This is a genomic window from Pseudomonas sp. 31 R 17 (assembly GCF_900004915.1).
GTDB lineage: Bacteria > Pseudomonadota > Gammaproteobacteria > Pseudomonadales > Pseudomonadaceae > Aquipseudomonas > Aquipseudomonas orientalis_A.
This window is the reverse complement of record NZ_CVTN01000074.1, coordinates 1-98,620: the sequence shown is the minus strand read 5'-3', so window position 1 is coordinate 98,620 and position 98,620 is coordinate 1. Positions and strand designations below refer to the sequence as shown.

Genomic DNA, 98,620 nt, shown 5'->3' with positions numbered 1-98,620 from the left:
GATCAAACATGTGGGAGGGGGCTTGCCCCCGATGGCGGTGTGTCAGCCAGCACCTGTTTAGCTGACAGACCGCTATCGGGGGCAAGCCCCCTCCACAGTTGATCGCTATTGCCTGGGCTGGATCATTCGGCGCAATACCGCACAGTCCTCGGCATGCCAATCCGCCAACTCAGGCCACGGGTTTTCCGGCAGGTTCACCAACACGGTCCTGGTGCCCGCTGCCCGGCCACAGTCCAGGTCAAAACGATAATCCCCCACCATCACCATCTCGCTGGGTGCCACATTCCAAGCCTCCGCCAGCTTCAGCAACCCACCCGGGTCAGGCTTGGGCGGCGCGTCCTCACGCCCCAGCACATCCTCAATGGCAAAGCAGTCCGCCAGGCCGATCGCCTCCAGGGTGATATGGGCCAGCTCCTGGGCATTGCGCGTCAGAATCCCCAGGCGATAACCGCGTGCGGCCAGCTCGCGCACCAGGTCAACCGCACCTTGCGCCGCCACCGAGCCCAGCGCCAGCTCGCGCTCGTGCTCCAGCAGCCAGGCATGTTTGGCCGCCGCGATATCCGCCGGCAGCGCGGCAAGGTGGGTGAGGATATCGTCTTCGGCGGGAATCTCCAGGGCTACCCGGATGGCCGCGAAATCATGCACCGCCACCGTGAGGGTGCCATCCATGTCAAACACCCAATGCCGGACGTCGGCCAGGCTCATGCCCAGTCCTTGCGATGGCGAATCAAGCCTTCCTGGGTTACCGAGGCCACCAGTTGCCCGGCGCGGTTGTACACGCTGCCGCGGGAAAACCCACGGGAATTGCCGGCCCAGGGGCTGTCCATGGCGTACAGCAACCAGTCATCGGCGCGCAGGTCGGCGTGAAACCACAGCGCGTGGTCGAGGCTGGCGACCTGCATGTCTTTCTGCCAAACGGTTTTGCCGTGGGGCAGCAGCGAGGTGGTCAACAAGCCGAAGTCCGAGGCGTAGGCCAGCAGGTATTTATGCAATGCCGGCGCATCGGCCAGGGCGCCATCGGCGCGAAACCACACGTACTTGACCGGGTCGGACGGCTGCGGGTTGAACGGGTCTTTTTCGGTGACCGGGCGCACTTCGATGGGCTTGGGGCACAGCAGCTTGTCACGCATGTGCTCGGGGATCAGGTGCGCGCGCTGCTGAGTCAGTTCCAGCTCCGAGGGCAGGTTCTCCGGGCCGACCACCACGGGCATGGTGGTCTGGTGCTCGAAGCCTTCTTCGTCGTACTGGAACGAGGTCGTGCAGGTGAAAATCGGATGGCCCTTCTGAATCGCGGTGACGCGGCGCGTACTGAAACTGCCGCCATCGCGCACGCGGTCCACCGAATACACCACCGGCAATGCCGCGTCTCCCGGGCGCAGGAAATAACCGTGCAGGGAATGGACGTGACGCGTTTCTTCTACCGTCTGGCTGGCCGCCGACAGCGACTGGCCGAGCACCTGGCCACCGAATAGTTGGCGAAAACCCAGGTCCTGGCTGCGGCCGCGAAAGAGGTTTTCCTCGATCGGCTCCAGGGTCAGCAAGTCCACCAGATCTTCCAATACTTGGCTCATTCACACTCTCCTCAGAGCAAAACAGCATCTACCTTCACCTGTAGGAGCGAGCTTGCTCGCGAAGGTCGTCAATGGTGACGCGGGGTTCCTGATACTCCACGGCGCACTTGCGTTCTTCGCGAGCAAGCTCGCGCCTACCCGTGCAGCGTGTCCAACCATTGGGCGCGGGTGATGCGGTACAAAACATGTGGGCGCAGCGGATCATCGGCTGCGACTTTGGGGTGTTGAAAATCTGCCTGCGGATCGTAATGCATACCGATGGCCTGCATGACTTTTTGTGAAGGCAAATTGGCTTCGGTGGTGAAGGCGACGATTTCATCCAGGCTCAAGCGATCAAAACCACAACGCAATGCGGTCCAGGCCGCCTCGCTGGCGTAACCCAGGCCCCAATGTTCGCGGGCCAGGCGCCAGCCGATTTCCACCGCCGGGGTGAAGCCCGCTTCAAAACTGACGTTCTGCAGCCCGGTCAGGCCGATGAATTCGCCGGTGTCCTTGCGCTGCAAAGCCCAGAAGCCAAAACCGTATTCGGCGAAATGGCCGCGAATCCGCCCAATCAGTGCGGCGCTTTCCAGGTGGCTCAACCTGGCCGGGAAATAGCGCATCACCTGTGGGTCGTTGCACATCTGCGCGAACGCCTGCAGGTCGCTGTCACGCCATGGGCGCATGACCAGGCGTGCACTTTCCAATTCCAGTATCGGCTCCATGGTTCCCCCTCCCTTGCCATGTGCGTGAGTGTACAGCGCTGGTAAGATCCGACGCAGATTCCCGTCAGAAAATCCCATGCCCTTGCCATTGATCTACCACGATGACTACAGCCCCGAGTTCCCGGCGGACCACCGGTTCCCCATGGACAAGTTTCGCCTGTTGCGCGACCACCTGGTGGACAGCGGCCTGACCGAGGACAGCCAGTTGCTGCGCCCGCAACTGTGCCCGGCGGAGATTCTGGGCCTGGCCCATGACACCGGGTATATCGAACGCTATATGAGCGGCGAGTTGTCTCGCGAGGACCAACGGCGCCTCGGCCTGCCGTGGAGCGAGGCCCTGGCGCGCCGCACCGTACGCGCAGTGGGCGGCTCGATCCTGGCGGCGGAGCAGGCGCTGGAACACGGCCTGGCCTGCCATCTCGCCGGCGGCACCCATCACGCCCATTACGATTACCCGGCGGGCTTTTGCATCTTCAACGACCTGGCGGTGATCAGCCATTACCTGCTGGCCGGCGGCCGGGTCAATCGGGTGCTGATCTTCGATTGCGACGTGCACCAGGGCGACGGCACCGCGCGTATCCTGCATGACACGCCGGACGCCATCACCGTATCGCTGCACTGCGAAAAGAACTTTCCGGCGCGCAAGGCCCAGAGCGACTGGGACATTCCGTTGCCGATGGGCATGGGCGACGACGCCTACCTCAAGGTGGTCGATGACGCGCTCAATTACCTGTTGCCGCTCTATCAGCCGGACCTGGTGCTGTACGACGCGGGTGTGGACGTACACAAGGACGACGCCCTCGGTTACCTCAAGCTGACAGATGCCGGCGTTGCCGCGCGCGATGAAAGCGTGATGCGTCACTGCCTGGGCCGCGATATTCCAGTGATGGGCGTGATCGGTGGCGGCTACAGCAAGGACCGCCCTGCCCTGGCCCGCCGCCACGGCATCCTGCATCACAGTGCGCAGCGGGTGTGGACGTCATCAGGCTGTCATTGAAGTGTGTGCGTTACCCACAATGCCTGTGGAACCACCTGTGGATAACTTGAGCGTAACGGCCTGCAAGCAAGTAACCGTATGGCGTGTAGGAAAGTGTACATTTTTTGATCAGGCAGGCGTGCCGTCGTCGGGTAGAATGCTCGGCCTATTCACACCACCGTAGCCTTGCCCATGCCTCAGTCTTCTCCCCCCTCTGTCTCCATTATCGGCGGCGGCCCTGCCGGGCTGATGGCCGCCGAAGTCTTGAGCCAGGCGGGCGTGCGGGTGGCGCTGTACGACGGCATGCCTTCGGTGGGACGCAAGTTCCTGCTGGCCGGCGTGGGCGGCATGAACATCACCCACTCCGAAGCCTACCCGGCGTTCCTTGCGCGCTATGCCGAACGCGCGCCGCACATGGCACCGTTGCTGCGCAGCTTCGGGGCCGAGGCGTTATGCGAGTGGATTCACGGCCTGGGCATCGAAACCTTTGTCGGCACCTCAGGCCGCGTGTTTCCTACGGACATGAAAGCCGCGCCGCTGCTGCGTGCCTGGCTCAAGCGCCTGCGCGAACAAGGCGTGGTTATCCACACCCGACATCGCTGGGTGGGCTGGAATGCCGAGGGTGAGCTGCTTATCCACAGCCCCGAAGGCGAAAAAGTTGTCCACGGCGATGCCGTGCTGCTGGCCCTGGGCGGCGGCAGTTGGTCCCGCCTGGGCTCCGATGGGGCCTGGCTGAATCTGCTGGAAGGCCAAGGCGTGCCTTACGTGCGCCTGCAACCGAGCAACTGCGGGTTCGAAGTGTCGGCCTGGAGCGAGTTGATGGTCAGCAAATTCGCCGGAGCGCCGTTGAAAAACGTCGCCATTGGGCTTGGAGATGACAAGCCTCGGCTGGGCGAATGCGTGATCACCGCTACCGGCATCGAAGGCAGTTTGATTTACGCCTTATCGGCGCCGATTCGCGAGGCGATCAACCGTGATGGCGCCGCCACCGTGCATATCGATCTGCTGCCGAGCAAGCCGCTGGACAAGGTCCAGGCTGCGCTGGCAAAGCCGCGTGGGTCGCGGTCGATGAGCAAGCATTTGCACAGTCAGTTGGGGTTGGATGGGGTCAAGGCGGCGCTGTTGCGTGAGCTGGCGCCATCTGAACACTTTAATGACCCGGCGCAGTTGGCGGTGGAGATCAAGGCGTTGCCGCTGACGTTCGTCAAGACGCGGCCCATCGACGAAGCCATCAGCACCGCAGGGGGGGTGCCGTTTGAAGCGCTGGATGAGCGGCTGATGCTCAAGCAATTGCCTGGGGTGTTTTGTGCCGGGGAGATGCTGGATTGGGAGGCGCCGACCGGGGGGTATTTGCTGACGGGGTGTTTTGCCAGTGGCAGGGCGGCTGGGCTTGGGCTGTTGGAATGGCTTAGGCGCTGAGAGGTGGGGTGGATTCAAGGCCGCCATCGGGGCAAGCCCCCTCCCACACTTGACGGTATTCACAATTCAAACATGTGGGAGGGGGCTTGCCCCCGATGAGGCCATCAGCCCCACCACACAATCACTTCTTCTTACGCGGCCCGGTATTAAACACCGGCACCTTGCGCACCGGCTTGATCGACGGTTCCACCGGCGCCGCGTCACCACTGTCCACCCACTTACCCAAATTGCGCTTACCACCGCCGCCCGATGTCTTGGGCTTCTTCGGCTTTTTCGGCTTCTTCACCACCTGCCCACTGGCATCAGTCTCCGGCACGCGGTGCTCGGGTACGAAATCCGGCTCCATCTTGCGGGTCAGGGTCTGGCGCGTGAGCATCTCGATCGCCGAGAGCATGTTCACTTCATCGGCACACACCAGCGAAATCGCCTCGCCGGTGTTGCCCGCACGGCCGGTACGGCCGATACGGTGGATGTAGTCTTCGGCGACGATCGGCAAGTCGAAGTTGACCACCAGCGGCAGGTCTTCGATATCCAGGCCACGGGCCGCCACGTCGGTAGCCACCAGGATCTGCACTTCGCTGGCCTTGAAGCGGTCCAGTGCGCGTTGGCGGGTCGCCTGGGGTTTGTCGCCATGGATACCGTCGGCATTGATGCCCAGGCCCTGCAACTTGTCCACCAGCGCGTCCACGCCGTTACGCGTCTTGGCGAATACCAGCACCTGCTTCCAGCGGCCCTTGCGCATCAGGTGCACGAACAGTTCCGCCTTGCGCTTTTTATCCACCGGCACCACCCACTGCTGCACGGTGTTGGCGGCGACGTTGCGCGGGCTGACTTCGATACTCAGCGGATCATTGAGCATCTGCCCGGCGAGCAGGCGGATGTCATCGGAGAACGTGGCGGAGAACAGCAGGGTCTGGCGTTTCTTCGGCAGCATGCGGTAGATGTTCGCCAGCTCTTCGGAGAAGCCCAGGTCGAGCATGCGGTCGGCTTCATCCAGCACCAGGGTTTGCAGCTGATTGAGTTTCAGCGCGTTCTGGCGGAACAGGTCGATCAGGCGGCCAGGGGTGGCGACCAGGATGTCGACACCCTTGCGCAGCTTCATCATCTGCGGGTTGATGCTCACGCCGCCGTACACCGCATACGTGGTCAGCGGCAGGTGCTGGGCGTATTCGGCGACGCTGGCGTGAACCTGCTCGGCCAGCTCGCGAGTGGGGCACAGGATCAGCGCACGCGCCGAGTTGGCGGCGACTTTCGGCCCTTCCATCGTCAGCAGTTGCAGCAGCGGCAAGGCAAAGCCGGCGGTCTTGCCGGTGCCGGTCTGGGCGGCGGCCATCAGGTCGCGACCGGCCAGCACCGCCGGAATGGCTTGCGCCTGCACCGGCGTCGGGGTCTGGTAGCCAAGCGTCTCAAGGGCGCGCAGCAAGGGTTCGATCAGGCCAAGTGTGGCGAAAGTCATGTGTTTACCGTAGGAAAAATTCAGCGCATGGGCGTAATGCGCGGCAGTTTACCTTATTTCCGGCTTGGGCTTGCGCCACTGGGGCAGGCTGATCAACAGCACGGCGCTGATGATCACCAGCATCGCCAGGGCCTCTTCCACACCGATGCTCTCGCCGACGAACACAATCCCCAGCAACACCGCCACCGCCGGGTTCACATAGGCATAGCTGGTCGCCGCCGCCGGGCGCACGTGCTTGAGCAGGTACATGTAGGCGTTGAACGCGATGATGGAACCAAACACCGTCAAGTAGGCCAGGGCCAGCCAGCCTTCCAGCGGCGGCATGGCCTGCAGGTGCTCGCCGGACAGCGTGCTGACGATCAGCAGCGCCACGCCGGCCACCAGCATTTCCGCGGCACTGGCCATGGCGCCCTGGGGCAGCGGCAAATGGCGACTCCACACCGAGCCGAAGGCCCAGGAAGCCGCCGCCATCAACAGCAACACCGCCCCCAGTGGGCTCGATTGCAGGGTGCTGCCCATGTTGAGCATCGCAATACCGATGATCCCCAGAATCACCCCGGCCCATTCCAGCCGCGTATTACGCGCGCCCCAGAAAAAACCACACAGCAGGGTGAACAGCGGCACGGTCGCCACCGCCAATGCGGCCACGCCGGACGACACGCCCATATGTTCCGCCACACTGACGCCGCCATTGCCTACGGTGAGCAACAAGATGCCGATCATCCCGGCCGCCTTCCACTGCGGCCACGTCGGCGCTGGCACCCCGCGCCACCGCAGATAGGCATACATCAACGCGCCCGCGGTGCAAAACCGAATCCCCGCCAGCAGCAGCGGTGGCCAATACTCCACGCCGATGCGAATCACCAGGTAAGTGGAACCCCAGATCACATACAACGCAAAAAAGGCGGCGATCAACGGTAAGGGAAAACGACGTGGGCCAGGCATGAGGCGGCTCTATGGCAGGAGTTGGGAGGCTTATTCTAGAAACGAAGGCGCATAAACATAAGTTACAAAACCTGTTTAAAGCGCCCATACACTTTTCAAAGCATGGTTATGAAGGCTATAACCCATGCTTTCGAAAGCCACGCGCAACCGGAGCCTTATCATGGACAAATACGACCGCATGCTCCTCAGCGCCCTGCTCGAAGACGGCCGCGCTTCCTACGCCCAACTGGCCCGCACGGTGAACCTCTCCGCCCCCGCCGTGGCCGAGCGCGTGGCCAAGCTGGAGGCCAGCGGGGTGATTACCGGTTACCAGGCCAAGGTCGACTTGTCCAAAGTCGGCCTGCCGATTCAATGCGTGATTGAATTGCGGCTGACCAATCACGGCAGCCAGAAGGTCTACGACGCCCTGGCGCAAATTCCCGAACTGACCGAATGCCATCGGGTCACCGGCGACCCGTGCGTGATCATGCAAGCAGCAGTGGGCACCATGCCGGAGCTGGAAGACCTGATTAATCGGGTGGCGAAGTTCGGGTTCAGCAAGACGTCGATTATTTTGTCCAGCGCCATAGAGCGCCGAGTGCCGCTGGGACAATTGGAAGGGAATGGCAAACATGGCGGTTAAACAGCTGCAATTTGAGCGGGTCATCAGTCTCAGCCATCCAATCAACCCGCGTATCCCGCTGTGGCCGGGCGACCCGCCAGTGGCGTTTGAAGACGTTGCGTCATTGGAGCGCGACGGCTATTACCTGCGCCGCTTCAGCATGGGCGAACACAGCGCCACCCATATGAATGCGCCGAACAGCTTTTATGCCGATGGGATGGGGATTGAGGGTTACTCGGCAGAAGCGCTGGTGCGGCCGGCGGTGGTGATCGATGTGCGCGGCAAAGCCGCGGCCGATCCGGATTACCAAGTCAGCCCGCAGGATATCCACGCCTGGGAACACCAACACGGCCCTATCGATGCGGGTTCGGTGGTGCTGGTGTACACCGGGTGGCAACACCTCTGGAACGACCCGACCGCCTTTTTCGGCCACGATGCGCAAGGCTCGCACTTTCCAGGGATTGGCGAGGCCGCCATTGGCTTTTTGCTGGAGCATCGCCATATTGCCGGCGTGGGCATTGATACCCACGGCGTGGATTATGGGCAAAGCAGCGCGTTCGCCATCAATCACGCGGTACTGGCCGAAAACGGGATTGTGCTGGAGTGCCTGACCCAGCTCGACCGGCTACCGGCCACTGGGGCAACGCTGGTCATCGGGATATTGGCGCTTGAGGGTGGCTCGGGTTCACCGGCCTCGGTGATGGCCTTTATTCCCTGACATCATCGCGGCGTTGAGCGCTCAACGATCAGATCGACTATCTGCCTGATGGTCGTAATGTGATCCCAATCGTCCTGAGTCGCTTGCAGCTTGAACTGCCACTTGATCTGCATGACGAAGCAGGTCAGGTCGTCATCAATGATGTCGAAGTCATGGATGAAGTTGGTGTGCTCCGTCACCTGGCTTCGGTCGATAAAACCGATGATATCGACGAACAGTTGGATCACTTTTTCGCTGATTTCGGCTCTGGTCAGGCTACCTTCCATTTCTCACCTCATAGGCACACTTACCAATACTCACTAGATCAAAGACTGCAAGCCCGACAGCAACGAAGGGTATGCCTCGCCCGATAATGCCGAATACCCGGACCGTGCCAAAGGTTGCTTTTGCCATTCTGGCCATGGTGGGTTGCCTGATCAATGTACGAGGGAAAAAGCGCATTCCGATCAGGCTAGCCAGGTTCGTGGTTTTGCTGGAACCGACGTGAACCCAGGTACCCACCGCAATTTTGCTTATCGGTATACCCGCCGCGCCAGTGATCACCGTCGCTGCCGTGAGGCCGTAGTGTTGCTGTGTACATTTCCAGAGTTGATCAAACGTCGTATCGGGCACAGTGAGGTCAGTGTGCAGGGGCTTGAGTAATTGGTAATGAGGGCCATGACTCCACCCTGGTGAACTCGGCAACATCATGACTGCCGGGCAGCTTGTCAGCGTGTTCCCCACATGAAACGCCATGCTTGAACTTGAACCCAGATCAATGCCATTTGATTCAAGTTCGAGCTTGTTTCGCATGATCGCTGTATGAAGGTCGCTTTCCTGCATGATCGTTGTCCCTGTGCGTGAATGACAGACGCAATGGTAGTTCGCAGTAAGACGCCATACATGAGTGAAAAGGAAAACCAGAAAGGTCCTAGGTCACAGCCGGATTTGGCCTACCGATCATTCAGAACTCAAGGGAAAGCGATCTCAAACCACCAGAATTTCAGTGGCCAGCAAGACCGATCCCTTTCATTTGCGGGACGTTTCCGAGAGAATCCCACGGCCTTGTTTCCGTCGGATTCGGTAGCTAGTCTCGGCCTGTCATCGAATGTTCGGTGACCGGACGTGCAAGTCCGACGGCAAGCAAGATCATAAATAAACCTACAGCCGATATGCCTGTTATGGCGGCTGTGCGTGGGAGGCCTTCGGGCCTGCTGGGTTTGGATCCTTGCCCCGGTCTTGCACACCTACGCACAGTTGCCACCCTAATTCGCGTGCAAGCGAACGGTGTCGACTTCTTCCAGCAAGGAGTTTCACCATGGTCAAAGTCACCCCCGACCCACCCAAGTCAAAACCCGATTTCCCCAGCGAAGACGCCCTGCTCCACCGTCGTGCCATCGACTACTACCTCAAGGCCTCCGCCCCGGACGCGCCCATTTTTATCCTGAATGACAACCTGAGCTTCGAAGACGCCCTGGCCCATGCGGCGGATTTGCTGCATTGCGCGGTGGAGACGGCCCACGCGTCGGGTGAGGTGATGAAGGCGCCGCAGCGGGCGGTGATGCATTTGGTGGAGATGGCGAAGGGGGTGGTGGATCAGGCTTTGGAGTGTGCGCAACCTCGATAGGCGACGCATCACCCAATGTGGGAGGGGGCTTGCCCCCGATTGCGGTGTACCAGCCAGCTTATCTGTAGCTGACCCACCGCTATCGGGGGCAAGCCCCCTCCCACATTTGGAAATTCAGTGGTCTTGAAACCGTGCCCAGGCCTCAGAACCCGCGATGTTTCTTCAGGTGCTCATTGATCTTCGCGGCCGGCACTTTCTGCAAGGTGCACAGCAGGTCGTGGGACAGTTCGCGCAGGCCGTGGGTCTGGCGCAGTTCCCGCGCCAGGTGCGCCGTCAGGTTGGCGGCCATCTCGGCATCCGCCAGCGCCCGGTGAGCCTGGCCGGTGTGGGGCAGTTGGGCGTAGCTGTTGAGGGTGCCGAGCTTGTGATTGGGCGCCGCCGGCATCAGGCGGCGGGCCAGCAGCAGGGAGCAGGCGAATTTCTGCAGGCGGGTGCGGCGGATCAGGCCCAGTTCAAAGTCCCAGAACTTCTGGTCGAACGCGGCGTTGTGCGCCATCAGCGGCGTGGTGCCGACGAACTCATTGACCTCATTCATCACCCGCTCGGCCGGTGGCGCGTTGCGCAGCATGGCGTTGCTGATGCCGGTGAGTTGTTCGATGAAGCCGGGCACGCGCACGCCGGCATTCATCAGGCTCTGGTAGCGGTCGACAATGTGCCCGCGCTCAAGGATGACCACGCCAATTTCCGTGGCCCGGCAGTGGCTGCTCGGGGTGATGCCGGTGGTTTCAAAGTCAATGACCGCTATACGTTCCAAACCTGTTCCAACTCCGTTCAACAATGTATTGAGCCGCCGCGCCTATTTGAGCAGCAACGCGCCTTCGATCGGCACATAGCGGCTGGCGGCGCGTATCAATGAGTTGGCCGTCAGCCCCGGCACGCCGTAGGCCACCGCTTGCACGCCATGCTTGTGAATGATGCGCTCGAGCAGCATGTCGAAATCCCCGTCGCCGGAGGCCAGCACCACTTCGTCGACATGGTCGGCGGCGTCCATGATGTCGAGGGTGATGCCCACGTCCCAGTCGCCCTTGGCCGAACCGTCGCTGCGCTGGATGTAAGGCTTGAGTTTTACCGTAAAGCCCAGGTTGCGCAGGATCTGCTGGAACTGCTGCTGTTTGCTGTCGCCACGGTCGATGGCGTAGGCGTAGGCCTCGACGATCTGCCCATGGGCGCTGATATCAGCCCAGAGCGCCGCGTAGTTGAAGTGGCAGCCGTAGGCCTGGCGGACGGTGTAATAGAGGTTTTGCACATCGGCGAACACTGCAATTTTCTTCACCGCACTTCCTCACTGACCGCCAGGCGCCAGCGCCCGGAAAGGTTGCCAGTATGCCAGCCATGGGGAGGTTTCCGGGAAAAAATCAGACCGGGGCGACGCAGCGCCCCGGGTCGAGCGGGTCAGACGAAGGAATCGTCGTCGCCAAAGGCGGAGGAATCGTCGACATAATCGCTGTCGGCGACGCTGTCCGCGTTGTTGCTGCCCCAGTTGTCATTCCCGGCGAACTTCTGGTCATCGTTGCCCCAGCCACCTTGATCACTGGCCGGCGCCGGTTGTTCGATGATCTCTTCCACCACCTGCGGCTGCTGGTTGTGATGAAACAGGCTGCTGATGCCCTCGGCGAGCAATACACCACCGGCCACGCCGGCTGCGGTCTTCATGGCGCCACCGAGGAACCCGCTGCCGACTGGTGCGGCGGCGGCCGGTTGTGGCGGCTGTTGATAATTCTGCTGCGGCGCCGACGCGTTGAACGATGGCCGCGCCGGTTCACGCCAACCGCCGCCCGAATTACCCGGCGCAGGCTGCGCCTCGCGCGAACCGCCGCCAAAGATGCTCGACAGGAAGCCACCACCGCCGCTGGCCGGGGCCGGTTGCGCGGATTTGGCGCGCTGCAATTCTTCCTGCAGTTGCTGGATCTGCTGGGCCTGCTGCTTGTTCTGCGCATCCAGGCTTTGCAGCGCGTGTTCCTGCACCAGGAGCGACTGGGTCATGTAGTAGCCGGCGGCCGGTTGGCGAGTCATGTGTTCCTTGATCCGCGCTTCGGCCTGGGCGTCGCGGGGGGCTGAGTCCGTCTCGGCTTGCTGCAAGCGTGAAAACAGTCCATCGATCAGGGTTTGTTCTTCGCTGTTCATGGCGACCTCGTTAGATTGCCGGTAAAAATCAGGGTCCCGCCTGACATCAGGCAAGGTACGTCCTAGTTATGGGGCTGTTACCAATTGTTTCAATGGTCTTTACTCAAGGTTTACGTTTGCTTGCCCAGCCCGGCTATCGGTTAAAGTGTGTCCCTGCTTTTCGGCCTGTGATGACTCTGATGAATCCGTTAGACGTGCTGCGCGACTCCTTCCGCTTTACCCTGCGCAACCTGGGCGCCATCGTCCAGCTGTGCCTGCCGCTGGTGATCCTCGAAGCCCTGTTGCAACAGGTGCTCGACCACATGCTGGGCCCGGAGGCCTTCAGCGGTTACAGCGTGGTGGTGGGGTTACTGGTGTATCCGCTGTACACCGGCGCCCTGATCCTGTTCCTCGACGCCCGCACCCGCGGTGAATCGCCACGTACCCGGGATGTGTGGGCCCTGGCCCTGGCCATGTGGCCGCGCTTCGCCCTGTTGACCGCCATGAGCACACTGCTGATTCTGCTCGGGCTGTCGCTGTACTTCCTGCCGGGCCTGTGGCTGATGGTGGTGCTGGCGTTTGCCGAATACCTGCTGGTGTTACGCGGCATGTCGGCGCTCGAAGCGATGAAGGAAAGCCTGCGCCTGACCCGTGGGCATTTCTGGCGCATCCTGGTGTGCCTGCTGTGCGTAATGACGCCGCTGTGGCTGCTCAAGGGCGCCAGCGTGGCGGCGTATCCCGAACCCGCGCCGCTGCTGGGGCTGCTGATGGACAGCGCCCACAGTTTCCTGCAACTGTTTACCAGTGTGGTGCTGTTCCGTTTATTCATGTTGATCGGTGGCGACGCCGACGCGCGGTGATATGCTCCGTGCCTCTTCTGAAACGCACATAAGCCGAGCCGATGACCCGTTTATTGCGCATCACCCTGTTGAGCCTGCTTCTGATTGCAGGCCTGTTGGCGGCACTGATCTACAGCCTGACCTGGCGCCCGGCCGACAAGGAGACCCTGCCGGTCAGTTGCGTGGCGCCGCGTGCGCCGACCCTGCTGCCGGGGCAGGCGCTCAAGGTGATGACCTGGAACGTGCAGTACCTGGCCGGCAAGAACTACGTGTTCTGGTACGACACCCCCGACGGCAGCGGCCCGGACGAACGGCCCACGGTTGAGGATATGGCCTTCAGCCTTGACGAAGTGGCGCGGGTGATCCGCGACGAACAGCCCGACATCCTGCTGTTGCAGGAAATCGACGAAGGCGCCAAGCCCTCCCATTACCAGGATCAACTCGCGCTGTTGCAGGAGCGGCTGGTCGACCTCTACCCGTGCAGCACCCAGGCATTCGACTGGAAAGCCGACTTTGTGCCCAGCCTGCCCATCTTCGGCAGCGTCGGGCGCAAGCTGGCCACCCTCAGCCGCTACCAGATCGAACACGCCGAGCGCCTGCAACTGCCGACCGCCGATGCCAACTTCATCAGCCGCCAGTTCCAGCCCAAGCCCGCCTTGTTGCTGACTTACCTGCCGCTGAGTGACGGTGGCCAGTTGGCGGTGCTCAACACACGCCTGGACGGCGGTATGCCTGGGCGCAGTGCGGTGCAGGAGCAGGTGGAGGCCACCGTGAAGTTACTGGATAAACTCGAAGGCCGTGGCACACCCTGGCTGATCGGCGGGGATTTCAATCTGCTGCCGCTGGGCCAATTCCTGCGCCTTGATGCGCAAAAACGCGGCCAGTATTCGCCGGACAGTGAGTTGCACCTGTTGTGGGACAAATACCCGATGATCCCGAGCAACAGTGAATCCAGTGGCATCGACCGCAAGCAATGGCTGACGCACTTCCCCAATGACCCAAGCCTCGAGGGGCCGGATCGTACGCTCGACTACCTGTTCTACAGCGCGCGGATCAAGCGGGTCGAGGCCAAGGTCAGGCAGGAAGACACCTTGCGCATCTCCAACCATTTACCGGTCATCGCCCGCTTCCTGCTGCCTGCCGCGCAATAAAATGTGGGAGGGGGCTTGCCCCCGATGGCAGTGTGTCAGTCAGTACAGCTGTTACTGGTACACCGCTATCGGGGGCAAGCCCCCTCCCACAGGTAATGCCGTTCAGTTAAGCGTATATCGTGCTCTGTAGGAGCGAGCTTGCTCGCGAAAAGCGTCAACGATAAGGCGTGCTTCCTGAATGAACGCGGCGCCTGTGAGTTTTTCGCGAGCAAGCTCGCTCCTACAAAATGCCTTAACTGAACGGCATTACCTCCCACAGGGGATGTCCATTGTGGCTACTTTCGGGGTTTGATCCTGGCGGTCGCTTCGGCCACCAGGGGGTCGTCCGGCCAGTAATGCTTGGGGTAACGCCCCTTTAAATCCTTTTTCACCTCGGCATAGGTACTGCGCCAGAAGTTGGCCAGGTCCTGCGTGACCTGCACCGGCCGCCGCGCCGGCGACAGCAGGTGCAACTTCACCACTTGGCGCCCACCGGCAATCCGTGGCGTATCCGCCAGCCCGAACAGCTCCTGCAGGCGCACCGCCAGGATCGGCGGCTGTTCGCTGTAGTCCAGGCGCACCGACGAGCCCGACGGCACTTTCACATGCTGCGGCGCGAGTTCATCCAGGCGCTGGGGCAGTGGCCAGGGCAGCAGGTTGTGCAGGTAGCTGGAAATATCCAGGTTGGCAAAATGGCTCAGGCGCGAGACTTTGCCCAGGTAGGGCATCAGCCAGTGCTCCAGGCTGGCGAGCAGGGCCTTGTCGCTGATATCGGGCCATTCGCTGGTGTGGCCGACGTCCAGTTGGCGCAGCAGCATCACACGGGCCTGCCATTGGCGCAGCTCCGGGGTCCAGGGCAGTAGCTCCAGGCCTTTGCGGCGCACCAGATTGACCAGCGCCTGGCTGCGGGCAGACTCGTCGAGGCCGGTCAGAGGTTCACGGCTGAGCACCAACTCGCCGACCTTGCGCTGGCGTTCGGCGCGCAGCACGCCTTCGCGTTCATCCCAATCCAGCTGGTCGACGTTGCGCACTTGCTCGGCCAGCACCGTATCAAACAGCGCCGGATCAAAATCCGCCGCCAGGTAGATGCGCTCTTCACGTTGACCCTGGCGGCTACCCAAGTCAGCGATCACCAGCCAGGGTTGTTTCATCAGGCTGTCGGCATCGGCGAACAGCGCCGCGCGGCCGTTGGCCAAACGGTATTCGGCGCCACCGGGGCGACGCTGTTGAGCGACGCGGTCCGGATAGGCCAGCGCCAGCAGGGCGCCGAGCCAGCGAGGGTGGTCGGGGTCGGCCACCGGTTGGCTGGCCTTGCCTCCTAAATAACCGCGATACTGGCGCGCCAACTGCCTGGCCCGTTGCACCCCGCCCTGGGTACCACGGGCGCGCTCTTCGCCGGACATCAGCGCCAGGCGACTGTGCAAGTCCGCACCACCACCGCGCAAGATATCGCGTTCGCCCAACAGCGCCGCCACGTCGCAGGCCATCGCCGCCAGCCCGAGGTCCTGCCCGCGCAACAACAGATGGGCGATACGCGGGTGGGCGGGCAATTCGGCCATCTTCTGCCCATGGGCGGTGAGGGTTTCTTCGTTCAATGCGCCGAGGCGTTGCAGCAGTTCCTGGGCCTGGGCATACGCAGCGGCGGGCGGCACATCCAGCCATACCAACTGGCTGGGCGTCACGCCCCAACGGGCCAGTTGCAAGGCCAGCCCGGCCAGGTCGGCGGCGAGTATTTCCGCGCTGCCATACGCGGCCAGACCGTCATGCTGGTCTTCGGACCACAACCGATAACACACGCCTGGCTCCAACCGCCCTGCCCGACCGGCGCGCTGGGTGGCGCTGGCGCGGGAGGTGCGCTGGGTGTCGAGGCGGGTCATCCCGCTGCCCGGGTCGAAACGCGGCACCCGCGCCAGCCCGGCGTCGATCACCACGCGCACGCCGTTGATGGTCAGGCTGGTCTCGGCGATGTTGGTGGCCAGCACCACTTTGCGCTTGCCGGCCGGCGCCGGGTCGATGGCCGCGCGTTGAGCGTTGAGGTCCAGCTCGCCATGCAGGGGGCATAACAACACATCAGGGCGATCCCCCAGGGCGTCGGCCAACTGCTGGTTGACCCGGCGAATCTCCGCCTGCCCCGGCAGGAACACCAGCACGCTGCCGGTTTCGTCATGCAGAGCTTCAAGAATCGTCTGCACCACCCGTGGCTCGATAAATTCCCCGGCCTGGTACGGCCGCCCCCAGCGCATCTGCACCGGGAACATGCGCCCTTCGCTGCGCAGGATTGGTGCGTCATCCAGCAGGCTGGCGAGGCGCTCGCCTTCGAGGGTGGCGGACATCAGCAGGATTTTCAGCGGCTGCTCGTCACGAAACAGCTCGCGGCCGTTGAGGCTCAGGGCCAGCGCCAGGTCGGCGTCGAGGCTGCGCTCGTGGAATTCGTCGAAGATCAGCAGGCCCACGCCGTCCAGCGCCGGGTCGTCCTGCAGGCGACGGGTGAGGATGCCTTCGGTGACCACTTCGATGCGAGTATTGGGGCCGACTTTGCTGTCGAGGCGAATGCGATAGCCGACCGTTTCACCGACCTTTTCACCCAGCTCGCTGGCCAGCCGCTCGGCGGCGGCCCGCGCAGCCAGGCGCCGGGGTTCGAGCATCAGGATGGTTTGCCCGGCGAGCCAGGGCTCATTCAATAATGCCAGGGGCACGCGGGTGGTTTTACCGGCGCCGGGGGGCGCTTCCAGCACGGCTTCGTGGCGAATCGCCAAGGCGTCACGCAGGGCGGGTAAAACATCATCAATCGGCAACGAATTCATACTGGCTCCAAAGCAGAGCGGCGAGTATAACGGCGAACGGCCGGAGGCTTGCTCTGGTCTGAATAACATCGCTTCCATACTGAGATCGTTCCCACGCTCTGCGTGGGAACGATCAGGCGGTGCGATATAGTCATGTATCAATTGTGTTCAGGAGACTTTTTCATGCGTATCGCTTCCCGTGTCATCGGCGGTGTCTTGGCCGTCACCCTGCTGAGCCAACTCACCGCCTGCGGTTCGATTTTCTACCCCGACCGGCGCGGTCAGATCAACGGCAAGATCGACCCGGCCATCGCCGTGCTCGATGCGGTCGGCTTGTTGTTCTACGTGATCCCCGGCCTGATCGCGTTCGGCGTCGACTTCGCCACAGGCGCGATCTATTTCGAACCGGGCAAGACCGCCCAGGTCGCGCCGGAAAAACTGCACGAAGCCATCGGCGCCGACGGCAAGGTCGATAACGCCAAGCTGCAAAGCATCATCCAGACGGAAACCGGCCGCACCTTGCCGCTGGACGATCCGCGCCTGATCCAGTTCAAGGGCAGCGTGCACCAATTGGCGTCTCTGGGCCTGCAGCCCGCCGCATAAGGACAGCCCATGACCAGCAGTCCCGAACACGCCAGGCTTCTGCGCCTGGCCACCCGCGCCTCGGTGGGCGTGGCCTGTGTGCTGATTGTCACCAAGGCCATCGCCTGGTGGTTCAGTGGCTCGGTGGCCATGCTCGCCGGGTTGACCGACTCGCTGCTCGATGGCGTGACCTCGCTGCTCAATCTGCTGGCGGTGCACTACGCCCTGCGCCCCGCCGATGATGACCACCGTTACGGTCACGGCAAGGCGGAGTCGCTGTCGGGGATGGCCCAGGCGCTGTTTATCGGTGGCAGCGCGGTGTTGATCGCCTTGCAGGCCTATCAACGCCTGCAGCACCCGGAACCCGTGGGCGCGCCCTGGCTGAGCATCGGCGTGATCGTGTTCTCACTGGTGCTGACCGTGGCGTTGTTGATGCTGCAACATCGGGTGATCCGCGAAACCGGCTCCAACGCGGTACGCGCCGACTCGCTGCATTATCGCTCCGACCTGATGCTCAACGGCAGCATCCTGGTGGCCTTGGTGCTCGCCGGTTTTGGCTTTAATCAGGTGGACGCCTGGTTCGGCCTGGGCATCGCCGCCTACATCCTGTGGAGTGCGATCCAGATTGCCCGGGAAAGCTTTGCCGTGTTGATGGATGAAGAGTTACCGCCGGACGTCAGCCAGCACATGCTTGAACTGGCCCGTAGCGTACCCGGGGTACTGGGCGCCCACGACTTGCGCACACGCATTTCGGGCAGCCACTGGTTTGTGCAGTTGCACCTGGAGTTGCCGGGGGAATTGACCTTGTCGGTGGCCCACAGCATCAGCGACCAGGCCGCCGACGCCATTCACCAGGCTTACCCACGCGCCGAAGTGCTGGTGCACGCCGACCCGCGGGAAGTGGTCACTGGCAACAAGACCTAGTACTGCACCTGATACCCACGACTGCCCAGGCAGTTGCCCTGGGCCTGGCGGTAGGTCTGCACCACCGCAGGGTCGGGGGCGTAGGTGGCGGTCTGCGGGTCAAAGCCGCTTTGCTGCGCGGCCCAGCGGTAACAATCGTAACCGTCCTGCTGCACCTGAGCCGGGGATTGCCCGTTGGCAGGGTAGGCCACCACGTCATAGCCGTTGCCTTGCGGCGCAGGCTGAGGCGCCGGCACCTGCGCCGGCGGTTCCACTACCACGTATTGCTGGGTGTTCTGTTCGTAGGCGTAGTAGGCGCCAGCCGCCAGAAACAATAGCGAACCGCCCACCCAGACTTCACGCGCGTAGTCCGGCAAATACTGCACCCGGATGCCATACGGTGGCCTCACCACCACATAACGCGGGCCTTGTGGACGGTACCAGTAGCCGCCGGAGAAAAAGTAATCCTGGCCGCGATACGGCACGCGGTAATTACGGTCAGGGAAACGGTCGACGACATAGCCGGGGCGATGCTGCGGCCCCGGGCCCCAACCATTGCCATGCCCATCGGGGCGGCCAGGCCAGCGGTTATCCCAGCGGTTATCGTTGGGATGACCATTGTCGCCGGGGCGCGAACCGGGACCGCCGGCCTCCCAGTGGCGGTTGTCGTCGTTGCGCCGGGGAATGTCGCGGTAGTAACCCTGGCGCGGTTCCTGGGTCTGGCGCACGGTATCGGGCCGGCCCTGGATCGGCAGGTTATTGGACGGCTGCGGCTGCGGTCGCCCCGGTTCATTGACCGGCGGACGCCCTTGCCATTGGCCGCCGCCATTGTGGCCGCCGCGATCAACCGGCGGGGCCTGCGGGCGCGGCGGGTTATTGTCCGGACGACCTGCGCCTTCCGGCCCCCGCTCATGCTGGCCACCGCCCTGTGGGCGCGGCCCCTGGCCCGGTGAGTTATCGCGCTCGTCGGCGATTACCTGCGTGCCGACGCTGACCACCAGCAAACCAACACCTGCCATACGCCAGATGCGCTTCATGCTTTTCCTCACTGCGGGTTAGGGCTTGTTCATGAGACTGGGAAAGCCTCGCCCGGTTCTGAGACAGGTTATCAGTCACCAGCACTATTTTCTTGAACGCAAAAGAAAAGGGGTGACCCGTCGGCCACCCCTTGAGAACTTCGTCCTGGCTCAACGCTTTTGACGTTGGCTCACCTCACGCCGTCTTGTGGACAGTGTGCAGCCTGGAGGCCGGCTCAACCCTGCTGGGGCGGCGGCCGCAGCGGGCCTGATTGGGCGCGCTGCTGTGGACTGTTGTCCAGGCGGTGATTCTGTTGATAAAGATACAGGCCTGCGCCCGACGGATGATTGCGAAGATTGCGTCAATAAACAGTGCTTGCGCAATTTTTAACCCTTCATGGATAATTCACCGCAATAGTTACGACAAAGGCCAACCCAATGAGCAAGCTTGACCGATACGACCTGAGTATTCTGGCGGAATTGCAGCGCGACGCGAGGATCTCCAACCAGGAGCTGGCCGAGCGTATCGGCCTGTCGCCTTCGCCCTGCTCGCGCCGGGTCAAGCAATTGGAAGACGACGGCTACATCGCTCGCCAGGTCGCGTTGCTCGACCGCAAGATGCTCGGCCTGAGCCTGACGGCCTATGTGCTGATCGGCATGGACCGGCATACGCCGGAACGTTTCGAGAATTTCGAAGCGGCCATCCGTACCTTGCCCCAGGTCCTGGAATGCAGCCTGGTGACCGGGATGGACGCCGACTATCAGTTGAAGGTGGTGGTGCCGGACATGGACCATTATCAGAAGCTGCTGCTGGGGCACCTGACCCGGATTGAAGGCGTGACCAGCGTGCGCTCCAGCTTTGTGCTGAACCAGGTGCTCAACAGCACCGAACTGCCATTGACCCACCTGCGCACCTGAGGACAACGAAGTTCAAGGGGCTTGCTTGTTGTAGGAGCGAGCTTGCTCGCGAAAAACGCACAGGCGCCGCGTTCATTCAGAAAGCACGCGGTATCGTTGACGTTTTTCGCGAGCAAGCTCGCTCCCACATTTGGATTGTGCTTCGACCCAGGTCAATGTTGCGCCTGTGACGCTGCCGTATACTTCCCGCCTGCCTTAGTAGGAAGCCCCATGAACAACATCGACCCCGCCCTGTTCGAAGAATGGATGATGACCGGCCTGGTCACTGTCCTGATTATTTTCATGGGCTTTATCGTCTGGGACCTGGCGAAGAAATCCAAGGCCGGGCGCTTTGGCTCGTTCATTCTGTTTTTCGTGCTGGGCCTGGGCGTGGCCGCGTTCATCATCAAGAGCGTGGTGATCGGGCTGATCGAATCCGGCGCCTTATAAACGTGCCGGTACGGCCTTCCATTGGCCCTGATCGAGGCCGTCGATAGACCAGTCACCAATCCGCACGCGCACCAGGCGCAACGTCGGCAAGCCCACCGCCGCGGTCATGCGCCGCACCTGGCGATTGCGCCCTTCACGTATCACCAACTCCAACCAATGAGTCGGCACGCTTTTGCGAAAACGCACGGGCGGGTTGCGCGGCCATAATTCGGGTTCTTCCAACTGCCGCGCCTCGGCGGGCAAGGTCATGCCGTCGTTAAGCTCCACGCCGTCGCGCAAGCGTTGCAGTTGTTCTTCGGTCGGTTCGCCTTCGACTTGCACCCAGTAGGTTTTTGCCAGCTTGTGTTTGGGATCGGCAATGCGCGCCTGCAACTGGCCATCATTGGTCAGCAACAACAGGCCTTCGCTGTCACGGTCCAGGCGGCCGGCCGGGTAGATGCCGGGGATATCGATGAAATCCTTGAGGGTCGCGCGCCCGCCTTCGTCACTGAACTGGGTCAGCACATCGAAAGGCTTGTTGAACAGGATCAGTTTTGGCTCGGCCGGCGGCGCCTTGGCGACACGGCGCGGGCCTGCATGCGGGGGTTTCACGCCGGGGCGGCGCGCATCGGGACGGGTGGGACGGGACATGGCAAGGGAGCATCTAACGGTCAGGACCCACAATGCTAGAGGCCTGACCGCTAAATGACCATCCCCACCGCTTAGCGGAACGGCGGCTCGTCGAAGCTGCGCAGTTTGCGCGAGTGCAGCGAGTTGAGTTCGGTACGCAGCAGGTCGACGGCCTCGATGCCGATCTTCAAGTGCTGGCTGACGGCGCGCTCGTAGAACGCGTTGGCCGAACCCGGCAACTTGATCTCGCTGTGCAGCGGCTTGTCCGACACACACAACAACGTGCCGTACGGCACCCGCAAACGGTAGCCCTGGGCGGCGATGGTGCCGCTTTCCATGTCCACCGCCACGGCGCGAGACAGGTTGATCAGCGGTCGTTCCTGGGCCCAGCGCAGTTCCCAGTTGCGGTCGTCGTAGGTCAATACGGTGCCGGTGCGCAGGCGTTTTTTCAGCTCTTCACCTTTTTCGCCGGTGACGTTCGCCGCCGCTTGCTGAAGCGCCAGTTGCACCTCGGCCAGGGCCGGGATCGGGATGTTCGGCGGAACCACGCGGTCGAGAATCCCATCACGACGCATATAGGCGTGGGCCAGTACGTAGTCGCCGATGGTCTGGGATTGGCGCAGGCCGCCGCAGTGCCCGATCATCAGCCAGCAATGCGGGCGCAGCACGGCCAGGTGGTCGGTGATGTTCTTGGCGTTGGACGGGCCCACGCCGATATTCACCAGGGTCACGCCATGGCCATCAGTGGCCTGCAGGTGGTAGGCCGGCATCTGGTAGCGATGCCAGACCACGCCCGCGGCAATCGCCGACGCTTCGCCGTGGTCCATGCTCTTGTCGATCACCACGTTGCCCGGCAGCACCATGCGGATAAAGCGTGGGTCGCTGCGCAGTTGCTCCAGGCCATGCAGGATGAACTGGTCAACGTAGCGATGGTAGTTGGTCAACAGAATCCACGGCTGCACATGGCGCCAGTCGCTGCCGGTGTAGTGCACCAGGCGGCGCAGGGAGAAGTCCACACGCGCCGCGTCGAACAGGGCCAGGGGCAGCGGGTCGGTGTTTTCCCAGTCATAGAGACCGTCGGCAATGCCATCGGTGGCGGCAGACAAGTCGGTGCTGGGGAACACGCGGGCCAGGGTCGCGGCGGTCACGCCGGAACCGGCCAGTTCGTCGCCCTGCTCCACCACGTACGGGTACGGAATGTTCTGCTGGCTGACGCCCACTTCCACCGTCACGGTGAAGTCGTGCATCAGCGGCACCAGTTGCTCCAGCAGGTACTTACGGAACGCCGCCGGATGGGTGACGGTAACGCTGTAGGTACCCGGCAATTGCACCTTGGCGTAGGCCCGGGTGGTCTGTGGGACTTCGCCGTGGCAGTGGTAAGTCAGGCGCAGTTCCGGGTAGCGAAACTGCGCGCGTTGTTCGGCGTCGGGTTCGACGCGATCCTTGAGGTATTGCTTGAGGGCTTGATTGAGCGCGCCAGTCGCACGCTCATGCAGGGCCGCCAGCCGATCCACGGCCTCTTCAGCGGTTTGAACGACAACAAAAGCTTCGGTCACGGTAAGCATCCTGTGTTCTGGACTTGCAGGCCTTTATCTTGCCTGTATCCCTGCCTCACTGAAACACCAGAGTTGGAATGCTCTTTAAAATGTGGGAGGGGGCTTGCCCCCGATAGCTGAGTATCAGCCACCAGATGTAGTGGCTGACACACCGCTATCGGGGGCAAGCCCCCTCCCACACTTGACCGCGTTTATTCAAGGAGATGGCGGGGTTGAACGGGCGACCAGCGCTTCCACATCCACCCCACGCGGCAGGGCGCCGTAGACCCGGCCCGACGACTCACCCAACCGACTGGCCACAAACCCATCGCTGACCGCCGCATTACCGGCCTCCAGCAGCAGCTTGGCCTGCAACGCCAGGGCGATGTCCTCGGTGAGCTGACGGGCGCGGTATTGGATATCCTGGGTGTCCATAAACGCTGACTTCAACCGCTCGATGTGTCGCGCCAATTGCCGGTCGCCATGCCCGTCGCCCAGCTCGACGAACAACGCCTCCAGCACACCGGGTTCCTTGGACAGTGCCCGCAGCACGTCCAGGCATTGCACGTTGCCGGAACCTTCCCACGTCGAATTCACCGGTGCCTCACGGTACAGACGCGGCAGGATGCTGTCCTCGACATAGCCCGCGCCGCCCATGCATTCAGCGGCCTCATTGATCATGGCCGGCGCCCGTTTGCAGATCCAATACTTGCCCACCGCCGTCACCAGCCGGGCGAATTTGGCCTCCTGTTCATTGCCCAGGTGATCCAGCGCCCGCCCCATGCGCAGGCTCAAGGCCAGGGCCGCTTCGCTTTCCAGGGCGAGGTCAGCGAGCACGTTCTGCATCAGTGGTTGTTCGCTCAGCACGCGGCCACCGACCGAACGATGGGCGCAGTGATGGCTGGCCTGGGTCAATGCCTGGCGCATCAGCGCGCTGGAACCGACCATGCAATCGAAGCGGGTCATGGCGACCATCTCGATAATGGTCGGCACGCCGCGCCCCTCTTCACCGATCATCCAGGCCAGGGCGCCACGGAACTCCACTTCACTGGAGGCATTGGAGCAGTTGCCGAGTTTGTTTTTCAAACGCTGGATGTAGAACTCGTTGCGTGTGTCATCCGGGCGATGCCGGGGCAGCAGGAAACAGGTCAGGCCCTTGTCGGTCTGGGCCAGGGTGAGGAAGCCGTCACACATCGGCGCCGAGCAGAACCATTTGTGGCCGACCAGTTCATAGGCCTGCCCCGGACCACCCGCGCCCACCGGGTAGGCGCGAGTGGTGTTGGCGCGCACATCGGTGCCGCCCTGCTTTTCGGTCATGGCCATGCCGATTGTGGCACCGCCTTTATGGGCAATGCCGAGGTTGCGCAGGTCGTATTGGGTCGAGAGGATCTTCGGCAGCCACAGCTCAGCCAGGTCTGGCTGCAACTGCAGGGCCGGGACGCAGGCAAAGGTCATGGTCAGCGGGCAGCCGCTGCCGGCTTCGGCCTGGGTGTGCAAGTAGGTCATGGCGGCGCGGGCCACGTGGGCGCCGGATTGCGGATCGGTCCACGGCAGCGACGGCAGGCCATGTTCGACGGCGGTGCGCATCAGTTCGTGGTAGGCGGGGTGAAACTCCACCAGGTCAATCCGGTGACCATAACGGTCATGGCTGCTGAACACCGGCTTGTTCTGATTGGCCAGGAAGCCGGCCTCCATCAACGGCCCGCCGGCCAACGCACCATAGGCATCGATACGCGACTCGGCCCAGCCGGCGCCAAAGCGACGCGCCCACTCTTGCAGGGGCAGGTCGATGCGATACAGGTTGGTGCCGTCCAGGGACGGTGGCTGGTTGGTGACGTCGTGGGTTTCGGCAAACCGGTGCGGATTCATGACGGGCCTCCTGGAAAAAGGCCACGTGATATCGAGGCCTGATTTTCAGTTAAGCACCGTCACTCAGGTTAAAAAAGTGGCATACGCGCCGAATTCACGGCGCTTTCACCCTCTTGCGGACACAGTACGAGACGCTCCAGCGCGGCCTGCAAGGCCTCGAACCGTACCGGCTTGGCCAGGTGCTCGCTCATGCCGATGCCATGGCAGCGCTCGCGATCTGTGACATTAAGTGCAGTGCTCATGCCGATCACCGGTAATTCACCGCAGCCCGGCAAGGCACGAATCTGACAGCACAACGAGAAGCCGCCCTCAGGCACATCGAGCACCACCGCATCAAACCTGTTCTCCTGCAGCGCCGTCAGCGCCGCCGGCCCCCCATCCACGGCTTTGACCCGATAACCCAGTTTGAGCAGCATGCCCCGCACCGCCAGTTGCACCACGCTGTTGTCGTCCACCAGCAGCACCGTGCAATCCTGCGGCGCGCGTTGTGCAGGCAGCGATTGCGCGGCCGGCTTGGGCTCCGGCGGCATTGGCTTGACGTCCACTTCCAGTTGGAAGCGACTGCCCTTGCGTGGCTCCGAATGATGGGTGAGGCGCCCGCCCACCAGCTCGATCAACTGCCGGCAAATCGCCAGGCCGATGCCCAGCCCGCCGTATTCGCGGGTCATCGACCCATCGAGCTGGAAGAAGCGTTGGTACAGCGTGGCTTCGTCAAGGAAGGCGAAGCCGATCCCGGTGTCGGTCACGATAAAGCTCAGGTGCAAGCTGCCATCGGCTTGGGGCAGGCCTACCACGCGCAGGCGCACCGCACCGTGGTGGGTGAATTTGAAGGCGTTGTCCAGCAGGCAGTCCAGGCATTGGATCAGTTTGTCGGCGTCGCCGATCACGCGGTCCGGCACGGCATCGGCGACGTCAATGGAAAACGCCAGGCCCTTGGCCTGGGCGCTGGGCGTGAACTGTTGGCGCAAGGTTTCCAGCGCGCCGCGCAGGCCGAACACCTGGGGCCGGGCAACCAGGCGGCCGGCCTGCAACTCGGTCAGGGTGAGAATGCCGTTGACCATGCGCATCATGTCCCGCGCCGAACCGGCGGCGGCTTGCTGGTACTGCGCCAGGTCGTCGCCCAGGGGTTCGGTCTGCATCAGTTCAAGGGAGCCGATGACGCCGTTCATCGGCGTGCGCAACTCATGGGTCAAGGTGGCGAGGAATTCATCCTTGAGCCGATTGCTGCGGGCCAGTTGCTGATTGAGCACTTCGAGCTTCTGGCTGGCGTCGAACAGGATCTGCGCCTGCTGCTCGCGCATGCCGTTGATGCGGTCGGCCAGGGCCAGGGACAGCAGCGCCACTTCGATGGCCGAGCCGATCTGGCTGGCATACATCGTGAGGAAGACGTTGGGCAAGTAGCCCAGCACCATCAGCGTATTGATCACCCCGCCGAGTAAAAACGCCGACCAGGCAATGATGAAATAACGCGCCATGCGCTGGCCGCAATACCAGGCCTTGATCGCGGTCACGAAGATGGTCACGGTAAACACCAATGCCAAGCCGGTGGCCAGGCGCAGGGCGACCGCGTAGCTGGTCAGCAGCGCCAGCGCCATGACCACCCCACCACAGGCCGCCAGCGCCAGCAGGATGCGGTCGAGCCAGCGGCTGTGCTGCGCGGTGTGCAGAAAACTGCGCGCGAACAGGCTGCCGAACAAGGCGGCCGCGCCGATCAGAAACGGCACCGCCGCATTCGCCCACCACGGGTTGTTCGGCCAGAAGTATTCCACCGCCACGCCATTGACCGACAGTTGGTACAGGCCAAACGAGGCGATGTAGAGGATGTAATAGAGGTAGCTGGTGTCGCGCACGCTCAAATAAATGAACAGGTTGTAAATCAGCATGCCCAGCAACACGCCGTAGATAGCGCCCAGCACATACAAGCGCAGCGGCTGCTCTTCCAGATAGGCGGTGCCGGACCAGAGGGTCAACGGCGCCTGGATCGAGCCCTGGCTTTGCAGGCGCAGGTAGACCGTCTGCCGCTGGTCGGGCACGAAGTTGAGCTTGAACAGGTAGTTGCTCTGGCGCACCTCGCGGCTGGAAAACGGTAACGCGCTGCCGGTGCGGGTGGTGAGACGATAATTGCCGGTGCCGTCGTTCTGGTACAGATCCAGGCGATTGAGCGGCGGGTAAGCCAGTTCCAGAAACCAGGTACGCGGGGAGCGCGGGTCAACGGCGGTGTAATGCAGGTTGACCTTCAGCCAGAACACCGAGTGCGAATAACCGGCATTGAGGGTGGGTTCGTCATGGGTCTTGAATTGGGCGGCGTAGGCAGGCGAGCTGACGTCGGCAATGGTGAGGCCGCCGGTGGGGTCTTCGAGCACTTGCATGACCCGGCCCAATGGCAGGCTTCGGGTGCTCTGATTGAACTCGACGGCGCCCGCCAACAGCGGCAACCCGCACAATAATAAAATCAGCAAATAGCGCATAGAGCCCCAGCGTGGCCTGGCCGGTTAAGGCAAAAAGCTCCTCCATTCCTTTTGAGAAGACGTACACCGGCAATACAGAAAGTTGTTTGAATGAACTCTAGCATAGCCGGTAAAGGCCATTAGACACCATTGGAAGTATTTTCGGACGGCCCTGGGACGTGGCTTTCAGCGCATTTGATGACAATTGTCAGCCGCCCGAAACGTCTCGGCGCAGGGCAACATTCAGCTATCGCCGGACGGCCACGCAAAAAGCGTTTGGTGGTAAGCTCGCGCACCATGAATATCTACAGCTCTCGCCCCGTTGTTCTCTGTCTCTCCGGCCATGATCCCAGTGGTGGCGCCGGCTTGCAGGCCGATATCGAAGCCCTGCTCGCCCAGGGCTGCCACGCCGCTACGGCCGTCACCGCGCTGACCGTGCAGAACACCGTCAATGTCAGTGACTTTCTTGTGCTCGACCGCGAGTGGGTGCTGGCCCAGGCCAACGCCGTGCTCGGCGACTCCGAAGTCGCGGCGGTCAAGCTGGGCATGCTGGGGTCTACCGCCATGGTCGACACCGTGATCGAACTGCTGCAGGCGCACCCGCACCTGCCGGTGGTGTGCGACCCGGTGCTGCGTGCCGGCGGCGGCGGCAGCCTGGGCAAGGATGACGTCGGCTATGCGATGCGCGAGCGACTGTTGCCCCTGGCACTGATCGCCACGCCCAACCTGCCCGAGGCGCGCATTCTCGCCGAACTGCCCGACGGCAGTGCCGACGCATGCGCCGAGAAGCTGTTGCCCTACGTCAAGCACCTGCTGATCACCGGCGGCCACGGCGATGAGCAGCAAGTGCACAATCGCCTGTACAGCCGCGACGGCAGCCGCCATACCTTTACGTGCCAACGCTTGCCCGGCAGCTATCACGGCTCGGGGTGCACGCTGGCCAGCACCCTTGCCGGGCGAATCGCCCAGGGCGAAGGGTTGGTGAGCGCCGTGCAGTCGGCGCTCGACTACACCTGGCGCACCCTGCGTGACGCCGAACGACTCGGCCAGGGCCAGTTCGTGCCTCGCCGTCTGCCGCTGGATTTCTGCTCTTAATACCGAGAGGCCTGCCCGATGAAACTACGTGGCCTTTACGCCATCACCGACAGCCAACTGTTGGCCGGCAAATTCCTCGCCTACGTCGAAGCGGCGCTGGACGGTGGCGTGACGTTGTTGCAGTACCGCGACAAAAGCAGCGACGAAGCGCGCCGCCTGCGAGAGGCCGAAAAGCTGCGGGAACTGTGCTCGCGCTACACGACCCAATTGATCATCAACGATGACGCCGAACTGGCCGCGCGCCTGGGCGTGGGCGTGCACCTGGGGCAGACCGACGGCCCGCTGACCCCGGCCCGGGCGCTGCTCGGCTCCAGGGCGATCATCGGTGCCACCTGCCATAGTCAGATCGAACTGGCCGAACAGGCCGCCAGGGAAGGCGCCAGCTACGTCGCCTTCGGGCGCTTCTTCAATTCCACGACCAAACCTGGCGCCCCGGCCGCCACCGTTGACATGCTGGCCGAGGCGCGCAAACGCCTGCACCTGCCTATCTGTGCGATCGGCGGCGTCACCCTGGAAAACGCCGAACCGCTGGTGGCCCACGGGGCCGACCTGCTCGCCGTGGTGCACGGCCTGTTCGGCGCCGACAGCACCCAGGAAGTCACGCGCCGTGCCCGTGCTTTCAACGCCCTTCTTAAGATTTGATTTCAGAGAGACTTCCATCATGTCCCGTTCCGAAACCCTGTTTGCCAATGCCCAGAAACACATCCCCGGCGGTGTGAACTCCCCCGTGCGTGCGTTCAAGAGCGTGGGCGGCACGCCATTGTTCTTCAAGCATGCCGAAGGCGCCTATGTCACCGACGAAGATGACAAGCGCTACGTCGACTACGTCGGCTCCTGGGGCCCGATGATCCTCGGTCACAGCCATCCGGACGTGCTGGACGCCGTTCGCCAGCAACTGCAGCACGGTTTGTCCTACGGTGCTCCGACCGCGATGGAAACCGAGATGGCCGACCTGGTCTGCTCGATCGTGCCGTCGATGGAAATGGTGCGCATGGTCAGCTCCGGCACCGAAGCCACCATGAGCGCAATCCGCCTGGCCCGTGGCTTCACCGGCCGCGACAGCATCATCAAGTTCGAAGGTTGCTACCACGGCCACTCCGACAGCCTGTTGGTAAAAGCCGGTTCCGGCGCCCTGACCCAGGGCGTACCGAGTTCGGCCGGCGTGCCGGCGGCGTTTGCCAAACACACCCTGACCCTGCCATTCAACGACATTGACGCCGTCGCGCAGATGCTCGCTGACGTCGGTCAGGAGGTGGCCTGCATCATTGTCGAGCCGGTCGCCGGCAACATGAATTGCGTCCCGCCGGCCCCGGGTTTCCTCGAGGGTCTGCGCGAGCAGTGCGACAAACACGGCGTGGTGCTGATTTTCGATGAAGTGATGACCGGTTTCCGCGTCGCCCTCGGTGGCGCCCAGGCGCACTACGGCGTCACGCCGGACCTGAGCACCTTCGGCAAGATCATCGGCGGCGGCATGCCGGTGGGCTGCTTCGGCGGCAAGCGCGAGATCATGCAGCACATCGCTCCGCTGGGCCCGGTGTACCAGGCCGGCACGCTGTCCGGTAACCCGCTGGCGATGGCGGCCGGCCTGACCACCCTGCGCCTGATCAGCCGTCCGGGCTTCCATGCCGAACTGACCGACTACACCACCCGCCTGCTGGACGGCCTGCAAGTGCGTGCCGACGCCGCCGGTATCCCGTTCGTCACCACTCAAGCCGGCGGCATGTTTGGCCTGTACTTCAGCGGCGCCGACGACATCGTCACCTTCGATGACGTGATGGGCAGCGATGCCGACCTGTTCAAGCGCTTCTTCCACCTGATGCTCGAAGGCGGCGTGTACCTGGCGCCGAGTGCCTTTGAAGCCGGCTTCACGTCGATCGCCCATGGCGAAGCCGAGCTGAAGCTGACCCTGGACGCTGCCGAGCGCGCCTTCGCGGCCCTGAAGTAAGTGACGGCAATCATCTGACGCCGCCCGTGGCGGCGTCAGATTTGCTACTTTGCCTACAGAGATTTCCCGGTTTTTTCGAGAATTGCCCTGCAATCCGGCAGATAACTTGCCCAAGCAGCAGAAAAACGAGTAAAGACTTTGTAAGCAGAGGCCTGCTTATTTCATAATGCGCGCTTATTGGACTCCCCGAGGGTCCGCGCGCCCCGTCAGAGGTAAGTCGATTCCCATGAAACGCACCGGCCGCACCCTGGTTCTGGGCTGCCTGTTGCTCCTTCAGCCGCTGCTGGCGCATGCACAAGCAGGCGGCAACTCGTTGTTAATTCCAGCGATGGGTCGTTGCACCCTTAATACCCAGCCCGACACCCAGGCCGAAGCCCTGAGCGCGTGCCAGAAACAGGCTGACGAAGGGGATGCGCAAGCGCAATACGAGTTGGGCGAATACTTCCACGACAGTAAGAACCCGGCCGTCGATCTCAACAAAGCGTTGAGCTACTTCGAAAAAGCTTCGCTGCAAGGCCATGCACAGGCGCAATTCCAGCTCGGCAACATGTTCTTCCGTGGCGAAGGTGTGCCGGCCAATAACGTCCAGGCCTATATCGTGCTGAAAATGGCGGCGGTCAATGGCGCCGAAGACGCCTTGGACACCGCCGACGAAGTCGCCGAGCACATGCAGCGCGATGAACTGGAAGTGGCCACCCAGGTGCTGGGGCAGATCTTCCGCAACTACCTGCAGGAACTGCAGAGTGCCGATGGGCGCTCACCCTTCTCCCCCCTGCCCTGATCACGGCGATAACAGATAGCCCTGCCGATACGCCGCAGGCCCCGCCACATGGGCGATGGTCATACCGGCGCTCGCCATTCGGCGCACTGAGCGCACATACAACAGCCCTTCACGTGCACACGCCACCGGGGTTACGCGATCAGTGACCGGATCGATGATGTGCGCCAGCGCCTGTCCTGCTTTCAGGTAGTCGCCGACCTGAGCGGCAAATACGATCAAGCCTCCCACCGGACTCACCACCGGCTCAACCCCGGCCAAGGGTGTGGGCGGGTTAAGCAGCGCCGGCAGTGGGGGCGCCTGGCCATCAATGGCGCCGCGCAGCGTCAGGTAGTTGATCAATGCCTGACAGTCCTGGCGGGCCAGCCCATGATTTACATCGGCCACACCGCGCAGCTCCACGGTCGCGGCAAATCCCGGCGGCGCCAATCGTCCCGGGAACCGCGCCTGCATCTGCGCCCAGAACAGGGTGTAGCAATCGTCGAACGAGTGCCCGCCCGCGTCTTCGCTCATAAAGCAGGCTCGGGCGCCGAGGTACCGCGCCAGCGGCTCCACCTGCGGCCAGGCGTGCGGCGCCAGGTACAGATGCTGTACGGCCTCGAAATCACAGTGCAGGTCCAGCACCACATCGGCATCACACGCCAACGCTTGCAGGATCAAGCGCATTGACTGCAGTTGCGTCGCAGGCACCTCGTCGGCAAGGGTTTGCCGCAGGGTCGAACGGATCAATTGCAGATTATGCGCAGGGTCTGCGGTCAGCGCGTCCTGCACCTGATCCGCGACCTGCCGGCTGACATCGATAAAGAAGCGATTGAAGTTCTCTCGACTGTCGTTATCGAAGCGCCCCTGCGGCACGTCCATCAACACCTGTTCCAGCCCCAGCGGATTGGCCACCGGCACCAGCACCACCTCCCAGCGCAGCGCCCCGGCCGCGTCCAGATGCGCCAGCCGCTGTTTCAGATGCCAGCACACCAGCATCCCCGGCAGTTCATCGGCATGCAGGGAGGCCTGGATATACACCTTGCCCGGCGCATCGGCTGGGCCGTAATGGAAACTATGGATCTGCCGTGCCGTGCCGGGTACAGCGCTCAACAACCTGTGATTTTGAGTGTGCATGACGCCCCCTATCGGCCCGCATCGAGAAAACTTAGCCAACGCCGTTCAGCCAGGCGAAACAGGCCGACCAGGGCAAACGTAATGCTCAGGTAAAGGACGGCGGCCAGGCCGAAGGATTGGAAGGTAAGAAAGGTGGCGGCATTAGCATCCCGCGCCACCTTGAGGATGTCCGGCACCGTGGCCGTGAACGCCAGAGTGGTGGAATGCAGCATGAAAATCACTTCATTGCTGTAGTACGGCAATGATCGGCGCAGGGCCGAAGGCATGATCAGGTGCACGTACAGTTTCCAACCGTCAAAACCCAGGGACCGCGCGGCCTCGATTTCCCCGCGAGGCATTGCGCGAATGGCGCCCGCCAGAATCTCTGTGGTGTAGGCGGCGGTATTCAGCGCGAATGCGAGCAGGGTGCAGTTGAGTGCTTCACGGAAAAACGCATCGAGCAACGGCTGTTCGCGCACGGCGGCCAGGCTGTAGATACCGGTGTAGAAGATCAGCAACTGGATGTACAGCGGCGTGCCACGAAACAGGTAGGTATAGCCTTGCACCGGCCAGCGCAGCCAGCGGTGGGCGGATGTCCTGGCGATGGACAACGGCAACGCCAGCAGCAGGCCCAGGCCTAACGACGCGCTGGTCAGCCACAGGGTCATGGCCAGGCCGGTGATCTGGTAGCCGTCGGAATAAATCAACGGTCGCCAGTACTCCTGGATGAGCTCCATCATCGTGACGGCTCCTGCACGCCACCGGCGTAACGACGTTCCAGCCAACCCAATACCAGGTTTGAAACACTGCTGAGCAGCAGGTACACCAGCGCCGCCAGCAGCAGGAAGGCCAGTAACTGCTGGCTGCTTTTGCCCGCCACCTGGGCGACTTTTACCAGGTCCGCCAAGCCGATGATCGACACCAGCGCGGTGGCCTTGAGCAGGACCATCCAGTTATTGCCCAACCCCGGCAAGGCGAACCGCATCATTTGCGGGAAGATCACATGCACGAAGCTCTGGCGGAAGGTCAAACCAAGGGCCTTGGCCGCCTGGAACTGGCCGCGCGGTACAGCCAGCAAGGCACCGCGGAAGGTTTCGGTGAAATAGGCGCCGTAGATAAACCCCAGCGTCAGCACGCCCGCGCCGAAAGGGTCAATGTCGATGTACGCCCAGCCCAGCCCGGCGGTCAGACGGCTCAAGCCGGTTTGCAGCCCGTAAAAAATCAACAGCATCAGCAACAGGTCCGGTACACCGCGTATCAACGTGGTGTAGAGCTGCGCGCACAAACGCCACGTGCGCACGCCGGACAGCTTGGCGCCGGCACCGAGCAGGCCGAGGACAAGCCCCAGCAGCAACGACAACAGCGCCAGTTGCAGAGTGATCCACACGCCGTGCAGTAGCATCGGCGCAAATGCGCCCAGGGTCGCGACGAATTGGGAGAAGGTCGGTAGCATGTTTTTGCCCTCGTTGGCCTGGAGGGCGGTTATTGACCGCTGAACATGTTCACGCCGGGAAAATACTGCTCCTGCAGGCGGGCGTAAGTGCCATCGGCGTGGAGGGCCGCCAGCGCCTCATCCAGCAGCACCTTGAGTTTATGGTTGCCCTTGGCGATGCCAATGCCGCTCTTGGACGGCATCAGCTCGCTCTCGATGATCGGCCCCAGCACGAACCCGGCGCCCTGGGGCGAACGCAAGAACCCGCTTTGCGCTTGCTGCGCATCTTGCAGCGAAGCCTGCAAACGGCCTGTCTGCAGGTCGGCATACACCTGCTCCTGATCGGCGTAAGCCACCACTTTGATGCCTTGGCCGGCGAGCACCTTAAGGGCATACACTTCCTGGGTACTGCCCTGCAGATAGCCGACAGCCGTACCTGTGGAAAGCTCGGTACCAGGACGGAACACCATGGCGGTAGGACTGGAAAAGACTTCCGAGGAAAAATCGATAACCTTTTGCCGCGCCGCCGTGATGGTCATTGAAGCCAGGATTGCGTCAATCTTGCCGGCGTTCAGGCTGGGGATCATTGCGTCGAAGTCGCTTTCAACCCATTGGCAGCGCACATTCAACTGCGCGCAGATAGCATGACCGATATCAATTTCAAAGCCGGTCAGCGTTCCCGTACTGCCTTTATAAGCAAAGGGCGCGTAGTTGGGATCGGCAGCGAAACGAATCACTTCATAGTCTTTGGCCAGAAGCGATGTATTGAATAAAAACGTGGTGATTAACAGCAGGAGTATTTTTTTCATTATTGTATTCCTTGTTATAGATGAAACAGCTGAACTTACTGCACCTCAATAAATGGAATTTCTCGCTTAACCACTAACGACCCAGCCGGCGCGTCGAACTCGCGGGCGCTTCGATGCCCTGAATACACCGCTGCGGCAATCGTGCCGGGCGCCACGCAATCGCCGACCAGCGCCAGCGTGCCGATACCCGCCGCCTGCAACCGTTCAGGGGTGTTATTCAATGCCTGATACAACGCCTGTTCAGGCGCTCGGGAGGTCACCAGCAGCAGGGATGCGGCGCCGATGAACCGTGTGCGCTCGGTGTAGACACACCCTGCCATCACCCCCTCCGGCATCGCCCGGACCAGCGTATGGGACGGGATGATGGTGACACTCAACTCCAACAGACGACGCTGAATGCGATGCTGCTCGAGGGTGTTGTGCGTCCAGGCCGCCACATCCGCCGCCGGGGTGACGAAGATCACCTCCACGCCTCGCGCCACCAGGTGCTCGGCCAGCACGCTGCCCATGTAGTAGTGGTCATCATCGAACAGCAGCACCGGCGAAGCCGGCAGCACACCCGCCAGCACCTCGTCCGGCGTCAGCACTGGCAGGCACTCAAGGCCCGGTAATGCCTGGCGCAGGGCGCGCCCCAGGCCGTCCCGTCGCCAATGTGAGCCGGTGGCGATAAATACGTGCTCGGCGGCGAAATCCAGCACATCCTCGGCCTGCAGCTGACTTTCCCGATAAATCTCCACCGAGGGCAGGCGGCTCAAGGCGTCCAGTCGATAATCGACGACCCGCGCCCAACTCGCCAACCCAGGCAGCCGGGCTTCCAGCGCTACCCGTCCGCCCAGGTTGCGCAGGCTGTCGACCAGCGCCACGTCCATCCCGCGTGTGCCGAGTATCCGCGCGCACTCAAGCCCTGCGGGCCCGGCGCCGACCACCAGCGCCCTGCCGGGCCGGTGCGCACGCTCGACCGATTCGGGATGCCAGCCACGCCGCCACTCCTCGCCCATGGTCGGGTTCTGCGTGCAGCGCAACGGCGTACTGGTGTGGTCGCCGCTGACGCACACATTGCAGCCGATACATTCGCGAATTTCCTCGGCGCGCCCTGTTTCAATCTTCTTCGGCAGGAACGGATCGGCAATCGAAGGGCGCGCCGCTCCAATCAGGTCGAGCACGCCACGGCGTATCAGGGACACCATGGTATCCGGCGAAGTGAAGCGCCCGACGCCGACCACCGGCTTGCGGGTCAGCGCCTTGAGCCCCAACAGGAAAGCCTCCTGGTAGCCTTCGCCGGCAAAGCGCGCGGTCACGCTGTCGTTGGACCAGTCGGCGACATTGATGTCCCACAGGTCCGGCAGGTCCGCCAGCATCGAGAACACCTCGGCCCCTTCGCCCTCGCGGCTGAGGCCGCCGGCCATCTGCTCATCCACCGCCAGGCGGACCGCCACGGCACAGCGGTCGCCCACTGCATCGCGGGTGTCCTCGATCAGTTCGCGCAGCAGTCGCACGCGATTTTCCAGCACTCCGCCGTACTCATCCGTGCGCCGGTTGTTACGCGGCGTGAGGAAATGGAACGGGACGCTCAGGTCGTGCCCGGCATACACATAAATGATGTCAAAGCCGGCCTCCCGTGCGCGCAGGGCCGCCGCCCGGTGCAAGGCGCGCAACTGCTGGATATCGGCACGGCTCATGGCCCGGGCCTGCACCGGGTCATAACTGCGCACTGGCGTATTGGACGGCGCCCAGGGAATTTCGCGGCTGTAGCGGTTAGGCGCGGAGTAACCGTTGAACGCCAGCTCGACGCCGGCCAACGAACCGTGCTGGTGCACCGCCTCACACATTTTCGCCAGGGCCGGGATGTCGCGTTCATCCCATAAGCGCGCCTCGATATAAGGCGAGAACTCGCTCAGCGGGCTGATTTCACACTCTTCGGTGCACACCACCCCCCAGCCGCCCTCGGCCTTAATCCCGCGCATGCGAGCCATGGCCGACGGGTGCACATGGCCCATGCCATTGCAGTGGGGAACTTGATAAAAGCGATTACGGGTGCGAACCGGGCCTATTTGTACCGGCTCAAACAGAATGTCATAGCGAGGATCGCGCACAGGGCTACTCCCGAACAAATAAGTTCGTTAATGACGGCGTGATAAAACTCGGTGCTAATGAATGGCGTGAATCAAGGGAATTGAAACGGGGAAACTTCGAGGCTTATTTGAAGATTTTCTTATTATCAATAGATTCATGGCGCCCTCTCCGAATAAGCGAAACTTGCTATCTTTCAAGCAAAAAGTCTATCCATGAGAGGGCAATTTCGGAAACGCCCTACAAATTAATTGAGGGTCACTTCTCCGGCATCGGCATCGGGAACGGCATGACATTGCTCACGCCCCGCGCCTCGCTGATCTTCGGCGTGCCCAGGCGCTCGACTTCATCGATGCGCACGATCGAATGCATCGGCACAAAGCTGCGCACCACGCCTTCAAACTGGGCCTTGAGCTTTTCTTCGCCCGGGTCGACGACCAATTGGGTACGCTCGCCAAAGACGAACTCTTCCACCTCCAGGAAGCCCCACAGATCACTTTGATAGATCTGCTTGGCGTACATTTCGAACACCTGGCCCTGGTTGAGGAAAATCACCTTGTAGATTGGAGCTTCACGTTTGGTCATGGCGGGCGAGCAACACATCGCGGATATAAAAGAGGGCGCGAACTATAGCATGGCACCCGATGCACAGCGCTAGGAACCAGTGGGCATGCCCCCTATAATGCGCGGTTCTTTACCACCAGTTGACGATCCCCATGGCCAAGAAGCTTTACATCGAAACCCACGGTTGCCAGATGAACGAGTACGACAGCTCGCGCATGGTCGATCTGCTGGGCGAACACCAGGCCCTGGAAGTCACCGCCCGCGCCGAAGATGCCGACGTGATCCTGCTCAATACCTGCTCGATCCGCGAGCGGGCCCAGGACCGTGTGTACTCGCAGCTGGGCCGCTGGCGCGAATTGAAGCTGGCCAACCCGGACATGGTGATCGCCGTCGGCGGTTGCGTGGCCAGCCAGGAAGGCGCCGCGATCCGCGACCGCGCGCCCTATGTCGACGTGGTCTTCGGCCCGCAAACCCTGCACCGCCTGCCGGAAATGATCGACGCCGCGCGCATCACCAAGCTGCCGCAAGTGGACGTGTCGTTCCCTGAAATCGAAAAATTCGACCATTTGCCCGAGCCGCGCATCGACGGGCCGAGTGCCTATGTGTCGGTGATGGAAGGCTGCAGCAAGTACTGCACCTTCTGTGTAGTTCCCTACACCCGTGGCGAAGAAGTCAGCCGGCCGTTTGACGATGTGCTGTCGGAAATCATCCACCTGGCCGAAAACGGCGTGCGTGAAGTCACCCTGCTGGGCCAGAACGTCAACGGTTACCGTGGCCAGACCGACGATGGGCGCCTGGCTGACCTCGCGGAGTTGATCCGCGTAGTCGCCGCCGTCGATGGCATCGAGCGCATCCGCTACACCACGTCGCACCCGCTGGAATTTTCCGACAGCCTGATCCAGGCCCACGCCGACGTGCCGGAGCTGGTCAAACACCTGCACCTGCCCGTGCAGTCGGGCTCGGACCGCATCCTGTCGGCCATGAAACGCAACCACACGGCCCTGGAGTACAAATCCAAGCTGCGTAAATTGCGCGCCGCAGTGCCGGGCATCTGCATCAGCTCGGACTTTATCGTCGGTTTCCCCGGCGAAACCGAGAAAGACTTCGAGCAGACCATGAAGCTGATCGAGGACGTCGGTTTCGACTTCTCCTACTCGTTCGTCTACAGCCAGCGCCCGGGCACCCCAGCGGCCGACCTGCCGGACGAAACCCCGGAAGCGTTGAAAAAAGAACGCTTGAATGCGCTGCAACATCGCCTGAATCAGCAGGGTTTCGAGATCAGCCGACAAATGGTCGGTTCGATCCAGCGCATCCTGGTCACCGACTACTCGAAGAAGGACCCCGGCGAATTGCAGGGCCGCACCGAGAACAACCGCATCGTCAACTTCCGCTGCGACAACCCGACCCTGATCGGCCAGTTTGCCGACGTACACATCGATGCGGCGCAACCGCACTCGCTGCGCGGTTCGTTGATCAACTGACAACCCCCGGCTGCCCAGGCAAGGGCAGAACTAATGTGGGAGGGGGCTTGCCCCCGATTGCGGTGTCTGAGTACCAAATGTGCTGGCTGACACTGCGCTATCGGGGCAAGCCCCCTCCCACATTGGATCCATGCAACATTCCGATGACGTAAGTGCTTTCGTACCCGCGCCACTGGCGTTATTCTCTGTTTCACCTCAACAGCCAAAGGGCGGCTAAAAGCGACCTTGAACGCACCTACAGTAGAACCCCATCGTTTTCTCCTCGAGCCGTTTGAGGCTCGCCGTTTCGCCAACCTGTGCGGACAGTTCGACGAGCACCTGCGCCTGATCGAACAACGCCTGAGCATCGAGATCCGCAACCGCGGCAATCAGTTCGAGCTTATTGGTGAACCCCAACACACCACGTCTGCGGAAAACCTGCTGCGGCGCCTCTACCGCGAAACCAAGGGCAGTGAGCTGTCACCGGAAACGGTGCACCTGTACCTGCAGGAATCCGCCGTGGAAGACCTGGCCAACAATCCCGTGGCCGAAGCCAGCGTGGCCCTGCGTACCAAAAAAGGCATGATTCGCCCGCGCGGCTTGAATCAGCAGAAGTACGTCAAGGAAATCCTCGGCAACGACATCAACTTCGGCATCGGCCCGGCCGGTACCGGCAAGACCTACCTGGCCGTAGCCTGTGCGGTGGATGCCCTGGAGCGCGAACAGGTTCGCCGCATTCTGCTGGTGCGCCCGGCGGTCGAGGCGGGTGAAAAACTCGGCTTCCTGCCCGGCGACCTGGCCCAGAAGATCGACCCGTACCTGCGCCCGCTCTACGACGCGCTGTACGAGATGCTCGGCTTTGAATACGTCGCCAAGCTGATCGAGCGCCAGGTGATCGAAATCGCCCCGCTGGCCTACATGCGCGGTCGCACCTTGAACAACAGCTTCATCATCCTCGACGAAAGCCAGAACACCACGGTCGAGCAGATGAAGATGTTCCTCACCCGTATCGGTTTCGGCTCCACGGCCGTGATTACCGGTGACGTCACCCAGGTCGACCTGCCTAAAGGCACCAAGTCCGGGCTGGCGCAGGTGATCGAGGTGCTCAAGGATGTACCGGGTATCAGCTTCACGCACTTCATGCCCAAGGACGTGGTCCGTCATCCGCTGGTGCAACGCATCGTAGAAGCCTATGAGCGTTTCGACCACAAGGACGACGCACCGGCCCAGGACACGCGCCGCGATGCTTGAGCTTGACCTGCAGCGGGCCACCGAGGCGCCCGCCCCCGGCGAAGCACAGTTTCGTCAGTGGTGCGCCCTGGCCCTGCGCCAGCGCACTGCCGACTCGGAACTGACCATTCGTCTGGTGGATGAGCCCGAAGGCCGCGAGCTGAACCACACCTGGCGCCAGAAAGACTACGCGACCAACGTGTTGTCTTTCCCCGCCGACGTACCCGACGAATTACTGGATATCCCGCTGCTGGGCGATCTGGTGATCTGCGTCGAAGTGGTGGAACGCGAAGCGCGCGAACAAGGCAAGGAACTTGAGGCCCACTGGGCCCATCTAGTCATCCACGGCTGCTTGCATCTCTTGGGTTACGACCATATAGACGATGACGAAGCCGAGGAAATGGAAGCACTGGAACGAACGTTGCTTGCTGAACTGGGGCATCGCGACCCCTACGCAGACGACGAAAACTGATCAACACTCAACTGTCATATCAAAGGATTTAGAGTAATCGCTATGAGCGAAGACCGATCGAGCAACGGGCAAAAGTCATGGCTGGGTAAACTGACCCAGGCTTTTGCCCACGAGCCGAAAAACCGCCAGGAGCTGCTGGAGCTGCTGCGCGAGGCCCACCAGAACAAGTTGCTGGACAGCGAAGCGCTGGCCATTGTCGAAGGCGCCATCCAGGTGGCTGACCTGCAAGTACGCGACATCATGGTGCCGCGCTCGCAGATGATCAGCATCAAGGCGACCCAGACCCCACGGGAATTCCTCCCGGCCGTGATCGACTCGGCGCACTCGCGCTACCCGGTGATCGGCGAAAGCCATGACGACGTCATGGGCGTCCTGCTGGCCAAGGACCTGTTGCCGCTGATCCTCAAGGAGAACGGCGACAACTTCAACATCAAGGACCTGCTGCGCCCGGCCACCTTCGTGCCTGAATCCAAGCGCCTGAACGTGCTGCTGCGTGAATTTCGCGCCAACCACAATCACATGGCCATTGTGATCGACGAATACGGCGGCGTGGCTGGCCTGGTGACCATCGAAGACGTACTGGAGCAGATCGTCGGCGACATCGAAGACGAGCACGACGTTGAAGAAGACAGCTACATCAAGCCACTGCCCAGCGGTGACTTCCTGATCAAGGCCTTGACGCCCATCGAGAACTTCAACGAGTTCTTCGACAGCGAGTTTTCCGACGATGAATTCGACACCGTCGGCGGCCTGGTGATGAGTGCGTTCGGGCACCTGCCCAAGCGTAACGAAACCACCGAGATCGGCGCGTATCGGTTCCGCATCCTCAACGCGGACAGCCGTCGTATCCACCTGATCCGTTTGACCCCTATCGCCCGTTGAGGGTTAAGGACTGAAATGCGCCGTCTGATCGCACCCGGCTGGCCCGGTAACCTGCTGGCCGTGGTGGCCGGCGCCATCACTACCCTGGCGCTGGCGCCGTTCGATATCTGGCCGCTGGCGCTGGTGGCGGCCGGTCTGTTCTATATCGGCCTGCGTGAACTCACACCCCGCCAGGCCCTGGGCCGCGGCTGGTGTTTCGGTTTCGGCCTGTTTGGCGCCGGCACCAGCTGGATCTACTACAGCATCCACCACTTCGGCGGCGCTTCGGTGCTGCTGGCGGGGTTCCTGATGCTGCTGTTCACCGCCGCCATCGCCTGGTTCTTCGCCCTGCCCGCCTGGCTGTGGGCGCGCTGGCTGCGCCGCAATGAAGCGCCATTGGCCGATGCGCTGACGTTCGCGGCATTGTGGGTCGGCCAGGAAGCTTTTCGCGGCTGGTTCCTCACCGGTTTTCCGTGGCTGTATTCGGGCTACAGTCAACTCGACGGCCCGCTGACCGGCCTCGCGCCCTTGGGCGGGATGTGGCTGATTTCGTTCGCGCTGGCGTTGACCGCCGCCCTGCTGTGCAACCTGCCGCGCCTGCTGGCGAGCCGGCGCAACAGCTTTATCGCGGCCGGCCTGGTGCTGCTCGTCGCACCGTGGGCCATCGGCCTGGCGCTCAAGCACCATGCCTGGACCTCGCCCTCCGGCCCGCCCCTGAGCGTGGCCGCGATCCAGGGCAACGTCGAACAAAGCATGAAGTGGGACCCCGAGCAGCTCAACGCGCAACTGGCGCTGTACCGCGACATGAGTTTGAGTTCCAAACGCGTCGACCTGCTGGTGTGGCCGGAAACCGCCGTACCGGTACTCAAGGAGTCGGTCGAAGGTTACCTGGGCATGATGGGCAAGTTCGCCGCCGAGCGTAATACCGCACTGATCACCGGGGTACCGATTCGCGAGGAAGTGCGCCACGAGAAGCGCTACTTCAATGGCATCACCGTGGTCGGCGAAGGTGAAGGCACCTACCTCAAGCAGAAGCTGGTGCCGTTCGGTGAGTACGTGCCGCTGCAGGACATGCTGCGCGGGCTGATCGCCTTCTTCGATTTGCCGATGTCGGACTTCGCCCGCGGCCCTTCCGACCAGCCCATGCTCCAGGCCAAGGGTTATCAGATTGCGCCGTTCATCTGTTATGAAGTGGTGTACCCGGAGTTCGCTGCCGGCCTGTCGGCCCAGAGCGACCTGTTGCTGACGATCAGCAACGATACCTGGTTCGGCCGCTCGATCGGCCCGCTGCAGCATCTGCAGATGGCGCAGATGCGTGCGCTTGAAGCCGGACGCTGGATGATCCGCGCCACCAACAACGGCGTGACCGGCCTGATCAACCCCTTTGGGCAGATCACCGCGCAGATCCCGCAGTTCGAGCGCGGCATTCTCTATGGCGACGTGGTGCCGATGCACAATCTGACGCCTTACCTGCAATGGCGCTCGTGGCCGCTGATCATCGTGTGCCTGATGCTGTTCGGCTGGGCACTGCTGGCCGCTCGGATGGCTAAAACCGTCTGATTGAGCAAACACAAAACAATGTGGGAGGGGGCTTGCCCCCGATTGCGGTGTATCAGTATCAAATGTGCTGACTGACACTCCGCTATCGGGGGCAAGCCCCCTCCCACATTTTGACCTGCATTTTAATCAGCAGGGTCAGCGATAGAACAACCTATACCCCACCTGCCCCACCGCCTCATTGATCAACTGCCCGCTCTGCCACACCGACTTGACCTCCGGCATCCACCCGCCGAGCGGCCGACCGTGATCCACGCCCAGAAATCCCACTGGCCCGGGCACCACAGTGAAGCCGGCCTTCTCAAAGCTCCACACCGAACGCGGCATATGCCAGGCCTGGGTCACCACCACCACGCGCTTGATGCCTTGGGGCAACAGTATCTCGGCGCTCATCTGCGCATTTTCCCAAGTGGTGCGGCTGCGCTCTTCCTTCCAGCGCACCGTGACGCCGAAGTCATCCTGCATCGACACCGCCATCAGCTCTGCCTCGCTGGGCGGCGTGCCGTAGTGCAGGCCACCGCTGGTCAACACCGGCAACCCGGAGGCCTTGGCCAGACGCGCCGCGTAACGTTCACGCTCCAAACCGATGCCGGTGGGCTGGTCGGAGCCCCACGCAATGTCGCCGCGCTCACGACCGGAGCCCAGCACCACAATCGCGTCGGCGCGCTGGGCCAGGTTTGCCCAGTCCTCGCGGGCCAGAGGCGGCGCTGTCTCCAGGGCGCGTGCGCCCCACTGCACCATCACCGGCAGGCTGATCAACCACATCCCGCCCAATCCCAAGGCAAAGCAACACCCGGCCAGGCGCGGACGACTGCGGCGAAACCACCAGGCAAGCGCCAGCAACAGCAGGAAAATACCGGGCGGCAACAACAATTGTTTAATGAAATAACGAAAAGGCATCGGGCATCTCCAAAGATGCCCGAAGCCTAGATGCATCGGGGTTCAGCAACAATCCTTACGCGCATATTTTGTAAACATCAACGGATAACGCGGGGTCACTTGCACCGTATCGACCGGACATTTTCCGGGCTGCGACCGGCCGCCAGATCCTTCAGCCACACTACCTTGGCCGAACGAGGCGACTCGTGGGCCGGCGGGGATGCCGGCCCATGAGCGGCGCGCTGGTGGTGCAATTCCAGATAGCGCTTGATCAGTTCAAGCTCTGCCTGGCTCAAGCCTCGCAACTCCAGTTCCAGAGGCCGTTCATCACACAATCGGCCTGCGGTTCTTGCGGCATCCAATGCCCGACCCAAACGGTCGATCAGTCCTTCGTATAACTGCGGTTTCGTCAAAGTTCGCTGCGATTCAGCCATCCCCTCACCTCATTGAAGAAATACTTGCTCCCCAATAAACAGCGTAGCCCCCGTGGCTGCACCTGCCCGGTGCCGCGACAGACGGCCTGGCCTGCGCAATCAGGGTTTCCCTCGATAGAGTGGGGTCATGTATGCTACGGCGCTTCCTGTAACTCCACTTCCCGCAGGGTTTGGGCACGGACGCGCCGCTTTCCGGTGTCGATCAACCTGAACGTTGCACCGAAGAGGATTAGGCCACCCCTATCCAGTTCAAAAGTAGCCATGCACGAACAATATCAGCCCCGTGAAATAGAAAATGCCGCACAAACCTTCTGGGACGAGCAAAAGTCCTTTGAAGTCAGCGAACAGCCAGGCAAGGAGACGTTCTATTGCCTATCGATGTTCCCTTACCCCAGCGGCAAGCTACACATGGGGCACGTGCGTAACTACACCATCGGCGACGTGATTTCCCGCTACCAGCGCATGCTCGGCAAGAACGTTCTACAACCCATGGGTTGGGACGCTTTCGGCATGCCGGCGGAAAACGCCGCGATGAAAAACAACGTAGCGCCCGCCAAGTGGACCTACGAAAACATCGCCTACATGAAGACCCAGCTGCGCAGCCTGGGCCTGGCGGTGGACTGGTCCCGCGAAGTGACCACCTGCAAGCCGGATTACTACCGCTGGGAACAATGGCTGTTCACTCGCCTGTTCGAAAAAGGCGTGATCTACAAAAAAAGCGGCACCGTGAACTGGGATCCGATTGACCAGACCGTACTGGCCAACGAACAAGTGATCGATGGCCGCGGCTGGCGTTCCGGCGCGCTGATCGAAAAACGCGAAATCCCGATGTACTACTTCAAGATCACCGCCTACGCGGATGAACTCTTGTCGAGCCTCGACGATTTGCCGGGCTGGCCTGAACAGGTCAAGACCATGCAGCGCAACTGGATCGGTAAATCCAAGGGCATGGAAGTGCAGTTCCCGTACAACGTCGACTCGATCGGCGAAGCGGGCGCACTCAAAGTCTTCACCACCCGTCCGGACACCCTGATGGGCGCGACCTATGTCGCCGTGGCCGCCGAACACCCGTTGGCCACCCAGGCCGCACAGAACAACCCTGAGCTGCAGGCGTTCATCGCCGAATGCAAGGGCGGCAGCGTGGCCGAAGCCGACGTCGCCACCCAGGAGAAAAAAGGCCTGCCGACCGGGCTGTTCGTCGAACACCCGCTGACGGGCGAGAAGTTGCCGGTCTGGGTCGCCAACTATGTGCTGATGCATTACGGCGATGGCGCTGTAATGGCAGTCCCGGCTCACGACGAGCGCGACTTCGAATTCGCCAGCAAGTACGACCTGCCGATCAAGTCGGTGGTGCGCACCAGCGCGGGCGACACCAGCCCGGCCCCGTGGCAGGACGCCTATGGCGAGCACGGCGAGCTGATCAACTCCGGCGAGTTCGACGGTCTGGACTTCCAGGGCGCTTTCGACGCCATCGAAGTGGCCTTGATCAAGAAAAATCTCGGTGCCTCGCGCACCCAGTTCCGTCTGCGCGACTGGGGCATCAGCCGTCAACGCTACTGGGGCTGCCCGATCCCGATCATCCACTGCGAAAGCTGTGGCGACGTGCCAGTACCAGAAGAGCAACTGCCGGTGGTCCTGCCCGAAGACGTGGTGCCGGACGGCGCCGGTTCGCCACTGGCGCGCATGCCCGAGTTCTACGAATGCAGCTGCCCCAAATGCGGCCAGCCTGCCAAGCGTGAAACCGACACCATGGACACCTTCGTGGAGTCCTCGTGGTACTACGCCCGCTACGCCTCGCCGCACTATGAAGGTGGCCTGGTAGAAAAATCCGCAGCCGACCACTGGTTGCCGGTGGACCAGTACATCGGCGGTATCGAACACGCCATCCTGCACCTGCTGTACGCGCGCTTCTTCCACAAGTTGATGCGCGACGAAGGCCTGGTCAGCTCCGACGAGCCGTTCAAGAACCTGCTGACCCAGGGCATGGTCATCGCCGAGACCTACTACCGCCGCGAAGCCAATGGCGCCTACACCTGGTTCAACCCTGCGGACGTCGAGCTCGAGCGTGACAGCAAGGCCAAGGTCATCAGCGCCAGGCTCAAATCCGACGGCCTGCCGGTGGAAATCGGCGGCACCGAGAAGATGGCCAAGTCGAAGAACAACGGCGTCGATCCGCAATCGATGATCGATCAGTTCGGCGCCGACACCTGCCGCCTGTTCATGATGTTCGCCTCGCCGCCCGACATGAGCGCCGAATGGTCCGACTCCGGCGTCGAAGGCTCGCACCGCTTCCTCAAGCGCGTCTGGCGCCTGGCCCATGCCCACGTCAGCCAGGGCTTGCCGGGCAAGCTGGACGTCGCGGCCCTGAATGATGAACAGAAAGCCATTCGTCGCAGCACCCACCTGGCTATCCGCCAGGCCAGCCAGGACGTAGGGCAGAACCACAAGTTCAACACCGCCATCGCCCAAGTGATGACGCTGATGAACGTGCTGGAAAAAGCCCCGCAGGCCACGGAACAGGATCGCGCATTGATCCAGGAAGGCCTGGAAACGGTTACCCTGCTGCTGGCGCCGATCACGCCGCACATCAGCCACGAACTGTGGAGCCGCCTGGGCCACAGCGGTGCCGTCATCGACGCCCGCTGGCCGGTGCAGGACGACAGCGCGCTGGTACAGGACACGCTGCAGCTGGTGATCCAGGTCAATGGCAAACTGCGCGGCCAGATCGACATGCCGGCCAGCGCCAGCCGTGAAGAAGTCGAAGCGGCTGCACGCTGCAACGAGAACGTGCTGCGCTTTACCGAAGGCCTGACGATCCGCAAAGTGATCGTAGTGCCTGGAAAACTGGTCAATATCGTCGCCAGCTAAATCGGATCGGGCGCAGGGCTCAAGCCCTGCGCCGAACTAAACCTTCAGGGCCTCGATACGGCCCGCCTGGTTTCAAGGGGAGCAACAACATGATCAAACGCAATCTGCTGGTAATGGGCCTGGCCGTTCTGTTGAGCGCTTGCGGCTTCCAGCTGCGCGGCACCGGCACCAATGAATTGTCGCTCAAGGAACTCGACGTCAGCGCACGTAACGCCTACGGCGAAACCGTGACGCAACTGCGCCAGAGCCTGGAAAACAGCGGCGTGCACGTCTATAGCGGCGCCACCTACAAGCTGAACCTGGTCGATGAGCGCGAAACCCAGCGCAACATCAGCTACGCCAGTGCCGGCCGCGCCTCCGACATCGAGTTGGCCACCACCGTCAGCTTCGAAGTACAGGGCCGCGATAACTTGCCGCTGATGGGCGACAAGATCCAGGTCCAGAAAGTCGTGAGCCACGACGGCAACAACCTGGTGGGTTCGGACTCCGAGATCCTTCAGGCGCGCAAGGAAATGCGTCGTGACCTGGTTCAGCGCATGATGACTCGCCTGCAACTGCTCAACCCGGAAAAACTCGCCGAGTTGCAGCAAATCGCCGACAACAAGGCCAAGGCTGACGCCGATGCCCTGAAGGCGGCGCAAGAGTACGAAGACAACACGCCGAAACAGTCGCCTGTTGAAGTGCCTGTCGAGTAAGCCAAACGGGGCGCTCCTGGCGCCCCGTTCGCCCTGCCTATGAAACTTGCCCCCGCCCAACTCGCCAAACACCTGCAAGGCGGCCTCGCGCCTGTCTATATCGTCAGCGGCGATGATCCACTGCTGTGCCAGGAAGCGGCCGACGCCATTCGCTCGGCGGCGCGCCAGCAAGGTTTCGATGAGCGCCAGGTGTTCAGTGCCGACGCCAGTTTCGACTGGGGAACATTGCTGCAAGCCGGCGCGAGCATGTCGTTGTTTGCCGAAAAACGTCTTTTGGAACTGCGCCTGCCTTCGGGCAAGCCGGGCGATAAAGGCGCGGCAGCGTTGATCGAATATTGCTCGCGACCTGCTGAAGACACGGTGTTGCTGATCAGCCTGCCCAAGCTGGATGGCAGTGCGCAGAAAACCAAATGGGGCAAGGCCCTGGTGGAAGGTCCGCAGACCCAGTTCATTCAGATCTGGCCGGTGGACAGCAGCCAGTTGCCGCAGTGGATTCGCCAACGCCTGTCACAGTCGGGGCTGTCGGCCACGCAAGAGGCCGTCGAGCTGATCGCCGCCAGGGTCGAAGGCAACCTGCTTGCCGCCGCCCAGGAAATCGAAAAGCTCAAGCTGATGGCCGAAGAGGGGCAGATCACTGTCGAAACCGTGCAGGGCGCGGTGGCTGACAGTGCGCGCTTTGATGTATTCGGGCTGGTGGACGCGATCCTCAACGGCGAACCCGCGCACGCCCTGCGCATGCTCGAAGGGCTGCGTGGCGAGGGCGTGGAGCCGCCGGTGATTCTCTGGGCCCTGGCCCGGGAGCTGCGGGTACTGGCCAACATTGCCTTGCAGTACAGCCAGGGCCTACCGCTGGACAAATGCTTCAGCCAGGCTCGACCGCCGGTGTGGGACAAGCGCAAGCCCCTGATGAGCAAGGCCCTGCAACGGCACTCGGCGCAACGCTGGGCGCAACTGTTGCTCGAAGCGCAGCGCATCGACGCACAGATCAAGGGCCAGGCAGCCGGTTCGCCGTGGATGAGCCTGAGCCGTTTGTCGCTGTTGATGGCCGGCCAGCGCCTGGCGTTGCCTGCCGAGTAACCCTCTATCAGCAACACCGCAGGTCCAATGTGGGAGGGGGCTTGCCCCCGATTGCAGTGCATCAGTCAACATCTTCAGTGGCTGACACACCGCTATCGGGGGCAAGCCCCCTCCCACATTTTGACCGTGTAACTTCCTACAGATTGCCGGGCTTTACAGCGGCCCAACTTCGGCAGATGATTTGCTCCGCTCCATTCCACACCCAAGCGAGAGAATCCATCATGAGCAAAAAGCCATCCAAGCATGGCCCGAACAAGGCCAAATCCATCATCGCCCAGCCACTGTTCCGCAGCCGTCAGGAACGCGCCGGCAAGGGCAAAGGCAGCTACCGCCGCGAAGCCTTCCAGTCTAACAGCTGGGAGGCTTCTTACTTTCTGGCTGCCTGAAGGCAAGCGCCCCTCTGGCATGATAAGGTCTGCACTTGATTTGTAACCCCCTGGACCTGTGCATGCCCTCTAGTCTTTCCCGTCGCTGGCACCTTCGCCAGTTGATTGCTGCCTCCAGCCTCATTCTGCTTGTCGCCTGCGCGGAAAAACCCACCGCCGCGGACGCTCAACCCCTGCCCCCGCTCAAGACCGCACCGGTCATCGCGCCTGCCGTCGTGGCGCCGTTGGCAGTGGATAACCTGGACATCCAACCGACCCAGACCTTCGCCGAATGGCAGGCCGGGTTCCGTGCACAGGCCCTGCAAGCCGGGATCAGCGCCGAAGTCTTCGATAACGCCTTCGCCGGCGTCAGCCCGGACATGGCCGTGATTCGCGCCGACCGCAGCCAGCCGGAGTTTTCCCGTCCGGTGTGGGAATACATCGATGGTGCGCTGTCGCCGCTGCGCGTGCGCAACGGCCAGGCGTTGCTGGTCAAGTACGCCGATATCCTGCAGCGCATCGAGGAGCGTTACGGCGTTGATCGCCAGGCACTGGTCTCGGTGTGGGGCATGGAAAGCAACTTCGGCCAGTTCCAGGGCAATAACTCGGTGATCCGCTCCCTCGCGACCCTGGCCTATGAAGGCCGCCGCCCGGCGTTTGCCCAGGCACAACTGCTGGCGGCGCTGCAGATCATCCAGCACGGCGATATCCCGGCCGACCAGATGAAAGGCTCCTGGGCCGGCGCGATGGGCCAGACCCAATTCATCCCCACCACCTACAACACCCACGCGGTGGATTTTGACGGTGACGGTCGCCGCGATATCTGGAACAGCCCGGGTGACGCCCTCGCCTCCACCGCCCATTACCTGCAAAGCTCCGGTTGGCAGAAAGGCCAGCCGTGGGGCGTTGAGGTGCAGCAATTGCCATCGGGCTTCGACTATTCCCTGGCCGATGGTGGCATTCGCAAGACCGTCGCCGAATGGCTGAAACTGGGTATCCAACTGCCGCCCGGCGCGAGCCTGCCGGCCAACGTCGAGCAACTGTCCGCCGCCCTGCTGCTGCCGGCCGGCTACCGTGGCCCGGCGTTCCTGGTGCTGGATAACTTCCGTGCAATCCTCAAGTACAACAATTCGTCGTCCTATGCACTGGCCGTCGGCCTGCTGTCGGAGCGCTTTGGTGGCGGTGGGGTGATTCGCGGGAGCTGGCCAAAGGATGAGCTGCCCCTGAGCCGCTCGCAGCGTATCGACCTGCAGACGGCGCTCAGCGCCAAAGGTTATGACGCGGGCAACGCTGACGGAATCATCGGCGCCAACACACGCAAGGCGATTCGGGCGGCGCAGCAGGCACTGGGCTGGCCGGCGGATGGGTATCCGACGGTGAAGTTGCTGGAGGCGCTGCAAAGCCGATAGATTGGCTTAAGGCAACTACCGCCATCGGGGGCAAGCCCCTCCCACATTTGACTGCATTCCAAAGGGTGTACAGGGACCAATTGTGGGAGGGGGCTTGCCCCCGATAGGGTCTGGCAGGCGACCACTATTTACAGACTACATCCTGCTCCAACACCACCCGCTGTTCCCCCGCATCCAACCGCACCAACGCGCCCATCGGCAGCGTCAGGTTCGGATCGCAATGCCCACTGCGCCAGCCAGCCAGCACCGGAATGCACAGCGGTTCGAAGGTCTGTTTCAACAGCCGCTCCAGCGCCCCGTTATCCACACCCGACACATCCCCCACCAATACCCCCGCAACCTGGTCGAGTTTGCCCGCCAGGCGCAGGTGCGTCAGCAAGCGGTCGATGCGATAGAGCGGCTCGTTGACGTCCTCGATAAACAGGATGATGCCTTCAGCGTCAATTTCATAAGCGGTGCCCATCACCGCCGCGATCATCGATAAGTTACCGCCCAGCAAGCGCCCGCAGGCGATGCCTGGCTCGATCGTGGTCAAGGGGTAGGCCACCGGATGCGTGAGCACACTGCCGGCACCCAACTGGCCACGCAACAGGCTGAACAGCGATGACTCGGTAGGTGGTTGCTTGCCGCCGAGCAGGTCGGCATTGAGCATCGGCCCGTGGAAAGTGACGAAGCCGGCGTAGCGGTTGATCGCCAGGTGCAAGGCGGTGATGTCGCTGTAGCCGACGAAAGGCTTGGGGTTGGCGCGCAGCAGGTCGAAGTCCAGCGCGTCGAGCAGACGTGGCGTACCGTAGCCGCCGCGCAGGCAGAAGATGGCATCGATTTCCGGGTCGGCGAAGGCGGCGTGAAGGTCGCGCAGGCGCACTTGATCGCTGCCGGCCAGGTAGCCGTCGCGCTCGTACACACCGGGGAAAATTCGCAGTTCATAGCCACGGGTGCGCATCCATTGCCCGGCTTTTTCGACGTCCAGCGCAGCAGGGCCGGCCGGGGCGATCAGGCCGATGGTGCCTTCGAGGCGCAATGCAGGTACGGCGGTAGTCATGCACAATTCTCCCTGATATGACGCATAACGAAATGTGGGAGGGGGCTTGCTCCCGATTGCGATGTATCAGTCACTCATGTATTGACTGTCACACCGCAATCGGGGGCAAGTCGAATCGTCGCACCGCCCCTCCCACATTGGACCTGCGGTGTTGCACAAACCTTTATTAAGAAACCAGGCTCGCCTTGACCAGCTTGGCCTGTTCATCAGCGTGGTACGAAGACCGTACCAGCGGGCCCGAGGCGACGTTCTTGAAGCCCATCTTGTAACCTTCCTCGGCGAACCAGGCGAAGGTGTCCGGGTGCACGAAACGCTGCACCGGCAAGTGACTGCGGGACGGTTGCAGGTATTGGCCCAGGGTCAGCATGTCGATGTCATGCTCGCGCATGCGCTTCATGACTTCGATGACTTCTTCGTCGGTTTCGCCCAGGCCCAGCATAAGGCCGGACTTGGTCGGAATGTGCGGCATCATTTGCTTGAATTTCTGCAGCAAGGTCAGCGACCACTGGTAATCCGAACCCGGACGCGCGGCCTTGTACAGGCGCGGCACGGTTTCCAGGTTGTGGTTGAACACATCCGGCGGCTCGGCGGCGGTGATTTCCAGCGCCACGTCCATGCGCCCACGATAGTCGGGCACCAGGGTTTCGAGCATCACGTTGGGGGACAGTTTGCGGATTTCGCGAATGCAGTCGGCAAAGTGCTGGGCACCGCCGTCACGCAAGTCGTCACGGTCCACCGACGTGATTACTACGTATTTGAGTTTCAGGTCGGCGATGGCGATGGCCAGGCTTTGCGGCTCGTTGACGTCCAGCGGCTTCGGCCGGCCGTGGCCCACGTCGCAGAACGGGCAACGACGGGTGCAGATGTCGCCCATGATCATGAAGGTGGCGGTACCGCCGGAGAAGCACTCACCCAGGTTCGGGCAGGACGCTTCTTCGCACACGCTGTGCAGCTTGTGTTTGCGCAGCAGCGCCTTGATACGGTCGACTTCCGGCGAGACCGGGATACGCACGCGAATCCAGTCAGGCTTTTTCGGCAGTTCGGTGGTCGGAATGATCTTCACCGGGATGCGTGCAACCTTCTCGGCGCCGCGCAGCTTGACGCCGGCTTCCACCTTGGCACGTGGGGCCGGGACTGGACGCTCGGTGATGTCCAGCGTCGGGATCATGGTTTGCACAACATCAGTAGTCATATCAATCGATTCCGCCCGTCAGGGTCGTCTGCTCAGCATAGTCGAGGTGTTTGACGAGCTGCGCGCGCAGCCGGGCACTTACCTCGGCAAATTCTATGGGTGTTGCATGGTCGCTCAACTGGGTCATCGCAAGACCCGCATAACCGCACGGGTTGATCCGCTGGAACGGCGACAGGTCCATGTCCACGTTCAGGGCCAGGCCATGAAAGGAACAACCGTGCCGAATGCGCAGCCCGAGGGAAGCGATTTTCGCGCCCTCCACATACACACCCGGTGCATCGGGCTTGGCCGCAGCGGTCACGCCGTAACTGGCCAGCAGCTCAATCAGGCAAGCCTCCATGCGGCTGACCAGATCACGCACGCCAAAGCCCAGCTTGCGCACATCCAGCAACAGATACGCGACCAGTTGGCCAGGCCCATGGTAAGTCACTTGCCCCCCTCGGTCGACCTGCACCACCGCAATATCACCCGGCAGCAGCAGATGCTCGGCCTTGCCGGCCTGGCCCTGGGTGAATACCGGCGGGTGCTCGACCAGCCAGACTTCATCCGGTGCCGAGGTGCCGCGCTCGTTGGTGAAGCGCTGCATGGCATGCCAGACGGGCTCGTAGTCCATCCGGCCGAGCTCGCGAAAGCCCAGGACGTGCGACATCACAGCACCATGTGCACGAAGCCGGTGGCCCGCAGTTCGCTGTTGATGTTGTAGAGCTGGTCCTGATCCGTCGCAACGATGTGCAACTGGATCGTCGTGTATTTACCCGTGGAGCTGGAACGCTCGTCCACGCGGTTGTCGTTGATGGTCGCGTGTTTGCGCACAATCTCGAGAATCGTGTCTTTGCGACCTACGCCGGTATCGCTGATCACCTTGATGGGGTAATCCGTCACCGGGAATTCGATCTTTGGCGCCTTTACTTCTTTATCGGTCATGGCAGAACGGCCTCGTAAGCGGTAAGCCGTGGCGACGGCAAAGCCCCGCGTCGGATCAACGCGGGGCTTTGCAGGTGCACACAATCAGTTGAACAAGCCGTAGAAGAATAGACGGATGCTATCCCACACGCGGCGGAAGATACCACCTTCGTCGACGGCGTCCAGTGCGATCAGGTCGGCGCTGTGCACCACCTTGTCTTCGAGCTTGACTTCAACCTTGCCGATCACATCGCCCTTGGCGATTGGCGCAACCAGTTGCGGGTTCAGGGTCATGCTGGCGGCGAGCTTTTTCAGCTGGCCTTTAGGCATGGTCAGGGTCAGGTCATCGGCCAGGCCGGCCTTGACCTGGGAGGTCGCGCCCTTCCAGACCGGCGCGGTCGCAAGCTCGGTGCCCTTCTGGTAGAAGGTCTGGGTTTCGAAGAAGCGGAAGCCGTAGGTCAGCAGTTTTTGCGTCTCGGCCGCACGGGCCTGCTCGCTGTTGGTGCCGAAGACCACGGCGATCAGGCGCTGGCCATCACGTACGGCGGACGACACCATGCAGTAGCCGGCTTCGTCGGTGTGGCCGGTTTTCAGGCCGTCGACGGTCTTGTCGCGCCACAGCAACAGGTTGCGGTTAGGCTGCTTGATGTTGTTCCAGAAGAATTCCTTCTGGGAGTAGATGGCGTAGTGCACCGGGTCGACACGGATGATCGCGCGGGCCAGGATCGCCATGTCGTGAGCCGACGAATAATGCTCAGGGTTCGGCAGGCCGGTCGGGTTCATGAAGTGGCTGTTGGTCATGCCCAGGTCGCCGGCCGTCTTGTTCATCATGTCGGCGAACGCATCTTCGCTGCCGGCGATGTGTTCGGCCAGTGCCACGCTGGCGTCGTTGCCGGACTGGATGATGATGCCGTGCAGCAGGTCGCTGACAGTGACTTGCGAGCCGACTTTGATGAACATCCGCGAACCACCGGTGCGCCAGGCGTTTTCGCTGACGGTGACCGGATCGTTCTCGCCGATCTGGCCGCGACGGATTTCCAGGGTCGCGATGTAGGCGGTCATCAGTTTGGTCAGGCTGGCAGGCGGCAGGCGCATGTCACCACCGCTTTCGACCAGCACGTTGCCACTGGCGGCATCCATGAGGACCCAGGCCTTGGCGGCCAGTTGCGGGGAAGCCGGCACCATCTCAACCGCCCAGGCGGCCGGGGTGATGATCAGCGAGATAAGCAGGCACGTACGTTTGGCTAAGGTGGTGATGTTCATCCGTCTCTCGAAATTGCTTATGGAAACTTGCCCTCGCGGGCAAAACTATTCAGACAGCCCGCTTCCAGACTGTCACGTGTTCGGTTGCCCGCTCACCCCTTGCCCCTGGGTTTTATTGTTCAACGAGCCAACAACCAGGGCCCGGGCACGCGCACGCACCTGGACCGTCAATCCTGTATTGCCTTATTCCGCGGTCACTACGCTGGGCTGCCCCAGGTTAGCCAGGCGTACGCTGTTCTGCACTTGCGCAACCTCGCTCGGCGAGCCGATCGGCCCCATACGCACTCGGTGCAGGGTCTGCTGGTTACGCACGATGGAGCTGATGAACACTGGCGCGCTGACCATGCCGCTGAGCTTGGACCTTAACAGTTCTGCCGCATCCGGGTTGGCGAAAGCGCCCACCTGCAGGTACTGCCCGCCCACCTTGGAGGCACCGGGCGCCGCATGGGGCACGACCACCGTATCCGGAGCATGCTGCGCCGGCGGCGGTGTCCATTGTTCGATCTTGCCGGTCGACGCCGTCACTTGCGGTTGCGGGGTTTGCGGCTCGTTGAGCATCAACGGCGCCGGCTTGCCACGCTGGGCCCAGTACTGCGCCGGGTCGATGCCTTCGACTTTCACCCGCGCGGTACCGATTTCGGCGTAACCGAGTTTCTTCGCAGCGGCATAGGAGAGGTCGATGATCCGGTCCGAATAGAACGGCCCACGGTCGTTGACCCGTAGAATCACGGTGCGGTTGTTGTCCAGGTTGGTCACGCGCACGTAGCTGGGCAGTGGCAGGGTCTTGTGCGCCGCACTCATGCCGTACAGGTCATACACTTCGCCGTTGGCGGTGTTCTGGCCGTGGAACTTGGTGCCGTACCAGGACGCGGTGCCCGACTGCACGTAGGTCCTGGATTCCTGCAGCGGGAAGTAATTCTTGCCCAGCACGGTATAGGGGTTGGCCTTGTAGGGGCCGGAGTGCAGGGTTGGCGTGGCATCCGGGATCTTGGACACATCCACGTCCCACCACGGCGCGCCGTCCTTGTGCGCACGGTTGATGTCCAGGCCCGGCTGGGCGCGAACCACCGCACCGCCGGCCTTCTTGGCCGGCGCTCGATTCGGTGTTGTGGAGCAACTGGCGATCAGCAGGGACAACGCGGCGAACGCCACCAGCTTGAGCGGTTTTTTGAACGGCGATACCCGCATTACTTGTTGCCCCGTGCTTGAACCAGCTCGTCTGACAGCTGATGCACGGCCATGGCGTACATCACACTGCGGTTATAACGCGTGATTGCGTAGAAATTCTTCAGGCCCATCCAGTATTCCGGGCCCTTTTCACCTTCAAGGCGGAACGCCGTCACCGGCATATCATCGCGTGGCGCATTCTGACTCGACCAGCCCAGCGCTCGCAACTCCCCGACGGTCTTCACCGGGTCGATACCCTGGGTCAGACCTTCATCGGCGCGCTCGCCCGTCACATCGGCGCGCACAACCACAGGTTCTCCGCCGACCCAGCCGTGGCGCTTGAAGTAGCTGGCCACGCTGCCGATGGCATCGTCGGGGTTGCTCCAGATATTGATATGCCCGTCGCCGTCAAAGTCCACCGCGTAGGCGCGAAAGCTGCTCGGCATGAACTGCGGCAAGCCCATCGCCCCGGCGTACGAACCCTTGAGGGTCATGGGGTCGACCTGTTCTTCGCGGGCCAGCAGCAGGAATTCGCGCAGCTCCTTGCGGAAGAACTCGGCACGCGGCGGGTAATCGAAGCCCAGGGTCGACAACGCGTCGATCACCCGGTAACTGCCGGTGTTGCGCCCGTAAAAGGTTTCAATGCCGATGATCGCGACGATGACCTGGGCCGGCACGCCATATTCCTGCTCGGCGCGGGCCAGTACCGCCTCGTGCTGGCGCCAGAAGTCCACGCCCCGGGCCACGCGGGCGTCGGTGAGGAACATCGGGCGATATTCCTTCCACTGCTTGACCCGCTCGGCGGGGCGCGAGATGGCGTCAAGGATCGCCTGCTTTTTGCGCGCTTCGCGGAACACGCCCATCAGCTGTTCACCGGCGAAACCGTAGTCGCGGGTCATCTCACCGACGAATTCGGCGACCTGGGGTGAGCCATCGTAGTCACCGGCCTGCACCTCCTGCGTTGCGCCCAGCAGCCCAATCAGGCCCATCCAGGACGCATGCCGCGTGGCCCAGCCGCGCATTACTTGCATTGACATCTTCACCTTATTCAAACCTGAGCGATCCATTTGCGATGCGTATGAATCGACATCAAAACCCCAAACGCTGACAGCAATGTCACCAGCGAAGTTCCGCCGTAGCTAATGAATGGCAACGGCACCCCAACCACCGGCAGCAGGCCACTGACCATACCGATGTTGACGAAAACGTAAACAAAAAACGTCATGGTCAGACTGCCGGCCAGCAACTTGCCGAACAGCGTCTGCGCCTGCGCGGTAATCACCAGCCCGCGCCCGATCAACAGCAAATAGATCAGCAGCAGCGCGCAGATGCCTACCAGGCCGAACTCTTCGCCCATCACCGCGATAATGAAGTCGGTGTGGCTTTCGGGCAAAAAGTCCAGGTGCGATTGGGTCCCCAGCAGCCAGCCCTTGCCGAACACGCCGCCGGAGCCGATGGCGGCCTTTGACTGGATGATGTTCCAGCCGGTACCCAGCGGGTCGCTTTCGGGGTCGAGGAACGTCAGGATCCGCTGCTTCTGGTAGTCGTGCATAAAGAAGAACCACATGGCCACCGCCACCGGCACGGCAGCGGCCAGCACGCTGAGAATCCAGCGCCAGCGCAGGCCGCCCATGAACAGTACGAACGCGCCCCCCGCCAGGATCAGCAATGAGGTACCGAGGTCGGGCTGGCGCACGATCAGAATGAACGGCACGCCGATCAGGATCAGGCTGATCCCCACATGCTTGAGCTGGGGCGGCAAGGTACGCTTGGACAGGTACCAGGCGATGGTGGCCGGCATCAGGATCTTCATGAATTCCGACGGCTGGAAGCGAATCACCCCCGGGATGTTGATCCAGCGCGTCGCGCCCATGGCGTTGTGGCCCATCACGTCCACCACCACCAGCAGCAACACCCCGGCGACATAACCCAGCGGCACCCAGCGCGCCATGAAGCGCGGCTCGAGCTGGGCGATCACCACCATCGACAACAGGCCCAGGCCGAACGACGACGCTTGCTTGATCAGCAGGTCCCAGTTCTTGCCGCTGGCCGAATACAGCACGAACAGGCTGCCGGCCGCCAGTATCAGCAGCAGCACCAGCAACGGGCCATCAATGTGCATGCGTTGCAGCAACGTCGCACGGCGACGCATCACATCCTCACTGGAGAGGATGCGGTCAAAATTACTCTTCACGGGCCGTAACCTCGGGGCTGGAAGGGGGGCCGCCATATTCGGGCTTGAGCTTGCCGTCGGGGGCCAGCAGCCAGGCGTCCATGATCTGGCGCACCACAGGCGCGGCCACACCGGAGCCGGACTCGCCGTTCTCCACCATCACCGCCACCACGATTTTCGGGTCATCGGCAGGGGCAAAGCCGACAAACAAGGCGTGGTCGCGGTGGCGCTCCTGCACCTTGGAGCGGTCATATTTTTCACCCTGTTTGATCGCGACCACCTGAGCGGTCCCGCTCTTGCCGGCGATGCGGTATTGCGCGCCGAGCGCCGCCTTGCGTGCGGTGCCGCGAGCGCCGTGCATCACCTGCTGCATGCCGTGATTGACCTTGGCCCAGTCGGAAGGGTCGCGCAGCACGATGTCGGGGATCGGGTTCTCATCCACCGGCTTCTCGCCCTCGATGGTCCTGGCCAGGTGCGGCCGGTTCCACACGCCCTTGTTCGCCACCAGCGCAGTTGCCTGGGCCAGTTGCAGCGGAGTGGCCTGCATGTAGCCCTGGCCGATGCCGAGGATCAGGGTTTCGCCGGGGAACCATGCCTGGCGACGCGTCGCCCGCTTCCATTCGCGCGAGGGCATCAGGCCGGGAGACTCTTCGAACATGTCCAGGGAAACCTTCTGGCCGAGGCCGAACTTGCCCATGTAGGCCGCCAGGCGATCGATCCCCAGCTTGTGGGCCAGGTCATAAAAATAGGTGTCGTTGGAGCGCATGATGGCGGTGTCCAGGTCGACATAGCCATCACCGGAACGGTTCCAGTTACGGTATTTGTGATCGTAGTTGGGCAGCATGTAATAGCCCGGGTCATAGACCCGGCTCGAGGCGGTGACCACCCCGGAATCCAGACCGGCAATCGCCACCGCCGGCTTGATGGTCGACCCCGGCGGATACAGGCCGCGCAGCACCCGGTTGAACAGCGGCCGGTCGATGGAGTCGCGCAACTCGGCGTAGGCCTTGAAGCTGATGCCGGTCACGAACAGGTTGGGGTCGAAACTTGGCTGGCTGACCATGGCCAGGACTTCGCCGGTCTTCGGGTCCAGCGCAACCACCGCGCCGCGACGACCGCCCAGCGCCATTTCGGCGGCTTCCTGCAGCTTGATGTCCAGGCTCAGCACGATGTCCTTGCCCGGCAAGGGGTCGGTGCGCTTGAGCACGCGCAACACGCGGCCACGGGCGTTGGTCTCGACTTCTTCGTAACCCACCTGACCGTGCAGTTCGGGTTCGTAGAAACGCTCGATGCCGGTTTTGCCGATGTGATGGGTGCCGCTGTAATTGACCGGATCGAGGCTTTTCAGCTCTTTCTCGTTGATGCGCCCCATATAGCCGACCGAGTGGGCAAAGTGCGGCCCCTGCGGGTAATGCCGCACCAACTGCGCCACCACTTCCACGCCCGGCAGGCGGAACTGGTTCACTGCGATCCGCGCGATCTGTTCTTCGTTCAACTCGAACAGGATCGGCACCGGCTCGAACGGCCGGCGCCCCTGCTTCATGCGCTTCTCGAAAATGACCCGGTCTTCCGGCGTCAGCTGCAGCACTTCGACAATCACATCGAGCACTTGCTGCCAGTCGCCGGAGCGCTCGCGGGTCATGCTCAGGCTGAAACTGGGCCGGTTATCCGCCACTACCACGCCATTGCGGTCGAAAATCAGCCCACGGGTCGGCGGGATCGGCTGCACATGCACCCGATTGTTTTCCGACAAGGTGGAGTGATACTCGTACTGGATCACCTGCAGGTAATACAGGCGGGCGATCAGCACACCAATCAATGCCACCACCATGATCGCGCCAAACACCACGCGCGCGCGTACAAGACGTGCGTCCTTCTCGTGGTCCTTGATGCGGATCGGCTGGGTCATCGGCTATGGCGCAGATTATTTGTGATAAGGGTGCCCGGACAGAACTGTCCAGGCGCGATACAGCTGTTCACCGATCAGAATCCTTACCAACGGGTGCGGCAACGTGAGTGCCGACAGCGACCAGCGCTGATCGGCCCGCGCACAGACTTCCGGCGCCAGCCCTTCGGGGCCGCCGACCATGAAGTTGACGGTGCGCGAGTCCAGGCGCCAGCGGTCCAGTTCCACCGCCAACTGCTCGGTGCTCCAGGGCTTGCCGTGCACTTCGAGGGTGACGATGCGCTCGTTGGGGCCGACCTTGGCCAACATGGCTTCGCCTTCCTGACGGATAAAGCGCGCCACGTCGGCGTTCTTGCCCCGGGTGTTGAGCGGTATTTCCACCAGTTCAAGCGACAGCTCGGCAGGCAGACGCTTGGCATACTCGTGCCAGCCCTCTTCCACCCACTTGGGCATGCGTGAACCGACAGCGATCAGACGCAGGCGCACAGCCGTTCCTTATTCCTGGTCTTTGTTGAGCTTGTCGAAGTGCGCGTGGCCCACTTCCGGGCTGTGGTGCTTGCCATCGGCGGCACGGCTCTGCTCGGCGCCTTTCCACAGACGTTCCAGGTCATAGAACTGACGGGCGTTGGAGGTCATCATGTGCACGATCACGTCGTCCATGTCCAGCAGCACCCAGTCGCTGTCGCCCTTGCCTTCTTCACCCAGGGGCTTTACGCCCTGGGCTTTGACGGCTTCGCGAACCTTGTCCAGCATCGCGCCGATCTGGCGGTTGGAGGTACCGGTGGCGATGATCATGAAGTCGGTGATGCTCTGCTTGTCGCGTACGTCCAGCACCTGGATGTCCTGGGCTTTCACGTCTTCCAGGGCAGCCACGGCGACTTTTACCAGTTCTTCACCGGCCAGTTCCGGGCCAACGTGGGCTTCTACCGGCAGCGGTGCGCTTTTGAAGGTGCCTTTGCGCTTAACTTTGCTTACGTCTTTGTTCGTCATATAAAACTCGTTTTGCTCGTATGTTCGGGCGCTCGCTGCACGTTTTTTCGTGCGTTCAAGCGCGCCTTTTCAGTTCGACGCACGGTAAAGCCCGTGCGCATCGATGTAGGCCAGGACCGCGTCAGGCACCAGGAAACGTACCGACTTACCGCTGGCCAGCAGTTGACGGATCTGGGTGGCGGACACCGCAAGCGGGGTCTGCCAGACGAATGCAATATTCCCGTTCGGCCCGGTCAGGGCCAAGGGGTCACTTACCGACCGCGCGGCCAGCAGGTTGCGCAAGGCATCCGGCGGTTCGCTGTCGGCATCCGGGCGTTGCAGAACCAGGATGTGGCAATGCTGGAGGAGTTCCTCCCAGCGGTGCCAAGAGGGCAGGCCGCAAAATGCGTCCCAGCCCAAAAGCAGAAACACCTGGTCATCGGCGGCCAACTCGGCGCGCATCAGTTCCAGGGTGTCGACAGTGTAGGACGGTTTATCGCGCTTGAGCTCGCGATCGTCCATCACCAGCGGTGCTATGCCCTCCACCGCAACGCGCACCATTTCCAGGCGCTGCTGCGCGGACACCTGCGGCGTATCGCGGTGAGGCGGCCGGAAATTGGGCATCAGGCGCACCTCATCCAGCGCCAGGGCATCCGCGACTTCCAGGGCACTGCGCAAATGGCCGATGTGCACGGGGTCGAAAGTACCGCCGAGCAGCCCGATGCGTTTAGCCATCAAGTGCGCACATGACCGTCGCCGAACACCACGTACTTCTCGCTGGTCAGGCCTTCCAGGCCGACCGGGCCGCGTGCGTGGAGCTTGTCGGTGGAAATGCCGATTTCCGCCCCCAGGCCGTACTCGAAACCATCGGCAAAGCGCGTCGAGGCATTGATCATCACTGAAGCGGAATCCACTTCATTGAGGAAACGCCGGGCATCGCTGAAATGCTCGGAGACGATGGCGTCGGTGTGCTTGGAGCCGTAGGTGTTGATGTGTTCGATGGCCTGGTCCAGGTCGTCGACAATGCGGATCGACAGGATCGGCGCGGTGTATTCGGTGTACCAGTCCTGCTCGGTGGCCTCGATCACGTCCGCGCCCAGCAGCGCACGGGTACGTTCGCAACCGCGCAATTCCACAGCCTTGTCGCGGTAGATGGCCGCCAGCGGCGGCAGCACGCGCCCGGCAATGCCGGCGTGCACCAACAGGGTTTCCATGGTGTTGCACGGCGCGTAGCGGTGGGTCTTGGCGTTGTCGGCGATGCGGATCGCCTTGTCGAGGTCGGCGGCGATGTCGATATACACGTGGCACACGCCGTCCAGGTGCTTGATCACCGGCACCTTGGCGTCGCGGCTGACGCGCTCGATCAGGCCCTTGCCACCGCGTGGCACGATCACGTCGACGAATTCCGGCATGGTGATCAGCGCGCCAACGGCGGCGCGGTCAGTGGTTTCCACCACTTGCACCACTTCGGCGGGCAACTCGGCCACGGCCAGGCCCTGCTGGATGCAGGCGGCGATGGCGCGGTTGGAATGGATCGCCTCGGAACCGCCACGCAGGATGGTGGCGTTGCCTGACTTCAGGCACAGGCTCGCGGCGTCGATGGTCACGTTCGGACGCGACTCGTAGATGATGCCGATCACGCCCAGGGGCACGCGCATCTTGCCGACCTGGATGCCGGACGGCAGGTAACGCATATCGCGAATTTCACCGATGGGGTCAGGCAACTTGGCCACCTGACGCAAGCCTTCGATCATGTCGTCGATACGCGCCGGGGTCAGTGCCAGGCGGTCCAGCAGGGCCGGCTCCAGGCCATTGGCGCGGCCGTTGGCCAGGTCCTGTTCGTTGGCGGCGGCCAACTCGGAGCGCGCAGCATCCAGAGCATCGGCGGCGGCCAGCAGGGCACGGTTCTTCTGCGCGGTGCTCGCACGGGCGATCAACCGCGAGGCCTGACGGGCAGCGCGACCCAGGCGGGTCATGTAGTCAAGAACGGACTCAGTCATGGGTCAGGAAGTCTTGGCAAAGAGGAAAGCGGCAGATTATAGCTGTGACGCCGCCTGACTGACAGCGGTGAGGGGCGGATGGTCGAAATGAACTGTAAAAACCTGGGGTTCAGCGGTAATTAAGGTGAGAGTTGTTATGATTCCGTCACATTTAGCCGTAATAACCCTGAACGTCATGCCCACCATCACGCCCGAACGCCCCGCCAGCGCCCTCCCCGACAGCTTCTTCGACCGCGACGCCCAGTTGCTTGCGCAAGAACTGCTCGGCAAAGTCATTCGTCATCGTGTCGGCCAAACCTGGCTTTCAGCGCGGATTATCGAAACCGAAGCCTATTACGTGGCCGAAAAAGGCAGTCACGCCTCACTCGGTTACACAGAAAAACGTAAGGCTTTGTTTCTGGATGGTGGGCATATCTACATGTATTACGCCCGTGGCGGCGATTCGCTGAACTTCAGCGCCCATGGCCCGGGCAATGCCGTGCTGATCAAATCGGCCTATCCCTGGGTCGATGAGAGGTCCGGGCCGGCGAGCCTGGCGCACATGCTGTTGAACAACCCCAACCCCGACGGCAGCCCGCGTCCTTCGCAGAAACTCTGTGCGGGCCAGACGCTGCTGTGCAAGGCACTCGGCCTGAAGGTGCCGATGTGGGATGCCAAGCGCTTCGATCAGGAACTGTTGTATGTCGAGGACGTGGGCCAGGTGCCCACGCAGATTATCCAGACCACACGGCTGGGCATTCCCAGCGGGCGCGATGAGCACCTGATGTACCGCTTCGTCGATGCTGGCTATGCGCCTTATTGCACACAGAACCCGCTGCGGCGCGGGCAGGTCGAAGGCCGCGATTATTTTTTGATTTGAACAGACTGAACCGGCTGGAATCGATACCTGTCGCACAGAGATTTTAATGTGGGAAGGGGCTTGCCCCCGATGGCGGTGTAACAGTGGATGAATGTTTCCCTGACACATTGCCATCGGGGGCAAGCGCCCCCTCCCACACTTGATGGAGTGGATTGTATGGGCCAATGGCTCGATAGCATCACCGGCTGGCTGACCCTTAACCCACAATGGCTTGCAGTGGCGGTGTTTATCGTCGCGTGCGTGGAATGCCTGGCCATCGCCGGGCTGATCGTGCCGGGCACGGTGCTGCTGTTTGCCATCGCCGCGTTGGCCGGCAGCGGCGCGTTGTCGTTGAGTGAGACCCTGTTGCTGGGCTTCCTCGGCGGCTTACTGGGCGACGGGGTGTCCTACTACCTGGGCCGGCATTTCCACCAGAATATCCGGCGCCTGCCCGGCCTGCGCCATCATCCCGAGTGGATGAACGGTGCGGAAACCTACTTTCATAAATATGGCATCGCCAGCCTGCTGGTCGGGCGTTTCATCGGGCCGTTGCGGCCCATGCTGCCGATGGTCGCCGGTATGTGCGACATGCCGTTCCCGCGCTTTGCGATCGTCAGCGTTATCGCGGCGGCAGGCTGGTCAGTGGCGTATCTGTTGCCGGGCTGGGCTGCCGGTGCGGCGTTCCGCTTGCCCCTGCCCGAAGGTTTCTGGCCGGAAGCGGCGATTGTCGCGGCCTGCCTGGCGGCACTGCTGGGGCTGAGCTTGAACAGCAGCCTGCGCGGCCATCGTCGCGCCACCCTGTGGATCGGCTGCGCCAGCCTGACGTTGCTGGTGGCACTGTTTATCGGCTACCCGCATCTCAACGATTTCGACCAGGGCCTGAGCGCACTGGTGCAGGAACATCGCAGCCCGTGGCTCGACGAGGTGATGGTACGGATCACCCAGCTGGGCGAATTCAAGAAAATGTTCGTCGCCAGCGCGGTGTTTACCGGCCTGTTGTTGCTGGCGCGACAGTGGCGTCATGCCATATTCGTCGGCGCCACGCTGGCGGGCGCCGCCGTGATCAATACCGGCACCAAGCTCTTCTTCGCCCGCGGCCGCCCGGAAATCCTGACCGACCCGCTCACCAGTTTCAGCATGCCCAGCGGCCATGCCTCCGGCGCGTTTGCGTTCTTCCTGGCCCTGGCGGTACTGGCCGGCCGAGGCCAACCCACGCGACTGCGCCTGACCTGGCTGCTGCTGGGCTGCATACCTGCGGCATTCATTGCGTTATCGCGGGTGTACCTGGGCGCTCACTGGCCCACGGATATCCTGGCCGGCACGCTCCTGGCGATGAGCGTGTGCGCATTGAGCCTCACCCTCATTCAATACCGCAGCCCGTTGCCGCCGATGACGCAAAAAGCCTGGTGGCTGGTATTGCCGGTGATCGTGGCGGTGCTCGGTTTTATCGCCTTTACCGGCACGTCCCACGCGTTGCTCAGGTACGCCTACTGACCCTTGGCCGGGCCGATCCAGTCCACCGACGCGCTGCGCCGTTCAACACACCGCTCGCGTCGTTCCAGCAGCATTTCATCGGCAAGGTCGGCGGCGCGCTCGGCGATGTATTGCGCGCCGCGCGTGGGATCGTGCTGGAGTAACTGAGTGGTGACGCTGACAAAATACGCGTCCCAGGCCACTTGTTCCGAGGGTGTCAGCTGAATCATGGTGATCTCCGATCATTGGGGTGTGATCGGAAAATAGTGCAGTCCACGTCCCTGGAAACGACCAAACAAAGTCTGATACCCGCGTCAGAGCATTCCGAATCTCAGGGGAACAATTCACCCTGCAATTCATCCAGCAACATCTGGATCGCATCCAGCCGCTGCTGCGGATCGTCGAGTTGCAACAGGTCGACTTTATCCGCCTCGGTGAACGGCAGCAGGTACGCCAGCTGATGACTCAGGGCCTGCTGGCCCTCGGCATGGGCGTCCATATCCAGCGAAGCGACCATCGGGTGCTCGGCCAATGCCTGCAGCAGCGCCAGCAGGTCGGCGTCCTCTTCTTCCAGCGGCTGGTCCGGCAGTTCCTCCAGCCATTGCACCTGGGCCACCAGCAACTGGTCCTTCTGGACCTCGGCATCGCGCACGCGAAAACGCCGCCCGCCCTCGACGCGAATCCCCAGCAGGCCATTATCCTGTTGTTTAAAGTCGCGGATCAGCGCTTCACAGCCGATCAGCGCATAGCCATCCGGGGCGAGGCCGACTTCCTTGCCATCGAGGATGCACACCACACCGAAGCTTTCGCCCTTTTTCATGCAGCGACTGATCATGTCCAGGTAACGCGCCTCGAACAGTTGCAAATCGAGGGTGCACCCAGGGAACAGCACGGTGTTGAGGGGAAACAGCGCCAGACTCATAAAGGTTTCCTTAAACCCGGTTTAAACGATCACAGACACGGCCAGCGGCAGGAACACTGCCGTGGCCACGCCCATCAAACTCATGGCCAGCGCCGCAAAGGCGCCGCATTCTTCGCTTTCCTGCAGGGCCACCGAGGTGCCGACCGCGTGGGCCGTCATGCCCAGGGCCATGCCGCGCGCCTCGGGGCTGTAGACACCCAGGCGCGACAGGAACGCCGGGCCGATCATCGCGCCGGCCACCCCGGTGATCAGCACGAACACCGCAGCCAATGCCGCCACCCCGCCGATCTGCTCGGCCACCAGCATCGCAATCGGCGACGTCACCGACTTGGGCGCCATGGTCATCAGTACCCTGTGCTCGGCACCGAACCACCAGCCCAACCACACGCACAGGCCGGTGGCCAACACGCCGCCTATCACCAGCGTAGTAAAAATCGGCCAGAACAATTGGCGAATCCGTCGCAGGTTCAAATAAAGCGGCACCGCCAGGGCCACCGTCGCCGGCCCCAGCAGAATGCCCATGATCTCGGTGCTCTTGCGGTATTCGGTGTAGTCCAGGCCGCAGATCAGCAACACGCCAATCACCAGCAACATGGAGACCAGCACCGGCTGCAGGAAGATCCAGCGGGTTTTCTCGAAAGCCGCCAGTACCAGTTGATAAGCGCCCAGGGTAATGCCGATACCGAACAAGGGGTGATGAATGGCGGCCGTCCAGGCGCCCTGCCAGTCAAACATCATTGTTCCTTCTCCTTGCGCCGGACCAACCGTTCCATCAGCACGCCGACAACCGCCATCGCGATGACCAGCGACAGCACCAGCGCGCCGACGATGGCCCAGAAGTCGGCAACGATGTCCCTGGCATACACCATCACGCCCACGGCCGGCGGCACCAGCAGCAACGGCAAATAGCGCAGCAGGCTGCCGGCCGCCAGGCTCAGCGGCTCGCTGACTTCGCCGCGCCAGATCAGGAAGCCGAGCATCAGCAGCAGGCCGATGATCGGCCCCGGCAATACCGGCAACAGCAGATGGTTGAGCGCAGTGCCGATCATTTGAAACAGCACCAGCCAGGTCAAGCCACGTAACAGCATCCTCTCTGCCCCCTCAAAGTTCGTGCGCATTATAAGCACGCCCGCCCTATGCACTGGCATTCGCCAAAAGCATGTTGGGTTGACCGGGGCGATTGCCCATGATGATCTACATTGGTTCTCTGTATCCCATAAAAAACCCCTCGTCAGCGGGGATAAAAATGATGAACCCAGGAGAAACGCAATGCCCTATGTACCCGTAGCGCAGCTCAACGATTATGTCGGCAAGGAACTGGGACGTTCCGAATGGCTCACCATCGACCAGGCGCGCATCAACCTGTTCGCAGAGGCCACCGGCGATCATCAGTTTATCCACGTCGACCCGGCCAAGGCCGCGCAAACCCCGTTCGGCAGCACCATCGCCCATGGGTTCCTGTCGCTGTCGCTGATGCCCAAGCTGATGGAAGACATCCTGATCATGCCCGAGGGCCTGAAGATGGCCATCAACTACGGCCTGGACAGCGTGCGCTTCATACAGCCGGTGAAGGTCGACTCCAGGGTGCGCCTGAACGTCACCCTCACCGACGTCCACGAGAAAAAACCTGGCCAATGGCTATTTAAGGCCACCGCCACCCTGGAAATCGAAGGTCAGGAAAAACCGGCTTACATCGCTGAGTCATTGTCACTCTGTTTCGTGTAGGACGTTGCCTGTGGCGAGGCAACAAACCTTGCCACAGTGTATGTAAATTTATGTATGAAACGCGCAGCTGCGGCATACTCGGCGCTCAATTATCCGGATCCCGCTATGCGCCCACTCGCCCCCCTTGCCCTTGCCCTGTTGCTCACCGCTTGCGGAGATGGCGAATCGCTGTTGCCGCCCGATGCGCGCCTGCCCGATGGCGGCCGCTACCGGGGCGATGTGGTCGACGGCTTGCTGCAAGGCCAGGGGCGCGTCGACTACCCCAACGGCAGTTGGTACGCCGGCGAGTTCGATAAGGGCCAGTGGCATGGTCAGGGCGAATGGCATGGCAGCAACGGCGAAGTCTACAAAGGTCAATTCAAGCAAGGCCTGTTCGATGGCCAGGGCAGCCTGACCACGGCGGGCAGCAGTTACGTGGGCGGTTTCAAGAATGGTCGACGCAACGGCGAAGGCACCCTCAAAGAGGGGCAGATGACCTATCGCGGCGAATTCAAGGACGACCAGTATTCCGGCCTCGGGCGCCTGGAGCTGGCCGACGGCAGCCAATACCAGGGCCAATTCGCCCACGGCAAACCCAACGGCGAAGGCCAGCGCAACGACGACAGCGGCAATCAGTTCAGCGGCCACTTCGTCGATGGACAGCTGGAAGGCAACGGCACGTTCAACAGCGCGGATGGGGATATCTACGTCGGCCAGTTCCAACAGAATCAGCTCAACGGCAAGGGACGCTATGAAAACGCCGACGGCGACGTCTGGATCGGCCAGTTCAAGGAAGGTGCCCTGAGCGGCAAAGGCGAACTGATCGGCGTCGATGGCAGCCATTACGTCGGTCAGTTCAGCGACTGGCGCTTCAGCGGCGAAGGTCGCCTGAACCTTACCGATGGCAGCTTCTATATCGGCGGCTTCGACAGCGACAGCTACCAGGGTCGCGGCACGCTGGTGCTGACTGACGGTACGGTACAGGCCGGCACCTGGGTCAACGGCATGCGCGTGCGCGACGCCGAGGGCAAGCTGCTGCCCGACCCACTGGAAATCGGCGTATTGGCCCAGGGCCATTTGCTCGCGGACGCGCTCGCCGCCGTCCCCGCGTCCACGCCTGCCGTCGAGCTGTACACCCTGGCGCTGGCCGGCGACGGTAAGCAAAGCGTGTTCCTGCGCGAAGCCGATTACGTCAGCAACATGCTCGCCACCCGCTTCGGTGCCCATGGGCAGATTCGCCTGGTCAACCACCGCGACCATATTGCCGACCGGCCCATGGCCACCCGCGAAAACCTTCGCCGGGCCGTGCAAACCCTGGCCGAGCGAAGCGGGCCGGAAGACCTGGTGTTCATCTACATGACCAGCCACGGCACCCACGAACACGAACTGGTGCTTGACCAGCCGCGCATGGAACTGGCCGACCTGCCGGCCGATGAACTGGCCGCGGTGCTCGCGCCACTGAAAAACCGCGACAAGATCATCGTGATTTCCGCCTGCTACTCCGGCGGCTTCATCCCGGCATTGAAAGATGAGCGCACGCTGATCATGACCGCCTCACGCGCGGATCGCGTGTCGTTCGGCTGCTCGGAAGAAGCGGACTTTACCTACTTCGGTGATGCCCTTTTCGCACAGGCTTTCAACCAAACGGACGATTTGCAACAGGCCTTCAAACTGGCACAACTGCACGTGGCCGAACGCGAACAGGCGGACAACTTCGAAGCCTCCGAACCGCAGATCTGGGCCCCCAAGGGCGTGATCGCCCACTGGCAACTATTACGTAAACAGCAGGCACGAAAGGCGCTGGAAAGCGTCTCAATGAATAGCAAGGAAGCCAAAGGCAACTAAGCTGTAACGTGTAACAAGGGGGAAACACCATGTACCTGACACCGCAGCATATCTTACTGGCCGGTGCTTCCGGCCTCACCGGCGAACACTTGCTGGACCGCCTGCTCAACGAACCCACCGTCACCCGCGTACTGGCACCCAGCCGTAAACCACTGGCTGAACACCCACGCCTGGAAAACCCGGTAGGCGACCCTGCAGTGTTCCTGCCTCAACTGAGCGGCCGGGTGGATATCGCCTTCTGCTGTTTGGGTACCACGATCAAGAAGGCCGGCTCCGAAGCGGCGTTTCGTGCGGTCGACCTGGATATGGTGGTGGCCTTCGCCAAGCGCGCTCGGGAACTGGGCGCACGGCACCTGATCGTGATCAGCGCGATTGGCGCCGACCCGAAATCCTCGGTGTTCTACAACCGGGTCAAAGGCGAAATGGAACAGGCATTGCGAGCCCAGGATTGGCCGCAACTGACCATCGCGCGGCCATCGTTGTTGTTGGGCGAACGACTCGAACCGCGCCTGGCCGAACAACTGGCCGGGCCGTTGTCTCGGTTGATTCCGGGCAAGTACCACGGCATCGAAGTGTGCGAGCTGGCCCGCGCGCTGTGGCGCCTGGCGCTGGAAGAACAGGATGGCGTGCGGGTGGTAGAGTCGGACGAGCTGCGCAAGCTCGGTAAATAAATAAAGACGAACACGGAACCCAATGTGGGAGGGGGCCTGCCCCCGATAGCGGAGTGTCAGTCGCTGAAGATATTGACTGGACTACCGCCATCGGGGCATAGGTATCTACACAACTCAGCAGCGCCCAACCGTAACCACGATGCGCAGCGAGTCGCCGTTGATCTGGCTTTTGATCTTGATCTTAGGCGCCCCGTTAAACCACGCTGGCCGAACGCAGGCTTGAATCCGTGGGCAACCCGGCAGGACGCCGGGTTAGCCGCCCCGCGCCATGGATGGCGCGTGGCGGCGGCCCACGGATTCAAGCCTTCGATCGGGCACACCGAGCCTAAGCGAGGTGCCAAGTGGTGGGGCAAGAGCGTTTTGCTTACTTTTGCGCTTTTCAAAAGTGAGCCGCTGTAAAAGCGGAACCATTAGCAGCCGTTACCGCAGAAACGGATATGTACTCGATCTGATCCAACATCCTGGTCGGCCCTGAGGCCGCCATCGGAGGCAAGTCGAATCGTCGCACCGCCCCTCCCACATGGGTTTTATGGTGTTGTTGAGAATTGCGTTACAGGCCGCCGGTGGCGTTGAAGCCGACGCCCAGCACGGTCAACAACGACAGTGGCAACAGCAGCGTATCGAGCAACGCACTGGCGGGCAGGTCGATATGGGGATAGGTGGGGGCCTCGGCGCCAAACCTGTCCCTGGCGCAGCAGCCGCCGTTGATCGCGTACATATCCAGCCGGGTCCCGGCGTACACCACTGGCGCGCCCGGTTGCGCCGCATCCAGCGTGCGTGCGGTGGCGCAGCCGGTCAGCTGCAGCACCAGCACAACCCACAGTGCCTTATTCATCGCCACTCAAGTGATGCTCGCCCCAACGCGGCAGCATGTCCTGGGGGATATTGAGCAGGTTGAGAATACGCGCCACCACAAAGTCCACCAGATCATCAATGGTCTGCGGCTGGTGATAGAAGCCTGGCGATGCGGGCAAAATGGTCACGCCCATGTTCGACAACTTGAGCATGTGCTCCAGGTGAATGCTGGAATAAGGCGCCTCGCGTGGCACCAGGATCAACTGGCGCCGCTCTTTCAAGGTGACGTCCGCCGCGCGCTCGATCAAGTTGTTGCACGCGCCGGTGGCAATCGCCGACAGGGTGCCGGTGGAGCATGGCACCACCACCATCGCCGCCGGCGCACCGGAGCCGGAAGCGACCGGTGACATCCAGTCCTCTTTGCCGTACACCTTGATCTGCCCCGCCGCCGCACCGGTGTATTCGGTGAGGAAGGCTTGCATCATCTGCACTTTGGCCGGCAACTCCACGTCGGTCTCGGTCGCCAGCACCAACTGCGCCGCCTTGGAGATCAGAAAGTGCACTTCACGGTCTTCACGCACCAGGCAATCGAGCAGGCGCAGCCCATACGGCGCGCCGGACGCACCGGTCATCGCCAGGGTGATACGTTCCGGGCCGCTCACTGGAGCGCCTCAGCCAGCTTGCCGTGCAGGCCACCGAAGCCGCCATTGCTCATGATCACCACGTGGGTGCCCGGCCTGGCCACGTGTTTGACGTGCTCGATGATGCCCTCCAGCGAGTCGCATACCTTCGAAGGCACGGTGCACAGTGCGGCGATAGCGGGCAGGTCCCAGCCGAGGTTGGCGGGCGCGTACCACATCACTTGGTCGGCATCATTCACGCTTTCGGGCAGGCCATCGCGGTGCGCCCCCAGCTTCATAGAATTGGAGCGCGGCTCGACGACGGCAATGATTTGCGCATCACCGACGCGTTTGCGCAGGCCATCCAGGGTGGTGGCAATCGCCGTGGGGTGGTGGGCAAAGTCGTCGTAGATGGTAATCCCGTTCACGTCGGCGACCTTTTCCATGCGGCGCTTCACGCTTTTGAATGCGCTCAATGCTTCGATACCCACGGCCGGCGTCACGCCCACATGCCGCGCAGCCGCCAGGGTTACCAGGGCATTGGCGACGTTATGCTGACCGGTCATGCCCCAGTCGACGATGCCTTGGTCCACGCCTTCGAACAGCACTTCAAATCGCGAACCGTCGTCACTGAGCAACTTGACCTGCCATTGCCCGCCGACGCCAGTGGTTTGCACCGGGGTCCAGCAGCCCATGTCGATCACACGCTGCAACGCCGGCTCCGTGGTCGGATGGATCACCAGGCCTTCGCTGGGAATGGTGCGCACCAGATGATGGAATTGCCGCTCAATGGCCGGCAGATCGGGGAAGATGTCCGCGTGATCGAACTCCAGGTTGTTCAGGATCGCCGTGCGTGGACGGTAGTGGACGAACTTGGAGCGCTTGTCGAAAAAGGCGCTGTCGTATTCATCGGCCTCAATCACGAAAAACGGTGTGTCGCCCAGGCGCGCCGACACCGAGAAATTCTGCGGAACGCCGCCGATCAGAAAGCCCGGGCTCATGCCCGCGTGCTCCAGCACCCAGGCCAGCATGCTGCTGGTGGTGGTCTTGCCGTGGGTGCCGGCGACGGCCAGTACCCAGCGGCCCTGCAGCACGTGATCGGCCAGCCACTGGGGGCCTGAAACATAAGGCAAGCCTTTATTCAGCACGTATTCGACCGCCGGGTTGCCGCGCGACATGGCATTGCCAATCACCACCAGATCCGGCACCGGGTCGAACTGCGAAGGGTCGTAACCCTGGGTCAGTTCAATCCCTTGCGCCTGCAACTGCGTGCTCATCGGTGGATAAACATTGGCATCGGAGCCAGTGACGTGATGGCCCAGCTCTTTGGCCAGAACCGCCATCGAACCCATGAACGTGCCGCAGATACCCAGAATATGAATGTGCATAGTTGACCTCGTAAACATCGAGGCAGGTTAGCGTAGGGTGGGAAAGTTCGCACGCTTTAGCTGAGGGCGAAACGCCCGTCGCGGGGATACGACGGGCGCGCAGGCTGGGTTGACGTGGCGCCGGCCATCCAGGGCTATTGGATGGTCAGCAACCGCTGCAAACCGTTTCCTATCGGCGAAACCGGCGTGTTGGACTGAGGCGTGGGGGTAATGCTCATGGCCCCCAGCAAGGCAGAAAGCGCTGCCATGCGGCTCTCCAAATCGATCACACGCGCCTTGATGTCATCTTTTTCAGGCCCCGTGGACGCCGGTTGAAAATCAATTCTCCGTACCTTGGCCTCTTTGCCCAGCTCCCTCTCGACATAGCCAATCATGGCCTCAAGCGAGTCGAGGCGCTCGTCCCTGGTTTGCATCACCCATTGCAGGTTAGGCCCGACAGGCTGCTCTCCACGCAGTGTCGACAAGGTGTTGACCAACAGAAAAGTTGCGTTCTGCGCATACTCGACGAGTCGCCCTTCTTCGATGCTTTCCGGTGTCACGGGTGCAGGCGCCGGATTGATCAGTGGCTTGAGCGCTTCGTTGACACTCCCGACAACGACCATGCCGATCGACGTCACAGGTACGCTGATCGCCGTCGTGATCGCTGCGGTCTTGAGCAGGGTCCTGTTGGTCGGCGGCAGCGCAGTCTCTATGGCCTTGACCGCCGTCTTGGCATTCTCTTCAAGGGTTCGCGCAGAAAAAGGCTCGACATCCTGCCCATTGACACGGCCCGAACTGGGCTGGCCGAACAGTTGGTCGCGGATGTGCGCATCCCTGGAGGCTTGCCAGGCTTTTCGCTGTTTTTCGACATACGCGGCCATTTCGGGCGTTTGCCCGGCGCCTGAGGCGGCGTCTCCCGCCTGCCGGGTGCCACTGGCGTGCCCTGGGCCGTCGAACCCGTTCACTTTGGCGTCCACAAAGCCTTGATCGAACTTTTGGTGGCCTGTCTCCACGCCACTGCGTGTGGTGCCTGCGAGGTTGGGCGCGTCAACCCGTGTCGGGCTCGGCATACTCTCTCTGGAAGCGCCCCTCAGAATGCCGCCAATGACCTCACCTACTTTTGAACACTTTATCGTTCGATACGATTTTTTATGATTGATACGCCCTTTGAATACAATCGAAGTGCGGACAGGAAGTAACGCCGTTGTTATTGTTGTTGAACGTTTCATCGTCATTCACCTTAGTTGGGATACAAACCATTCACGGTCCCTGTCGAATGAATATTAAATAATGGAAACCCTGACTATCTGAACACATCCGTGTATCAGCGTTGCAATGCACTCACCGCGCCAAATTGTGCCAACTGAACACCGAACGGCGTTTTAGTGACAACGTTATAGGCATACCAGGCGCCTTTCTTGAAGACGGCCACGGCAGGTCGCCATACATTGTCCTCAGCTGCGTGAAAAAACCCTTTTACAACATCGCCCTCCTTATAGAGTTTAGTGACATCATAACTTCCGTAATGGCCTCTCAAACGTGACAACACATCATGACCTTTTTCAACCAGGTACTTCGTATCCTTATAACCGGCGCGTGCGCCTTTATTTAAGTTCTTCGCAATATCGACTGAGTCGGCATAGCCTACGGACGCACCCACACCCGCCACGACAGCGCTTTTAATTGTATTCAGAACACCTCTGCCCGCCTTGGCGGCTTTGCGCGCGGCATTCGCACCAGGAATGACAAAGCCGAGAATGTCGAACCCGAGATTGAATATCGCCCCGCCTACATCACCGTTGATAGCGTCTTGAACACCGTCGTAAAAAGGCACGAGGCTCAGAAAAAAACCCTTCAGTTCTTCGTCGTAAGCACGCCCTTTTTCAATCTCGGTGACGCCCGCCGCCTCCTTCTGCAGGCCACCATAATCCTTGGTGAAATAACCACCCGCCAGGTGCGCGAGTGCAGCCGATTTATCAGAAAAGTAGTCACCCTGGTTTTTCCCATCCGGTGCAGGCGGATCGCGCGTTTTATCCGTTAGCCCATATTGCTTGTAGGTATGCGGCAAACCCGGAATGTAACCTTCGTTCCCCCCTCCAAAATAGGAGCGATCATCCAGGTCGATCCGCCCGCCCGGAAAGCCGTCTTCCTTGACGATCTTGCCTTCGGCGGGAAAGTAACTGTAGGCGCTGACAGTGCCGTCAGGCTCCACCACTTTCATCAGCAAGCCGTGCCTGCCCTTGAGCGCTTCAAGCTCCTGCACCGTGGGCGTTGGAGGCAGGCATTCCCTGGGGGTGAACAACCCGGAGGTACAAGGCCCGCTCTTGGTATAGGCGCGGGACACCTCAAAAAAACTGACGTCCGATTGGCTGATACGCACCCTGTCCGCCATGGGCAGCAGTGACAGCTGATATTTGAACTGGATAGCCCAGGCACTTTCCTGGACCTTGCGATACTCCTGAAATTTCGCTTTAAACACTTTATTGATGTCAGGGGTCAATTCAGACAGACGCGACTTCAAACGCTCATAGGGAAAACGCTGCTCATCCCTGGATATCCAATAGTCCGGTTGAATGGGCCCCGTCATATAAATATCCAACAACGATATCGGCTTATGCTTCACGGAGGCCTGCTGCATCACCTCGAGCGTCGGGTCCACGTCCGGAAATACCCGTTTCAACTCTGCCAGCGCCAATTCCCGTCGTGTCGTCGGCGGCGTTTTCATGGCATTACTCGCCCAGCGAAGTTCTTTTTGCTGCTTGTTGAGTGCCTGTTGCGCCTGCTCGGCCTGCGCATCCGAATAAGTGTGCGTCGGGCTGGTGTCGATAACACGGTTGGCAATGCCCCAGGCAATGATCGAATCGCGTGCGGCGAACTTCAGTTGATCCTCATCCTCGGTGGACACCGGCGGCGTATTACCGAAAGCCATCACCTGGCTGAAGGTCATGTTTGCGGTCGCGCCAGGCACTTGCTGCTCTATGCGCGCCACCTCTATACAAAAATTCGCCCAGGTGTGGGAGCCGTAGAGCAAATTGGGCGGGATGTCTTTCACCACAAACTCAGGGGCTGCCGCCGATAATAAAACCCGTGCGGCGACAGCGGCGGCCTCGTTGCCGACCCGGCCGGCGAGGTGCGCCGTAAAGCGCTTGACGATCTCTGCCGAAGACGCGCCCGCGTTATCAACGCTATACAGGTTGTAGCCCGCCAGGTTGAACCGCGACTTGCCCAAGCCAGGATCGAGTTCCTGGACCAGGGCCACGCCAAGACTTTCAATCGCGCTCGTGGGGGTGTCGACAACCTTGAGCACCTCCCGAATCAACTTGCCCAGGCGCAGGGCCTCGGGTGTGCGCAGGAGCTGGTCGAGGGCGATTGACGGATAATCAGCCATGGCCTTTCTGAGGTTGGCTGGAAGATGACTGACCAGGCGACTCAAGAGGCTGTCCGTTCCAGGCACGTTCGCCGTACCTGGCGCGATCTGCGCCTTTACAAGCTTTCCCATCTTGCGCAGCGAAGTAGACGACAGCCCCTGCCCGATGTGCCTTACGCCACCTGAGTCCACGCCCGGCGCCCTGTGTGCCAGGTCAAAGGACAGTGCCGAGGCCAACGCATGAGCCTGGGCACTGTTCGCGGGCATTTTGTAGCCTTCCAGCTTGAGCATCCGGGCAAGGCTCAACGTTTTGCCCGGCTCTCGATCAAACAATGCAGAGCGAGGATCGATGGGCACGTTGCTCTGCTCCAGATCGACACGCCCCTCAACTTCATCGACCAAGGCGTTCAATGCGCTCATCAGCCTGTGCCGATTGGCCTCATCGCCCAGCGCCTGCCGATGCGCCGCCAGCGCCGCGTCGGAGTGGGTCGACAGGTGACGCTCATCCAGATTGAAGCCGGGATTATCCGTGAACTGTTTGCGGCGAACGCTGGCTTGGCCGCCGTCAAAAAGATCAGGCTCCTTGTAGAATTGCGCGACCAGCGACATCGACACGCCGCCCTGTCCGCTCCCTGGGTATCGCACCGCTTGACCGTGTTCGGGGGCAAATACCCTGCCCAGGGCCAGGAGCGTACGGGAGACATCAGACCAGCCTGAATCGTCTGACAAATAAAAGGTTTTTGGCCGACCGTTTACATAACCTTTTATTTCCCCGCGCGCAGGGATCAGCGTCAGAGCATGCATATCCAGCCCCTGCTTGTTAGCCCAGGCTGAAAATCCCTCGCTTTTAAAGGCACTGTCCAGTTGGGCATACCAGTGCGCTACCGTCGAGTGCGGCGGGACCTGCACATCGGGTGGCCGAACTGACGTTCTATAACTACCGTCGAGCAATAATGAGGCGAATGAACTGGCGACCTCGGCATCGGCCTCGGCGCGACTTGTTGAGGGCGTTTCACTTGTTTCAGTCGCAGGGCAGTCTTTATCAATCGCGGCGCCGCCCCTATGATTTGTATGGACTTCGCCTCGTTCAGCCAGTGAACTGAAGGACGCTGTTATTGGGTACGTATACGTCGTTGGAATACTCATCATCCACCCTGAATACAGTGCTCAAGCTTCTAAACAACCGAAGCTTCAATGTACTCAATGAGTGGGACAAACATGCAAAATACGCGACATTTAAAATCGACATAATATTGCTGAACCCAACAACTTACATACCCCCATTTACTTATTAACCAAGGCGCCTGTAAAACTTCAAAACCACTGTAGGCTAAACTACCGAACCTCGTGAAATTTCATACTTGCGCAACTTGCGGTACAACGTGTTACGGCTGACGCCCAAGTGCGTTGCCGCATGGCTCATATGCCAGTGCTGTTGCTCCAGCGCGGCCAGCAGGGTTGACCGCTCGGCCTCTTCAAAGGGGGACAGCGAAGAAACACTTGAGGGTGCGTCATGGGTAGGTGTGTGACGGATCATCGGCGGTAAATTTTCCGCAGCGACCTTCCCGTTTTCGCACAGCGCGACCAGCGTGCGCAATACCGTACGCAACTGTCGGACGTTGCCCGGCCAGGCAAACGCCAACAACGCGTCGCGCGCAGCCGGCTCCAGATAGACAGCCTGATCACCGGCCTCCTGTGCCAGCAGCAGGTCCAGCAGCTGTGATTTGTCAGTGCGCTGACGCAACGCCGGTAGCGCAACTTCCAGGCCATTGAGCCGATAGTACAAATCCTCGCGAAAGCCGCCGTCCTCTACCCTGGCCAGTAGATTGCGGTGGGTAGCGCTGATAATTCTGACATTTACGGCTCGGGGCTCACCACCGATCGGCACCACCAGGCGGTCTTCCAGCACCCTGAGCAGTCGCGTCTGCAAGGCCAGGGGCATGTCGCCGATCTCGTCAAGAAACAGCGTGCCGCCATCGGCCTGCTGCAGCTTGCCTTGCATGCCCTCCTTGCGCGCGCCGGTAAAACTGCCGCCGCGATAGCCGAACAATTCGCTCTCGATCAGGTTTTCCGGGATAGCGGCGCAGTTGAGGGCAACGAAGGGTTTGTCGGCACGCTGGCTGGCCAGATGGACCGCCTTGGCAAAGGCTTCCTTGCCCGAGCCGGTTTCCCCATTGACCAGTAACGGCACGTCACGCTCGAACACCCGCACAGACTGGCTGAAAGCCAGCCGCAGCGCCGGGTCATCCAGGCAGACGCCGGGCAAGCGCGAACGACCGGGAACAGTCGGCTTGGCGCTGGGCGTCGGGGCCGGGCGCCCCTGTCCGCGTAACGCCGCGAACAACTGGCGGCCATCGCGGGTACGCAACGGCCAGCCGGCCGTGGGGTTGGCGCTGGCGCGCCCCAGCAACTGATCCAGGGAACAGTCGAAAACCGCTTCCACCGGCTGGCCCAACAAGCCGCCACGCAACTGCCCCAACAGGTTCAGTGCGCTCTGGTTGAGAGCACAGATGCGCCCTTCGCCATCAAACGCCAACAGCCCTTCACTGAACAACCCGACCGACTCCGCCTGCAGATGAAAGCGCAACAACCAGTGCTGTTCGAAGTGGCGCAAAAAGTAGCAGCTTTCAATCATCTTGGCCGACAGGTTGACCAACGCCATGGTGTGGAACTGACTCTGGCGCGACACGGCTTCGCGGGCCGACGACACGTCCAATACCGCCAGCAACTCACCGTGGGGGTCGAACACCGGGCTCGCCGAACAGGTCAGCCCGGTATGGCGACCGCGAAAGTGCTCGTCACGGTGAATAGTCAGGGATTGGCGCTCGACCAGGCAGGTGCCGATGCCATTGGTGCCTTCGCAGGCTTCGCTCCAATCAGCGCCCAGCCACAGCCCGGCGCGCTCGAAAATCCTGCGTTCGGAGGGCGCGGTGACGCAGTTGAGGATCACCCCACGCGCATCGGTGAGCAGCACGGCGTGGCCCGCGCCCGAGAGCTGCTGGTGCAGGCTGTTCATTTCAGTGCCGGCAATGTGCAAGACCTGGCGCAGGCGTTCGCGGCTTTCCAGCAAGCGGTCATGCTCAAGCACGGTGGGGGCGACGGTCAGCGCAGGGTCGAGGTGGTAGTCCTCCAGGCAACGCAACCAGGAGCGGGCAATGGACGGGTCGCTGCCCGGCCCGTGAGGCGGCTCTTGCCCACGGGTGACGGTGAGCACCTGCTGGGCATGGCGACTGAAATGATCGTTGTGCATGTTCTTATTATTCTCCCTGCGTGAGAACGCCCAGCATCCCCCAGGCACCCGGCCATTGCAATCCCGCGCCGACCCACCGGTCACTGGCTGTACCGTTTATGGCACACACTGTCACCCGCCTGTATCGATCCGGCCACAGTCATGCCGTGTAAACAAAACCAAACCCTTGATTTAGCTGGCCCGCACCCAGTGGCCCGACCTTTGCTCTACGCTTTATAAAGCGCTTGCCGCGCTGTACTCCGATAAACATAAAAGCAGGAGATGCCCACCATGCGTTATGCACACCCCGGTACTGAAGGCGCCATCGTTTCGTTCAAGGCCAAGTACGGCAACTACATCGGTGGCGAATTTGTTGCGCCGGTCGATGGCAATTACTTCACCAACACTTCGCCGGTCAACGGCAAGCCCATCGCCGAGTTCCCGCGCTCCACCGCCAAGGACATCGACAAGGCGCTGGACGCCGCCCACGCTGCCGCTGACGCCTGGGGCAAAACCAGCGCCCAGGACCGCTCGCTGGTACTGCTGAAAATCGCCGACCGCATCGAACAGAACCTCGAACTGCTGGCCATCACCGAAACCTGGGATAACGGCAAGGCGGTGCGCGAAACCCTCAACGCCGACATCCCGCTGGCCGCCGACCACTTCCGCTACTTCGCCGGTTGCATTCGCGCCCAGGAAGGCAGCAGCGCCGAAATCAACGAACTCACCGCTGCCTATCACTTCCACGAGCCGCTGGGCGTGGTCGGCCAGATCATCCCGTGGAACTTCCCCTTGCTGATGGCCGCCTGGAAACTTGCCCCGGCCCTGGCCGCCGGCAACTGCGTGGTGCTCAAGCCGGCCGAGCAAACGCCGCTGGGCATCAACGTGCTGATGGAACTGATCGGCGACCTGCTGCCGCCCGGTGTACTCAACGTCGTGCACGGCTTCGGCAAAGAAGCTGGCGAAGCCCTGGCCACCAGCAAGCGCATCGCCAAGATCGCGTTCACCGGCTCAACGCCAGTGGGTTCGCACATCATGCATGCGGCGGCCGAGAACATCATTCCGTCCACGGTTGAGCTGGGCGGCAAGTCGCCGAACATTTTCTTCGCCGACATCATGAAAGCCGAGCCGCAATTCATCGAAAAAGCCGCCGAAGGCCTGGTGCTGGCGTTCTTCAACCAGGGCGAAGTGTGCACCTGCCCGTCCCGCGCGCTGGTGGATGAGTCGATCTACGACGACTTCATGAAAGTGGTCATGAAGAAAGTCGAGTCGATCAAACGGGGCGACCCGCTGGACACCGACACCATGGTCGGCGCCCAGGCGTCCGAGCAGCAGTTCGACAAGATCCTGTCCTACCTGGAAATCGCCAAGGGCGAAGGCGCGCAACTGCTCACCGGCGGCAAGGTGGAGAAGCTCAGCGGTGACCTGGCCACCGGCTATTACATCCAGCCGACCCTGCTCAAGGGCACCAATGAAATGCGCGTGTTCCAGGAAGAAATCTTCGGCCCGGTGGTGAGCATCACCACCTTCAAGGACGAAGCCGAAGCCCTGGCGATTGCCAACGACACCGAGTTCGGCCTGGGCGCCGGCCTGTGGACCCGCGATATCAACCGCGCCTACCGCATGGGCCGCGCGATCAAGGCCGGCCGCGTGTGGACCAACTGCTACCACCTGTACCCGGCCCATGCCGCGTTTGGCGGTTACAAGAAGTCCGGTGTAGGGCGCGAGACGCACAAGATGATGTTGGATCACTACCAGCAGACCAAAAACTTGCTGGTGAGCTACGACATTAATCCGCTGGGTTTCTTCTAACCCACAACACCCTCCCACCTTTGCAATGCAATCAAAGGTGGGAGGGGGCTTGCCCCCTCCCACACTTTGGATCTGCATAAGTATTTGCGATGCGCATTCGGCACACAGAGGCCGAGTTAAAACAATAAGAATGAAAGGTACTTCCCATGCCCAGCGAACCCACAAATTCTTCCGTCGACTTCGAAAAAGTCGACTCCCAATACTTCCAACAACGCGAACTTAAAAAAGGCGCCGCCGGCTGGGTGTTATTGGTTGGCCTCGGCGTCGCCTATGTCATCTCCGGCGACTACGCCGGCTGGAACTTCGGCCTGGCCCAGGGCGGTTGGGGCGGGATGTTCCTCGCCACACTGCTGATGGCCACCATGTACCTGTGCATGTGCTTTTCCCTGGCCGAACTGTCCTCAATGATCCCCACCGCCGGCGGTGGCTACGGCTTTGCCCGCAGCGCATTCGGCCCCTGGGGCGGATTCCTGACGGGCACGGCGATCCTGATCGAATACGCCATCGCCCCCGCCGCCATCGCGGTATTTATCGGTGCGTATTGCGAGTCGCTGTTCGGTATTGGCGGCTGGATGATCTATTTGGCGTTCTACATCATCTTTATCGGCATCCACATCTTCGGCGTGGGTGAAGCGTTGAAGTTGATGTTCGTAATTACCGCCATCGCGGCCATCGCGCTGGGTGTGTTCCTGGTATCGATGGTGCCGCACTTCAACGTCGCCAATCTGCTGGATATCCCGCTGAGCGACGCCAAGGGCGCCAGCAGCTTCCTGCCGTTCGGCTACGTTGGCGTGTGGGCGGCGATCCCCTATGCGATCTGGTTTTTCCTCGCGGTAGAGGGCGTGCCACTGGCTGCGGAAGAAACCAAGAACCCCAAGCGCGACCTGCCACGCGGGCTGATCGGCGCGATTGTAGTGCTGACCAGTTTTGCCCTGTTGATTCTGGTGATCGCGCCGGGCGGTGCGGGCACTTACGCGCTGATCAAATCCGGCAACCCGCTGGTGGAAGCCCTGGCATTGGCCTACGGCGGTTCGACCTGGATGGGCAGCTTCGTCAATCTGGTGGGCCTGGCCGGCTTGATCGCCAGCTTTTTCTCGATCATCTATGCCTATTCGCGGCAGATATTCGCCCTGTCCCGTGCTGGCTACCTGCCGCGCAAACTGTCCGAGACCAACAAGAGCAAGGCACCGGTACTGGCGTTGGTGATTCCCGGGATTATCGGCTTTGGCCTGTCGCTGACCGGCCAGGGCGATCTGCTGATTCTGGTGGCGGTGTTCGGCGCGACCATTTCCTACGTGTTGATGATGGCCGCCCACATCACCCTGCGCATCCGTCGCCCCAAAATGGATCGCCCGTACCGCACGCCGGGCGGCGTCTTCACCTCGGGCGTGGCGCTGGTACTGGCCTGCGTGGCCGTGGTGGCGGGCTTTCTGGTGGATCCACGGGTGGTGATTGGCGCTGCGATCATCTATGGAGTATTAATTGCTTACTTTGCTTTCTACAGCCGGCATCACTTGGTAGCGGGCACGCCGGAAGAAGAGTTTGCGGCGATCCAGGCCGCAGAGGCCGCCTTGCACTGATTGCCGAAAACCTCGACGTGGGCGGCGTTTCCAGGTCCGCCCGCGTCATTCAGGAGACACTGTATGGCAAGCTTTTCCCACGCGGTGGGTGCACACACCTACCGCTTCGACAGCCTCAAGGATGTGATGGCCAAGGCCAGCCCGGCGCGTTCCGGGGATTTCCTCGCCGGTGTTGCCGCACAGAATGACGGCGAACGGGTGGCCGCGCAGATGGCGCTGGCGAATATCCCGCTCAAGCACTTTCTGGAGGAGGCGCTGATTCCTTACGAGAGCGATGAAGTCACCCGACTGATCATCGATACCCACGATAAACAGGCGTTTGCGCCGGTCAGCCACCTCACCGTCGGCGGCCTGCGCGACTGGCTGCTCAGCGACGCAGCCGACGAACAGTCCCTGCGTTTATTGGCACCGGGGCTGACACCGGAAATGGCCGCCGCCGTGTCCAAGATCATGCGCGTGCAGGACCTGGTACTGGTGGCGCAGAAGATCCGCGTGGTCACCCGGTTTCGCGGCACCCTGGGCCTGCGCGGTCGTCTGTCAACGCGCCTGCAGCCCAACCACCCCACCGACGAACCGGCGGGCATCGCCGCCAGCATTCTCGACGGCCTGCTCTACGGCAACGGCGACGCCATGATCGGCATCAACCCGGCCACCGACAGCATCGCCTCAATCTGCGCCATGCTGGAGATGCTCGACGCCATCATCCAGCGCTACGACATCCCCACCCAGGCCTGCGTGCTGACCCACGTCACCACCTCCATCGAGGCGATCAACCGTGGCGTGCCGCTGGACCTGGTGTTCCAGTCGATCGCCGGCACCGAGGCGGCCAATGCCAGCTTCGGCATCAGCCTGAGTCTGCTGCAGGAAGGTTACGACGCCGGCCTGAGCCTCAATCGCGGCACCCTGGGCCAGAACCTGATGTATTTCGAAACCGGCCAGGGCAGCGCCTTGTCGGCCAACGCGCACTTTGGCGTCGACCAGCAAACCTGTGAAACCCGCGCCTACGCGGTGGCCCGGCACTTCAAACCGTTTCTGGTCAACACCGTGGTCGGCTTTATCGGCCCCGAGTACCTGTACAACGGCAAACAGATCATCCGCGCCGGTCTCGAAGACCACTTCTGCGGCAAGTTGCTCGGCGTGCCGATGGGTTGCGACATCTGCTACACCAACCACGCCGAAGCCGACCAGGACGACATGGACACCCTGCTGACCCTGCTCGGCGTGGCCGGGATCAATTTCATCATGGGCATCCCCGGCTCTGACGACATCATGCTCAATTACCAGACCACCTCATTCCACGACGCGCTGTACGCGCGCCAGACATTGGGATTGAAACCGGCGCCGGAGTTCGAACAATGGCTGGCGAACATGGGCATCTTTACGCAAGAAGGTGGCAAAGTGCGCTTTGGTAACAGCCTGCCACCGGCGTTTCGCCACGCTCTGGCGCAATTGGGATGAAGGAGCCGACCGTGCAACCAGAATTGCCTGACAACCCATGGCTGCAACTGCGCCGCCTGACCCCGGCGCGCATTGCCCTGGGCCGCACCGGCACCAGCATTCCTACGGGCGCGCAACTGGACTTCCAGTTCGCCCACGCCCAGGCGCGGGACGCGGTGCACCTGCCCTTCGATCATGAAGGGCTGAGCCGCCAATGTGCCGAACGCGGCCGCGACAGCCTGTTGCTGCACAGCGCCGCCACCGACCGGCATACCTACCTGCAACGCCCCGATCTTGGACGCCGCTTGAGTGATGAATCGGCCCAGACCCTGCGCGACTATGCGGCAGCCCATCCGAATGGGATGGACCTGGCGATCGTAGTAGCCGATGGCCTGTCGGCGCTGGCCGTGCATAAACACACCGCGCCCTTTCTGACACGCCTGGAAGAACAGACCCACGCTGAAGGCTGGTCCTTGTCACCGGTCATCCTGGTAGAACAGGGCCGCGTGGCAGTGGCCGACGAAATCGGGCAACTACTCGGCGCCAAAATGGTGGTGATCCTGATCGGCGAACGGCCGGGGCTCAGTTCGCCGGACAGCCTGGGGCTGTATTTCACCTACAACCCCAAGGTCGGCCTCACTGACGCCTACCGCAACTGTATCTCCAATGTGCGCCTGGAAGGCCTGAGCTACGGCATGGCGGCCCATCGCCTGCTGTACCTGATGCGCGAGGCCTGCCGCCGGCAGTTGTCCGGGGTCAATCTCAAGGACGAGGCGCAGTTGCAGACGATTGAATCAGATGACCCGGACTTGATGAAGGGCAATTTCCTGCTCAGCCCACCCGTAGACTGATCGCCGCACGATTGCGCTTTTTCGTGGCTTTCGGCAGCATCAAGCGACGACCGCGCGCGTGGTCATACCCATTTGGAAGTTGAGGCCTGGCATGCGGATTACTCAAGCGACCCTGGAACACCTGGACCTGCTCACCCCGCTGTTCGTCAAATACCGCGAATTCTATGGGGCCCTGCCGTTCCCGGACTCGTCGCGGGCCTTCCTGGAAAAGCGCCTGCGCCGCAAGGAATCGGTGATCTACCTGGCACTGGCCGATGATGATGACAAGCGGTTGCTGGGGTTCTGCCAGCTCTATCCAAGCTTCTCTTCGCTGTCGCTCAAACGGGTGTGGATCCTCAACGACATCTATGTGGCAGAGGACGCGCGCCGGCAACTGGTCGCCGATAACCTGATGCGCACAGCGAAGAAAATGGCCAAGGAAACCCACGCGGTGCGGCTGCGGGTATCCACCAGCAGCGATAATGACGTGGCGCAGAAGACCTACGAGTCCATCGGTTTTCGCGAAGACACCGAATTCAAGAACTACGTGCTGCCGATCAGCGAGGACTGAGCTCGGCAATCAGCTGTGGGAGGGGGCTTGCCCCCGATAGCGGTGTGCCAGCCAATAGGCATGTCACTGCCCCACCGCCATCGGGAGCAAGCCCCCTCCCACATTTTTTCAAACCGAGCCCCACCGCTTCACACTTTCACGACACTCCCCGCTACAAAAGCCACACGCTTTTCACTATTCAATCCGTATAATGCGCACCTCTCAGGGTCGTAAGAATCTCGACATACACGTGTAGCCTTATTTCCCGTCGTTCCCGCACTGGCCTGCTGAGCCGGGCCATTCACACAGGTGCCATCCATGGATTTCAACCCGCTTGACCTTATCCTGCATCTCGATGTTTACCTCGACATGCTGGTAACCAATTACGGTCCGTGGATCTACGCCATTCTGTTCCTGGTGATTTTCTGCGAGACCGGCCTGGTGGTCATGCCGTTTTTGCCGGGCGATTCGTTGCTGTTCATCGCCGGTGCCGTTGCCGCAGGCGGCGGCATGGACCCGGTGTTGCTGGGCGGCCTGCTGATGCTGGCGGCCATCCTCGGCGACAGCACCAACTACGTGATCGGGCGAACGGTGGGCGAACGCTTGTTCAGCAACCCGAACTCGAAAATCTTCCGTCGCGACTACCTGCAAAAAACCCACGACTTCTACGACAAGCACGGTGGCAAAACCGTGACCCTGGCGCGCTTCCTGCCGATCCTGCGCACCTTCGCGCCGTTCGTCGCCGGCATCGCGAAAATGCCCTACCCGCGCTTCTTCGGGTTCAGCGTGCTCGGCACCATTCTCTGGGTCGGTGGCCTGGTGACCCTGGGCTACTTCTTCGGCAACGTGCCGTTCATCAAGAAGAACCTGTCGTTGCTCGTCGTGTTCATCATCCTGCTGTCCCTGGTGCCGATGATCATCGGCGTGGTGCGCAGCCGCTTTGGCCGCACCTCCTCCGAAGCCAAACCGCACTGATTGCCCGTGTGGTCCCTCAGCGCCAGGCGTCGCCGGCGCCTGCTGGCCAAGCACCCGATTGCCGATGACACCTGGCAGCGGGTGCGCCACCACCTGACCTTCCTCGACGGCCTCACGGCCGAGCAAGACCAATGGCTGCGCGAAGCCTGTGTGCTGTTCCTCGCCGAAAAACACCTCACCGCCCTGCCCGGCGTCGAACTGCACCAGGAACAACGCCTGCTGCTCGCCGCCCAGGCGCAACTGCCGCTGATGAACCTGGGCGACCTCGACTGGTATCAGGGCTTCCATGAAATCGTGCTGTACCCCGACGACTTCCTCAGCCCGCAGCGCCATCGCGATGCCAGCGGCGTGGAACACGAGTGGGACGGCGAACACAGCGGCGAAGCCTGGCAGCAGGGCCCGGTGATACTGGCCTGGCCCGGGGTACTGGCCAGCGGCCAATGGGAAGGCTACAACCTGGTCATCCACGAGCTGGCGCACAAACTGGACATGCTCAACGGCGACGCCAACGGCCTGCCACCGCTGCACAACGACATGCGCGTGCAGGACTGGGCCAGCGTAATGCAGAGCGCCTTCGACGACCTCAATCGCCAACTGGACGCCAACCCCGACGCTGAAACCGAGATCGACCCCTACGCCGCCGAAAACCCGGCGGAATTCTTTGCCGTCACCAGCGAATATTTCTTCAGTGCCCCGGACTTGCTGGTCAATAGTTATCCACAGGTGTACGCCCAACTCAGCCGCTTTTACCGCCAGGATCCCCTGGCCCGCCTGACCCAACTGCAAGCCCGCGACCCGCGCTACCAGCCGCAGGGCGAATGACCGTACGACGCTTGGCGCATGGCATCGGCGTCAGAATATGCCTATAATCGCCGCCACTTTTAGGCCAATCCGGCCATGTCACATGGCCAACTAACGGGGGCAACGCCCAATGAGCTACAGCAAGATTCCGGCTGGCAAAGACCTGCCGAACGACATCTACGTCGCCATCGAAATTCCGGCCAACCACGCGCCGATCAAATACGAAATCGACAAAGACAGCGACTGCCTGTTCGTTGACCGTTTCATGGCCACCCCAATGTTCTACCCGGCCAACTACGGTTTTATCCCCAACACCCTGGCCGACGACGGCGACCCCCTCGACGTGCTGGTCGTGACCCCTTACCCGGTCACCCCAGGCTCGGTCATCCGCGCTCGCCCGGTTGGCATCCTGAACATGACCGACGACGGCGGCGGCGATGCCAAAGTCATCGCAGTGCCACACGACAAGCTGTCCCAGCTGTACGTCGACGTGAAGGAATACACCGACCTGCCGCCCCTGCTGCTGGAACAAATCAAGCACTTCTTCGAGAACTACAAAGACCTCGAAAAAGGCAAATGGGTGAAGATCGACGGTTGGGGCGACGCAGAAGCCGCCCGCGCCGAGATCATGAAGTCGGTGGCCGCCTACAAAGGCTGATACCCGCGCCTCATTGCCACGGCAATCAAAAAGCCCCGATTATTCGGGGCTTTTTTGTGGCAAAAATAAACATCAAGTTCAGCGCTTAAGTTTAGACGTTCAACTAACCAGCAACCCTGAAGAATAAAGCTACAACTAAGCAAAAACCTACACGCGCAAATCAACGCATGGTTTATTTGAATGGTTTTCCCGGCCAGTAAACTCTGTGTTCATGAATACATCAGGTGATCGTTTAAAAGCGCTACTACGGGAAGTTCATCTTTCCGCCTCCGACTTCGCCAAGAACCGCGGCGTCACGCCTCAGCACGTGAACAACTGGTTCAAACGCGGCGTCCCCATGGGCCGACTCAACGAGATCGCAGAACTGCTGTGCGTCTCCAGTCGCTGGCTAAGCGACGGCCGCGGCCCCAAACACCCGCCCGCCAACTACCTGTTGGAAGCCCCCACCGCAAGGATTGCACCCGCCCGCGAAGACATCGGCAAATACCTCACAGGCCCCGCCTGCCGCCCGGAAAACAACGACGTGGAGATCCCCCTCCACCCCACATTCACCTCAACCGAACGCATCCGCGTCACCCAACACACCCTCCAGACCCTCAACGTAAAACCCGACCGCGCCGTGGGCGCCTACATGGTCGACAACAGCATGATCGACATCATCCAGCAAGGCGCCACCCTCGCCATCGACCGAGGCCGCACCCAAATCATCGATGGTGAAATCTACGCCGTCGAACACGACGGCATGCTACGCATCAAATACCTCTACAACCGACCAGGCGGAGGCCTGCGCATGCGCAGCCACAACGCCGGCGAACACCCGGACGAATACCTCACCTACGACGAACGCTTCGAGCAGAACTTCCAAATCGTCGGCTGGGTATTCTGGTGGTCCACCCTCAACAACCGCCGCCCACCCGTCCCGCTGGATGACCACCTGCTGGGCTGGGAAGGCGCTGAACCGGAACCGGAGGTGGGCAACTGAGGTGAATGTGGGTATCATGCGCCGCACATTTGGCAGGGGATGGTTTTAAGCTATTGCCCTGCCAGGCGACGCGGAGGAGTTCCCGCAGATGCCCCTACTATTCAGCCCGACGCAATGTGGGCTGAGCGATTTGAAGGCTGGTGAGGCTTGTCAAAAACAAGCTGAGGCAGTCACAGAGAAGCCGGCCATAAGCCGGCTTTTTAATTTCTGAAGGCTCAACGCGAAAATTACCTAGCTTGTCCTAAGCACAAATGGAGCGCCTCCAGCTGCAATACGTAGCTGAAAAAATCACAATAGCACGTCCGGTCCAAGATTGACTCCGTAGATCAACGACCTCCAAACAGTGACGTCTGTACCATGACTTTCAGGTTGCCTAGTTGCTTGTGAGCGGCCAGTTTTCTCTATTAATTTTTTACTACTGGCGCGACGCATAACACCACCGAGAGCACGCGCATCATTTGGCTTGTGGAGTCCAGCCTCCCAAATATCATCCGGTGTGAATTCAGGTTTCGCTTTCGCAACCTGACAAACAACCACGAACGCAGCGTCAGCCCAGATCTTATCTACCATATAAATCTCCGCATATAAAAAATAAACATTTTTGCGTGCGATTAAATTATCTCACCGGGAATTTTTCATTAAACTATTTTATTAAGCAAGTTAGCTCGCCGGGCTCAGCGATTCGCGCAGAATCGTAAGTCGAACAAGAAGCTCTGGCTCACTCCTAAACCAAATATCTGAATCCCTCGCTATCTCACTTACTCGTTTCTTAAATGGATATGAGCTGCGATCTTCAAAAGCGGTTATCATGCGAACATGCTTTCGGGGTATTCCAGCGTCAGCCGCAATTCTCAGCAAGGCCTCTTTTCGCAGTTCAGTTATCGGCCCATCACTGTGAACAACTTCAATGAAAACAAGACGAAGACCATCTTCATAGCCTGTATCAGCTGCAACAATATCCGGCAGCTCAGCAGAAGTTGATATATGCAAACCAATATCCTCAGCCTCACCTGACAACTCACGAAAGGTCTTTATATCAGAAGTACTCACATGTACGACAACCGGAGTAACCATTATTTGCTTAAGCAACGTCTCGCAAACATCTTTAGTAATTATAGATGCTTCGCCTGGAGACAAACGTAAAGAGGTTCCTGTAGTCGGCAAAGTCACCATGACCTGCCCCTCTTTCACTCCAGTCCTTCTAAGCAGACGCATTCGCTGAAGAACCATCGGGTCGAGATTTCGTTCCTGCCAAAGAGATATAAGTTCTCCTAGAGCTTCTCCCTCATTTACCGGATCAAAAAGCTTGGAAAAACCTTCTGCTAAACAATAAATCGGAGCAGGCGATGTCGGTGCTACGCCCTCCCGTTTCAGAATCAACCCTATAGGCACAGCTCTATTTCTGATTAAATCATCCCGAAGTGGTTCGCGCGTATTATCAGCGTACCACTGTTCAACAGCCTTATAGCCCGGCGTATGACAGGAGGCAATCCACGTAAAACGATCCCCGTCGGTACTTCTCTCTGCTTGAGAGAACCCAAATCTAATTACCGTGGATGGGCGAAAGTATCTATTTAAACCTTCGACAAAAGCTCCATACAGCGCGACGAATACCATGCGAGCGGCCATATCGCCTACCAAAATTGACCGGTCAGGGAACGACTCAGGAAAAATCATCGAGAGTCGTTCTCGAACAAAAGGGAGAGTTACGAAAGGTGGCAACGTGATCATCTAGGCATGCCTCACATGGGTATGAGACAAATCCTACACCGCGCAGCGAAGTAGCTGCAACTAAATATTTCACACTTCAGATCTGGAGGTACCCTATCTATACCGCAGATAACGCCATTTTTAGACACAAAACCTGCTCAACCGCACGATCGGCCTCTGTGAGGGTAGGCCTATCGGACAACAGATCTCCAATCGCCCTAAGTGAATCCAGTGAAGGGAAGCGCAGTTTTCGAAGCTCTGTTGCGTTCACTTGGGTACTGCCCGCAACTGCACGAAAATAGGCATCCACATAAGAGCTGTTCAAGAACGCTGAAAGCCCAACAGTTTCGGCACGAGTAAGGTCTCCAGTGGGCCGGTGGATGTAGTTCAGATGATTTTCTAAGCCTATGAATTCTCCAGGCAAGCTACCAGCGAGATACGGAGCCGCTGTCACACGCCTAGCATCCTCTTTAGGACTGAAGCGGCGCATCACCACGTAATTCGTATTTCGAAGGAGCATCCAAGCACTACCGGCAGTAGAAAGGATGTGCTCACGCTTTTTTTGTATAGGCCAACTTATGCCCGCATGCTTAACGTGCTGCATCCACAACAATGGAACTGAACCTCTACTAGAACTCTCCAAAATATACTCTTTCGAACGAAAGGGAACTACTGGCCCTGTCGAAACTTTGAGGCCCAAAGAGGCGAGAGTATCATGCACATGGCCAGAGTCATCTGACTCTCGGTTTGCTCCGGCGGCTATCGGAATCGCAATTGCCATCTCTTCATCTGTGCCTATCACACTGGCCGTCGGAATTGCGAAAAGCTCAGCATTAGGTAGATCTAAGACACCTTGACTAGTACTAAAAGTAATTTCTGCCATATGTAACGGCTGGGCTGTCGCCCATGCAATAACGGCTTCCTGTAAAATAGCATCTTCATAGAAATGAGCTTGACGGCTTTCAAAAAGATGCACTGCATCAATCTGCAAATAATGCAACAAATGCCGTCTTACCGCGGCAAAATATGAACCGTTCAACCAAGATCTAGGAGTAATAAAACACCAACGTCCTGCTGGCCTTACCAAACCCGCGCAGGCGGCCTGGAACAACCCATATATATTAGGCTGCCCATAAACCGCATAAGCATGAGCCTTAGCTCTAAGGTCTGCCTTATTCAATTTAAAATAAGGGGGATTCGCGATACATATATCAAACTCCGGCCTTGCGGATTGGGATAGCTCAGACAACAGAAAATCGCCTATCACAATGTGGCACGTTAACTTAACATTTAAGCTTTTTGCTGATCGCCTCAGCCGGTCAGCCAAGCGTCGTAGATAAGGCTTAAGACGACCATCTATCTCATATAGGGTTAGCTCGATACGGGACGGCCGCTCATCACGATGAAGAAGCTCTTGCACAACTGCCGCAGCCAGTACCCCAGCACCGGACGCAGGTTCCAAAATACTTATGACATCAGCAACGATCCCCGTAGTTGCTCGCTGCGCCATGAACCTGGCGATAGGGGGAGGGGTCATAAACTGGCCCAAACTCTTTTGCTCGTCCCTATCGAGAGACGACACGAAAGATTTTCCGTTTAGGTGTGCGAACTCGGTGATTGGCATCGTTTTCTACGCATGTGGATATTGATTTATTGCAGGGCACGGCATCCGAGCCAACGGCAGATTTTGCCTGTTTTGGCCTACGGCTGGGAGAGTTTTCGCATTTTTGAGACCAAATGACACATGTGGAACCTACCAAGCATCAAACCTACGATAATTTGACGCATGTCCGCAAAAAAAATGTCACTTGGTCGATTGTCCGGCCAACAGCGGGCAGGCCATGCCTACCCGCCTTTAAATCGCTATTTAGCTTGTAGGCAGTCCACAGCCCGATCCGCCACCATCTTCGCCATCTCCACCAAATGCATCACCGCCCTCTGTGGTGCGGCCAGTGACTCGCCGATCACTTGCGACGTAGCCAGCGCACAATGCAGCAGCTCAGCCACCTGCATCCACGCATCCTCGAAGCTCAGTTCTTCATTGACCGTGAATGGGTTGGTCGAGTGTGACGACAGCGTATCTGAACGAACGTTATCCATAGCAAAACTCCTAGCAGTAAGTGAATACCACCGTCCTTTCGCGACTAAACGAGTAGAGGTGGCGGCTGTACGCAGGTTAGTCGACCGGCCGCTAGGCACCGGCGCACCCGAGGGTGCCCTGCGCACAGCCACCATAAAGTGCAGGTGAGAAGACACCTGTCTTTGAGATGGCGCGTGCGCCTAGCGAAGTCCGGGCGACTAAACCCGGTCACTGAATGTGCAGTGACAATCCGCAGCCTAGCCACCCACTCCCGCTGGCGCAATGCGGTTGGGATTCTCTCGGAAACGTCCTGCAAATGAAAGGGACAGGACCTGCTGGCCATTCAAAGTCAAATCCCCCATCGCTCTTCACATTGATTTCGTGCAACAAGATGCAGCACTAACCATCGTCCCGTTTAAGTTGACAGTAAGACTCATCACAGCCGATTTATCCCCCATCACCCACCCATTAATCTGTGCCCATGTTGAACACAACGCCCAACCAACCCAAACAAAAAAGGATTCAACCATGAGCACTCCAACCTACAACCGCCTCAATAAAGACGACGCCATCGTGCTGCTGGTCGACCACCAGACTGGCCTGATCTCCCTGGTGCAGGACTTCTCCCCCAACGAGTTCAAGAACAACGTGCTGGCCCTCGCCGACCTGGCCAAGTTCTTCAATCTGCCGACCATCCTCACCACCAGCTTCGAGCAAGGCCCCAATGGCCCGCTGGTGCCGGAGTTGAAGGAGATGTTCCCGGACGCGCCGTATATCGCTCGCCCAGGCCAGATCAATGCGTGGGACAACGAAGACTTCGTCAAGGCGATCAAGGCCACCGGGCGCAAGCAGATCATCATTGCCGGCGTAGTGACGGATGTGTGCGTGGCGTTCCCGACCTTGTCGGCGCTGGCGGAAGGATTCGAGGTGTTTGTGGTGACGGATGCGTCGGGCACGTTCAATACCACGGTGCAGCAGGCGGCGTGGAGCCGGATGACCCAGGCCGGTGCGCAGTTGATGAACTGGTTCTCGGTGGCGTGCGAGCTGCACCGCGACTGGCGTAACGATATCGAAGGCTTGGGGAATCTGTTGTCCCAGCGTATTCCCAACTATCGCAATTTGATGAATGGGTATGCGGCGCTGACGGCGCAGCAGAAATAAGTAAACCCAGCGTTAAGAAAAGCCTGCTATGAAAGCGGGCTTTTTCACGTCATGCCTACCCTGCCAACAATTGCTCAATCACCGCTTCCAGCTTCGCCACGGCTTCCGCCCGTTTTGCAGCAGGTATCTGCCTGACGTTATGCAATTTCCATTGCACGGCAGGCAAACGATCTATTTCCGGCAGATTCAACGTCGTCCAGTCAGGCTCTCCCTGTTTGATCGAGATCAGGAAGGCGGCATCCTGCTCACTGAATTGTTGGCGGATCGCAGCTAACAACGCCTCTCTGGTCGCTTCCAACTGGTCAAGTGTGACGGGCTCTCGCGTCATGCCGGCGAATTCAGCCTGAAACGCGCCCGCTAATGGCTTCCAGCGGGGCGCAAACAATTCAGCCATGGGCCGGCTGTGGCTGATCAGATACACCAGAAAGCCCTCGAAGATTTCACGTGTCAGCCCTTGCTCCCGAAGCATCCACATCACGTCAAAAAGGTCTCTGGGATGTTGCCGATCCAGTGCAGCGCAGATCTTGCCGCCGTACAGGTCGGGCAGGGACACCACGGCCATCGAAGCGAACCCGAATTCTTCCTCAACCAGCGGCACTACGTCACGCGACAACGGTGGATGGACGGTGCCGCGCAGCACCGGCGATACTTCAATCTTGATTTGGGCATGAGCGCTCCTTACGAGAATCCGAAGCTCATCGTCTCGATTTCCTTGAACGGTCGCGACAGCTCCGGGAAGGTCCCGCCCTATCGCATCGGCAATCCGCTTCAGGGCTTGGCGAACGTCGACCAGTGCCCGTTGACGATCAGCGCTGGGCAGATACGCCAGGTCTATATCCACCGACAACCGAGGCAGGTCACGTACGAACAGGTTAATCGCCGTGCCTCCCTTCAGCGCGAAACATCGTTCTGCCGCTACGTAGGGAATGACCTGCACCAGCAGACGAACCTGAGCGGCATAACGTGGATCAAGTGGCATGGGCAAAACGCTCCGGAACGGTAATAAGGAACTCTTTATCGAGTCGCCCGCCCCGGATGATTTGCCGCTTGCCCTTGCCTAGCTCAATGCTGGAACGATCTATTCGCGCATACCAGGCATGAGCCGCATTACGTGCCAGCACAAAGAACACACGTTTGACGCGGATGGAGTTGCACGCCTCAAGCAGCTTCTGCAGGCGCCTGGGACTCAACGTGGCAAGACCGTTCATCACATCGGCCACACCGCTGAACAGCATCTCGTCGGCGCTTTGGTGAATAAGCTCGAGCACCGCACGTTCCGGGGTAGAGATTTTTAGCGCGAATTGGCGGTAAGGTATTTGGAAAACTTGTAACGCCATATCTTCCAGCCCTGTGAAGAGCGCGCCCGGATGGAAGTTCATCTGCGCTTCCCATTCATGCTTGCGAAACCAACCGGGAAGAACGGCGCCGGTGGTCCCAAATAGATCAACGGTTTCTTTTCCAAACGTCAGGTAATGGCTGTAACCGGCCAGGCTCAACGCCGTCGCGCCGCCCGGCCAGGTCTGCATCGTTGCACCCTGTTGCAATGCGAAAACACCGCCGTGCCAGTCGATACTGTCGCCGCTGCGTTTCCAGGCGCCGTGGCCCACACGCTCAACCCAGCCTGTTTGCTGATATTTCTGAATGAGGTTGGGGCCGACTCCCTGCTCGTGAAGCCACGCCTGAGTGACGATTGCGCCCGACGGCCAATCTGCGAGAAGGCGGTTTATTTTCATGGAATATATCGCCCTATAAGGGTGTTTATATGATTAATATTAAACCACGATGGCGCAGCACGGGGATGATTATCCTCCTCACAACGCCCAACCAACCCAAACAAAAAAGGATTCAACCATGAGCACTCCAACCTACAACCGCCTCAACAAAGACGACGCCTGCTCTGACGGCAGGCTTTTCCGCTGCTTGCCCAGGCCTACCCGGCCAACTCCCGTTCGATCTGTTCGATACTCGGCAAACTCGTTTGCAATTCTGCCGGCAAAGACTCCACTAATTGATATTCCGCCACGCCGATAGGTCGGTTGTTATCGCGCAGTGCATATTCAGCCACCACTTCATTTTTACCTTTGCACAACAAAAGGCCAATCGTCGGGCCATCCTGCGGGTGTTTTATCTCGGCATCCACCGCCGCAAGGTAGAAGCTCAGTTTGCCCAGATGCTCGGGTTTGAACTTGCCAGCCTTGAGTTCGATCACCACGTAGCAACGCAGCTTCAAGTGATAGAACAGCAGGTCGACGAAGAATTCATCACCGCCCACCTTCAGCAGCACTTGCCGGCCAACGAAGGCAAAGCCTGCGCCCAATTCCAATAGGAAGTCGGTGACATGCTTGATCAGGGCGCTTTCGATATCACGCTCCTGCGCGTTCACGCCCAGGCTGAGGAAATCAAAACGATAAGGGTCCTTGAGGGTTTCGCGCGCCAGATCGGATTGTGCCTTGGGTAGATGGCTTTCAAAGTTGCTGACGGCCTTGCCACTGCGTTCCAGCAAGCGGTTTTCAATGTGCATCACCAGCGTGTTGCGTGACCAGTTGTGTTCAACGGCCTGGATGATGTACCAACGACGGGTTTCAGGGCCGGGAAGTTTGTCCAATAGCGCGACTTGATGGTACCAAGGCAATTGTGCAAGCACCTCTTGCACAAATTCCGAATCCGGCCACGCCTCGGCAAAAGCACGCATGTATTTGAGATGCGCGGCGAAAAACCTTTCATGTCAGGAAAGGCCAACCGCAGATCTTGCGCAAGTCGATCAATTACTTTGCTACCCAGCGCTCATGAGTACTTCAGGAAGGGTCCTGCGTACCTTACAGAAAGATCCTGCTGGCACCTGCCGAAACGTCGGAAACCGAGAGTAGCATCACTACTGAAAAGACGCTCAAGGCACTGTTCGTCAATCAGCAGCGTCGCTATCTGAAGTGATCCGGGGGCACACGTCGACATCGAAAATTACCCGCCTTTTGTAAGCGCAATCTGATTTTTCAAACCGCTCATCCAGCCGCCTTTCGCTGCGGCAGACTCCGACGCCTTGCCTTCTGCCGAGACGTCATGGATGACCCACGCTGCCCACATCACCTCGATCGAATATGAGCTGGATACTTTCCATCAGAGCCTGACGATTTATCGCCAGCAAATGGGTGCCTGGTATTCCCGAGCACTGGATTCGGTGAGCCATGCTGCGGATATGCCGTCGTTGCTGGGGATGGACCGGGTGTTGCGGGCCGGGGATTCGCAGCAGTCGGTCAGCCATACCGACGCGGATTTTTCTACCGTGGCTCGTTGCCCGGTGGGTGGCGTGCTTAAGATCCAGAGCAGGTTCGAGTCGCTGTATGACGTACCGATTGGCGACATCCCCGTTGAGGTGACCCGCCTGGATGACGGCAGTTCAGCAGTGATCATGCTCGATGAACACGGCGAGGGTTCGCACTATTGCGCCGCTGGCGGACGCTATCAGGTTCGGGTTCAAGGCGGTGTTTCAGCGCAGCAAGTGGATGCCCTCTTTGCCTCTTATGCCGGGCTGACAGCAGATCTGGAGCAATGGCTGCGCGATCAGTGGATGGACTTCAAGCCGCATTGGCAGCAATCCACGGCCAGTGCAATTGGCAGCGGCATACTGGCAGGCACTTGGACGGCGATCCGTGAGGTGTGGGACAGCATAAAGCTGGTGCAGTCGATCCTTGAAGATCCGTTGCAGTACGTAGAGCACTTGGGAGCCCAAGCAGCCAAGTTGGCGCAAATCGCCAGCGATGCACCCAAAATCATGGAACACGCGATGTTGCTGGCCAGTGATGAGGCGGCACTGTTCCTTCTGGTGCGCACCGCGTTGGTCTGGCTGGACGCATTGCCGCCGGGCCAGATCGCGCAAGTGGCTGCAGGGTTAGTAGTCTCGCTGCTGATTGATCTGGTGATTGGCGCGGTACTGACCATCGCCTTACCGGCGGCCGGTGTGGCGTATTTAAGCTTGCGGCTGGTCAAGTATGGCGCTCGGATTGTTGAGGCTGCGGTTGGCTTCATACAGAGCATGCTGGCGATTCTGACCAAGTTTATGCAGGCGGTGGATCGCTATAAAGCGGTGGCGGTTCGAGGGGTGGTCGGTGGGCTGAAGCAGGGCACCCTGCAGATGCGCTGGAAGGCTCGGCAGAACGCGGTGCTGCGGCAGAAAGAGCATGTAGATGATGTGCCTACCTCGGCTAAAAATCCGGCTGGGGATACTGCTGCCTCTGCGGACAAGACCGTTACTCACGGTTGCCCGGTGTCGATGGTCACCGGCGAGGAACTGCTGACCCTGACCGATGGCGCGCTCGATGGCATCTTGCCGTTCGAGTGGACGCGCTT

Annotated in this window: 94 protein-coding genes and 1 pseudogene; 41 read left to right on the top strand and 54 right to left on the bottom strand. The window is 61.0% G+C overall.

All coding sequences use genetic code 11. The annotated features are described in order from the left end of the window. Window positions 1-105: 105 nt before the first annotated feature. The 3 genes from BFP89_RS18680 to BFP89_RS18670 all read right to left on the bottom strand — a co-directional run bounded on the left by BFP89_RS18680 (window position 106) and on the right by BFP89_RS18670 (window position 2,275). A complete protein-coding gene (locus BFP89_RS18680; protein WP_065886887.1) occupies window positions 106-705 on the bottom strand; it encodes an HAD family hydrolase in 600 nt (199 codons plus the stop codon). Beyond that, complete coding sequence (gene tesB / locus BFP89_RS18675) at window positions 702-1,571, bottom strand: acyl-CoA thioesterase II (protein ID WP_065886886.1); 870 nt, start codon at window positions 1,569-1,571, stop codon at window positions 702-704. Before tesB ends, BFP89_RS18680 begins: the two co-directional genes overlap by 4 nt. Before the next feature lie 134 nt (window positions 1,572-1,705). After that, window positions 1,706-2,275 carry a GNAT family N-acetyltransferase gene (locus BFP89_RS18670; protein WP_065886885.1) on the bottom strand — a complete coding sequence of 190 codons (570 nt, stop codon included), beginning with the start codon at window positions 2,273-2,275 and terminating at the stop codon, window positions 1,706-1,708. Between the two features lie 76 nt (window positions 2,276-2,351). Here BFP89_RS18670 and BFP89_RS18665 point away from each other — a divergent pair, with 76 nt between their 5' ends. Next, window positions 2,352-3,272 carry a histone deacetylase family protein gene (locus tag BFP89_RS18665; protein WP_065886884.1) on the top strand — a complete coding sequence of 307 codons (921 nt, stop codon included), beginning with the start codon at window positions 2,352-2,354 and terminating at the stop codon, window positions 3,270-3,272. Window positions 3,273-3,443: 171 nt separating this feature from the next. Continuing rightward, complete coding sequence (locus tag BFP89_RS18660; RefSeq protein ID WP_065886883.1) at window positions 3,444-4,670, top strand: TIGR03862 family flavoprotein; 1,227 nt, start codon at window positions 3,444-3,446, stop codon at window positions 4,668-4,670. 121 nt (window positions 4,671-4,791) lie between these two features. Here the strand turns inward: BFP89_RS18660 and BFP89_RS18655 are convergent, their stop codons facing one another. Both BFP89_RS18655 and yedA read right to left on the bottom strand, forming a co-directional pair. Further along, window positions 4,792-6,126, bottom strand: a complete 1,335-nt coding sequence (locus BFP89_RS18655; RefSeq protein ID WP_065886882.1) for a DEAD/DEAH box helicase — start codon at window positions 6,124-6,126, stop codon at window positions 4,792-4,794. A 48-nt stretch (window positions 6,127-6,174) separates the two neighbouring features. After that, window positions 6,175-7,071, bottom strand: a complete 897-nt coding sequence (gene yedA / locus BFP89_RS18650) for a drug/metabolite exporter YedA (RefSeq protein WP_065886881.1) — start codon at window positions 7,069-7,071, stop codon at window positions 6,175-6,177. A 160-nt stretch (window positions 7,072-7,231) separates the two neighbouring features. Here yedA and BFP89_RS18645 point away from each other — a divergent pair, with 160 nt between their 5' ends. Together BFP89_RS18645 and BFP89_RS18640 are read left to right on the top strand one after the other, a co-directional pair. Further along, a complete protein-coding gene (locus BFP89_RS18645; RefSeq protein ID WP_065886880.1) occupies window positions 7,232-7,693 on the top strand; it encodes an Lrp/AsnC family transcriptional regulator in 462 nt (153 codons plus the stop codon). Beyond that, window positions 7,683-8,390, top strand: a complete 708-nt coding sequence (locus tag BFP89_RS18640) for a cyclase family protein (RefSeq protein ID WP_256097363.1) — start codon at window positions 7,683-7,685, stop codon at window positions 8,388-8,390. The genes BFP89_RS18645 and BFP89_RS18640 overlap by 11 nt, the downstream gene beginning before the upstream one ends. A 2-nt stretch (window positions 8,391-8,392) precedes the next feature. Here BFP89_RS18640 and BFP89_RS18635 read toward each other — a convergent pair whose 3' ends face one another. Both BFP89_RS18635 and BFP89_RS18630 read right to left on the bottom strand, forming a co-directional pair. Next, the gene (locus tag BFP89_RS18635; RefSeq protein ID WP_065886878.1) at window positions 8,393-8,656 is read right to left on the bottom strand and encodes an acyl carrier protein; all 264 of its coding nucleotides are present in this window, start codon (window positions 8,654-8,656) and stop codon (window positions 8,393-8,395) included. Then, entirely contained in the window at window positions 8,646-9,212 is a 567-nt protein-coding gene (locus BFP89_RS18630) for a hypothetical protein (protein WP_065886877.1), read from the bottom strand. The genes BFP89_RS18635 and BFP89_RS18630 overlap by 11 nt, the downstream gene beginning before the upstream one ends. 475 nt (window positions 9,213-9,687) lie before the next feature. On the opposite strand from BFP89_RS18630, the gene BFP89_RS18625 reads away from it, so the two are divergent. Next, complete coding sequence (locus tag BFP89_RS18625; RefSeq protein WP_065886876.1) at window positions 9,688-9,996, top strand: DUF6124 family protein; 309 nt, start codon at window positions 9,688-9,690, stop codon at window positions 9,994-9,996. Between the two features lie 142 nt (window positions 9,997-10,138). Here the strand turns inward: BFP89_RS18625 and BFP89_RS18620 are convergent, their stop codons facing one another. The 3 genes from BFP89_RS18620 to BFP89_RS18610 form a co-directional block, all read right to left on the bottom strand. Then, window positions 10,139-10,750, bottom strand: a complete 612-nt coding sequence (locus BFP89_RS18620; RefSeq protein WP_057724934.1) for a 3'-5' exonuclease — start codon at window positions 10,748-10,750, stop codon at window positions 10,139-10,141. Window positions 10,751-10,792: 42 nt separating this feature from the next. Further along, complete coding sequence (locus BFP89_RS18615) at window positions 10,793-11,269, bottom strand: LabA-like NYN domain-containing protein (protein ID WP_057724933.1); 477 nt, start codon at window positions 11,267-11,269, stop codon at window positions 10,793-10,795. 119 nt (window positions 11,270-11,388) lie between these two features. Continuing rightward, window positions 11,389-12,120, bottom strand: coding sequence for a DUF2076 domain-containing protein (locus BFP89_RS18610; RefSeq protein ID WP_065886875.1), 732 nt, complete (start codon window positions 12,118-12,120; stop codon window positions 11,389-11,391). A 179-nt stretch (window positions 12,121-12,299) separates the two neighbouring features. Here BFP89_RS18610 and BFP89_RS18605 point away from each other — a divergent pair, with 179 nt between their 5' ends. Continuing rightward, entirely contained in the window at window positions 12,300-12,959 is a 660-nt protein-coding gene (locus tag BFP89_RS18605) for a YciC family protein (protein ID WP_065886874.1), read from the top strand. 41 nt (window positions 12,960-13,000) lie between these two features. After that, window positions 13,001-14,089 (top strand): endonuclease/exonuclease/phosphatase family protein, encoded by a 1,089-nt coding sequence (locus tag BFP89_RS18600; protein WP_065886873.1) that lies wholly within the window; start codon window positions 13,001-13,003, stop codon window positions 14,087-14,089. A 275-nt stretch (window positions 14,090-14,364) separates the two neighbouring features. On the opposite strand, the gene hrpB is transcribed toward BFP89_RS18600, so the two are convergent. Next, a complete protein-coding gene (hrpB, locus tag BFP89_RS18595) occupies window positions 14,365-16,872 on the bottom strand; it encodes an ATP-dependent helicase HrpB (RefSeq protein ID WP_065886872.1) in 2,508 nt (835 codons plus the stop codon). A 162-nt stretch (window positions 16,873-17,034) separates the two neighbouring features. On the opposite strand from hrpB, the gene BFP89_RS18590 reads away from it, so the two are divergent. Both BFP89_RS18590 and BFP89_RS18585 read left to right on the top strand, forming a co-directional pair. Then, window positions 17,035-17,454: a polyribonucleotide nucleotidyltransferase gene (locus BFP89_RS18590; protein ID WP_065886871.1), complete on the top strand. Its 420-nt coding sequence runs from the start codon at window positions 17,035-17,037 to the stop codon at window positions 17,452-17,454. 9 nt (window positions 17,455-17,463) lie between these two features. Then, on the top strand, window positions 17,464-18,357 hold the full coding sequence (locus BFP89_RS18585) for a cation diffusion facilitator family transporter (protein ID WP_065886870.1): 894 nt from the start codon (window positions 17,464-17,466) through the stop codon (window positions 18,355-18,357). On the opposite strand, the gene BFP89_RS18580 is transcribed toward BFP89_RS18585, so the two are convergent. Further along, window positions 18,354-19,373 (bottom strand): DUF6515 family protein, encoded by a 1,020-nt coding sequence (locus BFP89_RS18580; protein ID WP_065886869.1) that lies wholly within the window; start codon window positions 19,371-19,373, stop codon window positions 18,354-18,356. The two genes, BFP89_RS18585 and BFP89_RS18580, sit on opposite strands and share 4 nt — an antisense overlap. Before the next feature lie 417 nt (window positions 19,374-19,790). Between BFP89_RS18580 and BFP89_RS18575 the strand changes: the two genes are divergently transcribed. Both BFP89_RS18575 and BFP89_RS18570 read left to right on the top strand, forming a co-directional pair. Next, window positions 19,791-20,270 (top strand): Lrp/AsnC family transcriptional regulator, encoded by a 480-nt coding sequence (locus BFP89_RS18575; RefSeq protein WP_003194418.1) that lies wholly within the window; start codon window positions 19,791-19,793, stop codon window positions 20,268-20,270. Window positions 20,271-20,489: 219 nt separating this feature from the next. Further along, entirely contained in the window at window positions 20,490-20,699 is a 210-nt protein-coding gene (locus tag BFP89_RS18570; protein WP_032884769.1) for a DUF2788 domain-containing protein, read from the top strand. Here the strand turns inward: BFP89_RS18570 and BFP89_RS18565 are convergent. The 4 genes from BFP89_RS18565 to BFP89_RS18550 form a co-directional block, all read right to left on the bottom strand. Then, window positions 20,694-21,329 (bottom strand): pseudouridine synthase, encoded by a 636-nt coding sequence (locus tag BFP89_RS18565; RefSeq protein ID WP_065886868.1) that lies wholly within the window; start codon window positions 21,327-21,329, stop codon window positions 20,694-20,696. The genes BFP89_RS18570 and BFP89_RS18565 overlap by 6 nt on opposite strands. Window positions 21,330-21,400: 71 nt before the next feature. Further along, window positions 21,401-22,873 carry an AMP nucleosidase gene (gene amn, locus BFP89_RS18560; protein WP_162303223.1) on the bottom strand — a complete coding sequence of 491 codons (1,473 nt, stop codon included), beginning with the start codon at window positions 22,871-22,873 and terminating at the stop codon, window positions 21,401-21,403. Between the two features lie 186 nt (window positions 22,874-23,059). Continuing rightward, a complete protein-coding gene (locus BFP89_RS18555; protein ID WP_065886867.1) occupies window positions 23,060-24,712 on the bottom strand; it encodes an acyl-CoA dehydrogenase family protein in 1,653 nt (550 codons plus the stop codon). A gap of 68 nt (window positions 24,713-24,780) precedes the next feature. Then, entirely contained in the window at window positions 24,781-27,180 is a 2,400-nt protein-coding gene (locus BFP89_RS18550) for a hybrid sensor histidine kinase/response regulator (protein ID WP_065886866.1), read from the bottom strand. A gap of 276 nt (window positions 27,181-27,456) precedes the next feature. Between BFP89_RS18550 and BFP89_RS18545 the strand changes: the two genes are divergently transcribed. The 4 genes from BFP89_RS18545 (at window position 27,457) to BFP89_RS18530 (ending at window position 30,980) form a co-directional block, all read left to right on the top strand. Further along, the gene (locus tag BFP89_RS18545; RefSeq protein WP_065886865.1) at window positions 27,457-28,254 is read left to right on the top strand and encodes a hydroxymethylpyrimidine/phosphomethylpyrimidine kinase; all 798 of its coding nucleotides are present in this window, start codon (window positions 27,457-27,459) and stop codon (window positions 28,252-28,254) included. An 18-nt stretch (window positions 28,255-28,272) separates the two neighbouring features. Continuing rightward, complete coding sequence (thiE, locus tag BFP89_RS18540) at window positions 28,273-28,896, top strand: thiamine phosphate synthase (RefSeq protein ID WP_065886864.1); 624 nt, start codon at window positions 28,273-28,275, stop codon at window positions 28,894-28,896. A 19-nt stretch (window positions 28,897-28,915) separates the two neighbouring features. Beyond that, complete coding sequence (gene hemL / locus BFP89_RS18535; RefSeq protein ID WP_065886863.1) at window positions 28,916-30,199, top strand: glutamate-1-semialdehyde 2,1-aminomutase; 1,284 nt, start codon at window positions 28,916-28,918, stop codon at window positions 30,197-30,199. Window positions 30,200-30,425: 226 nt separating this feature from the next. Further along, window positions 30,426-30,980 carry a tetratricopeptide repeat protein gene (locus BFP89_RS18530; RefSeq protein WP_065886862.1) on the top strand — a complete coding sequence of 185 codons (555 nt, stop codon included), beginning with the start codon at window positions 30,426-30,428 and terminating at the stop codon, window positions 30,978-30,980. Here BFP89_RS18530 and BFP89_RS18525 read toward each other — a convergent pair whose 3' ends face one another. From BFP89_RS18525 to BFP89_RS18500, 6 genes are all read right to left on the bottom strand, one after another. Continuing rightward, window positions 30,981-32,093, bottom strand: coding sequence for a succinylglutamate desuccinylase/aspartoacylase family protein (locus tag BFP89_RS18525; protein WP_065886861.1), 1,113 nt, complete (start codon window positions 32,091-32,093; stop codon window positions 30,981-30,983). A gap of 8 nt (window positions 32,094-32,101) precedes the next feature. Beyond that, window positions 32,102-32,812: a histidine ABC transporter permease HisM gene (gene hisM / locus BFP89_RS18520; RefSeq protein ID WP_065886860.1), complete on the bottom strand. Its 711-nt coding sequence runs from the start codon at window positions 32,810-32,812 to the stop codon at window positions 32,102-32,104. Then, the gene (locus BFP89_RS18515) at window positions 32,809-33,525 is read right to left on the bottom strand and encodes an ABC transporter permease (RefSeq protein ID WP_065886859.1); all 717 of its coding nucleotides are present in this window, start codon (window positions 33,523-33,525) and stop codon (window positions 32,809-32,811) included. The genes hisM and BFP89_RS18515 overlap by 4 nt, the downstream gene beginning before the upstream one ends. Before the next feature lie 29 nt (window positions 33,526-33,554). Then, the gene (locus tag BFP89_RS18510) at window positions 33,555-34,313 is read right to left on the bottom strand and encodes a transporter substrate-binding domain-containing protein (protein ID WP_065886858.1); all 759 of its coding nucleotides are present in this window, start codon (window positions 34,311-34,313) and stop codon (window positions 33,555-33,557) included. Window positions 34,314-34,348: 35 nt separating this feature from the next. Next, on the bottom strand, window positions 34,349-36,406 hold the full coding sequence (locus tag BFP89_RS18505) for an oxidoreductase (RefSeq protein WP_065886857.1): 2,058 nt from the start codon (window positions 36,404-36,406) through the stop codon (window positions 34,349-34,351). A gap of 235 nt (window positions 36,407-36,641) precedes the next feature. Beyond that, the gene (locus tag BFP89_RS18500) at window positions 36,642-36,968 is read right to left on the bottom strand and encodes a DUF1820 family protein (protein WP_003236992.1); all 327 of its coding nucleotides are present in this window, start codon (window positions 36,966-36,968) and stop codon (window positions 36,642-36,644) included. 131 nt (window positions 36,969-37,099) lie between these two features. Here BFP89_RS18500 and miaB point away from each other — a divergent pair, with 131 nt between their 5' ends. The 5 genes from miaB (at window position 37,100) to lnt (ending at window position 42,530) form a co-directional block, all read left to right on the top strand. Next, complete coding sequence (gene miaB / locus BFP89_RS18495) at window positions 37,100-38,428, top strand: tRNA (N6-isopentenyl adenosine(37)-C2)-methylthiotransferase MiaB (RefSeq protein WP_065886856.1); 1,329 nt, start codon at window positions 37,100-37,102, stop codon at window positions 38,426-38,428. A 225-nt stretch (window positions 38,429-38,653) separates the two neighbouring features. Continuing rightward, window positions 38,654-39,658 (top strand): PhoH family protein, encoded by a 1,005-nt coding sequence (locus BFP89_RS18490; protein WP_065886855.1) that lies wholly within the window; start codon window positions 38,654-38,656, stop codon window positions 39,656-39,658. Further along, window positions 39,651-40,109, top strand: coding sequence for an rRNA maturation RNase YbeY (gene ybeY, locus BFP89_RS18485; RefSeq protein ID WP_065886854.1), 459 nt, complete (start codon window positions 39,651-39,653; stop codon window positions 40,107-40,109). Before BFP89_RS18490 ends, ybeY begins: the two co-directional genes overlap by 8 nt. Window positions 40,110-40,151: 42 nt before the next feature. Beyond that, complete coding sequence (locus BFP89_RS18480; RefSeq protein WP_065886853.1) at window positions 40,152-40,991, top strand: HlyC/CorC family transporter; 840 nt, start codon at window positions 40,152-40,154, stop codon at window positions 40,989-40,991. Window positions 40,992-41,006: 15 nt separating this feature from the next. Beyond that, entirely contained in the window at window positions 41,007-42,530 is a 1,524-nt protein-coding gene (lnt, locus tag BFP89_RS18475) for an apolipoprotein N-acyltransferase (RefSeq protein WP_065886852.1), read from the top strand. 135 nt (window positions 42,531-42,665) lie between these two features. Here the strand turns inward: lnt and BFP89_RS18470 are convergent, their stop codons facing one another. Next, window positions 42,666-43,427, bottom strand: a complete 762-nt coding sequence (locus BFP89_RS18470) for a YdcF family protein (RefSeq protein WP_065886851.1) — start codon at window positions 43,425-43,427, stop codon at window positions 42,666-42,668. Between the two features lie 95 nt (window positions 43,428-43,522). Continuing rightward, window positions 43,523-43,840 (bottom strand): hypothetical protein, encoded by a 318-nt coding sequence (locus tag BFP89_RS27710; RefSeq protein ID WP_083208104.1) that lies wholly within the window; start codon window positions 43,838-43,840, stop codon window positions 43,523-43,525. 261 nt (window positions 43,841-44,101) lie between these two features. On the opposite strand from BFP89_RS27710, the gene leuS reads away from it, so the two are divergent. The 5 genes from leuS (at window position 44,102) to BFP89_RS18445 (ending at window position 50,254) form a co-directional block, all read left to right on the top strand. After that, window positions 44,102-46,708: a leucine--tRNA ligase gene (leuS, locus tag BFP89_RS18465; protein ID WP_065886850.1), complete on the top strand. Its 2,607-nt coding sequence runs from the start codon at window positions 44,102-44,104 to the stop codon at window positions 46,706-46,708. 89 nt (window positions 46,709-46,797) lie between these two features. Beyond that, a complete protein-coding gene (gene lptE / locus BFP89_RS18460) occupies window positions 46,798-47,403 on the top strand; it encodes an LPS-assembly lipoprotein LptE (protein ID WP_065886849.1) in 606 nt (201 codons plus the stop codon). A 39-nt stretch (window positions 47,404-47,442) separates the two neighbouring features. Beyond that, window positions 47,443-48,480, top strand: coding sequence for a DNA polymerase III subunit delta (holA, locus tag BFP89_RS18455; protein WP_065886848.1), 1,038 nt, complete (start codon window positions 47,443-47,445; stop codon window positions 48,478-48,480). Window positions 48,481-48,701: 221 nt separating this feature from the next. Continuing rightward, complete coding sequence (arfA, locus tag BFP89_RS18450; RefSeq protein ID WP_003176285.1) at window positions 48,702-48,866, top strand: alternative ribosome rescue factor ArfA; 165 nt, start codon at window positions 48,702-48,704, stop codon at window positions 48,864-48,866. A gap of 62 nt (window positions 48,867-48,928) precedes the next feature. Continuing rightward, window positions 48,929-50,254 carry a lytic murein transglycosylase gene (locus BFP89_RS18445; RefSeq protein WP_065886847.1) on the top strand — a complete coding sequence of 442 codons (1,326 nt, stop codon included), beginning with the start codon at window positions 48,929-48,931 and terminating at the stop codon, window positions 50,252-50,254. A gap of 124 nt (window positions 50,255-50,378) precedes the next feature. Here BFP89_RS18445 and BFP89_RS18440 read toward each other — a convergent pair whose 3' ends face one another. The 13 genes from BFP89_RS18440 to BFP89_RS18380 all read right to left on the bottom strand — a co-directional run bounded on the left by BFP89_RS18440 (window position 50,379) and on the right by BFP89_RS18380 (window position 62,869). After that, entirely contained in the window at window positions 50,379-51,296 is a 918-nt protein-coding gene (locus BFP89_RS18440) for a S66 peptidase family protein (RefSeq protein WP_065886846.1), read from the bottom strand. Window positions 51,297-51,462: 166 nt separating this feature from the next. After that, the gene (gene lipA, locus BFP89_RS18435) at window positions 51,463-52,464 is read right to left on the bottom strand and encodes a lipoyl synthase (RefSeq protein ID WP_176718430.1); all 1,002 of its coding nucleotides are present in this window, start codon (window positions 52,462-52,464) and stop codon (window positions 51,463-51,465) included. Window positions 52,465-52,489: 25 nt separating this feature from the next. Further along, entirely contained in the window at window positions 52,490-53,137 is a 648-nt protein-coding gene (gene lipB, locus BFP89_RS18430; RefSeq protein WP_065886844.1) for a lipoyl(octanoyl) transferase LipB, read from the bottom strand. Further along, window positions 53,137-53,412, bottom strand: a complete 276-nt coding sequence (locus tag BFP89_RS18425; protein ID WP_065886843.1) for a DUF493 domain-containing protein — start codon at window positions 53,410-53,412, stop codon at window positions 53,137-53,139. The genes lipB and BFP89_RS18425 overlap by 1 nt, the downstream gene beginning before the upstream one ends. Window positions 53,413-53,496: 84 nt before the next feature. Continuing rightward, the gene (locus tag BFP89_RS18420; protein WP_065886842.1) at window positions 53,497-54,654 is read right to left on the bottom strand and encodes a D-alanyl-D-alanine carboxypeptidase family protein; all 1,158 of its coding nucleotides are present in this window, start codon (window positions 54,652-54,654) and stop codon (window positions 53,497-53,499) included. Between the two features lie 183 nt (window positions 54,655-54,837). After that, a complete protein-coding gene (locus BFP89_RS18415) occupies window positions 54,838-55,842 on the bottom strand; it encodes a septal ring lytic transglycosylase RlpA family protein (protein ID WP_065886841.1) in 1,005 nt (334 codons plus the stop codon). Next, complete coding sequence (mltB, locus tag BFP89_RS18410) at window positions 55,842-56,852, bottom strand: lytic murein transglycosylase B (RefSeq protein ID WP_065886840.1); 1,011 nt, start codon at window positions 56,850-56,852, stop codon at window positions 55,842-55,844. Before mltB ends, BFP89_RS18415 begins: the two co-directional genes overlap by 1 nt. Before the next feature lie 17 nt (window positions 56,853-56,869). Then, window positions 56,870-57,973: a rod shape-determining protein RodA gene (gene rodA, locus BFP89_RS18405; RefSeq protein WP_057724897.1), complete on the bottom strand. Its 1,104-nt coding sequence runs from the start codon at window positions 57,971-57,973 to the stop codon at window positions 56,870-56,872. 31 nt (window positions 57,974-58,004) lie between these two features. Then, window positions 58,005-59,903: a penicillin-binding protein 2 gene (gene mrdA / locus BFP89_RS18400; RefSeq protein ID WP_065886839.1), complete on the bottom strand. Its 1,899-nt coding sequence runs from the start codon at window positions 59,901-59,903 to the stop codon at window positions 58,005-58,007. 15 nt (window positions 59,904-59,918) lie between these two features. Further along, window positions 59,919-60,386 (bottom strand): 23S rRNA (pseudouridine(1915)-N(3))-methyltransferase RlmH, encoded by a 468-nt coding sequence (gene rlmH / locus BFP89_RS18395; protein WP_003176297.1) that lies wholly within the window; start codon window positions 60,384-60,386, stop codon window positions 59,919-59,921. 9 nt (window positions 60,387-60,395) lie between these two features. Next, a complete protein-coding gene (rsfS, locus tag BFP89_RS18390) occupies window positions 60,396-60,890 on the bottom strand; it encodes a ribosome silencing factor (protein ID WP_003176298.1) in 495 nt (164 codons plus the stop codon). A 69-nt stretch (window positions 60,891-60,959) separates the two neighbouring features. Then, window positions 60,960-61,604, bottom strand: coding sequence for a nicotinate-nucleotide adenylyltransferase (gene nadD / locus BFP89_RS18385; RefSeq protein WP_065886838.1), 645 nt, complete (start codon window positions 61,602-61,604; stop codon window positions 60,960-60,962). Beyond that, window positions 61,604-62,869 (bottom strand): glutamate-5-semialdehyde dehydrogenase, encoded by a 1,266-nt coding sequence (locus tag BFP89_RS18380; RefSeq protein WP_065886837.1) that lies wholly within the window; start codon window positions 62,867-62,869, stop codon window positions 61,604-61,606. Before BFP89_RS18380 ends, nadD begins: the two co-directional genes overlap by 1 nt. 175 nt (window positions 62,870-63,044) lie before the next feature. On the opposite strand from BFP89_RS18380, the gene BFP89_RS18375 reads away from it, so the two are divergent. Both BFP89_RS18375 and BFP89_RS18370 read left to right on the top strand, forming a co-directional pair. Continuing rightward, window positions 63,045-63,728 carry a DNA-3-methyladenine glycosylase gene (locus BFP89_RS18375; RefSeq protein ID WP_065886836.1) on the top strand — a complete coding sequence of 228 codons (684 nt, stop codon included), beginning with the start codon at window positions 63,045-63,047 and terminating at the stop codon, window positions 63,726-63,728. A 156-nt stretch (window positions 63,729-63,884) separates the two neighbouring features. Next, window positions 63,885-65,201: a bifunctional DedA family/phosphatase PAP2 family protein gene (locus tag BFP89_RS18370; RefSeq protein WP_065886835.1), complete on the top strand. Its 1,317-nt coding sequence runs from the start codon at window positions 63,885-63,887 to the stop codon at window positions 65,199-65,201. Here the strand turns inward: BFP89_RS18370 and BFP89_RS18365 are convergent. The 4 genes from BFP89_RS18365 to BFP89_RS18350 all read right to left on the bottom strand — a co-directional run bounded on the left by BFP89_RS18365 (window position 65,195) and on the right by BFP89_RS18350 (window position 67,190). Continuing rightward, entirely contained in the window at window positions 65,195-65,410 is a 216-nt protein-coding gene (locus BFP89_RS18365; protein ID WP_065886834.1) for a hypothetical protein, read from the bottom strand. The genes BFP89_RS18370 and BFP89_RS18365 overlap by 7 nt on opposite strands. Before the next feature lie 101 nt (window positions 65,411-65,511). Continuing rightward, entirely contained in the window at window positions 65,512-66,102 is a 591-nt protein-coding gene (locus BFP89_RS18360; RefSeq protein WP_065886833.1) for an LON peptidase substrate-binding domain-containing protein, read from the bottom strand. 21 nt (window positions 66,103-66,123) lie between these two features. Continuing rightward, window positions 66,124-66,840: an LrgB family protein gene (locus tag BFP89_RS18355; RefSeq protein ID WP_065886832.1), complete on the bottom strand. Its 717-nt coding sequence runs from the start codon at window positions 66,838-66,840 to the stop codon at window positions 66,124-66,126. Further along, window positions 66,837-67,190, bottom strand: coding sequence for a CidA/LrgA family protein (locus BFP89_RS18350; RefSeq protein WP_065886831.1), 354 nt, complete (start codon window positions 67,188-67,190; stop codon window positions 66,837-66,839). The genes BFP89_RS18355 and BFP89_RS18350 overlap by 4 nt, the downstream gene beginning before the upstream one ends. Before the next feature lie 181 nt (window positions 67,191-67,371). Here BFP89_RS18350 and BFP89_RS18345 point away from each other — a divergent pair, with 181 nt between their 5' ends. From BFP89_RS18345 to BFP89_RS18335, 3 genes are all read left to right on the top strand, one after another. Beyond that, the gene (locus BFP89_RS18345; RefSeq protein ID WP_065886830.1) at window positions 67,372-67,827 is read left to right on the top strand and encodes a MaoC family dehydratase; all 456 of its coding nucleotides are present in this window, start codon (window positions 67,372-67,374) and stop codon (window positions 67,825-67,827) included. A gap of 105 nt (window positions 67,828-67,932) precedes the next feature. Beyond that, entirely contained in the window at window positions 67,933-69,651 is a 1,719-nt protein-coding gene (locus BFP89_RS18340; RefSeq protein ID WP_065886829.1) for a C13 family peptidase, read from the top strand. Between the two features lie 29 nt (window positions 69,652-69,680). Beyond that, entirely contained in the window at window positions 69,681-70,322 is a 642-nt protein-coding gene (locus tag BFP89_RS18335; protein ID WP_065886828.1) for an oxidoreductase, read from the top strand. Between the two features lie 550 nt (window positions 70,323-70,872). On the opposite strand, the gene BFP89_RS18330 is transcribed toward BFP89_RS18335, so the two are convergent. The 6 genes from BFP89_RS18330 to BFP89_RS18305 form a co-directional block, all read right to left on the bottom strand. Then, window positions 70,873-71,157, bottom strand: coding sequence for a YceK/YidQ family lipoprotein (locus BFP89_RS18330; RefSeq protein WP_065886827.1), 285 nt, complete (start codon window positions 71,155-71,157; stop codon window positions 70,873-70,875). Then, window positions 71,150-71,779 carry a flavin prenyltransferase UbiX gene (gene ubiX, locus BFP89_RS18325; RefSeq protein WP_083208103.1) on the bottom strand — a complete coding sequence of 210 codons (630 nt, stop codon included), beginning with the start codon at window positions 71,777-71,779 and terminating at the stop codon, window positions 71,150-71,152. Before ubiX ends, BFP89_RS18330 begins: the two co-directional genes overlap by 8 nt. Beyond that, window positions 71,776-73,125, bottom strand: coding sequence for a UDP-N-acetylmuramate:L-alanyl-gamma-D-glutamyl-meso-diaminopimelate ligase (gene mpl, locus BFP89_RS18320; protein ID WP_065886826.1), 1,350 nt, complete (start codon window positions 73,123-73,125; stop codon window positions 71,776-71,778). The genes ubiX and mpl overlap by 4 nt, the downstream gene beginning before the upstream one ends. 134 nt (window positions 73,126-73,259) lie before the next feature. After that, window positions 73,260-74,333 carry a hypothetical protein gene (locus BFP89_RS18315; protein WP_141689108.1) on the bottom strand — a complete coding sequence of 358 codons (1,074 nt, stop codon included), beginning with the start codon at window positions 74,331-74,333 and terminating at the stop codon, window positions 73,260-73,262. A 95-nt stretch (window positions 74,334-74,428) separates the two neighbouring features. Further along, window positions 74,429-77,275 (bottom strand): hypothetical protein, encoded by a 2,847-nt coding sequence (locus tag BFP89_RS18310; RefSeq protein WP_141689107.1) that lies wholly within the window; start codon window positions 77,273-77,275, stop codon window positions 74,429-74,431. A gap of 526 nt (window positions 77,276-77,801) precedes the next feature. Further along, entirely contained in the window at window positions 77,802-79,721 is a 1,920-nt protein-coding gene (locus BFP89_RS18305; protein WP_065886823.1) for a sigma-54-dependent Fis family transcriptional regulator, read from the bottom strand. Between the two features lie 270 nt (window positions 79,722-79,991). Between BFP89_RS18305 and BFP89_RS18300 the strand changes: the two genes are divergently transcribed. The 9 genes from BFP89_RS18300 to BFP89_RS18260 all read left to right on the top strand — a co-directional run bounded on the left by BFP89_RS18300 (window position 79,992) and on the right by BFP89_RS18260 (window position 89,325). Beyond that, the gene (locus tag BFP89_RS18300; protein ID WP_065886822.1) at window positions 79,992-81,512 is read left to right on the top strand and encodes an acetaldehyde dehydrogenase ExaC; all 1,521 of its coding nucleotides are present in this window, start codon (window positions 79,992-79,994) and stop codon (window positions 81,510-81,512) included. 146 nt (window positions 81,513-81,658) lie between these two features. Continuing rightward, entirely contained in the window at window positions 81,659-83,092 is a 1,434-nt protein-coding gene (eat, locus tag BFP89_RS18295; RefSeq protein ID WP_065886821.1) for an ethanolamine permease, read from the top strand. A gap of 63 nt (window positions 83,093-83,155) precedes the next feature. Next, on the top strand, window positions 83,156-84,550 hold the full coding sequence (locus BFP89_RS18290; protein WP_065886820.1) for an ethanolamine ammonia-lyase subunit EutB: 1,395 nt from the start codon (window positions 83,156-83,158) through the stop codon (window positions 84,548-84,550). Then, on the top strand, window positions 84,547-85,380 hold the full coding sequence (gene eutC / locus BFP89_RS18285; RefSeq protein WP_065886819.1) for an ethanolamine ammonia-lyase subunit EutC: 834 nt from the start codon (window positions 84,547-84,549) through the stop codon (window positions 85,378-85,380). The genes BFP89_RS18290 and eutC overlap by 4 nt, the downstream gene beginning before the upstream one ends. A gap of 91 nt (window positions 85,381-85,471) precedes the next feature. Beyond that, a complete protein-coding gene (locus BFP89_RS18280) occupies window positions 85,472-85,930 on the top strand; it encodes a GNAT family N-acetyltransferase (protein ID WP_056861944.1) in 459 nt (152 codons plus the stop codon). A 297-nt stretch (window positions 85,931-86,227) separates the two neighbouring features. Further along, window positions 86,228-86,884, top strand: coding sequence for a DedA family protein (locus tag BFP89_RS18275; protein WP_065886818.1), 657 nt, complete (start codon window positions 86,228-86,230; stop codon window positions 86,882-86,884). A gap of 6 nt (window positions 86,885-86,890) precedes the next feature. Continuing rightward, window positions 86,891-87,706, top strand: coding sequence for a M90 family metallopeptidase (locus BFP89_RS18270; RefSeq protein ID WP_065886817.1), 816 nt, complete (start codon window positions 86,891-86,893; stop codon window positions 87,704-87,706). Between the two features lie 109 nt (window positions 87,707-87,815). Continuing rightward, on the top strand, window positions 87,816-88,343 hold the full coding sequence (ppa, locus tag BFP89_RS18265) for an inorganic diphosphatase (RefSeq protein ID WP_049711351.1): 528 nt from the start codon (window positions 87,816-87,818) through the stop codon (window positions 88,341-88,343). 211 nt (window positions 88,344-88,554) lie between these two features. Beyond that, the gene (locus tag BFP89_RS18260) at window positions 88,555-89,325 is read left to right on the top strand and encodes a LexA family transcriptional regulator (RefSeq protein WP_065886816.1); all 771 of its coding nucleotides are present in this window, start codon (window positions 88,555-88,557) and stop codon (window positions 89,323-89,325) included. A gap of 288 nt (window positions 89,326-89,613) precedes the next feature. On the opposite strand, the gene BFP89_RS28650 is transcribed toward BFP89_RS18260, so the two are convergent. The 4 genes from BFP89_RS28650 to BFP89_RS18255 all read right to left on the bottom strand — a co-directional run bounded on the left by BFP89_RS28650 (window position 89,614) and on the right by BFP89_RS18255 (window position 93,135). Beyond that, on the bottom strand, window positions 89,614-89,895 hold the full coding sequence (locus BFP89_RS28650; RefSeq protein WP_139114975.1) for a hypothetical protein: 282 nt from the start codon (window positions 89,893-89,895) through the stop codon (window positions 89,614-89,616). A 90-nt stretch (window positions 89,896-89,985) separates the two neighbouring features. Beyond that, window positions 89,986-91,056 carry a BsuBI/PstI family type II restriction endonuclease gene (locus tag BFP89_RS27695; RefSeq protein ID WP_083208102.1) on the bottom strand — a complete coding sequence of 357 codons (1,071 nt, stop codon included), beginning with the start codon at window positions 91,054-91,056 and terminating at the stop codon, window positions 89,986-89,988. Between the two features lie 97 nt (window positions 91,057-91,153). Then, window positions 91,154-92,617: an Eco57I restriction-modification methylase domain-containing protein gene (locus BFP89_RS27690; RefSeq protein ID WP_218061320.1), complete on the bottom strand. Its 1,464-nt coding sequence runs from the start codon at window positions 92,615-92,617 to the stop codon at window positions 91,154-91,156. A 281-nt stretch (window positions 92,618-92,898) separates the two neighbouring features. Then, complete coding sequence (locus BFP89_RS18255) at window positions 92,899-93,135, bottom strand: hypothetical protein (protein ID WP_065886815.1); 237 nt, start codon at window positions 93,133-93,135, stop codon at window positions 92,899-92,901. A gap of 508 nt (window positions 93,136-93,643) precedes the next feature. Between BFP89_RS18255 and ycaC the strand changes: the two genes are divergently transcribed. Then, window positions 93,644-94,276, top strand: coding sequence for an isochorismate family cysteine hydrolase YcaC (gene ycaC / locus BFP89_RS18250; protein WP_057724871.1), 633 nt, complete (start codon window positions 93,644-93,646; stop codon window positions 94,274-94,276). Between the two features lie 55 nt (window positions 94,277-94,331). Here ycaC and BFP89_RS18245 read toward each other — a convergent pair whose 3' ends face one another. From BFP89_RS18245 to BFP89_RS18235, 3 genes and pseudogenes are all read right to left on the bottom strand, one after another. Further along, on the bottom strand, window positions 94,332-95,255 hold the full coding sequence (locus tag BFP89_RS18245; RefSeq protein ID WP_065886814.1) for a nucleotidyl transferase AbiEii/AbiGii toxin family protein: 924 nt from the start codon (window positions 95,253-95,255) through the stop codon (window positions 94,332-94,334). Continuing rightward, window positions 95,245-96,009: a type IV toxin-antitoxin system AbiEi family antitoxin gene (locus tag BFP89_RS18240; RefSeq protein WP_065886813.1), complete on the bottom strand. Its 765-nt coding sequence runs from the start codon at window positions 96,007-96,009 to the stop codon at window positions 95,245-95,247. The genes BFP89_RS18245 and BFP89_RS18240 overlap by 11 nt, the downstream gene beginning before the upstream one ends. A 197-nt stretch (window positions 96,010-96,206) precedes the next feature. Further along, window positions 96,207-97,054: pseudogene (locus tag BFP89_RS18235) on the bottom strand (YhcG family protein); the annotation flags it as partial. A 283-nt stretch (window positions 97,055-97,337) separates the two neighbouring features. Between BFP89_RS18235 and BFP89_RS18230 the strand changes: the two are divergent. Then, window positions 97,338-98,620 (top strand): DUF6531 domain-containing protein (locus BFP89_RS18230; RefSeq protein ID WP_256097362.1); only part of this gene is annotated, 1,283 nt, incomplete at its 3' end.

What these genes read in the sequence shown, in the direction of transcription:
- BFP89_RS18680 (WP_065886887.1), bottom strand. Translation starts at nt 705, where the DNA reads ATGAGCCTGGCCGACGTCCGGCATTGGGTGTTTGACATGGATGGCACC.
- tesB (WP_065886886.1), bottom strand. Translation starts at nt 1,571, where the DNA reads ATGAGCCAAGTATTGGAAGATCTGGTGGACTTGCTGACCCTGGAGCCG.
- BFP89_RS18670 (WP_065886885.1), bottom strand. Translation starts at nt 2,275, where the DNA reads ATGGAGCCGATACTGGAATTGGAAAGTGCACGCCTGGTCATGCGCCCA.
- BFP89_RS18665 (WP_065886884.1), top strand. Translation starts at nt 2,352, where the DNA reads ATGCCCTTGCCATTGATCTACCACGATGACTACAGCCCCGAGTTCCCG.
- BFP89_RS18660 (WP_065886883.1), top strand. Translation starts at nt 3,444, where the DNA reads ATGCCTCAGTCTTCTCCCCCCTCTGTCTCCATTATCGGCGGCGGCCCT.
- BFP89_RS18655 (WP_065886882.1), bottom strand. Translation starts at nt 6,126, where the DNA reads ATGACTTTCGCCACACTTGGCCTGATCGAACCCTTGCTGCGCGCCCTT.
- yedA (WP_065886881.1), bottom strand. Translation starts at nt 7,071, where the DNA reads ATGCCTGGCCCACGTCGTTTTCCCTTACCGTTGATCGCCGCCTTTTTT.
- BFP89_RS18645 (WP_065886880.1), top strand. Translation starts at nt 7,232, where the DNA reads ATGGACAAATACGACCGCATGCTCCTCAGCGCCCTGCTCGAAGACGGC.
- BFP89_RS18640 (WP_256097363.1), top strand. Translation starts at nt 7,683, where the DNA reads ATGGCGGTTAAACAGCTGCAATTTGAGCGGGTCATCAGTCTCAGCCAT.
- BFP89_RS18635 (WP_065886878.1), bottom strand. Translation starts at nt 8,656, where the DNA reads ATGGAAGGTAGCCTGACCAGAGCCGAAATCAGCGAAAAAGTGATCCAA.
- BFP89_RS18630 (WP_065886877.1), bottom strand. Translation starts at nt 9,212, where the DNA reads ATGCAGGAAAGCGACCTTCATACAGCGATCATGCGAAACAAGCTCGAA.
- BFP89_RS18625 (WP_065886876.1), top strand. Translation starts at nt 9,688, where the DNA reads ATGGTCAAAGTCACCCCCGACCCACCCAAGTCAAAACCCGATTTCCCC.
- BFP89_RS18610 (WP_065886875.1), bottom strand. Translation starts at nt 12,120, where the DNA reads ATGAACAGCGAAGAACAAACCCTGATCGATGGACTGTTTTCACGCTTG.
- BFP89_RS18605 (WP_065886874.1), top strand. Translation starts at nt 12,300, where the DNA reads ATGAATCCGTTAGACGTGCTGCGCGACTCCTTCCGCTTTACCCTGCGC.
- BFP89_RS18600 (WP_065886873.1), top strand. Translation starts at nt 13,001, where the DNA reads ATGACCCGTTTATTGCGCATCACCCTGTTGAGCCTGCTTCTGATTGCA.
- hrpB (WP_065886872.1), bottom strand. Translation starts at nt 16,872, where the DNA reads ATGAATTCGTTGCCGATTGATGATGTTTTACCCGCCCTGCGTGACGCC.
- BFP89_RS18590 (WP_065886871.1), top strand. Translation starts at nt 17,035, where the DNA reads ATGCGTATCGCTTCCCGTGTCATCGGCGGTGTCTTGGCCGTCACCCTG.
- BFP89_RS18585 (WP_065886870.1), top strand. Translation starts at nt 17,464, where the DNA reads ATGACCAGCAGTCCCGAACACGCCAGGCTTCTGCGCCTGGCCACCCGC.
- BFP89_RS18580 (WP_065886869.1), bottom strand. Translation starts at nt 19,373, where the DNA reads ATGAAGCGCATCTGGCGTATGGCAGGTGTTGGTTTGCTGGTGGTCAGC.
- BFP89_RS18575 (WP_003194418.1), top strand. Translation starts at nt 19,791, where the DNA reads ATGAGCAAGCTTGACCGATACGACCTGAGTATTCTGGCGGAATTGCAG.
- BFP89_RS18565 (WP_065886868.1), bottom strand. Translation starts at nt 21,329, where the DNA reads ATGTCCCGTCCCACCCGTCCCGATGCGCGCCGCCCCGGCGTGAAACCC.
- amn (WP_162303223.1), bottom strand. Translation starts at nt 22,873, where the DNA reads ATGCTTACCGTGACCGAAGCTTTTGTTGTCGTTCAAACCGCTGAAGAG.
- BFP89_RS18555 (WP_065886867.1), bottom strand. Translation starts at nt 24,712, where the DNA reads ATGAATCCGCACCGGTTTGCCGAAACCCACGACGTCACCAACCAGCCA.
- BFP89_RS18550 (WP_065886866.1), bottom strand. Translation starts at nt 27,180, where the DNA reads ATGCGCTATTTGCTGATTTTATTATTGTGCGGGTTGCCGCTGTTGGCG.
- BFP89_RS18545 (WP_065886865.1), top strand. Translation starts at nt 27,457, where the DNA reads ATGAATATCTACAGCTCTCGCCCCGTTGTTCTCTGTCTCTCCGGCCAT.
- thiE (WP_065886864.1), top strand. Translation starts at nt 28,273, where the DNA reads ATGAAACTACGTGGCCTTTACGCCATCACCGACAGCCAACTGTTGGCC.
- hemL (WP_065886863.1), top strand. Translation starts at nt 28,916, where the DNA reads ATGTCCCGTTCCGAAACCCTGTTTGCCAATGCCCAGAAACACATCCCC.
- BFP89_RS18530 (WP_065886862.1), top strand. Translation starts at nt 30,426, where the DNA reads ATGAAACGCACCGGCCGCACCCTGGTTCTGGGCTGCCTGTTGCTCCTT.
- BFP89_RS18525 (WP_065886861.1), bottom strand. Translation starts at nt 32,093, where the DNA reads ATGCACACTCAAAATCACAGGTTGTTGAGCGCTGTACCCGGCACGGCA.
- hisM (WP_065886860.1), bottom strand. Translation starts at nt 32,812, where the DNA reads ATGATGGAGCTCATCCAGGAGTACTGGCGACCGTTGATTTATTCCGAC.
- BFP89_RS18515 (WP_065886859.1), bottom strand. Translation starts at nt 33,525, where the DNA reads ATGCTACCGACCTTCTCCCAATTCGTCGCGACCCTGGGCGCATTTGCG.
- BFP89_RS18510 (WP_065886858.1), bottom strand. Translation starts at nt 34,313, where the DNA reads ATGAAAAAAATACTCCTGCTGTTAATCACCACGTTTTTATTCAATACA.
- BFP89_RS18500 (WP_003236992.1), bottom strand. Translation starts at nt 36,968, where the DNA reads ATGACCAAACGTGAAGCTCCAATCTACAAGGTGATTTTCCTCAACCAG.
- miaB (WP_065886856.1), top strand. Translation starts at nt 37,100, where the DNA reads ATGGCCAAGAAGCTTTACATCGAAACCCACGGTTGCCAGATGAACGAG.
- ybeY (WP_065886854.1), top strand. Translation starts at nt 39,651, where the DNA reads ATGCTTGAGCTTGACCTGCAGCGGGCCACCGAGGCGCCCGCCCCCGGC.
- BFP89_RS18480 (WP_065886853.1), top strand. Translation starts at nt 40,152, where the DNA reads ATGAGCGAAGACCGATCGAGCAACGGGCAAAAGTCATGGCTGGGTAAA.
- lnt (WP_065886852.1), top strand. Translation starts at nt 41,007, where the DNA reads ATGCGCCGTCTGATCGCACCCGGCTGGCCCGGTAACCTGCTGGCCGTG.
- BFP89_RS18470 (WP_065886851.1), bottom strand. Translation starts at nt 43,427, where the DNA reads ATGCCTTTTCGTTATTTCATTAAACAATTGTTGTTGCCGCCCGGTATT.
- BFP89_RS27710 (WP_083208104.1), bottom strand. Translation starts at nt 43,840, where the DNA reads ATGGCTGAATCGCAGCGAACTTTGACGAAACCGCAGTTATACGAAGGA.
- leuS (WP_065886850.1), top strand. Translation starts at nt 44,102, where the DNA reads ATGCACGAACAATATCAGCCCCGTGAAATAGAAAATGCCGCACAAACC.
- lptE (WP_065886849.1), top strand. Translation starts at nt 46,798, where the DNA reads ATGATCAAACGCAATCTGCTGGTAATGGGCCTGGCCGTTCTGTTGAGC.
- holA (WP_065886848.1), top strand. Translation starts at nt 47,443, where the DNA reads ATGAAACTTGCCCCCGCCCAACTCGCCAAACACCTGCAAGGCGGCCTC.
- arfA (WP_003176285.1), top strand. Translation starts at nt 48,702, where the DNA reads ATGAGCAAAAAGCCATCCAAGCATGGCCCGAACAAGGCCAAATCCATC.
- BFP89_RS18445 (WP_065886847.1), top strand. Translation starts at nt 48,929, where the DNA reads ATGCCCTCTAGTCTTTCCCGTCGCTGGCACCTTCGCCAGTTGATTGCT.
- BFP89_RS18440 (WP_065886846.1), bottom strand. Translation starts at nt 51,296, where the DNA reads ATGACTACCGCCGTACCTGCATTGCGCCTCGAAGGCACCATCGGCCTG.
- lipA (WP_176718430.1), bottom strand. Translation starts at nt 52,464, where the DNA reads ATGATCCCGACGCTGGACATCACCGAGCGTCCAGTCCCGGCCCCACGT.
- lipB (WP_065886844.1), bottom strand. Translation starts at nt 53,137, where the DNA reads ATGTCGCACGTCCTGGGCTTTCGCGAGCTCGGCCGGATGGACTACGAG.
- BFP89_RS18425 (WP_065886843.1), bottom strand. Translation starts at nt 53,412, where the DNA reads ATGACCGATAAAGAAGTAAAGGCGCCAAAGATCGAATTCCCGGTGACG.
- BFP89_RS18420 (WP_065886842.1), bottom strand. Translation starts at nt 54,654, where the DNA reads ATGAACATCACCACCTTAGCCAAACGTACGTGCCTGCTTATCTCGCTG.
- BFP89_RS18415 (WP_065886841.1), bottom strand. Translation starts at nt 55,842, where the DNA reads ATGCGGGTATCGCCGTTCAAAAAACCGCTCAAGCTGGTGGCGTTCGCC.
- mltB (WP_065886840.1), bottom strand. Translation starts at nt 56,852, where the DNA reads ATGCAAGTAATGCGCGGCTGGGCCACGCGGCATGCGTCCTGGATGGGC.
- rodA (WP_057724897.1), bottom strand. Translation starts at nt 57,973, where the DNA reads ATGCGTCGCCGTGCGACGTTGCTGCAACGCATGCACATTGATGGCCCG.
- mrdA (WP_065886839.1), bottom strand. Translation starts at nt 59,903, where the DNA reads ATGACCCAGCCGATCCGCATCAAGGACCACGAGAAGGACGCACGTCTT.
- rsfS (WP_003176298.1), bottom strand. Translation starts at nt 60,890, where the DNA reads ATGACGAACAAAGACGTAAGCAAAGTTAAGCGCAAAGGCACCTTCAAA.
- nadD (WP_065886838.1), bottom strand. Translation starts at nt 61,604, where the DNA reads ATGGCTAAACGCATCGGGCTGCTCGGCGGTACTTTCGACCCCGTGCAC.
- BFP89_RS18380 (WP_065886837.1), bottom strand. Translation starts at nt 62,869, where the DNA reads ATGACTGAGTCCGTTCTTGACTACATGACCCGCCTGGGTCGCGCTGCC.
- BFP89_RS18375 (WP_065886836.1), top strand. Translation starts at nt 63,045, where the DNA reads ATGCCCACCATCACGCCCGAACGCCCCGCCAGCGCCCTCCCCGACAGC.
- BFP89_RS18370 (WP_065886835.1), top strand. Translation starts at nt 63,885, where the DNA reads ATGGGCCAATGGCTCGATAGCATCACCGGCTGGCTGACCCTTAACCCA.
- BFP89_RS18365 (WP_065886834.1), bottom strand. Translation starts at nt 65,410, where the DNA reads ATGATTCAGCTGACACCCTCGGAACAAGTGGCCTGGGACGCGTATTTT.
- BFP89_RS18360 (WP_065886833.1), bottom strand. Translation starts at nt 66,102, where the DNA reads ATGAGTCTGGCGCTGTTTCCCCTCAACACCGTGCTGTTCCCTGGGTGC.
- BFP89_RS18355 (WP_065886832.1), bottom strand. Translation starts at nt 66,840, where the DNA reads ATGATGTTTGACTGGCAGGGCGCCTGGACGGCCGCCATTCATCACCCC.
- BFP89_RS18350 (WP_065886831.1), bottom strand. Translation starts at nt 67,190, where the DNA reads ATGCTGTTACGTGGCTTGACCTGGCTGGTGCTGTTTCAAATGATCGGC.
- BFP89_RS18345 (WP_065886830.1), top strand. Translation starts at nt 67,372, where the DNA reads ATGCCCTATGTACCCGTAGCGCAGCTCAACGATTATGTCGGCAAGGAA.
- BFP89_RS18340 (WP_065886829.1), top strand. Translation starts at nt 67,933, where the DNA reads ATGCGCCCACTCGCCCCCCTTGCCCTTGCCCTGTTGCTCACCGCTTGC.
- BFP89_RS18335 (WP_065886828.1), top strand. Translation starts at nt 69,681, where the DNA reads ATGTACCTGACACCGCAGCATATCTTACTGGCCGGTGCTTCCGGCCTC.
- BFP89_RS18330 (WP_065886827.1), bottom strand. Translation starts at nt 71,157, where the DNA reads ATGAATAAGGCACTGTGGGTTGTGCTGGTGCTGCAGCTGACCGGCTGC.
- mpl (WP_065886826.1), bottom strand. Translation starts at nt 73,125, where the DNA reads ATGCACATTCATATTCTGGGTATCTGCGGCACGTTCATGGGTTCGATG.
- BFP89_RS18315 (WP_141689108.1), bottom strand. Translation starts at nt 74,333, where the DNA reads ATGAAACGTTCAACAACAATAACAACGGCGTTACTTCCTGTCCGCACT.
- BFP89_RS18310 (WP_141689107.1), bottom strand. Translation starts at nt 77,275, where the DNA reads ATGCATGCTCTGACGCTGATCCCTGCGCGCGGGGAAATAAAAGGTTAT.
- BFP89_RS18305 (WP_065886823.1), bottom strand. Translation starts at nt 79,721, where the DNA reads ATGCACAACGATCATTTCAGTCGCCATGCCCAGCAGGTGCTCACCGTC.
- BFP89_RS18300 (WP_065886822.1), top strand. Translation starts at nt 79,992, where the DNA reads ATGCGTTATGCACACCCCGGTACTGAAGGCGCCATCGTTTCGTTCAAG.
- eat (WP_065886821.1), top strand. Translation starts at nt 81,659, where the DNA reads ATGCCCAGCGAACCCACAAATTCTTCCGTCGACTTCGAAAAAGTCGAC.
- BFP89_RS18290 (WP_065886820.1), top strand. Translation starts at nt 83,156, where the DNA reads ATGGCAAGCTTTTCCCACGCGGTGGGTGCACACACCTACCGCTTCGAC.
- eutC (WP_065886819.1), top strand. Translation starts at nt 84,547, where the DNA reads ATGAAGGAGCCGACCGTGCAACCAGAATTGCCTGACAACCCATGGCTG.
- BFP89_RS18280 (WP_056861944.1), top strand. Translation starts at nt 85,472, where the DNA reads ATGCGGATTACTCAAGCGACCCTGGAACACCTGGACCTGCTCACCCCG.
- BFP89_RS18275 (WP_065886818.1), top strand. Translation starts at nt 86,228, where the DNA reads ATGGATTTCAACCCGCTTGACCTTATCCTGCATCTCGATGTTTACCTC.
- ppa (WP_049711351.1), top strand. Translation starts at nt 87,816, where the DNA reads ATGAGCTACAGCAAGATTCCGGCTGGCAAAGACCTGCCGAACGACATC.
- BFP89_RS18260 (WP_065886816.1), top strand. Translation starts at nt 88,555, where the DNA reads ATGAATACATCAGGTGATCGTTTAAAAGCGCTACTACGGGAAGTTCAT.
- BFP89_RS28650 (WP_139114975.1), bottom strand. Translation starts at nt 89,895, where the DNA reads ATGGTAGATAAGATCTGGGCTGACGCTGCGTTCGTGGTTGTTTGTCAG.
- BFP89_RS27695 (WP_083208102.1), bottom strand. Translation starts at nt 91,056, where the DNA reads ATGATCACGTTGCCACCTTTCGTAACTCTCCCTTTTGTTCGAGAACGA.
- BFP89_RS18255 (WP_065886815.1), bottom strand. Translation starts at nt 93,135, where the DNA reads ATGGATAACGTTCGTTCAGATACGCTGTCGTCACACTCGACCAACCCA.
- ycaC (WP_057724871.1), top strand. Translation starts at nt 93,644, where the DNA reads ATGAGCACTCCAACCTACAACCGCCTCAATAAAGACGACGCCATCGTG.
- BFP89_RS18245 (WP_065886814.1), bottom strand. Translation starts at nt 95,255, where the DNA reads ATGCCACTTGATCCACGTTATGCCGCTCAGGTTCGTCTGCTGGTGCAG.
- BFP89_RS18240 (WP_065886813.1), bottom strand. Translation starts at nt 96,009, where the DNA reads ATGAAAATAAACCGCCTTCTCGCAGATTGGCCGTCGGGCGCAATCGTC.